Annotated in this window: 97 protein-coding genes, 2 tRNA genes and 3 rRNA genes; 42 read left to right on the plus strand and 60 right to left on the minus strand. The window is 44.1% G+C overall.

All coding sequences use genetic code 11. The features are described 5' to 3' along the window. The 3 genes from HUU58_09545 to HUU58_09555 form a co-directional block, all read right to left on the minus strand. A partial coding sequence (locus tag HUU58_09545; protein NUN45916.1) for an aminotransferase class V-fold PLP-dependent enzyme occupies positions 1-1,330 on the minus strand: 1,330 nt, incomplete at its 3' end. Positions 1,331-1,378: 48 nt separating this feature from the next. Beyond that, a complete protein-coding gene (locus HUU58_09550) occupies positions 1,379-1,600 on the minus strand; it encodes a zinc ribbon domain-containing protein (GenBank protein NUN45917.1) in 222 nt (73 codons plus the stop codon). Between the two features lie 38 nt (positions 1,601-1,638). After that, on the minus strand, positions 1,639-3,372 hold the full coding sequence (locus tag HUU58_09555) for a tetratricopeptide repeat protein (GenBank protein NUN45918.1): 1,734 nt from the start codon (positions 3,370-3,372) through the stop codon (positions 1,639-1,641). A 119-nt stretch (positions 3,373-3,491) separates the two neighbouring features. Here HUU58_09555 and lpdA point away from each other — a divergent pair, with 119 nt between their 5' ends. From lpdA to HUU58_09585, 6 genes are all read left to right on the plus strand, one after another. Then, positions 3,492-4,892: a dihydrolipoyl dehydrogenase gene (lpdA, locus tag HUU58_09560; GenBank protein NUN45919.1), complete on the plus strand. Its 1,401-nt coding sequence runs from the start codon at positions 3,492-3,494 to the stop codon at positions 4,890-4,892. A gap of 96 nt (positions 4,893-4,988) precedes the next feature. Next, entirely contained in the window at positions 4,989-5,570 is a 582-nt protein-coding gene (locus tag HUU58_09565) for a YihA family ribosome biogenesis GTP-binding protein (protein NUN45920.1), read from the plus strand. Between the two features lie 57 nt (positions 5,571-5,627). Then, the gene (locus tag HUU58_09570; GenBank protein NUN45921.1) at positions 5,628-7,040 is read left to right on the plus strand and encodes a GWxTD domain-containing protein; all 1,413 of its coding nucleotides are present in this window, start codon (positions 5,628-5,630) and stop codon (positions 7,038-7,040) included. A 38-nt stretch (positions 7,041-7,078) separates the two neighbouring features. Then, positions 7,079-8,383: an asparagine--tRNA ligase gene (gene asnS / locus HUU58_09575; GenBank protein NUN45922.1), complete on the plus strand. Its 1,305-nt coding sequence runs from the start codon at positions 7,079-7,081 to the stop codon at positions 8,381-8,383. Positions 8,384-8,403: 20 nt separating this feature from the next. Further along, complete coding sequence (locus HUU58_09580; GenBank protein ID NUN45923.1) at positions 8,404-9,402, plus strand: PD40 domain-containing protein; 999 nt, start codon at positions 8,404-8,406, stop codon at positions 9,400-9,402. Positions 9,403-9,464: 62 nt separating this feature from the next. Further along, positions 9,465-10,013, plus strand: a complete 549-nt coding sequence (locus tag HUU58_09585; protein NUN45924.1) for a hypothetical protein — start codon at positions 9,465-9,467, stop codon at positions 10,011-10,013. A gap of 6 nt (positions 10,014-10,019) precedes the next feature. Here the strand turns inward: HUU58_09585 and HUU58_09590 are convergent, their stop codons facing one another. The 6 genes from HUU58_09590 to rimO form a co-directional block, all read right to left on the minus strand. Continuing rightward, complete coding sequence (locus HUU58_09590) at positions 10,020-12,410, minus strand: endonuclease MutS2 (protein ID NUN45925.1); 2,391 nt, start codon at positions 12,408-12,410, stop codon at positions 10,020-10,022. A gap of 3 nt (positions 12,411-12,413) precedes the next feature. Next, positions 12,414-13,646: a molybdopterin molybdotransferase MoeA gene (locus HUU58_09595; protein NUN45926.1), complete on the minus strand. Its 1,233-nt coding sequence runs from the start codon at positions 13,644-13,646 to the stop codon at positions 12,414-12,416. Next, positions 13,633-14,055 carry a hypothetical protein gene (locus tag HUU58_09600; protein ID NUN45927.1) on the minus strand — a complete coding sequence of 141 codons (423 nt, stop codon included), beginning with the start codon at positions 14,053-14,055 and terminating at the stop codon, positions 13,633-13,635. The genes HUU58_09595 and HUU58_09600 overlap by 14 nt, the downstream gene beginning before the upstream one ends. Then, positions 14,052-14,939: a GTPase Era gene (era, locus tag HUU58_09605; GenBank protein NUN45928.1), complete on the minus strand. Its 888-nt coding sequence runs from the start codon at positions 14,937-14,939 to the stop codon at positions 14,052-14,054. The genes HUU58_09600 and era overlap by 4 nt, the downstream gene beginning before the upstream one ends. Positions 14,940-14,982: 43 nt before the next feature. Further along, entirely contained in the window at positions 14,983-16,323 is a 1,341-nt protein-coding gene (locus HUU58_09610) for a GWxTD domain-containing protein (GenBank protein ID NUN45929.1), read from the minus strand. A 78-nt stretch (positions 16,324-16,401) separates the two neighbouring features. Next, on the minus strand, positions 16,402-17,787 hold the full coding sequence (gene rimO, locus HUU58_09615) for a 30S ribosomal protein S12 methylthiotransferase RimO (protein NUN45930.1): 1,386 nt from the start codon (positions 17,785-17,787) through the stop codon (positions 16,402-16,404). A gap of 301 nt (positions 17,788-18,088) precedes the next feature. On the opposite strand from rimO, the gene HUU58_09620 reads away from it, so the two are divergent. Next, on the plus strand, positions 18,089-18,733 hold the full coding sequence (locus HUU58_09620) for a TetR/AcrR family transcriptional regulator (GenBank protein ID NUN45931.1): 645 nt from the start codon (positions 18,089-18,091) through the stop codon (positions 18,731-18,733). Positions 18,734-18,840: 107 nt separating this feature from the next. Beyond that, on the plus strand, positions 18,841-21,207 hold the full coding sequence (locus tag HUU58_09625; protein ID NUN45932.1) for a TonB-dependent receptor: 2,367 nt from the start codon (positions 18,841-18,843) through the stop codon (positions 21,205-21,207). 143 nt (positions 21,208-21,350) lie between these two features. On the opposite strand, the gene HUU58_09630 is transcribed toward HUU58_09625, so the two are convergent. Then, on the minus strand, positions 21,351-22,241 hold the full coding sequence (locus HUU58_09630) for a bifunctional metallophosphatase/5'-nucleotidase (GenBank protein ID NUN45933.1): 891 nt from the start codon (positions 22,239-22,241) through the stop codon (positions 21,351-21,353). Between the two features lie 230 nt (positions 22,242-22,471). On the opposite strand from HUU58_09630, the gene HUU58_09635 reads away from it, so the two are divergent. The 6 genes from HUU58_09635 to HUU58_09660 all read left to right on the plus strand — a co-directional run bounded on the left by HUU58_09635 (position 22,472) and on the right by HUU58_09660 (position 26,788). Continuing rightward, positions 22,472-22,978 (plus strand): outer membrane beta-barrel protein, encoded by a 507-nt coding sequence (locus HUU58_09635; GenBank protein ID NUN45934.1) that lies wholly within the window; start codon positions 22,472-22,474, stop codon positions 22,976-22,978. Positions 22,979-23,262: 284 nt separating this feature from the next. Further along, a complete protein-coding gene (locus HUU58_09640) occupies positions 23,263-23,679 on the plus strand; it encodes a hypothetical protein (protein ID NUN45935.1) in 417 nt (138 codons plus the stop codon). A gap of 392 nt (positions 23,680-24,071) precedes the next feature. Further along, a complete protein-coding gene (locus tag HUU58_09645) occupies positions 24,072-24,338 on the plus strand; it encodes a hypothetical protein (protein ID NUN45936.1) in 267 nt (88 codons plus the stop codon). A 216-nt stretch (positions 24,339-24,554) separates the two neighbouring features. Continuing rightward, positions 24,555-24,749, plus strand: coding sequence for a hypothetical protein (locus HUU58_09650; protein NUN45937.1), 195 nt, complete (start codon positions 24,555-24,557; stop codon positions 24,747-24,749). Positions 24,750-24,942: 193 nt separating this feature from the next. Then, complete coding sequence (rpsU, locus tag HUU58_09655; GenBank protein ID NUN45938.1) at positions 24,943-25,140, plus strand: 30S ribosomal protein S21; 198 nt, start codon at positions 24,943-24,945, stop codon at positions 25,138-25,140. Between the two features lie 76 nt (positions 25,141-25,216). Next, entirely contained in the window at positions 25,217-26,788 is a 1,572-nt protein-coding gene (locus HUU58_09660; protein NUN45939.1) for a hypothetical protein, read from the plus strand. 9 nt (positions 26,789-26,797) lie between these two features. On the opposite strand, the gene HUU58_09665 is transcribed toward HUU58_09660, so the two are convergent. Together HUU58_09665 and HUU58_09670 are read right to left on the minus strand one after the other, a co-directional pair. Beyond that, entirely contained in the window at positions 26,798-27,808 is a 1,011-nt protein-coding gene (locus HUU58_09665; GenBank protein ID NUN45940.1) for a DUF2914 domain-containing protein, read from the minus strand. Positions 27,809-28,005: 197 nt separating this feature from the next. Further along, positions 28,006-28,440 (minus strand): DUF2569 family protein, encoded by a 435-nt coding sequence (locus HUU58_09670; protein NUN45941.1) that lies wholly within the window; start codon positions 28,438-28,440, stop codon positions 28,006-28,008. Between the two features lie 155 nt (positions 28,441-28,595). Between HUU58_09670 and HUU58_09675 the strand changes: the two genes are divergently transcribed. Next, on the plus strand, positions 28,596-29,342 hold the full coding sequence (locus HUU58_09675; GenBank protein ID NUN45942.1) for a hypothetical protein: 747 nt from the start codon (positions 28,596-28,598) through the stop codon (positions 29,340-29,342). A gap of 57 nt (positions 29,343-29,399) precedes the next feature. Here HUU58_09675 and HUU58_09680 read toward each other — a convergent pair whose 3' ends face one another. From HUU58_09680 to HUU58_09705, 6 genes are all read right to left on the minus strand, one after another. Further along, entirely contained in the window at positions 29,400-29,609 is a 210-nt protein-coding gene (locus tag HUU58_09680; protein ID NUN45943.1) for a hypothetical protein, read from the minus strand. A 5-nt stretch (positions 29,610-29,614) separates the two neighbouring features. Continuing rightward, positions 29,615-30,043 (minus strand): hypothetical protein, encoded by a 429-nt coding sequence (locus tag HUU58_09685; GenBank protein ID NUN45944.1) that lies wholly within the window; start codon positions 30,041-30,043, stop codon positions 29,615-29,617. Positions 30,044-30,083: 40 nt separating this feature from the next. Continuing rightward, positions 30,084-31,073 carry a xanthine dehydrogenase family protein subunit M gene (locus HUU58_09690; protein NUN45945.1) on the minus strand — a complete coding sequence of 330 codons (990 nt, stop codon included), beginning with the start codon at positions 31,071-31,073 and terminating at the stop codon, positions 30,084-30,086. 42 nt (positions 31,074-31,115) lie between these two features. After that, positions 31,116-33,401 carry a xanthine dehydrogenase family protein molybdopterin-binding subunit gene (locus tag HUU58_09695; protein ID NUN45946.1) on the minus strand — a complete coding sequence of 762 codons (2,286 nt, stop codon included), beginning with the start codon at positions 33,399-33,401 and terminating at the stop codon, positions 31,116-31,118. 18 nt (positions 33,402-33,419) lie between these two features. After that, positions 33,420-34,058 (minus strand): (2Fe-2S)-binding protein, encoded by a 639-nt coding sequence (locus tag HUU58_09700; protein ID NUN45947.1) that lies wholly within the window; start codon positions 34,056-34,058, stop codon positions 33,420-33,422. 99 nt (positions 34,059-34,157) lie between these two features. Further along, the gene (locus HUU58_09705; protein ID NUN45948.1) at positions 34,158-34,622 is read right to left on the minus strand and encodes a GNAT family N-acetyltransferase; all 465 of its coding nucleotides are present in this window, start codon (positions 34,620-34,622) and stop codon (positions 34,158-34,160) included. 140 nt (positions 34,623-34,762) lie between these two features. Between HUU58_09705 and HUU58_09710 the strand changes: the two genes are divergently transcribed. Beyond that, positions 34,763-35,521: a glycosyltransferase gene (locus tag HUU58_09710; GenBank protein NUN45949.1), complete on the plus strand. Its 759-nt coding sequence runs from the start codon at positions 34,763-34,765 to the stop codon at positions 35,519-35,521. A 13-nt stretch (positions 35,522-35,534) separates the two neighbouring features. Here HUU58_09710 and HUU58_09715 read toward each other — a convergent pair whose 3' ends face one another. From HUU58_09715 to HUU58_09745, 7 genes are all read right to left on the minus strand, one after another. Next, complete coding sequence (locus HUU58_09715; protein ID NUN45950.1) at positions 35,535-36,725, minus strand: CAP domain-containing protein; 1,191 nt, start codon at positions 36,723-36,725, stop codon at positions 35,535-35,537. 6 nt (positions 36,726-36,731) lie between these two features. Continuing rightward, the gene (gene ruvA, locus HUU58_09720; GenBank protein NUN45951.1) at positions 36,732-37,346 is read right to left on the minus strand and encodes a Holliday junction branch migration protein RuvA; all 615 of its coding nucleotides are present in this window, start codon (positions 37,344-37,346) and stop codon (positions 36,732-36,734) included. Positions 37,347-37,348: 2 nt separating this feature from the next. Next, entirely contained in the window at positions 37,349-38,047 is a 699-nt protein-coding gene (gene radC / locus HUU58_09725; protein ID NUN45952.1) for a DNA repair protein RadC, read from the minus strand. Positions 38,048-38,080: 33 nt separating this feature from the next. Then, positions 38,081-38,854: a zinc ribbon domain-containing protein gene (locus tag HUU58_09730; GenBank protein ID NUN45953.1), complete on the minus strand. Its 774-nt coding sequence runs from the start codon at positions 38,852-38,854 to the stop codon at positions 38,081-38,083. Positions 38,855-38,868: 14 nt separating this feature from the next. Continuing rightward, a complete protein-coding gene (locus HUU58_09735; protein ID NUN45954.1) occupies positions 38,869-39,666 on the minus strand; it encodes a hypothetical protein in 798 nt (265 codons plus the stop codon). Positions 39,667-39,755: 89 nt separating this feature from the next. Then, entirely contained in the window at positions 39,756-41,144 is a 1,389-nt protein-coding gene (locus HUU58_09740) for a citrate transporter (protein NUN45955.1), read from the minus strand. Between the two features lie 52 nt (positions 41,145-41,196). After that, a complete protein-coding gene (locus HUU58_09745) occupies positions 41,197-41,841 on the minus strand; it encodes a gamma carbonic anhydrase family protein (protein NUN45956.1) in 645 nt (214 codons plus the stop codon). A gap of 78 nt (positions 41,842-41,919) precedes the next feature. Between HUU58_09745 and cdd the strand changes: the two genes are divergently transcribed. The 3 genes from cdd to HUU58_09760 all read left to right on the plus strand — a co-directional run bounded on the left by cdd (position 41,920) and on the right by HUU58_09760 (position 47,420). Next, positions 41,920-42,327: a cytidine deaminase gene (cdd, locus tag HUU58_09750; protein ID NUN45957.1), complete on the plus strand. Its 408-nt coding sequence runs from the start codon at positions 41,920-41,922 to the stop codon at positions 42,325-42,327. Positions 42,328-42,371: 44 nt separating this feature from the next. Further along, entirely contained in the window at positions 42,372-43,460 is a 1,089-nt protein-coding gene (locus tag HUU58_09755; GenBank protein ID NUN45958.1) for a mechanosensitive ion channel family protein, read from the plus strand. Positions 43,461-43,622: 162 nt separating this feature from the next. Beyond that, positions 43,623-47,420 carry a tandem-95 repeat protein gene (locus tag HUU58_09760; protein NUN45959.1) on the plus strand — a complete coding sequence of 1,266 codons (3,798 nt, stop codon included), beginning with the start codon at positions 43,623-43,625 and terminating at the stop codon, positions 47,418-47,420. Positions 47,421-47,723: 303 nt separating this feature from the next. On the opposite strand, the gene HUU58_09765 is transcribed toward HUU58_09760, so the two are convergent. From HUU58_09765 to HUU58_09815, 11 genes are all read right to left on the minus strand, one after another. After that, the gene (locus HUU58_09765; protein ID NUN45960.1) at positions 47,724-48,206 is read right to left on the minus strand and encodes a DUF2147 domain-containing protein; all 483 of its coding nucleotides are present in this window, start codon (positions 48,204-48,206) and stop codon (positions 47,724-47,726) included. 24 nt (positions 48,207-48,230) lie between these two features. Beyond that, positions 48,231-49,949: a DEAD/DEAH box helicase gene (locus tag HUU58_09770; GenBank protein NUN45961.1), complete on the minus strand. Its 1,719-nt coding sequence runs from the start codon at positions 49,947-49,949 to the stop codon at positions 48,231-48,233. Between the two features lie 98 nt (positions 49,950-50,047). Beyond that, positions 50,048-51,010, minus strand: coding sequence for a lipoyl synthase (lipA, locus tag HUU58_09775; protein ID NUN45962.1), 963 nt, complete (start codon positions 51,008-51,010; stop codon positions 50,048-50,050). Positions 51,011-51,126: 116 nt separating this feature from the next. Continuing rightward, positions 51,127-51,738, minus strand: a complete 612-nt coding sequence (locus HUU58_09780) for a hypothetical protein (protein ID NUN45963.1) — start codon at positions 51,736-51,738, stop codon at positions 51,127-51,129. Positions 51,739-51,789: 51 nt separating this feature from the next. Beyond that, positions 51,790-52,134, minus strand: a complete 345-nt coding sequence (locus HUU58_09785; protein ID NUN45964.1) for a histidine triad nucleotide-binding protein — start codon at positions 52,132-52,134, stop codon at positions 51,790-51,792. 9 nt (positions 52,135-52,143) lie between these two features. Beyond that, a complete protein-coding gene (locus HUU58_09790; GenBank protein NUN45965.1) occupies positions 52,144-53,064 on the minus strand; it encodes a GMP synthase in 921 nt (306 codons plus the stop codon). Between the two features lie 4 nt (positions 53,065-53,068). Continuing rightward, positions 53,069-53,872, minus strand: coding sequence for a M50 family metallopeptidase (locus tag HUU58_09795; protein NUN45966.1), 804 nt, complete (start codon positions 53,870-53,872; stop codon positions 53,069-53,071). A 118-nt stretch (positions 53,873-53,990) separates the two neighbouring features. Further along, a complete protein-coding gene (locus tag HUU58_09800; GenBank protein ID NUN45967.1) occupies positions 53,991-54,374 on the minus strand; it encodes a hypothetical protein in 384 nt (127 codons plus the stop codon). Further along, positions 54,371-55,033, minus strand: coding sequence for a hexitol phosphatase HxpB (gene hxpB, locus HUU58_09805; protein NUN45968.1), 663 nt, complete (start codon positions 55,031-55,033; stop codon positions 54,371-54,373). The genes HUU58_09800 and hxpB overlap by 4 nt, the downstream gene beginning before the upstream one ends. An 11-nt stretch (positions 55,034-55,044) precedes the next feature. After that, complete coding sequence (locus HUU58_09810) at positions 55,045-55,713, minus strand: DNA alkylation repair protein (GenBank protein NUN45969.1); 669 nt, start codon at positions 55,711-55,713, stop codon at positions 55,045-55,047. 45 nt (positions 55,714-55,758) lie between these two features. Next, entirely contained in the window at positions 55,759-58,956 is a 3,198-nt protein-coding gene (locus tag HUU58_09815) for a hypothetical protein (protein ID NUN45970.1), read from the minus strand. A 144-nt stretch (positions 58,957-59,100) separates the two neighbouring features. On the opposite strand from HUU58_09815, the gene HUU58_09820 reads away from it, so the two are divergent. From HUU58_09820 to HUU58_09835, 4 genes are read left to right on the plus strand one after another with little or no spacing between them, the layout of a single operon-like run. Then, positions 59,101-60,444 (plus strand): replication-associated recombination protein A, encoded by a 1,344-nt coding sequence (locus HUU58_09820; protein NUN45971.1) that lies wholly within the window; start codon positions 59,101-59,103, stop codon positions 60,442-60,444. A gap of 3 nt (positions 60,445-60,447) precedes the next feature. Continuing rightward, entirely contained in the window at positions 60,448-60,879 is a 432-nt protein-coding gene (gene dut / locus HUU58_09825; protein ID NUN45972.1) for a dUTP diphosphatase, read from the plus strand. Between the two features lie 2 nt (positions 60,880-60,881). Next, on the plus strand, positions 60,882-61,577 hold the full coding sequence (gene lipB / locus HUU58_09830) for a lipoyl(octanoyl) transferase LipB (protein NUN45973.1): 696 nt from the start codon (positions 60,882-60,884) through the stop codon (positions 61,575-61,577). Next, positions 61,574-62,458 (plus strand): tetratricopeptide repeat protein, encoded by an 885-nt coding sequence (locus HUU58_09835; GenBank protein NUN45974.1) that lies wholly within the window; start codon positions 61,574-61,576, stop codon positions 62,456-62,458. The genes lipB and HUU58_09835 overlap by 4 nt, the downstream gene beginning before the upstream one ends. Before the next feature lie 70 nt (positions 62,459-62,528). Here HUU58_09835 and HUU58_09840 read toward each other — a convergent pair whose 3' ends face one another. The 13 genes from HUU58_09840 to HUU58_09900 all read right to left on the minus strand — a co-directional run bounded on the left by HUU58_09840 (position 62,529) and on the right by HUU58_09900 (position 78,160). Continuing rightward, positions 62,529-63,014: a hypothetical protein gene (locus tag HUU58_09840; protein ID NUN45975.1), complete on the minus strand. Its 486-nt coding sequence runs from the start codon at positions 63,012-63,014 to the stop codon at positions 62,529-62,531. Between the two features lie 2 nt (positions 63,015-63,016). After that, positions 63,017-63,385 carry a hypothetical protein gene (locus HUU58_09845; protein NUN45976.1) on the minus strand — a complete coding sequence of 123 codons (369 nt, stop codon included), beginning with the start codon at positions 63,383-63,385 and terminating at the stop codon, positions 63,017-63,019. A 9-nt stretch (positions 63,386-63,394) separates the two neighbouring features. Further along, positions 63,395-64,612 carry a hypothetical protein gene (locus tag HUU58_09850; protein NUN45977.1) on the minus strand — a complete coding sequence of 406 codons (1,218 nt, stop codon included), beginning with the start codon at positions 64,610-64,612 and terminating at the stop codon, positions 63,395-63,397. A 4-nt stretch (positions 64,613-64,616) separates the two neighbouring features. Continuing rightward, a complete protein-coding gene (locus tag HUU58_09855) occupies positions 64,617-66,368 on the minus strand; it encodes a hypothetical protein (protein ID NUN45978.1) in 1,752 nt (583 codons plus the stop codon). 5 nt (positions 66,369-66,373) lie between these two features. Further along, positions 66,374-66,868 carry a hypothetical protein gene (locus tag HUU58_09860; GenBank protein ID NUN45979.1) on the minus strand — a complete coding sequence of 165 codons (495 nt, stop codon included), beginning with the start codon at positions 66,866-66,868 and terminating at the stop codon, positions 66,374-66,376. 16 nt (positions 66,869-66,884) lie between these two features. Next, positions 66,885-67,589 carry a LamG domain-containing protein gene (locus HUU58_09865; protein NUN45980.1) on the minus strand — a complete coding sequence of 235 codons (705 nt, stop codon included), beginning with the start codon at positions 67,587-67,589 and terminating at the stop codon, positions 66,885-66,887. A 222-nt stretch (positions 67,590-67,811) separates the two neighbouring features. After that, positions 67,812-69,779 carry a TonB-dependent receptor gene (locus HUU58_09870; protein NUN45981.1) on the minus strand — a complete coding sequence of 656 codons (1,968 nt, stop codon included), beginning with the start codon at positions 69,777-69,779 and terminating at the stop codon, positions 67,812-67,814. A gap of 35 nt (positions 69,780-69,814) precedes the next feature. Then, positions 69,815-70,345, minus strand: a complete 531-nt coding sequence (locus HUU58_09875; protein NUN45982.1) for a YfiR family protein — start codon at positions 70,343-70,345, stop codon at positions 69,815-69,817. A gap of 94 nt (positions 70,346-70,439) precedes the next feature. Next, positions 70,440-70,838: a response regulator gene (locus HUU58_09880; protein NUN45983.1), complete on the minus strand. Its 399-nt coding sequence runs from the start codon at positions 70,836-70,838 to the stop codon at positions 70,440-70,442. Beyond that, positions 70,832-72,328 (minus strand): hypothetical protein, encoded by a 1,497-nt coding sequence (locus tag HUU58_09885; protein ID NUN45984.1) that lies wholly within the window; start codon positions 72,326-72,328, stop codon positions 70,832-70,834. Before HUU58_09885 ends, HUU58_09880 begins: the two co-directional genes overlap by 7 nt. After that, on the minus strand, positions 72,325-74,277 hold the full coding sequence (locus HUU58_09890) for a response regulator (protein NUN45985.1): 1,953 nt from the start codon (positions 74,275-74,277) through the stop codon (positions 72,325-72,327). Before HUU58_09890 ends, HUU58_09885 begins: the two co-directional genes overlap by 4 nt. A 104-nt stretch (positions 74,278-74,381) precedes the next feature. Further along, a complete protein-coding gene (locus HUU58_09895; protein NUN45986.1) occupies positions 74,382-75,029 on the minus strand; it encodes a response regulator transcription factor in 648 nt (215 codons plus the stop codon). Beyond that, entirely contained in the window at positions 75,026-78,160 is a 3,135-nt protein-coding gene (locus HUU58_09900; GenBank protein NUN45987.1) for a hypothetical protein, read from the minus strand. The genes HUU58_09895 and HUU58_09900 overlap by 4 nt, the downstream gene beginning before the upstream one ends. Positions 78,161-79,163: 1,003 nt before the next feature. Between HUU58_09900 and HUU58_09905 the strand changes: the two genes are divergently transcribed. The 6 genes from HUU58_09905 (at position 79,164) to HUU58_09930 (ending at position 84,659) form a co-directional block, all read left to right on the plus strand. Then, a 16S ribosomal RNA gene (locus HUU58_09905) occupies positions 79,164-80,656 on the plus strand. A 139-nt stretch (positions 80,657-80,795) separates the two neighbouring features. Then, positions 80,796-80,869: transfer RNA gene (locus tag HUU58_09910), tRNA-Ile, on the plus strand. A gap of 27 nt (positions 80,870-80,896) precedes the next feature. Then, positions 80,897-80,970, plus strand: a tRNA-Ala gene (locus HUU58_09915). Between the two features lie 189 nt (positions 80,971-81,159). After that, positions 81,160-84,031 (plus strand): 23S ribosomal RNA (locus HUU58_09920). A 76-nt stretch (positions 84,032-84,107) separates the two neighbouring features. Next, positions 84,108-84,224: ribosomal RNA gene (gene rrf / locus HUU58_09925) — 5S ribosomal RNA — on the plus strand. The 16S, 23S and 5S rRNA genes sit together here with 2 tRNA genes alongside, the layout of an rRNA operon. A 141-nt stretch (positions 84,225-84,365) precedes the next feature. Then, positions 84,366-84,659 (plus strand): RNA-binding protein, encoded by a 294-nt coding sequence (locus HUU58_09930; GenBank protein NUN45988.1) that lies wholly within the window; start codon positions 84,366-84,368, stop codon positions 84,657-84,659. 105 nt (positions 84,660-84,764) lie between these two features. Here the strand turns inward: HUU58_09930 and HUU58_09935 are convergent, their stop codons facing one another. Next, on the minus strand, positions 84,765-85,730 hold the full coding sequence (locus HUU58_09935; GenBank protein NUN45989.1) for a stage II sporulation protein M: 966 nt from the start codon (positions 85,728-85,730) through the stop codon (positions 84,765-84,767). Between the two features lie 75 nt (positions 85,731-85,805). Between HUU58_09935 and HUU58_09940 the strand changes: the two genes are divergently transcribed. Further along, positions 85,806-86,225, plus strand: coding sequence for a ubiquinol-cytochrome c reductase iron-sulfur subunit (locus tag HUU58_09940; protein ID NUN45990.1), 420 nt, complete (start codon positions 85,806-85,808; stop codon positions 86,223-86,225). 37 nt (positions 86,226-86,262) lie between these two features. Continuing rightward, positions 86,263-86,676, plus strand: coding sequence for a Rieske (2Fe-2S) protein (locus HUU58_09945; GenBank protein ID NUN45991.1), 414 nt, complete (start codon positions 86,263-86,265; stop codon positions 86,674-86,676). On the opposite strand, the gene ftcD is transcribed toward HUU58_09945, so the two are convergent. From ftcD to HUU58_09965, 4 genes are read right to left on the minus strand one after another with little or no spacing between them, the layout of a single operon-like run. Then, a complete protein-coding gene (gene ftcD / locus HUU58_09950) occupies positions 86,663-87,712 on the minus strand; it encodes a glutamate formimidoyltransferase (protein ID NUN45992.1) in 1,050 nt (349 codons plus the stop codon). The genes HUU58_09945 and ftcD overlap by 14 nt on opposite strands. Positions 87,713-87,715: 3 nt before the next feature. After that, positions 87,716-88,195: a hypothetical protein gene (locus HUU58_09955; GenBank protein NUN45993.1), complete on the minus strand. Its 480-nt coding sequence runs from the start codon at positions 88,193-88,195 to the stop codon at positions 87,716-87,718. Next, positions 88,182-88,496 (minus strand): hypothetical protein, encoded by a 315-nt coding sequence (locus HUU58_09960; GenBank protein ID NUN45994.1) that lies wholly within the window; start codon positions 88,494-88,496, stop codon positions 88,182-88,184. The genes HUU58_09955 and HUU58_09960 overlap by 14 nt, the downstream gene beginning before the upstream one ends. Before the next feature lie 28 nt (positions 88,497-88,524). Continuing rightward, positions 88,525-90,162 carry a phosphomannomutase/phosphoglucomutase gene (locus HUU58_09965; protein ID NUN45995.1) on the minus strand — a complete coding sequence of 546 codons (1,638 nt, stop codon included), beginning with the start codon at positions 90,160-90,162 and terminating at the stop codon, positions 88,525-88,527. Positions 90,163-90,285: 123 nt separating this feature from the next. Between HUU58_09965 and HUU58_09970 the strand changes: the two genes are divergently transcribed. Further along, positions 90,286-91,656: an NAD-dependent succinate-semialdehyde dehydrogenase gene (locus HUU58_09970; GenBank protein NUN45996.1), complete on the plus strand. Its 1,371-nt coding sequence runs from the start codon at positions 90,286-90,288 to the stop codon at positions 91,654-91,656. Between the two features lie 61 nt (positions 91,657-91,717). Here the strand turns inward: HUU58_09970 and HUU58_09975 are convergent, their stop codons facing one another. Together HUU58_09975 and HUU58_09980 are read right to left on the minus strand one after the other, a co-directional pair. Further along, complete coding sequence (locus tag HUU58_09975; GenBank protein NUN45997.1) at positions 91,718-92,605, minus strand: EamA family transporter; 888 nt, start codon at positions 92,603-92,605, stop codon at positions 91,718-91,720. Positions 92,606-92,656: 51 nt separating this feature from the next. Then, complete coding sequence (locus tag HUU58_09980) at positions 92,657-93,265, minus strand: LysE family translocator (GenBank protein NUN45998.1); 609 nt, start codon at positions 93,263-93,265, stop codon at positions 92,657-92,659. Between the two features lie 198 nt (positions 93,266-93,463). On the opposite strand from HUU58_09980, the gene HUU58_09985 reads away from it, so the two are divergent. The 6 genes from HUU58_09985 (at position 93,464) to HUU58_10010 (ending at position 99,795) form a co-directional block, all read left to right on the plus strand. Continuing rightward, complete coding sequence (locus HUU58_09985) at positions 93,464-93,880, plus strand: hypothetical protein (protein ID NUN45999.1); 417 nt, start codon at positions 93,464-93,466, stop codon at positions 93,878-93,880. 3 nt (positions 93,881-93,883) lie between these two features. After that, complete coding sequence (locus tag HUU58_09990) at positions 93,884-94,798, plus strand: leucine-rich repeat domain-containing protein (GenBank protein NUN46000.1); 915 nt, start codon at positions 93,884-93,886, stop codon at positions 94,796-94,798. A gap of 279 nt (positions 94,799-95,077) precedes the next feature. Beyond that, the gene (locus tag HUU58_09995) at positions 95,078-95,608 is read left to right on the plus strand and encodes a DinB family protein (protein ID NUN46001.1); all 531 of its coding nucleotides are present in this window, start codon (positions 95,078-95,080) and stop codon (positions 95,606-95,608) included. A 24-nt stretch (positions 95,609-95,632) separates the two neighbouring features. Next, positions 95,633-97,879 carry an NADP-dependent malic enzyme gene (locus tag HUU58_10000; GenBank protein NUN46002.1) on the plus strand — a complete coding sequence of 749 codons (2,247 nt, stop codon included), beginning with the start codon at positions 95,633-95,635 and terminating at the stop codon, positions 97,877-97,879. Between the two features lie 12 nt (positions 97,880-97,891). Beyond that, positions 97,892-98,296: a hypothetical protein gene (locus HUU58_10005; protein NUN46003.1), complete on the plus strand. Its 405-nt coding sequence runs from the start codon at positions 97,892-97,894 to the stop codon at positions 98,294-98,296. Between the two features lie 107 nt (positions 98,297-98,403). Beyond that, positions 98,404-99,795, plus strand: coding sequence for an alkaline phosphatase family protein (locus HUU58_10010; protein ID NUN46004.1), 1,392 nt, complete (start codon positions 98,404-98,406; stop codon positions 99,793-99,795). Here the strand turns inward: HUU58_10010 and HUU58_10015 are convergent. Together HUU58_10015 and HUU58_10020 are read right to left on the minus strand one after the other, a co-directional pair. After that, the gene (locus HUU58_10015; GenBank protein ID NUN46005.1) at positions 99,792-100,460 is read right to left on the minus strand and encodes a hypothetical protein; all 669 of its coding nucleotides are present in this window, start codon (positions 100,458-100,460) and stop codon (positions 99,792-99,794) included. The genes HUU58_10010 and HUU58_10015 overlap by 4 nt on opposite strands. Positions 100,461-100,508: 48 nt before the next feature. Beyond that, entirely contained in the window at positions 100,509-101,288 is a 780-nt protein-coding gene (locus HUU58_10020) for a helix-turn-helix transcriptional regulator (GenBank protein ID NUN46006.1), read from the minus strand. 93 nt (positions 101,289-101,381) lie between these two features. Here HUU58_10020 and HUU58_10025 point away from each other — a divergent pair, with 93 nt between their 5' ends. The 4 genes from HUU58_10025 (at position 101,382) to HUU58_10040 (ending at position 109,413) form a co-directional block, all read left to right on the plus strand. Further along, the gene (locus HUU58_10025; protein ID NUN46007.1) at positions 101,382-103,670 is read left to right on the plus strand and encodes a TonB-dependent receptor; all 2,289 of its coding nucleotides are present in this window, start codon (positions 101,382-101,384) and stop codon (positions 103,668-103,670) included. Positions 103,671-104,036: 366 nt separating this feature from the next. Next, positions 104,037-105,131, plus strand: coding sequence for a PorV/PorQ family protein (locus HUU58_10030; protein ID NUN46008.1), 1,095 nt, complete (start codon positions 104,037-104,039; stop codon positions 105,129-105,131). Between the two features lie 85 nt (positions 105,132-105,216). Beyond that, positions 105,217-108,327 carry a T9SS type A sorting domain-containing protein gene (locus tag HUU58_10035; GenBank protein NUN46009.1) on the plus strand — a complete coding sequence of 1,037 codons (3,111 nt, stop codon included), beginning with the start codon at positions 105,217-105,219 and terminating at the stop codon, positions 108,325-108,327. Positions 108,328-108,423: 96 nt separating this feature from the next. Further along, complete coding sequence (locus tag HUU58_10040; GenBank protein ID NUN46010.1) at positions 108,424-109,413, plus strand: phosphoribosylformylglycinamidine cyclo-ligase; 990 nt, start codon at positions 108,424-108,426, stop codon at positions 109,411-109,413. Between the two features lie 33 nt (positions 109,414-109,446). Here the strand turns inward: HUU58_10040 and HUU58_10045 are convergent, their stop codons facing one another. After that, on the minus strand, positions 109,447-110,451 hold the full coding sequence (locus tag HUU58_10045; protein NUN46011.1) for a diguanylate cyclase: 1,005 nt from the start codon (positions 110,449-110,451) through the stop codon (positions 109,447-109,449). Then, positions 110,435-111,217 carry a VWA domain-containing protein gene (locus tag HUU58_10050; GenBank protein NUN46012.1) on the minus strand — a complete coding sequence of 261 codons (783 nt, stop codon included), beginning with the start codon at positions 111,215-111,217 and terminating at the stop codon, positions 110,435-110,437. The genes HUU58_10045 and HUU58_10050 overlap by 17 nt, the downstream gene beginning before the upstream one ends. Positions 111,218-111,395 lie beyond the last annotated feature (178 nt).

Genomic DNA, 111,395 nt, shown 5'->3' on the forward strand with positions numbered 1-111,395 from the left:
TGGATAAAATAAAGGGCGCTTTGGGATTGAGTACGGAAAACGCTTCATATATAGAGGTATTCAGTTTGTTTTGTTTTTGGAGTGAAGCGGTTTTGGAGGCCGCGATCGGTTTGTAAAAACTATAGATGTCCAAATCCGGATCGTGCAGCGGACGAAATCCCGATTCCGATTCAATCCGGCGATGCAATTCCTGTGCGGCCAGAAAATTTTCCGTCAAAAGTCGTCCGTAGCCTTCTTCGTGCAAAGGCATCATACGGTGCGTGAGCCAGCAGCCTGCCGCGACGGCACCCGGGCGCGAACCTTCCAGCGTAAACATGCCGATATTGGGTTTGTCTTTGATGTGGTAAGTGTACGGCGCTGTATTGAGTATCGCCGATCGCAAGGCTTCGTTTTTGTAGATCACCGCGCCGCATCCGTATCCCAAAGCACCCTGTTTGTGCGGATCGATCGTGATCGAGTCGGCATCTTTCATGGCCCGCAGACTGAGGTAAACTTCCGGTTTGACGACCAGCGCGACATCCGCATAGGGCTTGATACGACCGGATGCATCTAAAATAATCGAACGCGAATATCCGCCGTAGGCCGCGTCAAGATGCAGGTGAAACCCGTAACGTTTTCGGAGTTGCAAAATACCTTCGATATCATCCACCGCGCCGACACCCGTCGTGCCGATATTGGCGACCACCATCATGGTTTTCTTTTTTTTCAGTACAGACTCAAGCACATCGAGGTCCATGCGAAATTTGGAATCGGTGGGAATTTCCACACCGTCCTGTATGGCAAGGATGGAGCAAATGCGTTTCCATGAATAGTGTGCCATATGTGAAAAAAGTACGGCGCCTGGTTTTTTATGTTTTTGTGTATATACGTCGCGTACCGCCCACATGGCTTCGGTATTGGCAAGCGAACCGCCGCTGCACAGATGGCCCCAACCTTTTTTGAAACCGCAGAGGTTGAGCAAATCCTGTACGCATTCCATTTCAAGTTCGGTCGTGATCGGCCCGCCTTCATAGGCATGGTTATTGGGATTGGTAAGTATGGCGGCAAGATAACCCAGAGTGGAACTGAGCGCCGGATCTTTGAGCATCTGGGCCGCATAACGCGGCGAAAAATACGGTGGCTGGTGACTGAGGCGCTCCAAAAGTACATCCAGATGTTTTTGCAAGGTATTGTCTGAAGGAGTCGCCGAGCGATCAAACACCTCCGGATCGTTCGTAAAAAACGTACGCCGCCACGCGGCATGCCAGTCGAGAATTTTGATCAGCGATTCTTGCAAGGCTTCGGCGTTTTCCGCCTTGGGCCCGAGAAAATTATCGTGCAGTATGGACATGAAAAACCCCTCAAGCACGTGAAAAAAAGAGAACTGTATTAAAACAAACTAATTCATATGACATCCGCAACCCGCGCCGCATCCGCCGCCCATCATGGGCATACTTTCGCCGGAGCTTTTGCAGTCGGCGGCAAAAACGGAAAGTTTGCGGTTGGCTTCATGGGCACGGCATTTGGGACACTCGACTTCCGATGCGTCAAACGTGCTGGAATGGAAAAGTTCAGAAAAATCCGTACCGCATTTTTTGCAGGTAAATTCATAGATCGGCATACACGATATTCCTTAGATGATGTTAACAATGAATAATGTTAGGGTTTGTCGGGCAAAATATCAACGGGGGCATCTTCGGTGATGACTTTATCTAATTTTTCCAGTAACGCAACATGCGGATGCCCATATTCGTGCGCCAGCTCGATGTTGGGTTTCAGATTCCATCCGGGCGAGCGCACACCGGATCGGATCAGCTTTAATATCTCATCATAACAAGCATCGCCATATTGATTGTAGAAATTGGCAAACCGGTAAAACCAAAGTTCGAGATAAATTTGTTTTTCATCATGTGTTGGGAATAGGAACGCTTCATAAATTTTAGTTTCTGCGTTAGGAAATTCACGCTTCCAAATTAACAATTGAGCGAAATTTCCAAAAATGATTGGGTTTATTGTTCCAAGATTTATGGCTTTAGAATAACATATTGCGGCTTCGTTATCATTTTGTCGTATAGTGTGGAGGAATATACCGTAATTTCCATAATTATCAGGGTTTTCGGGATCAAGCTCTATCGCCTTTTTGTAATATTTTTCAGCGGCTTTATAATCTTTTTTTATTCGATTTAGGAAATTAGCGTAATTACCATTGATGTAAAAATGATTTTGGTTTTTGCTTAAAGCTTTTTTATAAAAATTTTCAGCTTTATTGTAATCCTTAAGAAAATCTGTTAAGAAAACTGCATAACAAGCATATAAATCTATGCTATCAGGAAATTCGTTAAGACCTTTTTTGTATATATTGTCTTTTTTATTCAAGTCTTCCTCGGTCTGTACTTCAAGCTCGACGCTCCACCACGTTCGGGGTGATTTTTCGTTTGCAAGCTCTATCGCTCTTGCAGTTTCGGAGGCAGGATTTTCTTTGTTGAGCTTTTCGATTTGTTCGCGGTATTTTTTTACGCGTTGTTCGGCTACATTTAAGATTTCTTGATCCTTTAATGGATATTCCATTTCTTCATTCAGGGCGATCATCATTTCATCAAAACCATCAATGGGAATAAGAAAACCTTTTTGATTGGTTAGCAATTTTTGTATGCGTTCGTTAGGTTTACCATCTGCATTCCTGTAACACCAAAACATACCATTGGAGAGGGTTTCGAGTTTCTCAAGATATTCCATCAGGCTACCGTCATTACCTCCATAGCCGATAAAAACCGGTGTATAGTAGCGGAATATCTGCGTCAGAGCATCAATCCAGCCTTTGGCCAATTGCGACGTTTCATCTGAATTACTTTTGGGGGCGAATAATAAATCACGGTGTATTTTGGCGATCACCGGGCGGTTGCTAGTGATGTTGATAAAACTCGCAAGAGACTCATGCCCGCATACTAGGGGCTTTCGCCGCGTGTAGATAAACAAGGCATCTTCTGTCATGCTGTCAAAGTTGGTTGTAATAACCACGTTGTGAAACGGATCCGTCAAAAGCTGTGCTAATACGGAATAACCGATACTCGGCTCTTTGCCATCCATGATTTGCACAAGCTGTGCAAACCCTTCTTCGGGATTAAGTTTAAAGCGTTTATCGTAGATAGCGGAGTAGTGGATCGCAGGATTTTGTTCATCGATATTTTTTTCGTTTTTCCACTGATCGTATTGCGAGCGATATAGATTTTTTATCCCATCCAACCAAATCTTGGCAAGTTCTCCGCCGGTAGGGATACCGGATTGTTTGGAGGCTCCGGCACCGAGAATAAAACAATACTTCCGCACAGACACCCGATCACGATGAAACTGTTTGATAAATGTCTGGAGTTCTATTTCTTCTGGTTGATCCATAGAGAGTATTTGTATTCAATTCCCTTATTGATTCTTTAAACCGTTTTTTTTAGTTTGCAGGGCTTAAAGAAATTATAAATCAATCTAAAATAAAATGTTATCTCAATCAAGAGGATCGAATGGAGACCAAAAATTTTGATGTAGTGGTATTGGGCGGAGGCCCCGGCGGTTATGTGGCAGCGATCAAAGCGGCACAACTCGGTTTCAAAACAGCGGTTGTCGAACGTGAAAAAATCGGCGGCGTCTGCGTTAATATCGGTTGTATCCCGACGAAAGCATTGCTGAAAAATGCCGAGATGTATGAACACATGAAACATGCCACTGAATGGGGTTATTCCTTTGACAACCTCAAGTATGACTACAAAGCCATCATCAAACGCAGTCGCGATGTGGCTGATGCCAATTCCAAAGGCGGCGATTTTTTGATGAAAAAAAATAAAATCGAAGTCATCAAAGGAACCGGCAAATTTCTTGATAAAAGTACACTCAGTGTGGCCGATGCGACCGGTAAAGAAATTGTTCAGGTCAAAGGTAAACATATCATCATTGCCACCGGTGCCCGCGCACGTATGCTGCCCAATCTGAAAGCCGACGGCAAACGCATTCTGACCAGCACGGAAGCGATGACCAATACCGAACAGCCGAAGTCCATCGTTATCATCGGCGCCGGCGCGATCGGTATTGAGTTTGCCTATTTCTTCAATACCTTCGGCACGAAAGTAACTGTCGTAGAAATGATGCCGACGATTTTGCCCGTTGAAGATGAAGAAGTCTCCAACACGCTGCTCAAAGTGCTCCAGAAAAAAGGCATGGATATTCACACCGATACCAAAGTCGAAAAAGTGGATGTCGGCGCCAATAATGTTACCGTAACCGTTTCCAGTAAAGGTAAAACACAGACGATCACGGCTGATCAATGCCTCGTCGCCATCGGCGTGCAGGGCAATACGGAAAATATAGGCCTTGAAAAAATCGGTGTTACCGTCGAAAAAGGTTGGATCAAAGTGGACGAGTATTACCGCACCAATGTACAGGGTGTTTATGCGATCGGCGATATCATCGGCGCACCGTGGCTCGCTCACGTGGCCTCCCATGAAGGTATCGTCTGCGTCGAAAAAATTGCTGGAAAAGATACCCACCCGATTGATTATTCATCCATTCCCGGATGTACCTATTGCCAGCCGCAAGTCGGCAGCATCGGTCTGACGGAGAAAAAGGCGCGTGAAAAAGGGTATGATATCAAGGTCGGTAAATTTCCTTTTTCCGCCAGCGGCAAAGCCCGTGCGATCGGCGAACGTGACGGTTTCGTAAAAGTGATTTTTGATGCGAAGTACGGCGAATTGCTCGGCGCACATATCTTAGGTTCCGAAGCGACGGAAATGATCGCCGAATACGGCATCGCGAAGTCTTTGGAGTCCACATATAAAGAAATAGGCAATACGATTCACGCCCATCCGACGTTGTCTGAAGCGATGATGGAAGCGGCGCTGGATGCGTACAAAGAAGCCGTTCATATTTGATTTTTTTACAATGAAGCTGAGAGCAACCGGAATGCGTTGATTCCGGTTGTTTTTTTTAGGGCAGATGGGTATACTACCGAAGCCCGACAGGAATGCATGATCATTAAGTCCGTCGAATTCATAGCCAGCGTCTATAAACCGGAACAGGTACCCAAACCGCAGTTGCCGGAAATAGCATTTTTCGGGCGCTCTAATGTGGGCAAATCTACCTTGCTCAATACGTTAACCGGCAAAAAAATGGCGCGCGTGAGTTCCACGCCCGGTAAGACGCAGTGCCTGAATTATTATAAAATAAATGATACGTTTTATCTGATTGATGCGCCGGGTTATGGCTATGCCAAAGTCGAGCGGAAACTTAGAGAAGCCTGGCAACGTAATCTAGGCGCGTGGCTCACGGAAAACGACCGTATCTGTCTGGCAGTACTTATCATTGATGCGCGTATCGAACCGCAGGCGTCGGATCTTCAGATGGCGGAATTCCTCAATTATTATCAAGTCCCGACTTTGATCGCCGCCAATAAAGCCGATAAATTGAAAAACAGTGAGCGAAAACCGATACTCAAATCGCTCAACGAAGCCTACGGCACTTGGGAATGGCCGATTGATTTTACGTCCGGCGAAACCGGAGAAGGCAAAGTAGCTGTTTTGAAAACCATGGATTCGGCATTAACGCATTAAACGAAATTATATTAACCCCGGTCTAAGTCAGACCGGATCATTGTGTAAGGAGTTGGCATGAAACATCGTATTCTCATCGTGTGTTGTGTGATGCTGTGGGCGAGCATGACGCAAGTTAATGCGCAAAAAGGTTCCGGCAATCAGAGTTCGGGGCGGTTGTCGTTTTATGTGGATTATGCGGCATTTAAAATGTTCAATCAAAAAAACGTTACTTACACGCAGTTGTATTTTTATATGTCCCGCAATCAGTTCAATTTTGTGAAAAAAGATACATCGTACTCGGCGGCATATACGGTGAGTTTGGAGTTTACCGATCTCAACGACAGTAAAAATGTTGTTCAAAACACATGGACAACCGTAATGGATGATCGCATTGCGGAAGCCGATACCGGCAAAGAAGTACCTTTGTTGTTTGAATATCCTTTATTGCTGAAGCCGTCAAAATATATTCTCAAAGCTACGATACAGGATAAAAATGATGCGTCGCGGAGCGGAAGCTATACCGAATCCATAGAGGTATATGATTTTGATAGAAGTGAATTGATGATCAGCCAGATTCAGTTTGCGACACAAGCGCTCAAAGGCGGGAACAGCGGTGAAATGTTTGTAAAAAACGGATATACGGTTTATCCCAATCCGACACGTTTTTACGGTTCCAATCTGCCTCGGTTATCTTTTTATTCGGAAGTGTACAATCTGAAACACACGCCGGATGATGCGATGACAAACACGTATACGGCAGAATTTATCGTAACGGACGAAAACGGAAGCATCATCAAAGAGTACCCATCCAGACAGATCAATAAAGCCGGTGAAACATCCTTGCTTATGCATAATGTGAATGTTATTTCGCTGCCAAGCGGTCGTTATGTTTTTATGGTACGCATTACGGACAATGCCAGTAAATCCGTCGCTATAAGCAAAAAATTATTTGTGGTCTATCGCGAAGGTGAATCCATTTATGAAACTCAGGCGGACGATTCATTTTTCAAAGACTTGGACGAAGCCGGAGCCATCCGTGCAGGAAATATCGTTTCGCTCATCGGTCGCGAAGATGAAAAAAAGATTTTTTCACAATTGGAATTTGAAGGTAAAAAGAAGTTTTTAGATCGTTTTTGGAAAGATCGCGACCCTTCACCGGGTACCAAATCCAACGAAAAGCTGATGGATTATTACAAACGGTATGAAGAAGCTAATATGAAGTTTACAACGCCCAATGTGCAGGGATGGAAAACGGATATGGGGCGTGTCATGGTCGTGTATGGTATGCCCGCTCAAATCGAAAAACATGAATTTGAATCGGATATGAAGCCGTATCAAATTTGGTATTTTCTTCAATTAAAAGATCAACCGGCGCAGACTATTTTTGTATTTGCAGATATGGAAGATTCGGGGGTTTTGAGGTTAATACACTCGAATGCACGTGGCGAAATCGCCACAGCCAATTGGCAAACAATGATAAAAAAATAATTTAATTCATTTTTTAATATCTGATGAGAGAATGTGTTATGCGTTCGCGTGTTTATATCGAAGATGTTTTTAAAGGTAAGTTTTCAGATGGTGAAGAAGTCACCATCAAAGGGTGGTTATATAACAAACGCTCCAGCGGCAAGTTGAATTTTTTGCTTGTGCGTGACGGAACCAATACGATACAGGCTACCGTGTATAAGCCTGGCGTTACCCCTGAATCGTGGGAGGCTGCGGATAGCGCTTCACAGGAATCAAGTTTGTCGGTTAAGGGGAAAGTGAAAAAAGATGAGCGCGCGCCCGGCGGATACGAATTGCAAGTGACCGAGGTGGTTTTATTGGGTTATGCCAAGGATTACCCGATAAGCCCCAAAGAGCACGGAATTGATTTTCTGATGGATCACCGGCATTTGTGGTTGCGTTCTAAACAGCAGCATGCCGTCCTTCGCATTCGCCATACGATTATCAAAGCCATTCGCGATTTTTTTGATGGTCGTGGTTTTACACTAGTAGATACGCCGATTTTCACTCCGGCGGCATGTGAAGGCACTTCGACTTTGTTTGAAACGGATTACTTCGATACCAAAGCATATTTGACGCAGAGCGGTCAGCTTTATGCAGAGGCCGGCGCTATGGCATTCGGAAAGGTGTATTGCTTCGGACCGACATTTCGTGCAGAAAAGTCCAAAACACGCCGACACTTAACCGAATTTTGGATGGTGGAACCGGAAGTCGCGTTTAATGATCTGTATGACAACATGGAATTGGCGGAGGATTTCCTAGAGTATATCGTACAAACTGTATTAAAAGATCGTATGGAGGAATTAAAAACTCTCGAACGCGATATCACGAAATTGGAATGTGTAAAGGCGCCGTTTCCGCGTGTGCATTATGACGAGGCTGTAAAAATACTGAAAGAAGCGAACCAACCATTTGAATACGGTAATGATTTTGGTGCGCCGGACGAAGCGATCATTTCAGCAAAATATGATCGTCCCGTGATCGTGCATCATTATCCGTCGGCCGTAAAAGCATTTTACATGAAACGCGATCCCAATGAACCGGATAAAGCCTTAGCTATGGATATTCTGGCGCCAGAAGGATACGGCGAAATCGTCGGTGGCAGTCAACGTGAAGATGATTATGAAGCGCTATTGTCACGCATTCAGGAACATAAGCTGCCGGTCGAAGCTTTTGATTGGTATTTGGATCTTCGGAAATATGGAACGGTTCCCCATGCTGGTTTTGGGCTTGGAGTTGAGCGCACGGTAACATGGATTTGCGGCATCCAGCATCTGCGTGAAACGATACCATTCCCACGCATGATTCATCGTTTGAAACCATAAAAAAGTCAAAAGGAATACATATGAAAAAATCTATCGTTTCGGTCTTATTGGCGGGACTGTTGGTGCTTAATGGATGTGATAAGAAAGATGATTATTTTGCACGTTTTGCGGACTTGACAAAAGTTCATCCTGATCTTCTTTTCGTTTCGGAGTCTCCCGGTTCGCAGCATATTTATGCTGTTCATGATACGGCCAGAGGAGATGTATTGGATGTGAGTTATAACGATTTTGAACTTGATCCTACTTGGGAAAAATCAGGGCGGGTTTTTGCATATACCAATATTCACCTTTTTAATAGCTCAACAGGTCAACCAGCGCACTCTAATATTTATATACGGCATATGGATAGTTCATCCATAACACCGATCACCTATAGTAAATATTATCAGGACACGAATCGCGTAATCAAAGGGTTGACTTTAAATTTACGCCCTGACTGGTCTCTCAATACGTCGGAGGTTGTTTTTTTATCAAATCGTGATTCCTTATTTAATATTTATAAAACGACGATTTCAGATACGTTATACGGCGATACGTTACCTACGAAATTGACAGAAATAGATGATAAAATAAATATTTTTTGTCACCCCTCATGGTCACCCGACGGATCTAAAATAGTCTATACATCGTCCAAAACGGGGAATGAAGAAATCTGGATCATGAATGCAGATGGTACAGGAAAAACACAGTTAACGGATTTAAATGCTTCCATCGCGGCTCGTCCGCGTTTTTCACCGTCCGGAGATAAAATTGCATTTTACAGTTCGTATTTAAAAGACGGCAACGACAGTCTGAATATTTTCACAATGAATCCGAATGGTACGGGTATACAAAAAGTTACCCAATCAGGGAACAATATTGATCCGGCATGGACTCCGGACGGTAACCGGATTGTGTATTCAAAACGTACATCAACTCGCGGTTATATTTATCTTATTAACCGGGATGGCACGGAGGAGAAAAAAATGATTTCCAAAGACAGCCGAGCTTATTATCCGATTTGGAGACCGGCCCATTAATCAATATTATAAGTGATTAAGAAAAACCTTCAGATAATTCTGAAGGTTTTTTCGTGTTAACTATGACGACAACAAAACCTTCACTCAAACGCCAGATGGTCGGTATTCTTGACCAGTTTCTTCGTGGTGTTATTTCAGCGCGTGAACTGCGTTCGGCGGCCTTACCTCTTTTACAAATATCGGCGCACAAACGCGGTCGAAAAAATTATATCGAACGGTATCTCGTGGATATTTCCGGTAAAAAAGATTCGGAGTTAACGCGGGATTACATATATGAATTGCGTGATATGATCATTGGCGATGCCGTCACTTCAGAAAAAGATCGCGGAAGAGTTTTTAAACGTACATTAAGAAAACTGATCGAACGCTATTTTTATGAAGAAATCGAGGAGGCCTATTATTTGTCGCTTCTATACGATTTGATGTTCGAGTTTGACTCGGAGGTTGAACGCGAACCGGTGGTGAAAAACTTTTTCGCACAAATTCAATCCGCTACACCGATACATGATGACCAAATGACGGTAGTTGAAATCGCCGAAACGCAAGATGTGATCTATGATAAGACGATGGATTTTTATGAAGAATATTTCAAAAGCTTATGGGATGACTAAGGCGAATCAATCGTTTTTCAAAACGACCACGGTGACACCCGTATCCCCTTCGCCGTACTGCCCCAACCGATAGGAATCAATTCGGCGGTCTCGTTTTAAAAATTCATTAATACGATTTCTCAGTATGCCGGAGCCTTTGCCGTGGAGTAATGTCACTTCTCTGAACCCTAGTATTCCCGCATCGGTAAGATATTTATCTACTTCATACAGCGCTTCTTCGGCAGTCAAACCTCGTAAATCAAGTTCTTGCCCGATATCATCAGTATCCCATTGGATGGTCTGACGTGCGGGAGAAGAGTTTTTCTCACCGGCGTTTTGAGCAGGGGAAAGTTGGCGAGGGTCTATTTTAAGACGGATGGCTCCAACCGCGATAAGCGCCTGACCGCCGTTTCCGGGAGATTCGATGACCGTTCCTTCGATATCCATGTGCCGTATATAAACACGGTCGCCTTTTTTGACATGAAGCGGTTCAGATACGAATTCAGTTAAATTTTTTTCATCAGCTAAGGCTTGATCCGTGGCGAGCCGTTCGTTTTGTATGGAGGCTTTGGCAGATTTGATGGCTTCTTTGGAGGCCTCGGCTTTTTTGATTTCCAAAATCGCTGCTTCGATTTTTTTATTGGCTTCAGCCAGTACGCGTTGCTTCTCTTCTAAAATGGTCTGTTTAAGTGTGCGCTCCTTCTGCTTTAGTTCTTTGGACCGATCATTGTAAAACTTAACCATGCCTTCAAGCCCGGTTTTCTCGCGATTGATATCGGCCAGGTCGGTTTCATATTTTTTGACGCGGGATTGAAGATCATGTATCAGTGTTTCGAGTCGTAAGGCCTCGGTGCCGGATAAGCTTTTAGCGCGTTCGATGATATCAGGATGTAAACCGATACGCCTGGAAATTTCCATCGCATAGCTGCTGCCGGGAATACCCGGTCTGAAAACGTAGGTCGGTTCTAACGTAGCTTGATCAAATTCCATGGAGCCGTTTTCAACACCCGGCGTATTATGAGCAAACGCTTTCAATTCGCCGTGATGCGTCGTTACGATCGACACGGCGCGGTGAGTGTTAAAATATTCAAGCAACGCAATAGCAAGAGAAGCGCCTTCTTTGGGATCGGTCCCACTTCCCATTTCGTCAATAAGAATCAGTGTTTGATCATCCAGTTGGGAAGCCATTTCGGACAAATGCTGCATATGCGAGGAGAAAGTGGAGAGATCGTTTTCGATGGACTGATCGTCGCCGATGTCGGCAAAAAGTCTGGTAAAAAGACTCAGTTCGCTGTCAAATCCGCACGGAATCAACAAACCGCATTGCGTCATCAATACGAAAAGTCCGACGGTCTTGAGGGCAACGGTTTTTCCACCGGCATTGGGACCGGAAATAATGAGTGTACGAAAATTTTTTCCGATCTCTATATCCAGCGGTATCACGGGACGCCTTTGATCCGGCATCTTCTGATTTTCTTTATGCAGCAGCAGCGGGTGAAATCCTTTTTTAATTCGAATGTATCCGCTGGTATTGAGTTTGGGTTTGATGCCTTGAAGCGCATTACAAAACCGTGCTTTGGCGTACAAAAATTCGATCATGGTTGCAATGTCGATGTTTTCATTCAGCGCGTGACGGTCTGTGCGAATCGCATCGGCGATATCGATCAAAATGCGTTCGACTTCTCTTTGTTCGTCGATGAGTAAACGGCGCATTTCATTGTTGAGTTCGAGCCCCTCGGCCGGTTCAATGAAAACTGTTTGACCGCTGGACGACGTATCATGCACAAAACCGCGAACGGTATTCTTATATTCATCCTTAACAGGTATGACCATGCGCCCGTCGCGCATAGTTACGATAGCCTCCTGTGAATATCCGGCATCGGCAAATTGCCTGGCAAGAGATTCTAGTTTTTTTCGAAGACTGTGCGATTTGTTGTCAATATCGCGACGCAATTGGCGCAGCTTCGGACTGGCGTGATCTTTGATGTTGCCGTGATCGTCGATCGCATGATGAATGGCATCTTCGATAGTTCGCAGATCGTGCAACGTATCCGTGTTGCGCGAAAGCAAAGGGTATTTTTCATGGCGATGGCGTACATAATTTTTTATTTTGCGTGTCGTTTCGACAAATCGTGCTACAAGCAATAAATCGGATGAAGGTAAAAAAGTTCCGTGCGAATGGATGCGATCTAAAAGTTGACGTATATCGGTCAAGGTATCAATCGGAAATGTATCATCATAACGCAATAGGTCAGCCATTTCGACCAACATATCCAAACGTTTTTCGATCAAATCCGCATCCGTCATGGGTTTCATAGCCTGGACACAGGCGTCCGCCATAGGTGTGAGCACACATTGGCGAATCAATTCTTTGAGTTTATCAAACTCGAGCGGCTGTATATCAAAATGTGTCGTCATCACTCAAAGTATGGAAACGATTAATTGATGGAGGTGATCGCGATCCAACATGACGGCATCCACGGTGTCGTTTTTGTCTTTATCTCCGTCGTTTTCCGGTATATCGAGGAGCGCTTGTGCATAAGCCATATGCGAGAGAACGCCGGAACTTTGTTCGCCGGATAATGAAGCCTTGATCTGACCATCATCAATATAAAGGCGCGCTCTCAAAAAATGCCGAAGCCCGGGTTTTTTGGAAACAGGGTGATCCAAACGGACCGGAATGCGCAAAATCGGCGACGGTTGACTTGCCATGCGGGCTATTGCTGGTGTCACATACAGTTCGAAGCATACAAGCGAACTCACCGGGTTTCCCGGTAATCCGAAAAACAATTTCCCCCCTTTTGATCCGAAAACCATAGGTTTTCCCGGTTTTTGCCGGATTTTCCAAAAATGGATTTTTATGCCCGCTTTTTCAACTGCTTGGCGCACATAATCTTTTTCGCCCATGGATACGCCGCCCGTTGTGATGATGACGTCTGCTTTTAATGCTTTTTGTATTTGAGCTGCGATGGCTTTGGGTGTATCGCGCGCAATTCCCAGATTGATTACGGGGTAACCGGCTTTTTGTAATAAAGCGGTCAAGGCAAAATGTGTGCTGGCGCGTATCTTGCCGGGTTTTAGTTTTTCTTCAACGGATAACAATTCGTCACCGGTCGCAAGCAATGCGATGGTCGGTTTGGTTTGAATACGAATTTTTGATTTTCCGATAGACGCTAAAACACCAAGATCATAAGGTCGTATGATGTGATCGCGTGAAAAAACGATCTGGTTTTTCTGAATATCGGATCCGGCTTTACGGATGTGGTCACCTTCGTGGGCCGGTTTTTCTATATGAACCCATTGGCCGTCGCGACGCGTATGCTCTACCATGACGATAGCTGTCGTTCCTCGCGGAACAGGCGCACCGGTCATGATTTGAATAGCTGTTCCGGGGGTCAATTTTTTTGTTGATACATTGCCGGCATGAACTGTGTCCAAAACCTTTAGCATACACGGTTGTTTGGTTTTGCTTGTATCGGAAGCAATTACAGCGTAACCGTCAACACCACTATTATCCCAAGGTGGTATCATTTCGCGGGACACGATATTTTCTGCGAGGGCATAACCGCAGGCATCCGTAAAAGGTGCCGTTCTGATCGCAAGCGGTTTAACTTTGGATAATATGGTGTCCAGCGCTTCATCAACGGATATCATAGTCACTCCGGATAAATTGATAATTACTGATTTTCCCGCCGCTATCGTTTTTCAGTGTTATCCGAAACAAACTTTCCTGAAAACCGCCCGTAGCATCCCGATCAAGAAGTACTAAATCATAAATCATAGTACCGGTAGAGTCCGGTATTGAATCTTTAACATAAAACTCCGATATCGAAATGTCAGGCTCTTTCCATATATCGGGAAGCTGTCGTTCAAAAGAGGACGCATTAAGTATTTTAGAGCGAGCGGCATCGGTACAATGAACAAGGGCGGCGTCCCATTTTCGATGAAAATAGGAGTGCGTAAATTGGCGGACTCGACGGGACGGTGAATCTTCGGTAGGTGGGGTACAGGCCTTAATCAGCGAAAAAACTGCGATTAAAATAATTCCACAAAATCGTATCACCGGTATCCCAAACTCCGGAGCATAGCATCGTTACTGCGCCATTCTTCTTTTACTTTCACCCACAATTCTAAAAAAACCTGACGATCAAGAAAGGTTTCAATATCTTTGCGTGCCGTTTCACCGATACGTTTGAGCGCTTCGCCTTTTTTTCCAATTAAAATTGCTTTTTGTGAATCACGCTCGACTATGATTATGGCTCGAATAAGATCTTTGCCGCGTTCTCTTTCTTTAAATTCTTCGATGACCACTTCCGTCGAATAAGGAACCTCTTGTGTGTAATGGAGAAAAATTTTTTCACGAATTATCTCCGCTACAAAAAAGCGTTCGGGTTGTTCGGTCAACGCATCAGGCGGATAAAATGGCGGGTTCAACGGCAGGTATTTGAAAAGCACTTGTTTCATTTGTTCCACACCGTCATTTTCGAGCGCCGATATAGGGATGACCTCTTTGAAAAATCCGGTCTTGATATACGCATCCATCATCGGAAGTAATTCCGGTTTGGCCATACGATCCACTTTGTTGATCGCCAAAATTTTGGGAATATCGGAATGTAGAAGTTTGGTTTTAAACAGTTCTTGTACAAAATCGGATTCGGCTTTTGAAGTTCCGTCGATCATGATAAGCAGCACATCGGCTGCTTCCATGGATTGGTCCGCTATTTTCATCATGGCCGTTTGTAGAGCGTATTGCGGTGCAATGAGCCCGGGGGTGTCCAAAAAAATGGCCTGTGTATCGGGTTCGTTGAGTATGCCAAGAACACGCTGGCGAGTCGTTTGAGGTTTGGGCGTGACAATGCTTAGTTTGACATGCAAAAGCTGATTCATCAGCGTGGACTTGCCGACATTGGGGCGACCGATAATCGCCACATATCCGCAGCGCATCATAGCGGATGGTTGCTCGCCTAGGTTGTTCGTTTCATTCATGATATCAACGCCTCAGGTAGAGATAACTTTCAAATTCTTGACGATTCATCAATTCATAGTCTCCGATCTGGTTGATATCCACAAATAACAATTTAAGGTTGGCCTGATAATAATACCAAATTTCGTAAGGTTTGTCGTTGTTATCAAAAGGGTGTCGCTCTATATCATCCGGAGCTTCCAAAATAATAAAAACCATGCCCCGATCCGTATCCCAACCCTCACGGTATCCTGATGTAAAATATCGGTTGGCATAATCGACACGACGAAAATATTCTTCCATGATTTCGTTACGCTCAGTGCCGGGTGTAGGGTCTTTTGCCCGCCAGAAATTTTCAAAAAAATCGGCTTTTTCTTTCTGCGTTCCTTTGAGAATTTTATCGGTACTCAAGTTTCTCCCGACATGACGCATTTGTTTGATGGCGACATCCAAATCAAAGGCTGTTGCCGATAACGACGGCGCGGTAAACGTTGATAGCCGCACGTCAAATATCGCTTTGGAGGTTGCGCGAACACCGTTTTTGCCGTATACCATCACGTCTAAAACATATTTGCCGAAGCTCACTTTATTTTTATCAATCTCGATCGAACTGAATGTCTGAAATTGATTGACCTCACGGACGGTGGAATCTTCCGTTACAATTTTTTGGTTTTTATCGAAGACACGATAGCGAATGCGAACCGGTTCATTTTCCTCCGGGAGATTTCCGGTGGAGTCGCGGTTTTTCCAGGCATATTTGGAATTGTAGATTTCAAAATACACGGCATATTTTTTAAATTCATTATCAAAGCTTTTGAATACATTTGGGAGAATATGTATGATATCGTCCACACTGTCTTTTTGAATTTTATCGGCAAAAAGCAGATCACTTATGCCGATTGATTTTTCTCGAAAAGTGCGCACTGGGAGGCTTAGTTTACGCTGACCGAATTTTTGTGTTTCTTTATCCGTGATAACAACGGTAAGAATGTATTCACCCGGATCGATATTGAGCGTCAGGCGGCTAAAATGGAATCGCAGATCGGAAAGTGTTTCTTCATAATGTTCGGTAACGATCTCTTTATCTTGTATCTCGCGAAGCACTACGTTGCCTTTTTTGTCGGCTAACGTATAATTGACTTCATACTGCGAACGGAAGAGTACCTGATTGTACCGTGCAAATAACAATTCGCTATAAGCGATTTTGATAAAAATTTCCACTCGTCCTTTGGTGGTGTCTTTGGCTGCTACATTGGCTGCATCCAAAAAGAAAAAAGGGCCGCCACCGGTTTTGCCCATGTTCGCTTGTCCCCGCAGCGCACAGCTACCTAAAAAGGTGAGCACGATAAGGCTTAAAATTCGTTTCAAATTGACCACTCCTTGAGCTTAGATGAGGTTATGATATATGTCCCACAATACATATCGTTTAAAAGTTAACGCTAATCTCTATAACGCTTCAGCATACAAGTCGTATTCCGTCGCGTCGGTGATTTTTACATCAACGAATTGTCCCGGTTTTAATTTCCGGGATGAAGTAATAATTACTTCATTGTCTATTTCCGGAGCGTCCGACATAGTCCGACCAATATAGTGCTCGTTGTTCTGGGTATCAATCATCACACGAAATGTTTTATCAATTTTTTCCATGTTATGGGCGTGAGAAATTTCACGCTGTATTTCCATCAAACGATTAAAACGTTCTTTTTTTACGGGTTCTTCGACTTGAGGTTCCAAATCATACGCGTAGGTGCCTTCCTCTTGCGAATAAATAAATACACCAAGCCGATCGAACTGAAATTCGCGAACGAAATCACACAATTCTTCAAAGTCCGCTTCGGTTTCTCCGGGATAACCGACGATCATAGATGTGCGTAGGGCGACATCGGGCATGCGTGCTTTGATTTTATAAAGCAGGTCGGTGGTTTGTTTTTTTCCGGTATTACGACGCATTGTTTTCAGTATGCGATCGGAAATATGCTGAACGGGCATGTCAATATATTTACAGATTTTGGGATGCGTTGCGATGGTTTCGATCAAGGCATCGGAAAATAAGGATGGATACAAATACATAACGCGTATCCATTCGATGCCGCGCACTTCACCCAAAGCATGCAATAGTTCGATCAGGTGTTTGTTCTGTCGGAGATTAGGGGCACTGCGATCAAAATCATATCCGTAAGATGAGGTGTCTTGGGAAACGCAGATCAGTTCTTTAACGCCGAGCGAGGCTAATTTTTCGGCTTCAGCGACATTGTCAGTGATGGATTTGCTGTCGAGATTACCGCGAATCAGTGGGATATAACAAAACCCGCAACGCTGGTTACAACCTTCGGATATTTTGAGGTAGGCGTAGTGGCGCTGGTTGAGAAGAATGCGTTCGGTAAACAAAACTTGCTGATAATGCCCTTCAATGCGCTCGGTGATTTTGTCAAACTGGTGTACGCCGAAAAAAGCATCAACTTCCGGCATTTCGGCGGCTAATTCTTTCGGATAGCGCTCTGATAAACACCCGGCAACAATGATTTCTTTGGTAATTCCTTTTTTGGCGGCACGTTTTTTGAGTTCGATCGCTTCGAGTATAGTTTGAATAGATTCTTGTTTGGCGCTTTCGATGAAACCGCAGGTATTGATTACGATCGTATCGGCGTCCTCGGCTTTATCTACGATACGCGTATGCTTCAGGTTGCCCAAAATGACTTCGGAGTCCACTTGATTTTTGGGGCATCCAAGTGAAACGATATTCACTTTTTTTTGTTTATTGGAACGTGGTGCGCGTTGCCTTGAAGCTTCGCCGAGTACCGGCAAAGTTATACGTTTTGATGTGGTTGACATGGGTTCCTTTCCGTCGGCCAACATAACCAAAACACCTCTGAAAGTCAACGAAGATGGGTTAAAGGAAAAACAAGAATCTCTTAGCTCCATCAGTCCCAAAAAATCATTCAATCGATCAAGTATCAACGCATTTATGTTTGGTTCCGTTTTAATTAAATCTTGAAATTCTTTACACGAAAATGGTTGAAATAAATAACTAAAAAGAGTGCTTTAGGCTCGTTTCAAAAAAATTACCTTGACAATGGATCGTTCTCGTATTATTTTAACAGTGTTTAGTAAACGATGTTTAATTAATATTAAAATGGCAAGACCAAAAGAAAGCGAAAGACAAGATATTAAAGCATTGGTGCTTAGGCATTCCAAAGCATTATTTCTGAAGCAAGGTTTTGCGAATGTTACTATGCGTGATATTGCGCGAGAAATTGGATACAGCCCGGCGGCTATTTATCTTTATTTCGACAACAAAGATCAAATTTATTACGAACTCTTCAACGAAGGTTTCCAAATTTTATATAAACGTCAACTGGAAACCGCCCAACAAAGTTTCAATGATCCGATCGATGAATTGTACAGCATGGGCCAAGCGTACATACGTTTTGCGATGGATTTTCCCGAATATTACGATCTCATGTTTGTGATGCGGGAGCCGCGCAAATTTTTGGAACATTGTCTGAACGAAAACACCGGTGAACCGATAGGAACCGACTTTAGTGAAATGTCTTACAATCTGCTTCGTGCGACGATTAAAAAGTGTATTGATCAAGGCTATTTTAAAGGTTTTGATGTAGAGATCGCTTCGTTTACGACATGGGCCGCCGTACACGGTATGGCCACTTTGATTCTGCGTGGAATGCTCGTAGCTCCCGAAGAAATGAAGCCGATTATTTTTAATGGAGCGCATGAATGTTTGCAAGCTCTCATTAAAACAAGTAAACAAACAAAATAAAAATTTTTACCTCATAACTAAACAGTGTTTATAAAAAATTAATAGACAAATCATTTTTTAATAGATAATTACACATAAAAACTAAACATCATTCAGAAAGGGCTATTATGAAACGTGTTATTCTCATTTTGAGCGTATTGTGTATTGCGCATTTGGGCGCGCAAGAAAAAGGTACCATAAAAGGTAAAGTGTTAGATGCTGTCGGTAAACAACCTTTAGCGGGCGTATCAGTGCGTATCGTGGGCAGCACAACGGGAGCCATCAGCGATATCAATGGCGTTTATACTATTTCCGGGTTAAGTGAAAACGTGTATAAATTGCAATTGGACTACATTGGTTACCAATCGCACTTTGAAACCGATATTCGTGTCGTTCGGGGAAAAATCACGTATGTGCGCGAGATTGAAATGCAGGAGTCATCCATTGCCGGGGAAGAAATAACCGTCGAGGCCTCGGGGTTTGAGCAGGATAAATCGGCACCGGTATCCAATTATAATTATTCACGTGAAGAGATTCGGCGCAGTCCCGGAGCTACCGGAGACATTTTTCGTGCGATCGAAACCTTGCCCGGTGTGAGTTCGTCCGGTGGTGAGTTTTCAAGTTTCTCCGTTCGTGGCGGAAGCCCACGGGATAACATTGTTCTCGTAGATAACATTCCGTTTAGTAAAGTCTCTCATTTTGACGGGGGCACCGAAGAGCAGGAAGCGCAGGGCGGGCGATTTTCCATATTCACGCCGGGGTTGATCGAGTCGGCTAATTTTCAGGCCGGCGGGTTCGGCGCGCGTTATGGAGGTAAAAATGCTTCACTCGTTGATCTGCACATCAAAGAGGGAAATCGTGAAACGCCGACGGTCAATGGTACCTATGACGCGATCGGTTGGGAAATCAATTATGACGGACCGTCGTATATTCATAAAAAAACGAGTCTTCTTCTGAGCGCACGTCATCAGGATTTTAATAATATTCTGAAATGGACCGGTCAAAAAGATCTCGGCCATCCGCGCTATACCGATATTATCGTAAAAACGACGACAGACATCGCATCGGCACATAAGTTGTCCTTTCTCGGCATTTATGCGGATGATTTATTTGATCGAAATCTGTCGCACGTATACGAAAGCAATAATCTGTATGGCAATGACTTAGCTGAAGGCGGTGAAACAAAATATCTGATCGGGCTCAACTGGCGCTGGCTTACCGGTAAAAAAAGTTTTATGGAATCGGTCGTTTATTACGGTCACAGGGAAAACCCGTTTAAAAGCGGAGTCGCCTATACCGACGCAACAAACGGAATCGCCCCTGCGCGGTCCGAAGTGAGAACGCGGGATAATATTTATGTGTATGATTTCAACGAACAACAGTTGGGTGCTAAATCGCAATTTACATACCAGGTTTTCACTCATCTTACAGCTATGACCGGCGTAGAAATCAACCGCTTTAGCATGGATAATACGCTCAAACAAAACGGTTGGGATACGACCTTTGTGTACGATAAAGATGATTACCGTTCAGATATATCCCAATTGTATCTTGTGCGTGACCCGGCAAGGACGAGTTATGCGAACAAACAGACACGCTATCAGAGTGCAGGATTTTTAGAATTAAGTTATTCGCCGGACAAAAAAATTACACTCAATCCGGGGGTGCGGTATGAATACAGTACGTTCAATAGACGGCACGCCATTTCGCCGCGCGTGAGCATCAGTTATGTTTTGAGTGCGCGAACGACGCTCAATGGCGCTACGGGCTTGTATTATCAAGCGCCGGAGCTGGATGTTACGGGTAGTGATGCGCGAAATAAGAGTCTTAAAAATCAGAAAGCATTGCATCTCATTGCCGGTGGTACACGTTATCTCGGTAATGATGTCAAACTTACGATCGAAGGGTATTATAAAAAACTTGATCATCTTATCGTAAAACCGGATCGTACATCCAATCTGCGTACCAATCAGGGCGAAGGTTGGGCACGCGGGGTGGACATCGGTCTTGTCAAACGGTTTGCACAACGGTGGTATGGCCAGATCAACTACTCACGTATGGCAAGCCGTCGCAATGACCACAACGGTGAAGGATGGTACAATTCGGATTTTTCTCAGCCCAACATCTTCAATGTTTTATTCGGGTACGAATTTAACAAAGAATGGTCATTTTCGACGAAATGGAAATACGCGACGGGTCGCCCGAAGGACACGTATGTGATTCACGAAAATGTATTTAATGATACGGATCATATGCGTTACAGCAAAGAGATCATTCGTAACAACGGGGATCGTCTGGATGATTTTCACACATGGAATGTTCGTGTGGATTATCGGAAGCAAATCGGACGTTTTGCCGTGGTAAGCTTCGTGGATATTCTCAATATGTACGGCCATCTCAATGTTAACGAGGAGTTTTTTCAGTATCAAAACGGAAAGTTGGACAAACGCGGATTTCGTGTCGCTCCGACGATGGGCGTAAAAATAGAAATGTAGTTTTATATTTTATATGTTATAACGAATAAAGATTGCCTCAAAAAAGTTTAGATGGATCTATTCATCATTGGACCCGAAAATTTGATGAATTGTTTGATGAGTAGATGTGTGTGTAACGGATTGAGGCAATCTTTTTTTTTAAATTACTTCTTATTCGCTTTCTTAAAACGTGTAATCAATTTTTTCATCTCTGCATCTTCCGTGATATTTTCACTCAATGTGTAAAACCGGTTAGTGTGGTTTATTATTTTACCGGATTTCAAATACAATGTAAGCTTTCCGACTTTAGTGCCATTGCCGCCGGCTTGTACGATATACCTGTTTTCGTCGACGATAGGTTCTTCGATTTCAACCTGATCGTGTGCACCGACGATCATATCAATATCCGGAAAATCCGATAAAATCAACTTGTCTTCTTCTGAACCGGCATGAGACAAAACAATAAGAATATCCACTCTTGAGCGAATATCTTTTATTACTGCATTCAAACGTTCTCTTTCATTGACAGAGTGTACTCCGGGTTGCTTGTTTTTCGGAAAATATCGAAACGCGGAAAATGGTGTATAACCGATGATTCCGATCTTATAGTTCTCTCTAGTTACGATCTGATAAGGTTGAGCAATGGGTCGGTTATCATGCCAAAGTGTAGATGAAGTCAATGGTAACTTAGATCGGGATACGATACGTTCAAAAAAATCGTATCCATTGGCAAACTCATTATCACCCGGATTTACAGCATCATAGGAAAGCAATTCGTATAATCGTATCGTCATAGAATCCTGCTGAGGAGAAAAACCAAATTGATTTAAAAAATCTCCGGCATCTACAAAAATAACCGCTCTCTCGTTTTTCCTTATGTTATCGAATATAAGCTTTCTTCGTGCAAGCCCACCCAAAGGTTCCTCTCCGCAATCGCATGCTTCGATATATCCGTTGGTATTATTGGTATAAACAAAAGAAACAGAATCCTGAGCCACTGCGCTATAAGATAATAGTAACGGTGCGATGATATAAATCAGGATAAAAAAAACCATGTCGCAATAGCGCGACGGACTGATACAAGTGTATTGGTACATTTTTGCGACGCTTAATATAATGTTACAATTGAAATCTATAATTTATAACACTTAAAAGTAAATCATTTTTTGGCATAAGACTTGATACATTTGATAAGTGTTATCGGTTCTTCACATTTTAAAAATCACATAGTTACTTAAAAAAATCGGTTCTCTTTTTTATAATAAACTAAATGTAGGAGTTACACATGAAAAAATTAGTTGTTCTCGCTTTGTTAGTTATGCTAGCCACAGCGATTCAAACCAATGCACAAATGAAAGCCGGAAGTATGCGTCCCGCGTTGGAGTTGAATTTTGGAGGTCTTGGTCTTGGTTATGGTGCCAGCTTCGAATATGGTATCACAGACAAAATCAGTGCACGCGCCAGCGCAAATATTTCAAGTTACAAAACCGGCGGTGATGAATGGTCATTGATCCCCATTGATGCGGTTGGTGTTTATAATGTTGATGATAGTAAGTATGCCATGCTGGGCGTTACGTGGACAACTTTCTCAGTTGATCCGAGCATTGGAAAAAAGGAAAGTTCTTCGTCGTTCGGCGTAGTTGCTGGTGGAGGTTATCGCTATAAACTCAATGATAAAATTTCAGTCAACGGAGAAGGAAAGTACCGTGTGATCACACTTGAATCAGGTGCTTATAAACTTTCTGTAGCATGGTACACTGTCGGCGCAGGCTTCTCTTACGCTTTGAATTAACTTATCCAGACTTCAGGTATTTCAAGCCTCGCTGACTGTTGGCAGCGGGGCTTTTTTTTTAATATGTTCAAATCTACATAATTTTCGAAGCAAACATCGGTGTGGTGTAGATCAATGAAGAGATTCTCCCTCTTCGAAATTATCTGGCAAAATATCATACCATGACAATAATCGGTTGAGGTAAAAATTCATGTTGTTTTTTAAACTAAAAACTAATAAATGTGTCGCGTATTTTTTATCTCTAATCTCATGGTGTGTCAATTTCCAAAAAAAAGGGAGTATTTATGGTAGCAAAAGCATTGATTCCACTAATAGTGATAACAGCGTTGATTGTGATTTCATGTTCGGAGGATGATTCGATCGGGGACGAGGGTTCTCTCACGGCACTTGATACGGTAAATGTGTCCATTTCCAAAGATTCGACTTGTATTGTAGCATTAATAGTGAAAGCGACTGTAACCATTACGAGCAAAAAAACCGGAATACCGGTATCCGGATTTTCAGTTAATATAGAATCCAAAGCTTATTACCGTACAGCTTGCGGATCGCCGGGATCGCCTGATTTGGCTGATTATGCTAATGGTAGCGGAACTACTAATGCATCAGGTAAAGTAACGATTGATTTGATTTTTGCTCCTTCAAGCTACGAAGGCGGTATCTATAAATATAAACATGTAGATTACGTCAGAGTAAAACCTTAAATGTCTTACTGCAAAGCAAACTTTAAATTCCACTTGGAGAGGGTTTCACAAGTGGAATTTTTTTATTCAGAAAATCGAATTAAGAAAAGATGTTACGGTCAAATAAATCGTCGCTTAAAGATGATGGTGAGTAAATGCAGCGAAAGTAGTTTCTTGTGCTGATTTAAGACAACCGTCTCCCGTGAAGATAGAAAAGTTGCGATTTATCTCACACCCATCGTCATTATTTGGGCCTTTGTTCAAAAATCCTCGTTTTAAAGGAAGCTTATGAATTTCCTTTTTTAAACGATATTTCTATGGAGTCACGACTTTTAATAAAAGATTGAAATTCTTTGCCATTTATCTTAATCTGTGGGTGCGTAGTTAAATCTCTAAAAAAAATGAGGAATTCCATGAAACACTTACTTTCTTTTATCGCAATTGTATTGATGTCTATGGGGCAAATAAGTTATGCACAAGACAAAGGTAATCTTTTGATTTCAGGTGCTTTCAGTTACAATGTTTCAGAAACTATACCCGAAGAACTTTCTTTTCTAGGAGAAAATTTTAGTGGGGGGGTATACCAATACGAGAATAGTTTTGATGCCGCGCGTAGGTGTTTTTATCACGCCGAACATGGCATTAGGCATTGGTATCGGCTATCAAAACACAAAAGTTGAATTTGAATATGATACGGAAAAACAAACAACGTCAGATCCACGCATTGTAATCCAACCTTTTGTAACAAACTACCACCATTTAAACGACAACGCGAGTTTTTTTTCGACGCCTCAGTTTTTTATAATTTTGGAACCAGCAAGTTCACTTATACAGACGATGATTATCCGGAAGACAATGAATCCGAAAAATTGAAGAACGTATCATACGGTATTAATTTGAGCCCCGGTATCGCTTACAAACTTACAAATAAAGTCGCGCTTGAGCTAACAATGGGACGTGTTTACTATAGTAAATCTGAAGTAAAACCTAAAGGAGCTCCCAGTTCGTTAGCGATCAAAAACAAAAATTACGGATTGAATCTTGATTTGAAACATGTCGAACTTGGTATTGAGCTTTATCTTTCACGCTAAATTGAATTATTGCTATTCGTTTGATACATACTACGCACCCGGCTTAGCCGGGTTTTTTATTTGACCAACATTTTCCTTGCTTTCAGTGATAAAAAATATATATTTAGCCCATATTAGCTATTATCAGCTCTTATATTTTTAAGTTTATTATTTACAATTACTTAATATAAAAAGCTAAACCAAAGGATACCTCATGATCACCGTCCAAGTCGGCGAAAACGAACCTTTTGATAAAGCGCTCAAGCGTTTTAAACGTAAATGTTTACAATCCGGTCTTATGCGCACATTGCGCGATACAGCGCACTATGTGAAGCCGAGCGAACGCCGCAAAGCCGATCGTATGCGTGCTATCCGTAAACAAAAACAGATTCAGGCCGAAGAAGGCAACTAGTCTGTTTGCGAAGTAGTTTTCAAAAACCATCCCTTTTCGGGATGGTTTTTCTTTTTATATGACGAAAGGAATGGTCATGAAAAAAATGATGTTATTGTTCCTAGCGGCGAGCCTTACCGTTTCGGCTCAAACCACACGTCAGGTGCTAAAGCCTGTCAAAGTGGATATTTTTAAAAACGGGAACGGTTTTTTTGTCGCCGAAGGAAACCTCAGTATGAGTAGCAGTGAAGCGCAAATCACAGATGTGCCCCGGACCGCGTTTGGAACGCTGTGGGTAGGTGCTATGGACAAGAACATTCAAATATCCGGTTTACGTGCGATCGAAGAAAAATTTGCTAATCGCCGAGATCCTGCTTCATTGTATGAAATATTAATCTCCAATATCGGCAAACAGGTGATATTTCGCCAAAGCGGGGAAAAGGCAATTGAATACACAGGGATTTTAGAGCGTGTCATAGGCGAAGTATCGCAACCGGTTATTGTATTGCGTACGACCAAAGGGACGATGATATTAAATACGTGGTATGCGATGCATGCCGAGTTTCCGGAGTCTTTTCAGAGTACGTTTTCCGATACGACCAAAGCGATGGCGCTGCGCATAAAGACCAATAGTGCAGCAAATGCCGCACGATTTCAAATGGTCTATTTTCAAAACCAGATCGGGTGGACGCCCAGTTACAAGATAGATCTCGTTGATGATAAAAACGCGCAAATCATCTTATCCGGCACGGTAGTCAATGATATCCAGGATATTGAAAAAGCCGATGTTAACCTGGTCGTAGGTTACCCGCATTTTGAATTTGCCAACACGTTATCACCGCTTACCACACCGATGCCGATCAGTGATTTCCTGTCTGCGTTAGGTTATGATGCACGTCGCCCTGATTTTGATAATTATGGTAATCGGATGATGGCCGCGCAAGTTGCTCGTTATGAGATGAGCGCAGGACAAGCCGATGCGGGCAATTTTACACCTGTCGGAGGTACGACTGTAGAAGACCTTTTCTTTTATAACTTACCTGATTTTTCACTGAAAAAAAATGAGCGCGCACAGATCAATATTTTCTCGGCTACGGTGCCTTATCAACATGTCTATGAAGTAACGCTCCCTAATGCATTTAATATACAAGAGGGGTATCTCTACGATAAAACCCCGGCACGCAAAGAGCCTTACGAAGTGTGGCACTCCATTCGTTTAGAAAATAAAACAGCTATGCCGTGGACGACCGGTGCCGCGCTGACCATGCAAAACGGCAAAGCTTTGGGCCAGGATATTTTGCAGTACGCACCGGCCAAATCAACAACCCACGTCAAAATAACGACCTCGCCCGATATCTATGTTACGGAAGAGGAACGTGAAACAGAGCGCAAAGAAGATCAGAAAAAAAAGGATGGGTATTCGTATGATCTTGTTACCATATCCGGCGAGATCAATCTGAACAACTACAAAGATAAAGACGTCAAACTCAAAATAACGCGCCCCATAACCGGTAAACTGCGCGAAGCAACGGCCGAACCCAAAAGTAAAGTCAACGTTAAGTCAGGAAGTGCGATCAATCCCGAAACAACATTGACTTGGGAGGTTAATCTGAAAAAAGGCGACGCCCGAAAGATCACGTATACTTACGAAGTGTATCTCAGACGATGATTTAAAAAATCAGTTAACGGTAAAGTCCGTCGCGCGGAGCAATCGCCCTTGTGCGTCCACAATTTCAACCTTCCAGCTTCCTTTGCGTCCGCTGACGGTACGAAATGCATAAGTGCGCATGGATTGTGATCGGATGTCCAAGGGCACTTCACCGAGGGAGTTTCCATTGTGAATCCATCGCACTTTGACGGTTTTTCCCTGGCCTCCGTTGACGCGCAGCCAGCAATAAATTTTTTCTGTAGTCGAGGAAGAGAAAGTATCTGCCACACCGGTAATTTCCATATTCGCTACGCCGGTTCCGATTCGCAAAGATTCCACCAGCATACCGTCAATCGTATTGCCGCCGGCAGGCGTTGATTGGGTTTCAGATGGTGCTGCATTTTTATTAGTAGTTGCATTGCTGTTATTGGCTTTTACAGACGTATTATTGCCTGTATTCGAAACTGCATTTGTAACCGGGGCAACATTGGTACTTGTCACGGTTTTTGGTTTAGGGGTCGGTTTGTCTTCGCCTAATTTGGAGTTAGCGCGTGTGATACCATAGACACTGCGCAAATCGTAAGGCAGGTAACGTGCGGGTTGTTGCCGGTTTTCGCCGCCGTAACTCAGCATCAAAGCCAGTTTGTTTTCTTTATCTATCCATTCTACAAAAATAGCACTGTGCTCAATATCTCCATAAGAATGATTGATATAATACAACCAGTCTCCGTTTTTGATTTTTTCAATATCAACAAAAGGGCCGGCTTTGACCGACTTGAAAACAGTTTCGCGTTTTCCCCACACATAACCCGCACGATCAAAAACCGCATTGGCATAATCCCAACAACTGCCCGGTAGTATTTCCGCATTGGTCAATGTCATCGTTCGGCCGGTCTCTAGTATTTTTTTTCCGTCCGCTGATGCAGTTTCTTCCGCTTGGGTCAGCATCGCCGTATAATCGCCCGTGTCGTAATAATCCTGTGAACAGATGGAGAGCGAAATACCCGTGAAAACAAAAAGATAGGGGATAATTTTAAACATACCGCTATTCCTGCGTTTAAGGTGTATGAAATGAAATTTAAAAAATGAGAAAATGGTGAACCGTAAAATAATACAGACAGGAAGATATAAGTCTGTCTTTAGGACACACGTAAGATAGGACGAATCGGCGTGATTCGCAATTTACAATTTAGAGATATGTACAGGCTTACTCAAATCGTCGGTAGCCGAGTGAATGCCTAATTAAACGTGTCTTTCACTCTTTCGGACTTCATCAAATATAAAGTCCATACGATGAACATCATCGCGCCTATTACAAATTCGGCCAAACGTACCGATGAGGCATTATGATTTGTATCTGAACTCAACCACTGTGCTGATGTACCGACCAGACCGACGAAAACCAGATTGACCAGTAAAAGCATCATGATCATTATTGGGGTGCGACGATCCATTCGGAAAAAATAAATCGGCACCATGATCGCATAAACAAGATAGCAGAGCGTAACGGTGACTTCTGCGTACGCAAGGTAGTTGGATGCCAAGACATTCGCAGCGGGTAATGACACTTGTTTGAGTGCGATCAATATACGAATCGGATTAATCAGCAGAAATAAACCTAATAACCATAACCATCCTCCGATACGATGCGGATATTTGATAGTATGCTCCATAAGACACCTCCTTCACAATCAAAGTACAGTGTAGCCTTTGGCGGAGCAATGACGGAGGTCAGTAGCGGCGTATTTTTTATCGACATGCGTATGGTTTCATTTATAGGATGGATTATAATTTTTGATTCCGTAAAAATTTCCATTATCTTATCCGTATGCGTAAGACGTGGATAATTATAACTATAGCGATTTTAGCGTGTTCGCCGGAAAGTGGATCGCCGCCCAATGAATCGCCATTGGTGACGCGTATACTCGCACCTGCCGTCGTAGGGTTGACAGATACAGTAAAAATTTATACCTATGATGCCGATGAGAGCACGCTACAGATTGAAGCTAAAATCTTTGATGGTGACGGCCAAGTGCTATCGGATGTGTGGAAAACGAATTTGCATGACGACGGTCTTGCCGGAGATGTGAAGGCCAATGACGGCAACTATATCGGAGTGATCAAATCGCAAGCTCTTTTGGATCACAACAGCGGTTTTTTTGAATTGCAAGTCATCGTGACAGAAGCGAAGAGCGGAGCGACGGACAAGCAGTCGGTGTTTATAGAACAGAATCCAAATCGCACGCATCCGCCTGAAGTTATCTTAGTGACGGCTCCCGATACGGTAAACCCAAGTCTGGTGAGTGAATTTTTAATAACCGTTACGGTTTCCGATCCGGACGGTTTGGGTGATATAGCATCCGTGACGCGTACGACGCCAAGCAATCTGGTTTTAGCCTTACGTGATGATGGTGTGAACGGAGATGCGACGGCACATGATGGTGTTTACTCAGAAAGAGTTTCGGTCAATCCTTCACCGCCAGCGGGGAGTTATACATTTACATTCAAAGCGACCGATCGGATCGGTCTTCAAAGCGCCGCGATCCCAAAAACGATAGTCATTATTTCAAATTAAAATCGCAGCCTCTGCCGTATAGTTTATCAAAACGTATCTAAAATCCACATCCTTACATCAAAGCGTTACATCTTCAAAACAACTTCTTCCGTGCTGGCAAGTTTCCGGCGCGACGTAGGAGCCATCCGGCCCGGAAGTCAACATCGTTCGCAAACACCAGTACTGCGCTGTAGCTGAAGCATCCGTTCGCCATGCGTCATGATGATCCGGTTCCGTAACGTAAGCGGTTTTAGTGCGAATATGTTTACAATCTGATCGTGCGTTCATTTTGATTAAAAATTAAGTTCCTGATTTTTTTTGTTAACGGCGCGCTGTAAGGTGATATGACCAAGTAATGCGCAGGGCAGGTAGGTGATAAAATTGGCGACCCAATATTGAATAGGGTGACTGATCATGAGCATACCGATGACACCGAAAACCACATAAAATGCAGCGACAATGATCGCATTACGGTAACCGTTTTCCGGTGCAATCCAGGACGCTACGAGACCGCCCATAAAAGAACCCAGCGCCATACCCGCCACCGCAAAAAGAAATGCGCCTAAGGAAAGTGTTCGCAAGTGCGCTTCCAGCGTTTCAACGCTGTTAGGATTGAAATCGGCGGGGGGAGGATATATCGTGGCACCGACGTTTTGAACGATAGTCACCATTACGATCACTGTGATGATACCGCCGATAACGGAAAAAATATTTTTAGCCATAAAACCTTTCGTGGTTGTTTGATGTAAAAACTAATACAGTTTATCGCAAAGGATCAATACCGACCGCAAAACACAAAGCACGTCGGATCACGGTTTCCAATACGGAAATTTTGTACGCATTTTTGGATAGCGGCGTCGCGTTTGATAAAGCTTTTTTCGCGGCGCGCGCGGCAGACTCTTTGGTGATTGTCTGGCCGATGAGAAGGTTTTCAGCATCGGTGCAACGCCAGGGTATCGGAGCTGCTGCACCCAGCACGATGCGCGCCGATCGGCAGATGTTGTTTTCGATAGCGAGTGCAACGGCAACTTCCGCGATCGGCCAATCAAACGATTGTTTTTCGTTTTGTCGAAGATAAAAACTGATCGTGCCTTTCGGCGGTTCGGGTATGTATATTTCCGTGTTGACTTCACCGGGTTGGAGCGCGTTCTCTTTTGTAATATCGTTCGCCGGAGTAACAAAAAATTGATCCATTGCAAGTTCGCGTTCGCCTTTGGACGATTTTATTTTCAGGCGAGCATCCAACGCTGTCAAAGCCACGGCCGGCGACGAGGGATGAACGATAACGCAGCCGTCGGTATTTCCAAAAATCGCGTGATACGTGTTTTCACCGTTCATCGCGTAACAGATTTTTCCGCCTTTGCGTGTACAATCAAATTCGTGACTTCTAAAGTACCAGCAGCGTGGTCTTTGGCAGAGATTGCCTCCGATCGTAGCGGTATGGCGGATTTGTGGTGTCGCCAAACTTGCACAAGCCTGAGCTAAAGCGCGAAACGGGCCGGAGTAAATATTATTTACGTTGGAAATATCCGCTATCGTAGTGCCGGCTCCGATGGATAGATCATCATCCAGGGAAATTTTTTGTAGTGCCGAGATTTGGCGCAAACTGACTAAGCGCGAAGGCGCTGTCAATCCTTCTTTCATCAAATCGATAATGTCCACGCCGCCGGCTTTTATCGTGGTGTTCGGTTCTTGAAGTACGGGCAAAAGTTTGTCTAAACTTGCACTCTGTAGGTATTCAAATTTATTCATATGTACAAACCTTTTGATCTTGCTGAAGTGTCAGATGTTTCGTTACGACTGAAGCGCTTCCAGTACATGGGCGGCATGCATAGGGAGTTTGCGAATGCGTTTACCCGTTGCGTGAAAAAAGGCATTGGCTATAGCCGCCGCCGTCGGTATCGTAGCAGGTTCGCCGATCCCCATAGCGCCCGTAGCGGAAGCGCCGGTGTAGACATCCAGTATTTCCGTTTCAATGACCGGTATATCTTTGGCTCCGGCAATTTTGTATTGATCAAAATTGGCGTTGACCATACGGCCGGTATACGTGTCTAAAATTCTATTTTCAAATAAAGCATAACTCAATCCCTGTATCACGCCGCCGCGAATCTGGCTATCCAGTGTCAGCCGATTGATCACACGACCGCAATCGTGCACCGCGACGATACGATTAACCTTGATAATGCCGGTTTCGGTGTCCACTTCGATATCTGCAAATTGTACACCGGCTATGTACGGCGGGCTGAGTGTAAGGTAATCGCGTGTGCGTTCACCGATAACCGAAAATTTATCACCGCTGATTTTAGCGGCAACTTGTTTCCATGCGAGACTTTTAGACGCATCGCGGCGGGAAAAAATGCGGCCGTCGGCAACGGACAAATCGTCCGATGGTACACCCAGCATAGGTGCGGCGATTTCAAACATTTTGAGTTTAGCAAGATAAGCGGCATGACGCGCTGCCGGGGTAATACCCGCCGTAGTCTGACTACCGCCGCTGGCAGGGCCGAGGCCGTACTGTGTATCGCCGATTTTGATGACGATGTCCTTCGTTTGCAATCCCAGTTCTTCCGCGACGACCATTGCCAAAGCGGTGCGGATACCGCCGCCAATATCTTGTACGCCGTTGGTCATTTCGACGGAACCGTCGCTATGCACTTCGATGGTAGCTTGAAATCCGGTACCGTAAATGTAATACCATACGGCGTTGGCCATTCCGAAACCGCGCTTAATCGGGCCTTTGTCGCTGGCGGGTTGGACGGCGCGCCGGTCCCAACCGAAACGTTTCGCGCCAATGTCGTATTCAGCCAATCGAACGGTATCGGTTTTAGAATTGATTCGTCGTAGGGCAAGCGGGTCCATGTTGAGTTTGTATGCCAATTCATCTACGGATTGCTCCAGTGCAAATGTTCCCTGCGGATGACCCGGCGCTCTAAATGCGGCGCCTGCACCGGCATGGGTAAAGACATCGTACTGCTCGGAGTATTTATGAGGAACGGCAAAATACAAATTCATCGCCGGACCGTCGCATCCGGAGCCTGTACCAACGCCGGCCGTACCGTGCGCAATTAATTTGATGGCTTGGATTTCACCTCGCGCGTTAGCACCGACACGAAGTTTTTGCACCGCGCTGGGGCGATTGCCTGCAGCGATGTGTTCTTCCTTTCGGTCCAGCATAAGGCGTACAGGTGCACCGGCTATTTTGGCCAATTTAGCCGCAGCGATGCCGTATACTCCTGCACCGAACTTTGCACCAAATCCGCCGCCCATGTATTCCGTAATAACGCGTACATGTGTTTTGGGTAACTGAAAAACATTGGCTAATTCATCCCGAACACTGAATGTGCCTTGTGTCGAAGCCCACACCGTAAGTTTGTCCGAGCTTTCCCAGAACGCCACGACACCATGCGTTTCCATTGCCGAATGGGTCTGCACTTGTGTTTCATAAACAGCATCTACGGTTACGGCGCTGGATGATAACGCGGCATCCACAGAAGCGGCGTTGCCTTTGACGGCGGGGCCGCGCAAGTTGCCTTTTTGCGTAACGGATCCGATGGATGTCGGTTCATCGCCTTCCGATTTTTGTTCTTCAACGGCCGTGTCAAAAATATGCGATGCACCCGGTTTCATTGCATCCTGAATGGTGGTAATAACCGCACGTTTTTCGTATTGAATTTCGATCAGTTTAAGTGCTTCGTTGGCGGCGTGTGATGAAGTCGCGGCTACGGCACAAATTTCCTGACCGGCAAATCGTACGAATTGTGGTATCGTGTCTTGTATACGTATCACCGCGCGCACGCCGGGATATTTTTCGGCGCGGGAGGTGTCTATCTTGCGAATGACGGCTGAAGCGTGCGGTGAGCGCAAAATCCGAGCATATAACATGTCCGGCAATTGAATGTCGAAGGTATACCGTGCAGAACCTGTTACTTTGGCCTGACCGTCCAGACGAGTTTGGCTTTTGCTAACCAATTGCAAACGGTCATCCGCATCCCATGGTTTCGGGACGTTATCGGGAAGGGAAACGTTTTTTTCCGTCCATACTCCGGAATGACCGGTTTTGAGCTTGATATTTTTAGGCATAAAAATTACTCAATTTTGTTATTTCATGTTTTTTGCGGCCGACTGTACGGCTTCAAAAACGTGATTGTATGTGCCGCATCGGCAAAGATTTCCGCTGACCGCATCTTTTACGTCGTCGATGGACGGGTTTTTATTATCGCGAAGCAAGGCCGCACAACTCATCACCATACCCGGCGTACAAAATCCGCATTGTAACGCGTCATGTTCGATGAAAGCTTGCTGTAGCGGGTGCAGCGACGTACCATCCGAAAGTCCTTCGATGGTCGTAATCTCGGACCCGATCGCATCCACAGCCAAGGTGAGGCATGCGTTTATGGTTTTACCATTCATCCATACTGTACACGCACCGCAGGCTCCGCGTTCACATCCCGTTTTAGTGCCTGTAAGATGGAGATGATCGCGCAGCACTTCGGCCAATGTCCATCGTGGTTCGACACGCAAGGATTGTTTCTTGCCGTTGACGGATAATGTGATGTCCGTTGCGTCCGGGCCCAGTGTTTGGATATCCTGCGTCGGATTGGCACAGGAAGCTTGCAGTGCACCGATGATGCCGCCGTTAGCGGCGACAGCGCCCAGAGATGAGAGGCCGAAATCTTTGAGGAAAGCGCGGCGTGATGGATCCGGCAATTCACCGGCATCGTCTTGCGGTTCATTCATAAGCTGCTCTTCAAAGTTGGTATAGTGTTCGATATGTTAAGTTTTATTAACGGAAAAATCAGGCCTAATGTTTCAGAGTTGCAAAGTTGTTGTGATCCATCAACCCAAAACAAAATCCACTTCATACATTGCATAATGCGCTTCATTCATACCACAACGATGATATACATTCATGGCTTTGCGATTACTTTTGTCCACATATAGTCGTATGCCGCACACGTCTTTTTTATTGCGTGCCTGCTCAAGTACATATTGGTATAATTTGCGATATATACCCATGCCGCGAAATTCCGGGTCAACGTATACGCTTTGAATCCACCAGAAAACTCCGTTTCGCCAATCGCTCCATTCGTATGTGATCATGAGTTGTCCGACGACCGTGCCATCGGGCCGTTCGGCGAGTAAATAAAAACCAAATTGCGGCTGACGAAACAAATTGGTTACGCCGTCGCGTAAAATATGGCGCGGTAATTCTTTATTTTCAGTTTCTTTGGCCATGGCGGCATTATTGTGAACAAGGATATCCGTGTCGGAAACAGATGCTAAGCGTATATGGATGGCCATAAAGTTAATGCAGTTATAATGAAGGGATTATAGCGCTATAATACGCTTTTCCTAATTTGGTTACAAATAGAGAATAACCGGTGTACTTTGCAGACGCTTATTGCCTTAGTCGGTATCGGCACTTATATTTGCAGATGACGATGAAAATCAGTGTGATCATACCCGCCTACAACGAAGCCTCGATTATTGGTGAAACGCTTTCGGCATTGATGAAAGCCGACCGTCCATCGAACCCGATAGAGTTTATCGTTGTCAATAACGCCAGCACGGATCGTACGGCGGAGATTGCCTCTTCGTTTCCCGACGTCCGAGTTGTTACAGAATCGGAAAAAGGCCTCACCAAAGCGCGTCAGTGCGGTAACGCCCATGCGCAAGGCGATATCCTGATCTATATTGATGCGGATACGCGTATCCCCAAACATCTTTTACGAACGATCGAAGAGAAATTTATAGCCGATCCCAAACTTGTTGCGATGTCGGGTCCTTATAAGTATCACGACTGGACATGGTACGGGCGGTTGATCTTATGGCTTTATCACTGGACTTTGGTTCCGATGAACCAATTGGTAATCAATCGCATACTCAATAAAGGCAGTGTTTTTTACGGTGGTAATTTTGCCGTGAGAAAAAAGGCGCTGGATAAAATAGGCGGCTTTGATACCGGGTTGGAATTTTGGAGTGAAGATACGCAGATCGGTCGCCGTATGAGTCGGGAAGGCCGTGTTCGTTTTTTTCATCGGGCGTATGTTTATACGTCGGCACGTCGTTATTATGCGGAGGGGTTTCTTCGCGTGCTCATGCGGTATATCATGAATTATTTTTGGGATATTATTTTTCATCGCCCTTTCACCAAAGGTTATCAGGACGTACGTTCTACCCCGCCGAAGCAAACGACTTAAAATCTTCCAACGTTCACGGTGTAATTTTTTTTACAAAAACCGATCGTGCTTTTTCAGCCGGATTAGCGTCGGGATAGTCCAGAACCGCCGTATTGATGTATATCTGGTTGGTTATGGTTTTTTGGATCTCTTTACCTACCGCAAAAGCGTACAGCGCTGTATCGGCATCTGCTTCGATGGGAATGCTCCACTCGATGCGATCACCTCGTTTACGCGCGATGTAGTAACCATCTTTGTTGATATACACATGGCATGCGGTAGCTAATGTAGGATGCACTAGACGTGCGGTGCCGCGAAGAAACCATTTTTCTTTGCGGGCGATGGCGATGTCTTTGCGCTGCAAAAGAACGGGCGACGGACTGAGGGCCTGTGTGAGCGATAGGACACTTTTGACGGTGTCCTGAAAAAACAAAGCATATTCTTTGGTTTGCTCGTTACTGGCGCGGGCTAGCGTAAGAATCATACCGGGTTCATAGGGGATTTCGATATGTATAGGCACGCTGTTGCCGATCGCGTTGACAAACTGAACGCGCGGGCTGGCCGCAACAAGCATACTGCGATCCGATTGAAATTGCAGATCTAACACGAGAAAATCATCGCTGCGCTTTTCGATAAATAAAGAATCCATCATAAGATCGCGTTCGCAAAAAACCTGCGTACCGTAATGACGTATCGTATAACGCGCGAGTCGCGTTTTGGCGCCGCGGATCAGCGTATCTTTGATCACGCTGTCTTTGTAGGAAGCAATACCGATACCGATATGCGTAAATTCCGCTTTCAATATATTAGCGCGATGGCCGGGACTATTCATCCACTGTTTCATCAGTTGATCGGCGATGCTGCGATATCCGCCATCCACGCTATGCAAAGCAATATTTTCGCCGAGCGATGCGTCCGATGCCCCCGTGCGATATACGCGGTCGGATACGGTTTTTAGTGAAGCGGTAGGGGAAGTATGAGAAAAATAACCCAGTGCCATCATTTCACGGGAATGTTGCCGGGCCGCTGAGCGCAAGGCTTTATCCCACACGAGAGGCGGAAGTTTAACTTTGGCGCGTTCGACATTCACCTGGTTCCAAACTTCCATTTCGGCTAATGAGTCGCCCGGTAGCGCCGAAAATTCGTCATGCAGATATTGGATCTGTTGCCCCCAAATCGTTGTCGTCAGGCATAATGAAACAAATATGAATAACTTTTTGATCATAACGAATTATGCTCCTGTTGAGGCGAGGCGTAAAGCCTGTTTGATCATATCCTGCAGAGCAAACGGTTTATCACCGGATTCACGTAATAAGCGAGCGATAGCTTTTTCGGCGACGGGTTTGGAGTAGCCGAGAGAGATCAGTGCCATTAAGGCTTCATCGGCGACCTGCAGGTTGGCCGATGATGTGGTAAGCTTAGCGGTTGATGCGACGTCGCCCATTTTGGTGATTTTGTCTTTGAGTTCGACGACGATACGTTGCGCAGTTTTTTTGCCGATACCCGGAATGGCCGTCAGCAATTGTACGTCTTCGTTGAGGACAGCGGCTTTAAAATCACGGATCGCGATGCCGGACATCATACTGATGCCGGACTTGGGGCCGATGCCGGAGACGGAAATCAAAAGTAAAAAAAACGAGCGCTCTTCAGCGCTTACAAAGCCGAACAACTGCATGATGTCTTCGCGCACATGCATATACGTCAGTAGCTTGCAAGCCGCGCCTACGGCCGGGATTTTTTCGTAGGTGCTCACGGGTATAAAAAGTTCGTAGCCGATACCCTGTACGTCAATAACGGCGCGTGTCGGTTCTTTTTCGGCCACTAGGCCTTGGACAAATGTGATCATGATTAAAGATATCCTGATTTGGCTAAACTGGTATAGTGACGTCCCGCGATGATGATATGATCGCGAACGGGGATACTCATAATAATGCCGGCTTCTTTGAGCTGTTCGGTGACCGCGATATCCTCCCGGCTCGGTTCCGGATTTCCGCTGGGATGATTATGTACGAGGATAATACTTGCCGCCATATATTCGATCGCCGCTCGAAAAACTTCGCGGGGATGTACCAAACTGGCATTGAGTGTGCCTTCGGAGATCGTGCAATCACGTATGATCTGATTGGCGCTGTCCAGCAATACCACCATAAAAATTTCCCGATTAAGATCGCGTAACCGTGGCATATAATGTTTGAATAAATCCTCCGGCGCACGTACACGGATTTTTTTAGCATCGCTTTGAGCCTCGATGCGACGGGATAATTCGAAAGCCGCGGCCAATTTGATGGACTTCACTTTACCGATGCCTTTAAAACGGCGCAATTCGTGCGTCGAACACCGCGCCAGTGCGGCAAGGCCTGAGAATTCCTTTTCGAGCGCACGCGCCAAATCAACGGCTGTAATATTACGCGTACCGCTGCCGATGAGTATAGCTATTAATTCGGCGGAACTCAATCGTGCGGCACCGAGTTGTTCTAATTTTTCCCGCGGTCGGTCTTGCGAAGACCAGTCTTTGATCTTGGCATGATAGAGCGAAGGTTCGGCTATTTTTTTTGGTTTCCCCACGATGGTTTTGGTTGCCTATACCTGCGCTGCGCCGCAATTGTCGCAAAAATTGGTTTCCGAGCGAAGTTGTTTTCCGCACGTCGTACAATATTTAACCGCGCCGGTAAAGGTAGGCGCATCATTGGCGGCTGCCGGATTTACGCAATCTTCGTAGGCCACTGCGGCAAATGTAAACTGCAAGCCGATTGAAAAAACGATCGGTATATAGCACGCATATAAACCGACTTGTGCGATGATTTGTGCAACCAAAGCAAAGAGTGTAAACATAAGCCAATCTTTTTTGGCTATGGAAAAACTTTTTTGAATAGCTTCCATAGGCCCCAGGCCTTCGTATACAGCGATGGGTATGGCCAAATAAAAAAAACCGCCGACGATAAAAGCCGGAAAAACGCAAAAAACGAATCCGATGCACGCGGCGAAAACATATACAAGACAAATAACTAATACTGTGAAAAAATGGCCGCCACCACTAAAGGCATCCGATACGGAGATGGACTCCCCTTTTAATTGTTTACGCGCGGTGAGGTACATGCCCGGTAAAAGGAAAAGCATAAAAAGGCCGATTCCCAAAACGAGAAGGCCGAACATTACCATACCCGGCAAAGCCACATCCGGATCCATGTGTTTTCCGAGAAAGGGGAGTGCGAAAATGCTGGCATATAACATGATGATTGCGACGACTAGCGGGCCGAAATAAAGAGATCCCATTAGAGCCCACGTGCCCCAGTCTTTGCGCAGCAAATCAAATCCGCGCGAAATCCAATCGCCAAATTTTACCGTGTTTCCCATACATCCTCCCTCTATTATACTTGTGATGCGCCGCACTTATCGCAAAACGATGCGCGGACATCTATGGAAGCTCCGCATCGAATACAGGACTTTGAGTATAATGCGTCCACGCGAGATATCGGTTCTTCCGTTTTGATTTCAAAACAGTCTCTGTATGCTGCGGCTGTCGTGGTCACTATCAAAGGGGCCGTAATAAAAATACCGATTCCGCACAATAGAATGCCAAGAAACGCCAGCACCTGCGTTACGATCCAAAGGACGGTGTACATGACCCAATCGCTTTTGGTCGTTTCAAAACTTTTTTTCAAGGCTTCCAATGGCGGAAGATTTTCACGAACGACCATCGGTACGACGTAGTACAAAAGTCCTTGTGCGATCAAACCGGGAAATAGACACAACATGCTGCCGATCATGCTAAACAAACTGACTGAAAGCATTGCGACTAATACCGATACATAAATATCCACACCGGAGAAAGCATCGCTAACGGAAATGGACTCGCCCTGAATTTGGCGAAATGCCGCCCGAAAAGCGCCGCCCATAAAAAAGGCGATAATAAATACCATAGCAAATTGCGTGAGCATATTGACGGCAAACGACGATTCCATGGAGCGAAGAAAATAATCCGTCAGGCTTTCGTTAGGGCCGATCTGTAGCGAACGGCCGATAAGCATTTGGATCATGATATAGACAAATCCGGCCGGAATAAAAGTCAATGCACTGATACCGGTCCATGCCGCCCACTCCTGACGCAGCATCGTCCAACCTTCACTCAGCCATTTACCCAAACGTACTTGATAATTCGGATTCATAGTTCCTCAAAAAAATAAAAAGCGGGTTGCGATGAACAACCCGCATAATAATCATTTCCTACTTTTTACAAAAGCAAAAAACCAAACTATCAGTGCGATGAAGTGCCGCCGGCACCGGGCATACAGCAAGACCCGGCTGGCGCTTGTTCGATCACTTGGGCGTGGGGTTTGGTCTCTTTGCCTTCCTTATGCGGTGCGTGCGGATGCCATCCGACCATATACAGCATTATAAAAAAGCCGATGATATAGGCTACGGCAACGTGCCAGCCGTCTTTTATCCAAAATACTACGGATTTGCCTTTGGGGAACATATTGGTCAATGCGACGCCGGCCGACGATCCGAACCAAATCATGGAACCGCCGAAACCTACTGTAAATGCCAAAATACCCCAATCGTAGCCGCCTTGTGTCAGAGCCAATTTGGTCAGCGGAATATTATCAAATACAGCAGAAACAAAACCAAGGCTGAAGGCTGTTTCCCAGGAAGCCGGAGGCAGTTCCTCGACGGGCATCATCGAAGCGCACATCACCAAGGATAATAGGAAAATACTACCTTTCAAAGCACCGGGCAATTCATGCCATGCAGTTTTGCGAAATGTCGCGCCAATTAAAATCGCGATCCATACGCCGACGGCGGGGAAATCCAACATAAAGTTGGTTGTAATCGCACCGACGAGGATAAGGAAGACAACTAAAATTTTCCCCCAGTCAATGGCGATATCTTCGGCATGGGCCGCGACGATAGGTTGAAATTTATGTTGTTGTTTGGCGGCGATAAAACCAAATACTAAGAATGACGCGATCGCGCCAACAAAAGCGTGTGTGACATCCAATGCGTTTACACCGTCTATCCACATCATCGTTGTCGTTGTATCGCCGACGACAGAGCCGGCACCTCCGGCATTGCTTGCAGCAACGATCGCCGCAAGAAATCCGATATGCACATTGCCTTTGAAAACGACCATCGCAATGGTACCGCCGATCATTGCCGCGGCGATATTATCCAAGAACGATGAGAGAATCATAACGATAAACAGTAACACAAAACCGCCCATCCAGCCGGATGGCAGATATCTGGGAAGAATTTCGGGGATTTTGGATTCTTCAAAGTGTTTTGCCAAAAGTGCAAAACCAAGCAACAACCCGAGCAGATTGGTAAGGATTTCCCATTCGTGATGGATATGATTCATTAAATTAAAATTGGTAAATCCTAATTTGAAAGTTAAGATGGTAGCCAAGCCAATAAGCGCAACTTGCAAAACATAATGGTGAAAAAGCGCCACACCAAGCAGCGTCAAAGCAAAAAGGGTAAATTCGAAAGGAATACCGAAAAACATAATTTGACTGTGACCAAGGGATTCAACCGTGGAAAACATGGGTTGACTGGAAAACAGCGACATCATGCCGATCACGGCCAAAACAAAAAGACCGATAATAACCGGCGCGGTAAAAAAACCGCCTTTTTGTGTTTCACTCATAGACGCTCCTCCTGTGTAGGGTTAAACAATTTTTCGTTCGCAAAACGGTATATTACAATAACGATTTGTCTTTATGGTATTTGGATTTGCGATACTCGGCGGCAAATTCACAATATACTTCCCAATTGCGGCGTATCATCGCCAATGTTTGTTCATCGGCTGTTTTTTTGACTTTGGCAGGCACACCCATGACAACCGAGTTGGGCGGAATAATCTGATTTTGCATGACGATCGCACCCGCCGCGACGATGCAGTTTTCACCGACTTCGGCACCGTTGAGTATCGTGGCATGCATGCCGATGATGCAGTTTTTGCGAATGGTTGCGCCGTGCACGATGGCGCTGTGACCTATGGAGACGTTATCTTCGATAATGGCGGGAAAATGATCGTCCACATGCACGACGGCGTTATCCTGTATATTGCAGTTTTTTCCGATAATGATGGGGTCCATGTCGCAACGTAAAACGGCGCCAAACCAGATGCCGCAATTTTCGCCGATTTTTACGCCGCCGATGACAGAAGCGGTATTGGCGATAAAAACGCTGTCGTGAATTTCAGGCGGTTTAAGATCAGACAAACGAAAAGGTTTATGGATGGGTTCCACGATGCCTCGGTGTACACAATGTTTAAACGGTGGTTGGGATGTTGATTCAGCGGCGGTAAGTTCTAAAAAAAAAGATTCAAAGTCAAATTGCATGCCTTAAGCGCTCTCGCACTTATCCGGGTATCTCGGAAGTTTTCTTGCACTTATCGGCAGCAGAGCGTATAATCTGTTATGAATGAGCGTGAAGAAATAGAAGCGCTGATCCAAGAAGCGATCCATGCGCGATCATTTGCCGTAGCGCCATATTCCAAATTCCAGGTCGGCGCTTTGGTTGTGATGAAGTCCGGCAAACGATTCACCGGATGTAATGTCGAAGTGAGTTCTTACGGTCTCACGATCTGTGCCGAACGTACGGCGATTTTCAAGTCGCTTTCAGAAGGCGAACGAGATGTACATACCGTCGTGGTTGTTGCCGATACGACCGGGCCGTGTTTTCCTTGCGGGGCGTGCCGACAGGTGCTTTCCGATTTTGCACCCAATGCGCGGATAATTTGCAGTAATATCCATGGCGTGTATTCCGTTTTCAGCATGAAAGAACTTTTGCCTCACGCTTTTGATGCAAACGATCTCCACCCGTAATTTCATTTAACACTTAAAAATTTCTACTAAGGGTCTGTTCAACGATGGCAGAATGGTTTGGTGTATTTCAGGTCGAAGATCCGGTATGGCGGCATTTGATCCAAGCCGGGGTGATAATTGTCGGCGGGTACGTATTGGCTAAACTTTTGTATCGCTTGGTACACCTGATCGGATACAAAATTTCTGCTAAAACAGAAACGGATCTCGACGATAAAATCGTTGCCATATTTGAAAAATCCGTGCAACGAATCGTCAATACGACGGCGCTTTATTTTGCTATCAATCGGTTGGAGCCTTTATTTCAAGGTACGTGGCTCAACTATGTGGATGGCGCTTTTTTTGTTGTGATGGTCATCCTCGCGACCATACTCCTGACCAACGTAACGAAAACAATCATCGAATGGTATGTGGCTACCATCGCGGTGAGGACAGAGAGTCCGGTGGATGAAGAAATACTTCCGCTGATTCGTCGTCTTCTTAATATGTTGCTTTATTCTATCGCACTGATGATCTGTCTTGATCATTTTCACATTGATATCAAAGCACTCGTCGTGTCGCTTGGTGTGGGTTCGTTTGCCATCGCGTTTGCGGCGCAGGAAACGTTGTCTAATATGATTGCAGGTTTTGTGATCATGGTGGATCGCCCGTTTCGCGTGGGGGATCGTATTCGTATTACGGCCGGCAATATCACCGGTGATATCGTCAAAGTCGGTCTTCGCAGCACACAGATTCTTGATTTTGATTACAATATAGTCACGGTGCCCAACGCGCAGATCGTCAAATCGGATATTATCAATTTTGCCTATCCGGATCCAACGATGCGGTTGCGTATCGAAGTGGGCATAGCCTATGGTAGCGACATCGAAAAGGCGAAAAAAATATTGCTGGAGGTATTGCAGAGTGATGAACGCATTCTCAAAGAACCGTTGCCTGAAGTGGCTGTGATAGGTTTTGGCGATTCGGCTGTGCAGCTGGTGGCGATCGGACGCGTTCGGCATTATAAAGAGCATTTCGAGACCGGCGATACGGTTCGGGACCGGATCCATTCATCATTTGCCCGCAACGGCATCGAGATACCTTATCCGCATCGGGTGATTATTGCCCGTACCGATCAAAACGCAAAAAACGGCTGATTTTCCAGGGTATGATTTTATAAAAAAACGACTTTTTTTTGGATTGCTTAACTTGCTTTTTTAGGTGTACCTGTCTATATTCGCGGGCGTAACCCTGCGTTCAAATATCTGCATAATTGTGGTAACTTTCGATAGAGTAAAATGAATTTCCCGGAGAAAACAATGCTCAAAGTACGTTTAACCGGTATTGCGGTTTGGGCCGCAGTGCTTCTGTCTTTTTTTGCACAAACGGCACACAGCCAATCCAATGCGCGCGGCATGTTCGAATTTGTGTCCCGCGTGGGAAATCCAGACGACGGCGCGACAGACCTCGTTTTGGACGGAAAAACGCTTTTTGTTGCCAATAAATTCAGCGGCCTTCAGATCATTGATATTTCCGATATCCGCCGCCCGATTATTCGCAGCCGTACCAAATCGGAAGGTCAAAATTTTGGTATTGCCAAAAAAGACAAGATGGTGTTTTTATCGGATAATAAAGCCGGTTTGGTTGTCTATGATGTTACCAGTTTGTCCAAACCTAAACTCGTGACATCCTTTGAAACGCGCGGTGAAGCGTGGGACGTCCAGATCAAAGATAATTATGCTTTCGTAGCGGCCGGTCTTGCCGGTCTTCTCGTTATTGACATTACAGATCCCAAAGCGCCTAAAGAAGTCGGTTCTCTGCGTTTTGATAAAGATTGGGACTTTGCGCGTCAGCTTTTGATTCGTGAAAACCGTTTGTACCTTGCTGATCGTAAAGCCGGCGTACATATCATCAATATCGAAAACCCTCTTGCGCCCAAAGAGATCAAACGTTTTCCTACGCAGTTTGCCGAAGGTTTGGATGTGTGGGATAACTACATCTGTGTGGCAGACGGGCCGAGCGGTTTTGTGATTTTGGATATCACCAATCCCGAAAAAATCAGACAAATTGCATCGCAAACATTACCCGGCCATGCGAATCGTATCTTCAAAGAAGGGCCGTACGTCTATATCGGTGTTGACGATGCGGGTATTCGCGCCTATGATGTGAGCAATCCGGCAAAACCGTTTTTTGATGCGCGCTACGATACGCCGGGTCAAACATTCGGTATGATCAAATATGATATTTTCCTTGTTGCGGCAGATTTGAATGCGGTTCTTTTTCTCACGCATAACAAACCTCCGGTCATTACACGTTCCGGCGATAAGGTCATAGCCGAAAACCAGACGTTGCGTTTTAAAATCAAAGGTATGGATCCGGATAACAATCCGATCGGTTTTTCTGCCAATTTTATTCCTCAAGGCGCATCGTTTGATATCAAAGATACGGTTTTTTCGTGGACACCTTCTTTCGAACAATCCGGCGTATATGAGGGAGTAGTATTCTCCGCGACAGAAAAAACACAATCCGCATTATTTTCGCGTGATACGATCAAAATCACCGTAAATAATGTCAATCGCGCCCCGGCGCTTCCTTCCACGGGAAATTACACGGTAGATGAAAATAAAGAATTGGCTTTTACGATCAATAAACCGACCGATCCGGATATCGAAGATACGACAAGCCTCAAAGTCGAATTGACTAATCCGCCAACCGGTGCAACGTTTGACAGTAAGACGCTGGCTTTCAAGTGGGTTCCCGCTTACGATCAATCCGGTGTATACACATTGTCTTTTGTGGTGACGGACGGCAGTGGTGCAACGGATACCAAACAAACAACGTTGACGGTTAAAAACATCAATCGCCCTCCTATGTTTGATGCGCTTGCGGCATCGTTCACGACGGACGAAAACAAGCCGGTATCATTTACGGTCGTCGCCAGCGATTTGGATAAAGAAGACGCCGGTAAGTTGGAGTTGGGTGGATTCAATATTCCTCCCGGCGCAACGTTTGACCGCAGCAGCGGTGTTTTAACGTGGACACCTTCGTATGACCAATCGGGCAAATACGACGGGATTTATTTTATCGTGCGTGATGCCGAAGGATTGAGCGACACCGTCAATACATCAATCACCGTAAACCACGTCAATCGTCCACCTTTCTTTGCTACCGTGGATGCGCAAAAGATTGATGAAGTGAAACCGTTATCATTCAAAATAGCGGCGGCGGATGCCGATGCCGAAGACGACGGCAAGCTGACAATCAAAGCGACGACCGTACCCCAAGGTGCAATATATAATGAAATAACCCGCACCTTGACATGGACGCCGACCTATGATCAATCCGGCGACTATACGGCTGTATTCAAAGTAACCGATCCGGCCGGTGCCAGCGATGAAATGACCGTACCTGTCCAAGTCGTGAATATCAATCGCGCGCCAAGTATCGCTGCAGTTCCTGCGCAAAATGCGGATGAAAATAAAGCCTATACGTTGGTCGTAACGGAAGGAACGGATCCGGATAAAGAAGACGTAGGCAAGCTTACTTACAAAGCTGAAAATCTACCGCAAGGTGCGACTTTCGATCCGGCGACGCGTACGATCGCATGGACACCGACGTACGATCAATCCGGCGTATATGAAGGTGTCAAAGTAACCGTTACCGATGCACTTGGACTTACAGCTACGACGACATTTCGTTTCACGGTCAAAAATATCAATCGTCCTCCGGTAATGGAAGTGATTGCAGCGCAAACTTCGGATGAGCAGAAACCGTTGGCTTTCCAGGTCAAATTTTCCGATCCGGATAAAGAAGATGCGAATCGTTTGACGGTAGCTGCGGCCGGAATGCCGCTAGGCGCTTCGTTTGCCGGCGGTAATTTTACGTGGACACCGACGTTTGATCAAGCGGGTAACTATACGGTTAAATTTACGGTAACTGATTTTGAAAAATTATCGGACACCAAAGAAGCGGTCATAACGATTAATAACGTCAATCGTCCGCCGGTATTGGCTGCGATCCTTGCGCAAGCCGCGACAGAAAACACTCCTTTCACATTTACCGTTCCTGCAGCGAACGACCCGGACAAAGAAGATGCCGGCAAGCTCACGTATAAAGCAGAAGGATTGCCGGAAGGTGCAAATTTTGATGCGGCAACACGTGTCGTCAAGTGGACACCGACGTATGATCAATCCGGCGATCACAATATACGTATTACGGTTACGGATGTATTGGGCGTCGCGGATAACAAAGAACTCGTAATCAAAGTTAAGAATGTAAACCGCACCCCTGTTGTAGCGGATGTGGCCGCGCAAAACGGCGATGAAAATGCGAAGATGGAGTTTCGCATTGAAACCAGTGATCCGGATAAAGAAGATGCGGACAAACTGAAAGTAGTGGCGGAGCAAATGCCACAAGGCGCTACGTTTGCCAATAACACATTTAGCTGGACACCGACGTACGATCAAGCCGGGACCTATCGCGTAACTTTCCGCGCAACGGATGTTGCCGGAGGATTTGCCGTCAAAACGGCCGTGATCACCATCAAAAATGTAAACCGCAATCCTGCCCTCGGTGCGATCAATAATCAGACAGCCGACGAAAATAAATTTATGACATTTACAGTGTCAGCCAGCGATCCGGATAAAGAAGATCAAATTCGCTTAAATGTTACGGCTTCGGACCTTCCGAAAGGCGCGACGTATGCGGCGGGTAAATTCTCATGGATGCCCGGATATGATCAAGCCGGAGATTATACGGTGAAGTTTACAGCTAAGGATCCAAGCGGCGGTGAAGATGTAAAATCTGTTTCCATCAAAGTGAATAATACTAATCGTGCACCGAAAATGAATGCTGTTGGGACAAAAAATGGCAAAGAAGGATCTGAAATTTCATTCAGTGCATCAGCCAGTGATCCGGACAATGATAATCTGTCGTTCAGCCTCGTTGGCGGCCCTTCGGGTGCAACTATGAGCAGTGATGGGAAATTTACGTGGACACCGCAAACCGGTCAGTCGGGCACATTTAACTTTACAGTCAAAGTAAGTGATGGTACGGCCGAAGCGTCTGCTCCGGTTACCGTAATTGTTGCCAAAGCACCACAAGGCGGCGGTCAATAAGTTTTAATAATGATCTGAAAAAATCAAAGCCCTTTGGTAAAACAAAGGGCTTTGTTGTTTTATGCAATGATCCGCATGAAGATAAAAATGATCGAATAGAAAGTATTCTGATGTCGAATTCGAGGGCGAGAGCTACACCTGAATGTGACGAATGTGAATAGAATAGTCATTATATATAAGCTTATGGCTTATACCATGCTCTGACGTTTCGTAATAAGTATCATTACTGTTGGTACAAATGAAAAACCCGCTAAAGGTATTAGCGGGTTTTTTATGATCAAACAAATAGAATGTAATTCCTAATTAATTGGCGCGACTCCAATACGAAGTACGTCCGATCAATGAAAATCCTATGAATCCGCGGATTTTCAATTTATTCTGTTCCATGAGCTGCATATAGCATTTATAATCAGAGCCTTTTTTGGGATCATAGATCATACCGTTGCTCCATTCACCTTCAGCAGAATCATACGTGAAGTCCCGCAAAATCACCAAACCGATGATTTTTTGTGAGCGACGACCAGAATCGGGGTTTTTGAAATCTACTTTTTCGGCGCCAAGTTTGACTAAGGGTTCGCCTTCATTATCGCTTACATCATTGGCGTTATACGTAGGTTCTTTGAGCCATACGATTTTGCCAAAATACTGTGAACCTTGTTTGTAAATTTCGATCTGTGCCGTGCCTTCTTCATTGTACCACTTACCGATGATGGCATCCGGATCGCCCGCAAATGCGGCTGACAAACCGACTACCATAAGTAAACCGAGGATCATAAAACGCTTCATACAGCGCCTCCTTTGAATGATGAATTAAGAAGAATGATCTTTCTTATATGTTCGTGATTTACGAAACGGGGAATCCTCTTTTGTGTGAGTTGATCGTTTGGCGAAGGGCATACGCGGTGCGCCGCCGGAGCGTCCATCGGTTCGCTCGACGACGGCTTTTTTTCCGCCGATGGTAATGCCTGTGAGGGAACGGATCACACGATCCACGGATTCGGCATCCACGCGGAACACGGAATGATCTTCATTGATAAATACTTTGCCTACTTGCCGTCCTTCAAGGCGCGCCAGATTACATATTTTTCCGACAAGTGTGCCGGTTTGCAGATTGTGCTGTGCACCGACATTGATACGCAGTTCGGTCATCTCTGCACGCGGCGCATAGCTGCGGTCACGCATTCCGCTACGCTGTCCGAAATTATCCGGTACATTAAGTTCTTTGTCGTCTTCGTATTTTTCCAAAAATTCACGGCAAAGCAAGGTTACCAAACCGCGCATGATTTCTTCGGTTTCATATTTTTTGAGTATGGGTTTCCACCGGTCAAAATAACGATCAAACCCGGTCGGATTTTTCAACGCCTCTTCAAATTCTGTAATCGTCCGGTCAATGTTGGCTTCCATGATTTCTTGTATGCCGGGAATCGTGGATTTGGTAATACGTTTACGTGTATTACCTTCAAGCCGACGAAGCTTATAATTTTCCGACGGGGTTACCAGGGTAATGGCAATTCCTGTTTTGCCGGCACGTCCGGTACGACCGATGCGGTGAATATAGCTTTCAGATTCCATCGGCAGCGAATAATTGATGACGTGCGTAAGATCATTGACGTCAATGCCACGCGCAGCAACGTCCGTCGCGATCAACAGCCGTACGCCTTTAGCTTTAAATTTACGCATTACATGCTCGCGTTGGGCCTGATTCATGTCGCCGTGCAAAGCCTCGGCTTTAAATCCTTTGAGTACCAAGCGCTCGGCGACTTCGGCGCATTGAGCTTTGGTTTGACAGAAAACGATCGCGTACATTTCTTTGGCGTGATCAATAAGCCGGCATAACGCTTCAAATTTATTATGTTCCTGTACGGCGTAATAAATCTCTTCCGTGTTTTCCGTCGTGGCCGTGTTTTTTTGAATTTTCACTTCACGCGGCTCGGTCATAAATCGTTTGGCAATACCGCGAATTTGACTGCTGAGTGTGGCCGAAAAAAGCCAGATGCTGCGTTCGGTGCCCGCATGCGTAAGAATTTCTTCGATTTCCTCCAGAAAACCCATGTCGAGCATTTCGTCGGCTTCATCGAGGACAAAGTGTTTGATCTGCGAAAGCTGTAATGTGCCGCGATGCAAGTGATCTACAACGCGACCGGGCGTACCGACGACGATCTGCACGCCTTGGCGCAACGCACGGAGCTGTACGCCGATATCTTGACCGCCGTAAATCGGAAGAATGCGCAAGCGTTTATGTTTACTTAATTTTTTTAATTCCTCGCTGATTTGCACGGCTAATTCGCGTGTCGGGGAAAGAATAATAGCTTGTACCGTTTTAGCGGAGGGATCAATTTTTTCGATGAGCGGGATGCCAAAAGCCGCGGTTTTACCGGTACCGGTTTGTGCCTGGCCTACAAAATCGCCATGGTGTGATAAAAGCAGAGGAATGGCTTTTGCTTGAATTTCAGACGGTGTGACAAAACCCATTTCTTCGATGGCTTTTTGCACTTCGGGACTAAGAGAATACTCTTTGAATGTGGACATACTTTCCTTGGGAAACGCTGACATGAGAAATCAATAAATTATGACTATGACGTTTTATGAAATATCAGCGGTCTTCATAAAAATCATAAAAGACAGGTTTATAAAATTTGGACGCTGTCGCGGCGAACAAAAGAATCGGCCACCACATCGGTCTGTTCATCGGCGTGATACGAACTCCGTACCAGCGGTCCGGACTCGACCACACGAAAACCCATAGCCAGGCCTTTTTCGCGGAACATGGCAAAATCATCGGGATGAACAAAACGATCCACGGGGATATGTTCTTTGGTAGGCTGGAGATATTGGCCGAGTGTGAGTATGTCCAAATCCACTTTTCGCAGATCGTCCATGACGGCAAGTACTTCATCGTTTTTTTCGCCAAGACCGAGCATGAGTCCGCTTTTGGTGATCATGCCGTTTTTCTTGGAGCGATCGAGTACCTCCAACGTTTGTGCATAGTTGGCTTGAGGGCGTACGACCTGATACAAACGCGGAACAGTTTCCGTATTGTGATTGAGTATATCAGGGTGCGCATCAATGACGTTTTTGAGATTTTCAAAATTGCCCTTAAAATCAGGGATCAGTACTTCGATGCGGCATGTGGGAATGGCTTTACGAATTGCGCGAATCGTTTCGGCAAAAATCATAGAACCGCCATCTTGCAATTCATCCCGATTGACGGACGTGATTACGGCATGGCGAAGATTCATCGTTCGCACGGACTCGGCAACGCGCCGGGGTTCATCTTTATCGAGCCATGTCGGTTTACCTGTTTTGACCGCACAAAAACCGCAACTGCGGGTACAGGTATCGCCGAGTATCATAAACGTGGCCGTGCCGCGATTCCAACATTCGGACAGATTAGGGCAACGGGCTTCTTCGCAGACGGTATGCAGTTTTTTGGAACCGACAAGGTTTTTGATTTCCGAAAATTTTTCACCGATCGGAATTTTGACTTTGAGCCATTCGGGGCGCTTGAGCGGTTCTTTTTCCTGAACTTCTTCGGTTTTCTTTTTGATGTAGTCAACCTGTACGGAAGTCATCGGATATTGACGGGACATAGCGAACTTTCTTACTCCTCAGTTTCGAGACGTTATATCAAATCCCGACGCCAAAAGCAAAGGGAAAATGAATCATTTTAATCTCGGGTATTCCTGCATTATTCGTCGTTGTTAACTCATTTGACGTACACGATATCACCGGCGGCGATAAACTTGATCCGCCCTTCATTTTCTTTGGTAAAACCGACGGTTTTATCGGTTTCGCGGTCTTTCCATTCAGTCAGAACCTCTACGGTGCGAGCGCTCCATACTTCGATGCGGAGATTGTGCGTACCCTCAGGCAATTCGTCAAAGCAGCGCTGCAAATCACTTGGAAGTTCCATAAGCCAAGATGACCAATCTGATTCCGGTAGGGCATCACCGCGCGATTCGATTTCATAAATGCGTTTACCGTTTTCGATGACGCGGTATTCGATCACTTCCGGCATTCCCCCCGGCAGGCCGCCCATGTGTACGGGGCTATATACGCGCCCAAAAAAAGTGTCGCCGTGATTAAATTGAGTTTGCAATAAGGGTTGTACCTCTGCGGTTTTACCGAGACGCGGGATTTCTTCTTTGGAAAAAACCACGGCGCCGGCACCCCACCATTCCTGCCCTTTTGTCTTACGGCGTTCATCATCCGTTTTTTTAATAATATGTTTGTGGAACTCACCTTGCGGCTGCTGTGCTGTGACCATTGCCACTCCTATGAAAGTAAATAGGATGCAAAACATGGTAAAAAGTTTCATACGGATGCTCCGTTTTTTTTATTTAACGCATAAGCAGAAAGGACAAAAGAATCAGGCAGGGTTCCAACCCATCGGTTTGCCGCCAAGGATATGCAAATGAAGATGAAAAACTTCTTGGCCGGCGTATTTACCGTTATTTACGACGACACGAAAACCATTGTCTTTGATGCCGGCCGCTTCGGCGACTTTGCCTACGGCAAGTAATAATTTTCCGCCGAGCTTCGAATCATCGCCCGTCATGTCGGATAATTTTTCGATATGTTTTTTGGGTATCAATAAAATATGAGTAGGCGCTTTAGGATGCAGATCATCAAACGCGATAACATCGCTGTCTTCATATACAGGTTTGGACGGGATACGGTGATCGGCGATTTTGCAAAAAATACAATCATTCATAAAAAACTCCTACGCTATCGGTTTTTGCAAGTGCGGCAATTCGTAATAATTCATCAAGCCGTTAAAAGAGCGGCGAAGGAATCCCGGAAGTATGGCTTTGTACGTACGCAAAAGTTTATTAGGATTGAGAACAGATTGGATAAATTCTTCATACGCTTTATCACCCAACACTTCGATGATGTGTGATTTTTCGTCCGGATCGGTAAACCGCATTAAAATGGCACTCTTTTCAGCCTCGGGATGAAATTGTACGGACTCCATTTCATCCGAATAGCGAATACCTGTGATCGCTTTACCGGCATGCGATTCCGATCCTTCAAAGGACAAAATGAGGGCATTCATGTTTTTTAGCCGCTGCGCATCGGGTTCGGTTACTTGCCAGTCGCGATTATCAAAAGCATAAAACTTGTCCTGAAGTCCTTCGAATAAATAATCCTGCCGACCTTCTTCGGAGCGAAAAATGGGAACGATGCCCAGGTTACGTTTATCGCGCTGACTGATATATCCTACTTCAAATTTTTTGGCCATGAGTTGAAACGAATGGCAAATACCGAAAAAGTACTGCTTGTTTTCGTGCGAAAGGTTGTGCTCTAATATTTGATCTAAAAGTTTCGAAAACTTTTCTTCCCAGTCGGTTGTCGTCTCTTCGAGAGGGCTTCCCGGGCCGCCGCTGGAAATATAAATGTCGTACCCGTTTTCGGGCACTTCATTGCGATCGCGCACATGAAAATGATCAATCTGAAAATCGACCGCATAACCGTTGACCCGGACGTAATACGTAAAATTATCAATAATACGTTTGATATTGCGAATGCCTAGATTGCGCAGGCCGTTATTCATATCTAAAATAGCAATGCGTATCGTGACCGAAGCGTGCCAGTCCAGATGCTGTTCCTGATTGAGAGAGCGTGCGAGTGAATCTGAGATCATACGTTTATCCGGCGGAGGGTTGTGGTGGTTTGGCAGAAGCTTGAAAGCGCGCGCTGATTTTTAACGCATAATACAAAATCGCTACAGCGGTAATGACCCACAGAATGGACCACACTATGGCCGGTAAAAAAAACAATTGCGCCACGGTGTCCGCATCCGAATGGCCGAGACTATAGCGGCTTCGTGTCGCTCCCATAGACAGACGTACCAGAGTCAATGCGTCGCTGACGGCGTTAAGCGCACATTGTACGGCGAGAAAATTAATCACAATATAGTTGAGCCATGTACCGCCTTTGAAAGCGAGTAACAGCAAGACAACGCATAGGCCACCGCTAACAGCTAATGTAAAAAAATCACGCACATAAAAAATAATGGCTACGGCAAACCCGATACCGATCACGGCTAAAATAACCCGCGCCAGATTTCGCCGACCACTCATGATGATCAAAATGCCTGCGAATAATGCTGCGCCCAGATAACCCGCACTCGCGATGAAGCCTTGCGCTAATCTACCGCCGGAAACGGTGTGTTGCATATAACCGCTGGTATCAGGATTGATGACAATGCGACTGACCGATTCGCCCATGATCAGGCTGGCGATGGCGTGACCGCTTTCGTGAACGAATGTGGTGAAAAACTCAAACGGCAGAAGGATCATGCCGGTAAACGGGAAAAAATCTAGAGCGATAGATACCGCGACAAGAGCAAGGATTAAACCGTTGCTGCGAAAAAACCCTCTACCGTTAGGTGAAGATTGGGATGGACCGGCGGGGCCGGTTTCGGTTGTATGTGATGTGGTTTCTTCCAAAACACAGGAAACTTACATTTTTTTTAAGTGGCGTGCAAATGAATGTTGAAAGCAAATCGTATTTAGAGGCCGGTGGAAACAAATATATAGAAACACAATGATGGACAAATATTAACGGTTACTCTTCATCCGGGCAAGCATCAATAATACGCGTTGGACGCGATCGGAGTAGTCGTATTGCTTCGTCGCCCGAGCGAATCCACAACGTGTCAGCTTGACCAAAAAAATCATACACCAAACGGTTATCCAATCGGTCTATCATGATAAGTTCATCCGAAGAAATATGATATTGACCGCACATAAAAACGTGTACGACCGAGTCTTGCCGTCCATACTGAAAAGCACCGTTTTTTTCAAATATCCAACATGTTTTACGTTGGGTATCCGACCAAAAACCTTCGATGTTTTTTAAAGCAGGATACGTTGTGCTCAAAGACTCGGTATGTTTGCAAGCGATACACATCAATACTATCATTGCTATCAGCAGGGTGTAGTTTTTCATAAAGCGTTGACCTTAGCCCATGTTTTATCGTCCCAAGCGTCTAATGAAGCAAGTTGAATATCGGCAATACACCACTGCGGTTTGCCCGCTGCCGCGGTATCCGGTACGCATGCGGCCAACATACGGGCCGCTTTAGCAGCGATCACGCCACTAAGTGAATCTTCGATGACGAGGCATTCTGTCGGGTTGACGTTGAGCCGCTCCGCTGTCGTGATAAAAATTCCCGGATGCGGTTTACCGTAGGGTTCATATTCTGCGGAGTGGATAACTTCAAAACGATCTTTGATTTTTAGATGAGTAAGAACGGCCTGGATAATGCGCATAGCGGACGATGAAGCTAAAGCCAATTTGCCGACGTGTTTTGTAAAAAAATCCAAAGCATGATATACACCTGGCATAACTTTGCCGTGCGTTGTGGATAGGGCTATGACGCGGTCCACCACGCGCTGCTCTACGGTATAAAGATCAACACCGCTCCACGGTTTACGTTTATACCAATAGTGAACGACTTCATCAAACCGCCAACCCATCGTGCGTTCGCAGTCCGCATCCGTTAGAGCGATGCCCAAATCAGCGAATACTTCACGTTCGGCTTGCCTCCAAAAGGGTTCTGAATTGATCAAAAGCCCGTCCATATCAAAAATAACCGATTTTATCATAACGGAGTTTCCTACAAACGGCTTTTTTTAAATTTATCTTGCAGTTTTTTATCGGTTAATATTTTCAATGCATCGGGTGCATCCGTATGATCGAGCACGACCGGCCCGATTTGTGTCACCGCAAAAAGCGCTTCTTTATTGAGCCGTGGAGATATTTGGCCGATAGCGATGACGGCTTTATTCATGGCTTCACGAGCAAAATTGGGCGATTCGTGAATATCACGTACGATATTCCACAAATAAGCCATGCAATCGGCTTCACTAATGGCTGGTCCGGATAGTGCCAAAATCGTATAACCGCACCGACGCACCATTTCTTTTGGGGATGAAGTCCAGCGATCAATCCATTGTTTTCGATCGGTTAAGTCGGGAGTGATGCTTTCGATTAACGCATCCGCAACATGAGGGTGCTGTACAGTCTCTATACGGTGCTTTAGAAGATTAATATCGGGTGAAGTATGGCGTGAGGTCATTGCAACCAAAATTTGTGCTTCAGGTATATTGGTGTTCCATAAGTTTTCCAACAAAGCCGCGTCGTTAGATATTTTCTTTTGAATTTTTTTGAGTAATGCGAGCTTGATTCGCGATTGGATCAAATCGGGGGGTACGTGCGCAAGTGGTTGGTGTGCCTCGTTTTCGTGAGCCTGGCATAACAAAGTTATAACTTCATCCGGGGTCATGTGGTCTTCTTAATCATAAAATTCTATGTGATCAGACGTTTGGGATTATACGTTATAACGAGGCAGTTCGATGATGAAAACGGCACCTTCACCGGGTGTGCTTTCGACTGAAATTTGGCCATCATGCAATTCAACAAGTTGTTTTACGATCGCCAATCCAAGACCGGTGGATGATTCACGGCCGGTTGGTTTGGCCGAAAGGCGCTGAAATTTACCGAACAATTTTCGTCTATCTTCTAATGTAAGGCCCGGCCCGCGATCACGTACAGAGAAGCGAATAATTGAATCCGTAGCTTCTACCTTGATATCTATTTCTGAATCGCGCGGGCTGTACTTTATCGCATTATTGACAATATTTTCAAACGACTCCCTCAAACGAATCGCATCCCCCCATACATACGAATCAGCATGCGGATGAAAGTGAATGCGTTGCGCTTTTTTTTCGGCATGGATCAGGTTGTCTTGTATAACCAAAGCGGTTATTTCTGAAACGTCGGTTTTTTCTTTGTTCAGTTTAAGCTTACCGGATTCGATGCTCATGGTCTCAAGTAATCCGTTTATAAGATGAAGCATCTGTGAAGACGATCGCTGAATCTGATCAAGGTCTTTATTGGCTTTTTCGGGATTGTTCAGTTCGACGCGAACCAGATCAGTATAACCGACAATTCCTTGAAGTGGGTTGCGTAGATCGTGTGCAGCGATTCCCAATAACTGCGATTTGGTTTCGCTTGCTTGTTGAGCGATTTCCCGTTCTCTTTCGGCAACACGCCGTGCGGATTCGGCCATTTGCAATGCGTTTTCTGTTCTTTCTTTTTCTTCTTCGAGTTTACGCGTACGCATTTGTACCAACGCGGCCAGTTGTTGTTCGCGGGCGATCAGCTGACGTACGTTGTATCGGTATGCACCCAACACAACAAAAACAACTCCGGTCAAACACAAAAGTACAAACCACCATGTTTGGTAAAAAAATGGTTGTTGCACAAAATCCAGGCTTGCGCCCTGTGTATTCCAAATTCCGCTGGCATTGGCGGCAATGACTTGAAAACGGTACGTACCGGGCGGGATATTGGTATAAACAGCCGTTCTCCGGTAACCTGCATCAATCCAGTCATTGTCATAACCATCTAACTTAAATTTGAAACGAATTTTACCGGGTGCACTATAACTCAAACCGGTATAATAAAATTCAATGCGATCGTGCCCCGCAGGAATGAATATAGTCGAATCCAATCTGATATTTTGTTGACCGTCGGCAAATCGAGTAATGACAACGTAAGGAGGATCAAAATTTTTTACAATTTTGGAAGGATCAACCACAGATACGCCATTAATGGTAGCAAACCACAACCGGCCTGATTTATCTTTTATCCCGCCGTATTGTGCTCCGCCATTGCATTCATTGGTTTTCATGCCGTCATCAATCCCGTAAGCATGGCTTTCCAGTTTCGTTATAATACGACGGTCTAATTGTTCAAATTGATGTTTATTGATTCTGAAAATGCCGCGATTGCAACTCATCCAAAAATTGGCACTGTCATCTTCTAATATAGAAAACACGACGTCATCAAATAATCCGTCACGACTGGAGTAGCGCTTAAAATGCCCGTCATGATAACGAATAATCCCCCCGCCGTGTGTACCAATCCACATATCACCGCTTTCTTCTTCGTAAAAAGTCATAACCGAGTGGCTCACCGTCTCGTCCGGCGACTTAAAAGATTCAAATTTACTGTTGCGGAGAATATTGACGCCGCTACCGGTGCCTATCCAGAGCCCTCCCTTGCGATCTTCGTGAAGAGCGCGCACAATATCATGATTCAAACCGTTAAACGTCGTGTAAACGGAAATATTATTATGATGTAACGCGTGCAGGCCGCCTTTGGTGCCAATCCACACGATTCCCGAACGGTCTTTCAATACAACGTTGATAAAGTTATTGGTCAAACCGTTAGTTTTATTATATAACTTATATTTTCCGTCGGACCATCGGGTCAATCCACCCCCGTCTGTTCCGATCCACATCGCACCCTCGGGGTCTTCATATAATGCATGTATGGGAAAGTTTGGTAACCCATTGGTTCCCAAATGAAGTGATGTATGCCTTGTGTTTTGATTGCCGAAGTCAAGCATGCTTACACCAAGGTCGGTACCAAGCCATACCCGATTTTTTCGATCCACAAATAAACATTGGATTACGTTATCCAAAATGCCTTCTTCGTTGCCATACGTAATAAAAAGCGCATCTTTGAAACAACTTAAGCCTCCGGATTCCGAACCAAACCAAAAAATACCCTCGCGGTCTTCATAAAGTGAAATTATCGTATTATTCATCAATCCTTCTTTGGCGCTGATGAGTTCCAGGTGTTTTTGATTCCATCGGAATAACCCTAATGAAGATCCGAGCCATAGATTGCCGTGACGATCATACCGGATTGCATATATCTGAGTGTTGTTTGGAATATCAAATTCGGAATAACTTTTTAAACCATAAGATTGATCGGTTTGTTCAACCCCAAAAAAACCGTTGTTTGTTCCGACTAAAATGCGATTGTCTTTGTTTATGGATAAAGCGTGGATGGCGCTTTTGTTTGAGATATTCTTGTTTATGGAATCCACAATAATGATTTTTTTAGAAATGGAGTTAATCATGTATAACCCATCGTGCGAACCAACCCAAATGTTTCCGTTTAGATCACATTGAAGTGCATGAATGATAGATTCGGATGAATTATACGGTAAAAAAACGCGTGATAACGAATCGCCATTGGTATGGTACAAGCCTCTGTCTGTTGCAATCCAAATACGTTTATCGTGGTCCATGGTGATGGCGTTGACAAACCGTTCGCTCAAAGGGGAAAACGAAGCGGCACTATAAAAACGATTGTTCTTGTGTATGACAATACCGCCGCCGCCCGTTCCAATCCATAACGAGCTGTCGGGCATTACGGTTAAGCTTATAATGCTGTGGGATATAAATACAGGTTCGGTGGTTTTATTGAATACTTCAAACTGGATTCCGTCAAATCTAACGAGGCCTTCGAATGTTCCTATCCATAAGTACCCGTCCGAAGTTTGTACGATTGATGTTACCGTTGACTGGGGTAAACCTTCTTTCAAGTGCCAATTGGTATGCGCGTATTGAGTCAATCGGCGCGCAGGATCAAGAGCATAAGAAAAATCTAATCCTACAAAAACACATACGAAGAAAAAAAGATGTACAGATTTAACAAGAAGTGCATTCATATGTCAAAGGGTGTGAGGGCAACAGAACTGAAAATTGCGGTTAGCAAGTTAAACGCTGATCCAAATTAGAAGTATTTCTACAATTATTCAAATACTTAGAAGTAATTTTTTGCATTTGCATGTCGAGCATGATAGATTGGTGCCATGTCATTATTTGAAATAGACAAATCAGGATTTGAACAACACACAGCACGCATACCGCTTGCAGAACGCATCAGGCCGCGTACGCTAAGTATGGTTATCGGGCAAGAGCATTTGCTTGGGCATGGGAAAGCTTTGCGTACCCAGATCGAACAAGGTAATGTCGTATCTATGATTTTCTGGGGTCCGCCGGGTACCGGCAAAACTACTTTGGCGCGCGTGATCGCCGCAGAGACGCGGTCCAAGTTTGTTTCGCTGAGTGCCGTGGAGGCGGGTGTAGCGGATGTACGTCGGGTCATTCAGGATGCCCAGGCGCTCAAACGGCAGACCGGGGAACGAATGATGTTGTTTATTGATGAAATTCACCGGTTTAACAAGTCACAACAAGATGCCTTGCTGCATAGTGTTGAAGAAGGAACTATCACGTTGATCGGCGCGACGACAGAGAACCCTTCGTTTGAGGTTATCAATGCTTTACAATCCCGATGTAAAATATACAAGCTGGAATCTTTGACGGATGCACATCTTGAAAAGATTTTGGATCAAGCGTTAAAAACGGATGATCTTTTAAAAACTCTGACTGTCGAAATCGCCGATCTTCACAGTTTGATTTTTTACGCCGCCGGCGATGCCCGTAATTTACTCAACACGTTGGAATTAGCCATACAGATCACCCGACCAGATACGAACGGGAAACACATTGTTACTCGGGAGATCGTTGAAGAGGCTTATCAGCAGCGTAATATTCATTACGATCGGGCCGGCGAATATCATTATGACACGATCAGCGCTTTTATTAAAAGCGTCCGCGGGAGCGATCCGGATGCGGCATTGTATTGGATGGCACGTATGCTCGAAGGCGGAGAAGATCCTAAGTTCATTGCTCGACGATTGATTGTTTTGGCGTCGGAAGATATCGGCAACGCTGATCCCTACGCGCTTACACTGGCGGTTTCGACGTTTACAGCCGTAGATTACATAGGCATGCCGGAGGGTCGCATCGTCCTTGCGCAGTGTGTTACGTATCTCGCCTCTTGTCCTAAAAGTAACGCATCCTATCTGGCTGTTGACGCTGCTATCCATGATGTACGCTCAGAAAAAGCACATCCTGTACCGCTGCATCTTCGTAATGCGCCTACCAAACTGATGGAAAAAATGGATTATAGTAAGGGCTATAAATATGCGCATGATTTTTCAGATCAGGGGGAGCCGCACTTTGTTGAACAAATATATTTACCGGATGATTTGAAAGCGCGCATTTATTATCAGCCCACAGCCAACGGCGGAGAAAAGCGGTTAAAAGATCGGTTGGAAAAAATCTCGAAAAAACGAAATAAAAAGGATTGAGTTATGCCTGTTGTTAAAATTCAAAAACTTCATCCGGATGCCAAACTTCCTTCGTATGCGCACCCCGGCGATGCAGGTTTGGATATTTGTTCAGTCGAGAGGGTAGAAATATTACCCCATGCTTCAGCTTTGATCAAAACAGGTTTTTGCATGCAGCTTCCCGACGGCACAGAAGCACAAGTGCGACCTCGAAGCGGTCTTGCTCTCAAACATCAAATCACCGTACTCAATTCACCCGGTACGATTGATCACGGTTATCGGGGTGAGGTGGGTATCATTCTTATCAATCACGGGTCAACTCCTTTTATAGTAGAACCCGGTATGAAAATCGCACAAATGGTCATCGCAGAAGTGCTGCACGCACATGTGGAGGAGGCGACGGAGCTCACGGATAGTTCGCGCGGTCAGGGCGGGTTTGGCAGTACGGGGCGGTAGATATGTCAAATTTATTTCAAATACATCGTTTGGGTTTGGCGGATTACCAAGCCGCTTGGGATCTACAAAAACAACTTTTTGATGATTGTTTAAGTGGTCGAAATGGTGATGCGATTATTATTTGCGAGCATCCTCATACATATACAGTTGGTAAAAACGGTGTTGAGAGCGTTGGAAAACATTTATTGCTTAATCAGGAACAGCTCCGGGAAAACGGAATTCGGGTTTTTGAAATCGATCGTGGCGGCGATATCACATATCATGGTCCGGGACAAATCGTAGGCTATCCGATTCTCAACCTAAACCGTTATTATCGCGATGTGCACCGATATTTGCGTGATATCGAAGAAGTAATTATTCGTACGATTCGTCATTATAATATTGTAGGAAAACGAATTGAAAAGGTTACCGGGGTATGGGTTGATACACCGCGCGGACCTGAAAAAATCTGTGCGATCGGCGTTAAAGTAACCCGATGGGTCACGATGCACGGCTTTGCAATGAATGTGAATACAAATCTCGATTTTTTTAACGGAATCGTACCCTGCGGTATCACGGACAAGGGCGTAACATCCATAGCAAAGTTGCTTAATAAAGAACAAGATATCAGAGAAATAGAAAACGTGATCATCCATGAGTTTCAGTCCGTATTTAAACCTGCCGAAATGCCAATAATGGAAAATCAAGGAGCGATATGAAAAAATATATCTTTTGTTATGTGGTAATAATATCTGAAGTGTTGGGTCGGTGGGGCCTGGCACAAAATCCGGATCAAGCCAAATTCTGGTATGATAAAGGACGATCCGCGTATCTTCGTTTTATGTCAGAAGACTACAAGACGGCGTTGTCTTATTATGAAAGGTCGACTGCTGCGGATTCCAACTACGCACCGGCTTTTGCCGGAAAAGCGGAGGCGTTGACGCTTTTAGCTTTGGAAAAAGAACAAAATGGTTTGGCAGCAGAAGTTGATTTTACCCATGCGTTACGATCAGCCCAACAAGCGATAGCTAAAAAACCAGACCAAAACTTAGGTTACCGTGCTCTTGCACAAGCATATCTGAATATGGACCCCAAAACATACGGCGAAAAAGCGCATGATGCGTTACAGCGTGCCATAGAGTTGGATTCAACCGATGCGGAAAGTTATTTTTTATTGTGGCTTCTGACCGAAAACGACAAACCAAACAGCCCGTTTTTGCGATTATCATTGAAGTTAGATCCTAATTCGTTTCAAACTCACTATGCTTTAGGCCAATACTGGTCTCGTAATAAACAGCCGGATAAAGCGATAGACGAGTACAAGTTATGTATACGGATTAATCCGGACAATTACCGCTCTTATTATTCACTTGGCAATGTATACTCACAAATCAAACGCTACGATATGGCCGTGGAAGAATACGAGAAAGCTATTGCAATAAATAAAAACCTGTACGAAGCGTATTTTTATGTCGGTGTAGCGTATTATTATTTAGATAAAAACAAAAAAGCACAACAACGACTCTCTCAATATATAGAGATGCAACCTAATCCTAAATATAAGCCACAGGCCGAACAGCTTCTCATGGATATGAAATAAAACGCTTTGAGCGCGAAAGTAACGCGGCATCCTAAAATAGGGCATGGCCATATTTGGAGTGCATATGGTATTATACTTTCCAACGATATTGATACGCTAGCGGGCCTGGCTTCTTACATTCTACTATGTTACTGTTTCCAAAATGAAGTTTATTTAGGTGAATTATGATATGATATCCATCTTTCGATATTATCCATAGATTGGGTTTTAGTTTATAAGGTTTTAAACTATAATCAGGATCAAGGAATACCCCTGTTTTCTTTCTTAACTCCTTAAGTGTAATGTCAATATTATAATTATTTTGAATCGAACTCGATACAAAAGCTCTACCGTTGGAAAGATAGAGAAAATGATGATAAAACTCTGTGAATGAATCGCCATCAGGGTTGCCGTGCTTTCGGTGAGTCAAAACATGTAGTCCCTGCTGGTGTTTATCAAAATAAACGCACTCAAGGCTCGTTGGGTATTTAAATACTAATAAGTAGAATATCCAAAATGGAACGATCAAAATAGATATTACAAAAAAAACTCCAGCGTCCATAGGTGTCGTATCCATTTCTATTTTACTTCAATCTGTCCACAACCGCTTAGCTCGGATTCGTCGTTTACAACTATCGCAGCCGTAAATACACCACTTTCCGCCACTTCTATAAACGTTGTAAAATAATCTAATTGATCTGCTTGTATTTCGGAGATTTTATACTTCAAATTGTTTTTATACCATTGTACTTTTAACGGTATAAAATCACTGCATCTTTTCTCAAAGTGCGCATACAATTTGACGGTATCCTTTTTATCAATATCAAAAAAAGAACAATAATCGCTATTTCGAATTTGCTGATATGGCGTAACGAACAGATGGGTGCAGTCGCTCATGGAAGTAAATTGCTGTGCACATAAAATCGAAGCGTATATTATAATAATCAATTTATTATCTCATTTTGAGATAGGGCCGATATACTTTTTAGCAATTACCAAATGATCAAAGAATATAGAGCCGATGTGATTAGCATTATTATTATCATTAAAATTTTTCAACCAAATATAATTTAAGTTTAACGCGGGGTCATTTCGCCACTGAAATCCCTCGAACGGTATGCCTGAACCCTCTGTAAAAAATGCTTCACTCCAAGTCCCAACAGGAAACATGTAGCCCAGATGAAATATTTGAACACCATCAACCCACAGTTTCAGTTCGCCATTAGAAGCCGAAACCGGACTATTTAATTTAATCATCATTTCGATGCAGTGCCACGAGGTCAAACTAATATTATTGGCGGTCGAGTTATTAATAAACTCATTTCCATAATAGGATCCAGCATTCGGCCCGGTAGTGTAGGGGTGCATGCCCATCCAATAATTATAAAATCCAAATTTCGAATAGTCGGCGGGATTTTGTCTTGCAGCACCTGTTATTTCTGTACCTACGTGAAATTCTACATTGCCAAGCGGTTTGACGCCGGACTTTTGTCCGGCTGTTGGCGATGGTGGATTTTTGCCGCCGACATAAACACCGGAATGGTGATATGCAGTGGTATTGTCATATTTGATGTAATATCGAACAAAAATAGAATCGGTGATGTCAGGGTTCAACTGTTTATAGATAAATGTATTTTCATTAGCGTTTGTTCCATCATCAATAGTCTTTAGTTGCAAGGATTGAGATCCCAAACTTCCTGATGGAACAGACTTGTCAAAGACTATATTGGAAGATACGGTGGTTTTTTGATTCCAATAAGTCATCATATTAGATATAGTTGCTTCTTCAAACATCTCTGTAAAAATCACGTCGGCATCTTCTTCTATTTTGAGATCGCCCGGATACTTCTGAGCTATACCTATATAATTAGTTGGATTAGAATTCACAATTACGGTGGTTATTGCTGAATCAATCCCAGCCTTATTACTTGCTTTCAATTTATAAATAGTTGTGAAAGCTGGTGTAACAGTTTTTAGAGTTCCTGACACGATCCCGATGTTATTATCGATAAAAATCGTTTCAGCTCCGCTAACATCCCATGAAAGCATGGTGCTTTGTCCGCTCGTTATGCTGTCAGGATTGGCTATAAAGCTTATAATCTTGGGTTTTTTTTCATGTTCTTCACTGTTACAAGCCAAAACTATAAGGAGTAATAATACAATATTATTTTTCATAGGCTTATTCCTTAAGGTATTCTAAAATTAACACACAGGATTTTCCCAACAAGTACGTATTATCAGATTGTAACGTAACTATGCTTTTGGTTAAATTGTCATCCGTTAATGCGCCAGTCAATGATGATGCTTTGGCGATGGAGTAACCCGAAACAACGGGCAGCGCCAGTTTCTTGGTTTTTGACAGATCAATATTCACCACTATTATGGAGAGATGTTTACCATCATTAGTTTGAAAAGCTGACGCCCTAACGAAAGAGTCCATACCACCGTCAATCATTTTTATGGATGTTAGAACAGATTTATCATGCATGATGGGAAAGAATTCTTCGTAAACCTGGGCTGCTGCCATAAAGGTAAAACTACCGTCGTTATTACGTCTAATAGGATGCCATTGTGCAAGCCAGCTTCCATAAATCCAATAGTTGGCTCGTTCAATATTCGTTATCTGACTTGCCATCGTGAGGAAGTTGGCGGTTGATAGCGCACCTTCCCATTTAAATCCTTTGTCCGGATTAGATTGCGGAGCATCATGGGCATGATCGCCAATAACAATCTTCAATCCCTTGTTTAGCGTGACAGCTTCCCAAGATTTTAGTAATGTTTCATCTTGAAGTATGTTGGGATTTCCGGTGGCCGGATCTTCGTCATAAAAAAAGTGAGGAGATATACCCCAAAATTTTCCTGAAAAACTTGATGCATTAAGTATGGCTGTATTCCATGCAGAATTGGGGTTGCCCACAACCGGTAATGTGATTTGAATGGTAGGATCAATACGTCTCATAGCATCAATAACCGGAGTAGCAAGAGGTATGTACTTAGAAGCATCAAAATTAAACTCACTGGGAGACCAAGGCTCATTGCCAATGTTCCATGTCCGCACATTGTATGGCACTTCGCGGCCGTTAGCTGCGCGCTGTGCCGCCCATGGATGGTTCCCGTCATTCGGTGCGTTGCAATACTCAACCCAATCGGCAGCATTTTGTGCGGCGCTACTTTCGCTGGAAATGGGATAAATGTTGACCATAATTTGAATATCGGCTCCAGTCAATCCTCGCGCTAATACCATTTGCATAAACTCATCAAAACCGAAAGCCAGTATATTATTAGAATTTGGTGCGAGCTGTTGTGGTAGCCTGTTGGCGATTGGGCCTACGGTATATTTCCAGTTCCAATTCATTACCACTGGATTTCCGGGATAGCGAACTCCCGTTACAGGTAGTTTGTTCCAGAGCGGTTGAAGTCCGGCAAGCATGGCGCCGGTCGCAATATCGTGGTAACCTATGGATAAACCAATTCCATTGTCTAAACTACTCCGTGCATCGTAACTGATACCTAAGAGTTTTCTTGGTTTAAGATTCAGGACATGAGATTCATCTACTGTAACAATCAATGTGTTCGGATCGGGAGACACAAATACGGTTACAGAGGCTGAGTCTGCTCCATATTTGTTGATTGCTTTTAGTTGGTAGGTTGTGGTATTGAACGGAGTAACAATATAGCTCACGCTTGTTATGGCTCCGATATCATTGTCAATGGTAACTGATTCAGCGCCGGTAACATCCCATGAAAGCGTAACGCTTTCGCCGCTTGTTATGTTTTCAGGGTTAGCTATAAAGCTGTAAATAACGGGTTTTTTGTTTTTTGCTCTCGGCTCGTCTTCTTTACATGACTGGATGCCCAGTAGAAAGAATCCGATCAAATAAAAGACGGCACAGTTGCCGGGATCTATGAAGTTACCTTTATACTTTGACATCAGATTTACGGGTTAAATTGTATAAATGAGAGGGAAAAAACTATTAGAGTATCATCTGCCGTACTTGAAGAAATGTTAAGGTCAGTCAACCCGTTTACAACAAAAGCGCCATTGACTAGAGGAATTCTTGCGAATAGAAGCTGCCGGAACATGTATTTCATACATTCAAGAAACTCCATGTTCTTAGTCCCTTCATACACTATCTTCACACCTTCAACGTTGCCTGCCGGTTTTACAACAAATTGTATGCGGATTCTAAAATCCTGCTTTTCGCCAGAGCTAACGTTCCTAACGTAACAACTAGCAAAATACTGAATTTTTGAATTAATTTTTTCTGCAATTTCACTATCCTTACGCCCAGTGCCATAGACTGCTGGCGCTGTACAGAATATGTTCAGCCTTCCGGTTTTTGAGTCTTGCGCATTTAATAAATTATCACCACACGCAAGGGCGCATGCAAACCAAGCAAATAAAACAAACTGATTAAACAAACCTTTCATGAATTATGTTCTAAATCTAATTAGTATAAATTAATTTTAACTGAGCAGCAGTCAAGCCGATATCAAACAAAGCCACTTCATCAATACTTCCCTTAAAGCTGTCACCGCTCAAACCAAGCCGCGTCCCAATGAACAAAGGAGACGTGTCGATGACAAGCGCGTTCGCGGCTGATAAGGATCCTACCTCTTCACCATTAACATATAATCTCATCGTTATCCCATCATAGCTTCCAGCTATATGCATCCACTGATTTAGAGAATAACCGGTATTGCGTACTTCAGAATTATTAATACTAAATATCACGTCTCCCGTCCCGGATAATGCTAACTTATAAGGTGACGGCAATCCGCCCCCTTTCGTTAGAATGTATTGTGTTTTTTGTTCTTCAGCATAAACCCATGCTGTAATGGTGATGCCGTTTAAGAAATGAAATGCGGTGTCATCGGGAACGGTTATTAAATCATCCGTCCCGTCAAAGTGATAAGCATCATTGACTGAATCATTGTGTCCGGCCGTCAATAGCGGACCAAAGGAAGTCCCAATATGTTGATTGGCTGATGCATCGTCGGTATTGCCATGAAATGGGTAATAGGCTACCGCTTCGCTATAAGGATTGCCAGTACTGTCTGTATCAGTAATGTCCGTATCCTCGTGAATATTCTCATCACAAGACATCGCTATAACCAACACAATTATCAGAGCGAATAAATTGAAGCGCATGTTTACTCCTTGTTAGTTTCTATATTCTATAAAAGAGTATATTGAATTCGCCCCATCCATTTCCGATCCATGCGCCGATACAGGAGTTGACGGGTTTCGATCTGCGTTCTCCCAAGAAATAACAAGCGAAAAAAAATACATACGATTGAGTCTATTATTTCATTCTTCACTTTCAACTAAACACTTGAGCTATTAAGCTTATTTGTGTAAGCAAACGCACTCTTAAAACGCATATTGAATTCTTAATAAAAACTCTCTCTCTAAACCGGAAACGGGATTGTGTCCGCCATTATATCCTTGAGGAAATTCGTAATGTTCTCCAAGAATATTGTATATACCCACACCGACATCTAATTTTGAGACAACATGACGGTACAACAAATAGAGATTTATCTGATAACTTGGATCAAACGCTTTAATTCCAATGTTGGGGTCTACGCCGTCATAACCATAGCGTGTGCTCTGATAAATAAAGGAAGGGCTGACGGATAAACTAGCGGTTGGGAACCAAGTAATGATTCCTGCAATCTTATGCTTTGCCATAGCTAAATAGTAATTCGATTTGCCGGGAACTTCGTAATCATTGATAGAATTCTTATTGGCCGTCGTGTAAAAAGAATAATTTACAATGAAATTGTTTTTGCCTAATCTGTATTTATTCTCGATCTCAATCCCGCGAGACCCGGTTTTTCCGAAATTCTGATAACCTTCAACTACTACATCATTTATAGAGTCGTAATCGGCGCGATAAACGATAGGTTTATGTGTCGTTATATCATACACATTGGCGGTCAAATTCATATCTTTGGATACTTGCCATCCTAATTCTGCTTCAAGTACCGTAGTTATTTCCGGCTTGATATCAAATTGTTTTCCACTTCGTATGTTTTCAACGACGGGAGAGCGGAAAGCGCGGCTGGCTAATAGTTTCAAATGCCACTTATCGAAGGTTTTATTGAAAGCAGCGCGCGGTACAAACGATGTGCCGTATACGTTATGTCTTTCAAAACGCGCTCCTACTGTTATGCGACCAAATGGGATTGCTGAGTTTATTTGGGCGAAAGAGGACATATTATAAAATGTGGCAGAAGTTTTGTTAAAGTTGTCGCCATAAAGTCCGGATATTTCGTCAGCATGGTACGCGGCATCGCTTGAGTACTCGACGCCGACTAGCAATCCGGTATTTTTAGTAAATTCATACTGTGATATGACATCAACCGTGTTCCTATAAATTCTCTTGCGATAAGTTATGTAGCTATCTACTGAATCGTAGGCAATGTTCCATGGCCGCTGCCATGTAATGTTGATATGAGGTGTAAGAGTCCATTTATCATTCAATTGAAAATCATATTTGATATCAGACGCGATAGTCTTAAATGTCTGTGCTTTTGTTTTGGAAAAGTTGGCGTCAAAGCCGTCATTTATCTTATTTACATAATTTTCATACATAAACAGTGCGCTAAACGCATGGTGTTTTACACGTATGGTTGCGAACATCGGATCATGTGTATTCTCTTTAAGAGAAAAGGAATTACCGTAAATATCTGTAAATCTTCGATAGGAAGGGTGTGTCTGTCCTAAAAAAACCGATGTAACTATTTCTCCATTTTCCCAACCGTGACTGTAAGCCGCGCTGACATCACGCCTTGAAAACGATTTATTAAATTTGCCCAAATTTGATGTCAAATTAAAACCGTTGATCTGTTCGGCGCCTTTAGTGATCACGTTGATCACGGCATATTCGGCAAATCCCCCATAGACAGCAGACCCGGGCCCGCGAATAATCTCAATACGTCTAATTTGATTCAAAGGAAATCTATTTTGCAAAACCAAGTTGCCAAAAAGTAATTCATTCACAGCCTGTCCGTCCCACAAGAATAGTATTTTTCCTTCCGGGGCCCACAATCCACGCACTGCAGGGCGCCCAACACCCAAAATATCCCCCTGAAAATCCATTCCAGGTATTAGTCTCAGCACATCAACCATATCTCGGGCGCCGGAACTTGTTATTTCATCCTCTGTTATCACAGTAATAATTCCAGGTGTTTCACGTACATTGAGTCCGCCGGTTTTAGTTGCAACTTGTACGATGTCAACGTTTAAGAGTTCCTCAAGCGTCATGTTTTCATAATCCGCAGTTTGCGACCACGCCAGGGTTGCACTGAAAAGCATCAAGTAGAGGTGTTTCACGGGGGTTCTCCTTTAAATGGTTTGGTGACGTTATTTTATTTTATCACTTGAGCCACTTTAAAAATTGCCGCATTCCACGTTATTCCCTGTAACGATGATGAGTTCAAGTTGACTATGATTTTTGGTTTATTGTCATTCCCCGGTATAATTCCTAACGATGCCCCGCTCTCAATAATAGTAAGCCGTTTTGCTATAGTCATTATTTTATTCTTATTTGCATATTCAAATACCGCTTTAGGATCTTGTACATCCCCAATGTATATCACATCCGGAGGATTAAATGGCAATGTCGTTCCAAAGGTTACGGTCACAATAGTTGAAGTCCCGACCTTTTTTCCTTCATACGCTTTGAGTTTCTCTCCAAGCTTGGGTTGCAGCAAGACAAAGATTGTTAAGGAACGATCTATTGAAAGGCGCCGTTCATAATGCAATACCTTAACGATCAAGGGTGCAAGAATCTCGTTGGGTATCTCTTCATCTTGGCTATGAGCGGGATTATGTACTGATAGTAATCCAGCAAGTAAAATCACCAAAACAAAAATATCAAAAGTATAAGAGGTTTTCATGGACGTTATATTAAGTTCTACCGTGCGTATTATTATTTGTGATTCGAAAGAAGTCGGTTTTCATATGGTCTTTAGACGAAAGCTTTCATAAAAACTAGCTTGCAAATCGTGATTTTGCCCTCATTATGCCATTGGTAACGGCCGCAGTCAGTAGTCGGGTCGGGCAAGATTTAGTCAAAAACTCATCAATTACTTTGGCTTTGATCATGTTGTCCATTTCGGCTTCTACTTCAGAATATCCGGAATAAATAATATTGTAAGTGCGGAATTCAGGATAAAGTTCTTTAACTTTCATTAAGAACTGAAGACCGTTCATCTCAGGCATTCTATGGTCACTGATAATGACAGAGACCTTTTTGTTCGTTTCTAACTCTTTGATCGCGTTCTTTGGTTCGGTAAAAGTCAAGACATGAAAGTCGTCTTCAAATAAAAGGCGGAGTGATTTGCCGATTTCCGGATCATCGTCTACGCACATTATGGTGTCGATTAGCATAAGACCTCTTTTTCTTTTATATGTTGATTTGTATGGGAAATCGGGAGAGTTATGATAAATTCCGTTCCTACCCCTAATTGTGAATTAAAAGAAATTTCGCCGTTGTGTTTGAGCATTATATCGTAGCTTATGGACATGCCCAATCCAGTACCTTTGCCAACGGGTTTCGTAGTAAAGAAGGGGTCAAAAATTTTATTTTTAACTTCATCGGGTATACCTTGCCCATTGTCAGAAATGGTTATTAAAACATACTCGTTTCGTCTAGACGTAAAAATCGATATTAATCCTTGTTCCGGTATGGCCTGAATAGCGTTTGTTAAGATATTCATGAATACCTGGCTCAACTGACCTGGAAAACATTCTATTTCAGGCAAGTCGCCGTATCTCTTTTCGACAACAATCTTACTTTTTAACTGGTTCTGTAGTAAGATCAGCACCGAATCGATAATTTTGTGAAGATTTGAGAATTTCATCTCGCGTTGATCTTTTCTAGTGAAATTAAGAAGTCCTTCAACGATTTCTCCGATCCTTGTACTGGCTAGTTCCATGGCAGGCAACATCTCATTAGATATCATAGATGATATGTTCTTGACAGACTCCATACTTCCACTGTTTTCTATGACGCGCATCTTTTTCTCTACCACCGTCAAATAATGGTCTATGGTGGCCCTTGGCGTATTAATTTCGTGCGCAACGCCTGCAACCATCTGCCCAATTGCCGATAACTTTTCTGATTGAACCAGTTGGTTTTGAGCCTCTTTTATCTTCTCAAGATTATCTTCCAGTGTTTTATTCATTTCAGACAGTTGCTCCGATTTCTCTTCGGACAATTTCTTTTCTTCAATCAGCGAATGTTGGGCTACCTCCACCTGTAATGCCGTTTTATTCAGCAAATAACCCATCCAAAGCATTGCAAATAAAACTATCAAGCCAATTGTAAGGAACAGAATACTATTGCGTGACGTTCGGTCAATTAAGTAATCTTTCGAATATGCGATACCAATCAAGCCGATTTTGTGTTGTTCTACGTCAATCATCGGTAACCATGCGATAATTTCATTTTCGAATTCATGAAAGGATTCTTGTGTGTTTTCGGATTTAATATGTGAACCATTTATATTCGGTGTCGGATCTCTGATAATTTGTCTTTTTTCATTGTCTAAATGTCGTATCAAATGGTTGTTTTCATCATATATCTGAACCCACCGTAACGTAATTTCATCTTCTGAAGAGCGTCGTAATAAAAGATTTAATGATTGATCGATTGAGGCGCCATCATCTAACATCATTGCTTGTGTACCCACCGACAGGTTCTCGGACAATAGTTTGCCAATAAACTCGACGTCACGGTAAACAATTTCGGTAGCCATTCGTTTAGCTTGGTAAGGGGAGAAAAAAATCAACAAGCCTATCCAAGAAATGCATATAAATCCGATTAATAGGTATATTCGAAAACGAATATTGTGAGATCTACCGATTACATTTTTCATAGAGTAACTTCTCGAATGGTAGAAACAAGTTTTTCAATAGAAAACGGTTTCGCTAGGAATGTAAAGCCGCCGTTTGTGTAACATAAGTCAATTTGAGGGTCCATACCGCCACTGATAAGTATGGCTTTTATCTCGGGGTGAGACTTTTTAACGTGTTGAATGAAAGTTAATCCGTCCATTTCAGGCATATGAAAATCACAAATGATCAAAGAGATGTCTTTGCCAGAATCTTTTATTATTTGAAGGCCATCATTTCCAGTTCTAGTTGATATGACAGGATATCCTTTTTGATTTAGCATATCTTGGAGCACCTCTAATACATTTTCTTCATCATCTACCAAAAGTATCTTCGGTAAAGGTTGGGTTTGCTTATTCTGTGTTGCGGAATCAGGCACAAGAGAGTTTGAAATGTTTAAAGATTGTTCGGCTAAATCCGACGGAGATGATCTCAACGTTTTTGATGAAGCGGGAAGATAAAATGTAAAAACGGTACCTTTACCGGTATTACTAGCTACATCAATAAAGCCCCCATGTCCTCTTAAAATAGATTGGACGATTGAAAGGCCTAAGCCAGATCCTTTTTTTTCTTCTTTGGTTGAAAAAAAGGGGCTAAATAGTCTGGCGCGTATATCGGGATTGATGCCGACGCCTGTATCCTCAACGGAAATAGCCACATAAGTTCCCGCTTTTACGCCTGGACGGCTTCGTGCTTTCGTCGTATCGATGCTACAATTATATGAACTAATCGTCATGACCCCTCCATCCGGCATGGCGTCTCGCGCATTCACGCATAAATTCATTAAGATTTGATGTATTTGAGTTTGATTGCCTAAAACGGGATAAAGATCAAAGTGGATACGTATAGCCAGTTGAATATTTTTGGGAAAAGTTTCATTGATTATTCTTGCCATTTCTAATACGCAATCATTGGGCTGAACAACTTCAAACTGATCTTTGATACCCTTGCTAAACGATAAAATCTGTTTGACTAAATGGGACGCTCTTTGAACGTTTTTGTCGATCATTTCTATATAACGCCTGTCTTCTCCTTTTTGTCTTTCGGAGAGCAAAGAAATAGAAATAGAAATAGGAGTTAAAATATTGTTGAGGTCGTGAGCGATACCACCAGCCAGTCCCCCAAGAGTATAAATGCGTTGGTTTCTCAGTAGATGGATTTCATCTTTTAAATCATTCTTTGTTTTCTCGAGATGTATAGCAAAAAGATGAGGATTTTTCTTGATCAGTCGCCATTCGCTATGGATATAATCGTCTAAAGAATAAAGGGATAGCCGTCCTTTCCATTGTCCATTTTCTATAGCAGCTTTTCTAGCGGAAGGTAACATTTCATTAGCATCGCGGACGATATCGAATAACGAAGTCTTGGTGTTGGGTAATTTATGACCATAAATATTAATGGCAGAAGTGTTAGCGTATTCGATCGTCAAGGCCTCGTTACACAACCACATCGGTTCATTAGAAAACTCGATTAGTTGATTAAATTCGTCGTTTGTTCCTTGCGAATCGTATGCTAAGCTGTAACTCATGAGTGAACCATAATGAGTGTTTTTTATAATGAATGGCCAACCTTCAACTACGACTGGTATATGTTTATTGTTTTTTGTTTTTCGTATTGTATGAAGTTTTATCTGTTGTTTGTCGAGCAGCTTTTGATAAATAGTGAAAGCTTCATCATGCAAGTAAGGCGGTTGCAAGAATGAGTTCAGGTTTTTTCCAGAAACCTCCTTTTGAGAGAAACTAAACATCTGTTCAAAAGCAGAATTGACAAAGAATATGTTGTCATTCAAGTCTATTACCGCAAGGCCGGATTTGAACTTTTCAGCAAAAAATGCTAGCCACGGGTTCAACCGCCTCAAGGATTCACTTTTAGGGGCATGCAACACTTCAGATTGGTCGTTGCTTTTTATGGGACGAAGTACATGGGTTTTCATACCATTACAATACAATCAAGTCGATGGCGTAACAATAGTCCAAACGGACAGTGTTGGAGTTAATCCGGATTTTATTTGGAAGAAACTAACCGAAAAGACAGGTATCAGATGATGCGATTGCGAATTGCTTTTGCAATGGCCTCTGATTTAGTGGATGCATGCAGTTTGGTATATATGTTTCTGAGATGGTATTTAATTGTGCTGATGTGAATATGTAGATCGTCGGCAATGGACTCGTGTGTATACCCTTTCGATAGGCGAGTTAATATGTCGCGTTCACGTTCAGAAAGCGTTATTTTTTGATCTTCAGTTACGTTATAAGAGTGAAACGCTTTCAGCAAACTAACGATTTTTTTTGCAATGTTTGCATTCATAGGTGAACCTCCGCTGCATACCTCGCGAATAGATTCGAGGAGACGAATTGGTTGTGTATGCTTCACCAGGTAACCATCTGCACCACTAAGCAACGCCTCTAAGATTAATTCATTATCGTCATATACTGTGAGCATGATGATATTAATATTGGCGTAATGCGCCTTAATGTGTTTAAGAGCTTGTATTCCTGACATGCCCGGCATTTTTATGTCCATTAATATTACATTTGGCAACGTTCTTTTTAATTTTTCCAAAAGGGTTTCGGCGTCAGCATAAGTGCCAATGCACCGAAATCCGTCTGTTCCATTAATGAGACTTGATAACCCTTGACGGACGGTCACATTGTCATCAGTAATAATGACTTGAATTTCGCTCATTTCAATTTTCCTCGGTACTCCACCGTTGTTCCTGTCTTTTCAGTACTGTATATAAGCAATTGGCCGCCAATACTGGCAGCTCTCTTTTTCATGTTACCAATACCCATACCTTGAACAGTTTTTTCATCGTAGCCGATGCCGTCATCAACAAGTTTGATTCTAATGAGGTTTCCGACTTTTGAAATGCAAAGATACATTTCGCGGCAGTGACTGTGTTTAATGCAATTGTGAATGGCTTCTTTGAAAATTAAAAATAACTGGCGACGGGACTCCATAGAGATATTCAGCTCATCGGTAAAGCCCAGATTCTCAATTCGAAATTTAATATTCATAATACTTAAAATATCCGAGTAATAATCGCTGAGTCGGATAGTCAATGCTTGAGCGGAATCATTTATAGGGTTAACAATCCATAACACGTCGCTAAAATTAGTGATTAAGTCATTAGATCTTTGCGATATGGTCTGCAGTATTTGTAATACTGGCATAGGGTCGTCGATACTATTTTTCTGGGTGGCCTCATTCGCCAAAATGACAATTTCCGTCAAACCTGCGCCGGTTTGGTCATGCAATTCGCGTGCAATCGTTTCTCGGAATTTCTGCATTCTCAAATAAGATCGTATCCTATATAAAACTATGCCTGCAATGGTAAGTACACCAGTGAAGATGCATCCCAAAAAAAACCATGTTGTTTGCCAAAATGGAGGGTCAATATAAAAATCAAATTTTTCTTCTTTTCCCCATAATCCATCGCGTCCAGCGCCACGAACCCTAAAAGTATATGCTCCAGACGATAAATTTTCATAATGTGCCGTACGTTCACCTGAAGTTGCCCGTATCCAACTGTCATTGAATCCATCCAGGGCATACTGATATTGATTTAGCTTTGGATTGTCAAAGTCAAGAACCGCAAACTTAAAACTAATCGTATTGTCCTGGTAGTATAATTTTAGTGGAGATGCATTGTTGTATCCGATGGAAGTTCCATTCACACTAATGTCGGTAATGGTTACATTGGGTTGTGGTACTTTCTTATGTATGTTCTTTGGGAAAAAGGAAGTGATGCCGTTTATTCCACCGAAAAAAAGCTTGCCTGATTGAGACTTTAAGAAAGCCCCGCTATTAAACTCATTGCTCTGTAATCCGTCACCTTTGTCATAATTGAAAAATCGCCTTGTGGACATATCAAACATTGAAATTCCATTATTAGTGCTCATCCATAAATTGCTATCGGCGTCTTCAATGATGTTATACACAACATTACTAGCCAGACCGTCCTCCTGAGTATAAACAGTGAATGAAGAATCTTGTTCATTGAACTTACACAAGCCTCCACTGGTTCCAACCCATATATCCCCGGTTGACGATTCGGTTATTCCGAAGATATTGTTACCTCCTATGCTACCAATTTGTTTTTTTTCATAAATAAAGCGATTCCAAGTTTTCGTTCGGCGGTCGAATATTTGTAAGCCATACCCCCATGTTCCAATCCATAAGTTGCCCATACGGTCGTCATAAATAGAGTTGACCAAATCAAATCCCCATTCTCCTTGTAGATCACTGTTAGTGAAAACCGTAGTTGTGCCGGTAGTTTCATGAACACAAAATAATCCAATACCTTCAACGGCGACCCACAGATTTCCTTCTTTGTCATAATGTAAATCAATGATGTTGATGCGATCGTTCGGATTCCATTTGGTCAATAAGTTAAAACGTTTAAATTCCTGTTGTTTAATGTTAAAAACATACAATCCATTTCCTTCTGTTCCAACCCAGAGTTCTGTCTCGTTTTTTTTTTGCAATGATAGTATGGATCGGTTTGAATATCGAACATCTGCCAGACTATAGCGTGTTAATTTATTTGTTTTGTAATCTATAAATGCCAAACTGCCACCTCGGGTTCCGACCCATAATCCACTTGCTGTATCCTCTTCGATAGCCCATACGATATTTGATTCAGTGTCCATATCGCTCTGACGTAGAGAATAGTAGTTGAATGAATTTAGTGGACTGTTTAGTCGGTTGATACCGGCACCCTCCGTTCCTATCCATAAATGTTCTTGGCTGTCAGAGAAACCACAAAAAATGAAGTCACTGGACAAGGAAAATTCGTTTTTTCGATCATAATGATAATTTTTGTAGGTATGATTAGTCAAATCTAGCGAAAACAATCCATCGCCGTGCGTCCCTACCCATAAGTGATCGGAAATTTTAGATAAAAAACGAATATCGCATTGATTGAGTATTGAACTGTTGTTTGGGTAGGGAACCAAACTATTTTGTTCGGCAACAAACAATCCACTTCTGGTGCCAACAAAAAACACATTATCTGCATTCCGTAAGTTGATTTTAGTTATAGTATTGATTTGAACTTCATTTTTATCATTTCTGCCCATTTTTAATTTTGAAAAATTTTGTGTGCCATATTCATACTTTAACACCCCTTTATTTTCTGTTCCAATCCACAAAAAACGAGATTCGTGGTGCAAAGCGGTGACGCCCTCAAGTTCGAAGCCTGGTAAAACAATTTTCACGCTGATCCTCTTGTGTTTATCGAACTTGAATAGTCCTAAGCGAGTGCCTATCCATAAGCTTCCCAGGTTATCATCTGCTATGGATAGTATATCATTTTGTGATATCGAATAGGACGGGGAAGTATGAAATGTAAAACTGTAAAAAACATCTTGGCGGCGATCATACATATTGAGTCCGCCGCCTTTGGTTCCTATCCATATATTACCATTGGAATCTTCATATAGGCACCGAATAAAATTTTCAGATAAACTGTTATAGTTCTTTCGAAGCTTATATACCTTAAATTCATTGCCATCAAACCGATTTAATCCGTCTTCTGTGCCTACCCAAATAAATCCCAAATGATCCTGAAACGCACACTGAACGCTATTTTGTGATAAACCAAAATTGATGTCAATGTGATTGAATAATTCGGATTGCGAAAAGTTTGTTTTATCTTGTGCCAAGACTTTGTTAAAAATCAAGAGACAAAAAATAAAGCAAAAGATCGTCACATCAATAAAAAATACCCTCAAAATCCTTGTTGGCAGGTGGAAATTGCGAGGAATATCCGCGAATTCCCCAGCGAACTTTTTACTATAAAGAGATAACTTCATTAGATTCAGTGTGTTTTTTAAAATTTCAATTGATCTCTATTTTCCGTCTGTAAAATAATATAATTTCAGGACTTGTTGTGTCTCGATTGTAAAAAAAAAGTTTTACTAAAATGGAAAAAATATAAATCGATGTTCATACTGTAAAGTAGACATCCCTATCGGCATTGACTCTTTTATTTATTAAAGTACACCACAATAGAATGTTGTACAATATAAAATAGCGAATTGCCTATTGTGCTTAGGTTGCCAATAATTCACACAACAAGTTCATGCTGCTTACAAATTGAACACTTATGGCCTTGCCTCAAATGATTCTTTTCTTTAGCGTCAGTCATTAATATTCAAGTAGAATAGACGTTGTAATCCGAAAAGCCTAAATGAGCAAATTCTACGCGGTGCCCAACAAAAGTATACTTAAATGTTTTTCAATATAGCTATTAAACTAGTCAATGTTAAATACAAAATCTAACGATAAAGGAGATTAACTAAAGCCGATCGTGTATAGGATACCTACCAAAGAAATACATATTTCTATACAATTCGAAAATAAGTGATAGATTCAATAAATTTCGACATAATCATTCAAATACCTCTTGACATCGGAAACTTTTTTTTGTATCATTGCAACCCGCTGATGAAATGGCGAAAATAAGAAGCGGCAAGTGTTGATAAATTGTTAATTGTTCGCCGAATGTTCATAGAAATGAGATTTTTGATTCTGGTAGTAAGTTTTTTAAAAAAACTTACTAAAAAGTAAAAAAAGACTTGCAATCAGAAACAAATTTGTTTATACTTACGTCCCGCAGTTGAAAAAGCGGTTTGTTCCTTAAAAAACAAGACTATAGCTCGCGAAAGCGAATTATAAATTATATCGCTGAGACCTTGAGTCGAAGCCCAATGTTGTTTGAAAATGAGAGTATACGTCGATCAATTCATTTATTGAGTGATTCTGGTCAAGATTAACCATCTTCTTTGTTAATAACAAAAAAAGATATTGACAACGAAGAGTTTGATCCTGGCTCAGGACTAACGCTGGCGGCGTGCTTAACACATGCAAGTCTAACGAGAAAGCGGTAGCAATATCGTGAGTAAAGTGGCGAACGGGTGAGTAACACGTAACCAATCTGCCTTGAAGAGGAGGAAAACTGAGGGAAACTTTAGCTAATCCTCCATAATGTGGTGCCTATCGCATGAGAACATCATTAAAGATTTACTCGCTTCGGGAAGAGGTTGCGTCTGATTAGCTAGTTGGCGGGGTAAAGGCCCACCAAGGCGACGATCAGTAGCTGGTCTGAGAGGATGATCAGCCACACTGGGACTGAGATACGGCCCAGACTCCTACGGGAGGCAGCAGTGAGGAATATTGCGCAATGGGCGAAAGGTGTAGGATGAAGTCTTTCGGGACGTAAACTACTGTTAGAGGGGAAGAAACTCCGGTTACGCCGGGGGTGACGGTACCCTCAGAGAAAGCCACGGCTAACTCTGTGCCAGCAGCCGCGGTAATACAGGGGTGGCAAGCGTTGTCCGGAATTACTGGGTGTAAAGGGTTCGTAGGCGGGATGATAAGTCAGCGGTCAAATCCGACAGCCTAACTGTCGACTATCCGTTGATACTGTTGTTCTTGAGTACAAGAGAGATGAGTGGAATTCCCAGTGTAGCGGTGAAATGCGTAGAGATTGGGAAGAACACCAGTAGCGAAGGCGGCTCATTAGCTTGTTACTGACGCTGAGGAACGAAAGCATGGGGAGCAAACAGGATTAGATACCCTGGTAGTCCATGCCCTAAACGATGAGGACTAGGTATTGGCTCGCAAGAGTCGGTGCCGCAGCTAACGCATTAAGTCCTCCACCTGGGGAATACGGCCGCAAGGTTGAAACTCAAAGGAATTGACGGGGGCCCGCACAAGCAGTGGAGCATGTGGTTTAATTCGACGCAACGCGAAGAACCTTACCTGGGCTCGAAATGCTACTGCAAATCTATGAAAGTAGAGTTCCCGCAAGGGACGGTAGTATAGGTGCTGCATGGCTGTCGTCAGCTCGTGTCGTGAGATGTTGGGTTAAGTCCCGCAACGAGCGCAACCCTTACCATTAGTTGCCATCATTCAGTTGGGCACTCTAGTGGGACTGCCGATGATAAATCGGAGGAAGGTGGGGATGACGTCAAGTCATCATGGCCCTTACGTCCAGGGCTACACACGTGCTACAATGGCAGGTACAGAGGGCGAAACCGCAAGGTGAAGATAATCCCAAAAAACCTGCCTCAGTTCGGATTGAAGGCTGCAACTCGCCTTCATGAAGCTGGAATTGCTAGTAATCGCTGATCAGCACGCAGCGGTGAATACGTTCCCGGGCCTTGTACACACCGCCCGTCAAGCCATGGGAGTCGGTAGCACCCAAAGTAGTGTCATAAGGACATTCCTAAGGTGAGACCGGTGACTGGGGCTAAGTCGTAACAAGGTAGCCGTACCGGAAGGTGCGGCTGGATCACCTCCTTTCTGGAGAATCTGTGTTGATTCGCTTTTAGTGAATTTACACAAATTCCGAATATAACGATCAAATTATCTTGTAAATGAATTTCGCGTATACTCTCTTTTTTTTTAAATTTTTGTTCTTTTAAAAATTTTGGTTTTATCCGCGGGCTTGTAGCTCAGGTGGTTAGAGCGCACGCCTGATAAGCGTGAGGTCGGAAGTTCAACTCTTCCCAAGCCCACTTATCGGACGACGTTTATAAATAATCGGGGCTATAGCTCAATTTGGGAGAGCGCCTGCCTTGCACGCAGGAGGTTAACGGTTCGAGCCCGTTTAGCTCCACTAATCAGATTACGCATATCGCTTCGGCGATAATAATATAGCGTGAAGATATCTCAGTGATATCTGCCAAAGTTCTTTGACAATTGGTGATGTATGTAAGATTAATGAATGAAACACGACTACATGTTTCATTCAACGAGAAAATGCTACTCATTTGCAGGAAGCTGATGTTTTATTAAAATAAAATTTTCAAGCTTTTAAGGGCATACGGAGGATGCATTGGCATCAGAAGGCGATGAAGGACGTGGCAAACTGCGATAAGCTTCGGGTAGGAGTTAACATCCGTTAAACCGAAGATTTCCGAATGGGACAACCCGACAGCGGTGAACCGCTGTTATCTCCTGATGAATTCATAGTCAGGAAGAGGCCAACCCGGGGAACTGAAATATCTAAGTACCTGGTGGAAAATAAATCAAACGAGATTCTCCTAGTAGTGACGAGCGAACGGAGAACAGCCCAAACCGTGGTAGCTTGCTATCGCGGGGTTGTAGGACCCTTGTAGTGATCGGTCAGTAAGTATGTGAAGTTCGCTGGAAAGCGACGCCATAGTAGGTGATAGCCCTGTAACTTAAACTGAACGCCGCACGTGGGTATCCTGAGTAGTGCGGGACACGAGAAATCCTGTGCGAATCTGGGAGGACCATCTTCCAAGGCTAAATACTCTCTGATGACCGATAGCGAAATAGTACCGCGAGGGAAATGTGAAAAGAACCCTTACTAAGGGAGTGAAATAGAACCTGAAACCGTATGCTTACAAGCTGTCGGAGCCGCGCTTCGGCGTGGTGACGGCGTGCCTTTTGCATAATGAGCCAGCGAGTTACTCGTACGTTGCAAGGTTAAGAAGTCATCAAGCTTCGTAGCCGTAGCGAAAGCAAGTCTGAAATGGGCGATTAGTAACGTGCGGTAGACGCGAAACCTCAGTGATCTAGCCATGGCCAGGTTGAAGTAGGGGTAAAACCCTATGGAGGACCGAACCGGTGTAAGTTGAAAGTTGCTCGGATGAGCTGTGGCTAGGGGTCTCCTCGAAATATCTTTAGGGATAGTCTCGGATAATACATCGTCATGGGGGTAGAGCACTGATAGGGCTAGGGCCGTCACAACGGTACCAAACCCTCTCAAACTCCGAATACCATTGACGAGTTCTCCGGGAAGCAGCTGGCGAGGGATAAGCTTCGTTGGCGAAAGGGGAAGAACCCAGATCATCGGCTAATGCCCCTAAGTATGGGCTAAGTGAGAAAGGATGTGGAACCGCAGTGACAACTAGGATGTTTGCTTAGAAGCAGCCATCATCTAAAGATAGCGTAATAGCTCACTAGTCAAGCAGTTCCGCGCCGACAATACACGGGACTAAGCCCGTCGCAGAAGCCGTGGATTTACAGATTTATCTGTAAGTGGTAGAGGAGCATTCCAGTAACCATTGAAGGTCGGGCGCGAGCCCGGCTGGAGGACCTGGAAGAGATTATGCTGGCATAAGTAGCGATAAGAGGAGTGAAAAACTCCTCCACCGAAAGCCCAAGGTTTCCTGAGTAAAGTTAATCTGCTTGGGGTTAGTCGGTACCTAAGGCGAGGCCAAGCGGCGTAGCTGATGGAAAACAGGTTAATATTCCTGTACTACTTTGTATTCGTTATCAGCCAAGGAGTGACGCAGAAGTGAAAGACGAGCCTGGACTGGTTTCCAGGTTTAAGTGCGTAGCGAGATCGCGTAGGTAAATCCGCGCGGTTGTTAAAGTGAAACACGAATAAGAAACGAGCCTCACGGCAAGCCAATTCGTCCTAATCATGCTGCCGAGAAAAACTTCTACGCGAGAATGCAGAGTAACCGTACCGTAAACCGACACAGGTGGGCGAGGAGAATATCCAAAGGTGCTCGAGATAGCGCTTGTTAAGGAACTAGGCAAATTGACCCCGTAACTTCGGGATAAGGGGTGCCCCGCAAGGGGCCGCAGTGAAATGGGATTACCGACTGTTTACCAAAAACACAGGAATCTGCAAAGTCGTAAAGACGACGTATAGGTTCTGACACCTGCCCGGTGCTGGAAGGTTAAGGAGAGAGGTTAGCGCAAGCGAAGCTTTGAACCGAAGCCCCAGTAAACGGCGGCCGTAACTATAACGGTCCTAAGGTAGCGAAATTCCTTGTCGGGTAAGTTCCGACCTGCACGAATGGTGTAACGCGGTGAAGATGCCGGCTCCCCGCAGCGGGACGGAAAGACCCTATGAACCTTTACTATACCTTAGCATTGTGTTTTGACATTATGTGCGTAGCATAGGTGGGAGACTTTGAAGCTTGCTCCTGGGCAAGTGGAGTCGCAATGTGAAATACCACCCTCATGATATCGAAATTCTAACTTAGTTCTGTGAATCCAGAACAAGGACATTGCTAGGCGGGTAGTTTGACTGGGGCGGTCGCCTCCTAAAAGGTAACGGAGGCTTGCAAAGGTCAGCTCAGCACGCTTGGTAACCGTGCGAAGAGTGCAAAGGCATAAGCTGGCTTGACTGTTAGGCCAACACGCCGAACAGCGACGAAAGTCGGCCTTAGTGATCCGGTGGTTCTGCATGGAATGGCCATCGCTCAAAGGATAAAAGGTACTCTAGGGATAACAGGCTGATCGGGTCCAAGAGTCCACATCGACGACCCGGTTTGGCACCTCGATGTCGGTTCATCGCATCCTGGGGCTGGAGAAGGTCCCAAGGGTTTGGCTGTTCGCCAATTAAAGCGGTACGTGAACTGGGTTCAGTGAACTGGGTTCAGAACGTCGTGAGACAGTTCGGCCCCTATCTGCTGTGGGCGTAGGATATTTGAAAGGATCTATTCTTAGTACGAGAGGACCGGAATGGACGAACCTCTAGTGCATCTGCTGTTTTACCAAAGGCACGGCAGAGTAGCTATGTTCGGACGGGATAAGTGCTGAAAGCATCTAAGTACGAAACCCACCTTGAGATTAGATATCCCGGCCGCAAGGCCCTAAAGACTCCACGGAGACTACGTGGTTGATAGGTCACAGATGTAAGCGCAGTAATGCGTTCAGTCGAGTGATACTAATAAGTCGTGCGGCTTGATTTATTTTATTTTAATAAGACATTATGCATTTTTTCAGCTTCCATACATCCCATTGTCTTTATTTTTGATGATAACAATTTCTGGTGATTATAGCGGCGGGGTCACACCTCTTCCCATTCCGAACAGAGAAGTTAAGCCTGCCAGCGCTAATGATACCATGTGGGTAACTGCACGGGAAAGTAGGTCGTCGCCAGATTTATTTTTAGCCCCAATCACCTCAAAAGTTATTGGGGCTTTTATATTTTTTTTGGATTCCGGTGGCGCTGCGTTGGGCGATCCGGATGATCGGTTGACAACGTAAATTAATATTTTTCTAATTTTTAAGAGGAAGTGTATCATGAATTCCAACAAACTTTACGTTGGCAATCTTTCGTACAAAGCGGACGATCAATCATTGACGGATCTGTTTTCACAAGCCGGTTCGGTAACGTCTGCTAAGATCATCATGGACAAAATGTCCGGTCGTTCCAAAGGTTTTGGTTTCGTCGAAATGGCCACCGAAGAAGAAGCTTCAAAAGCGATCGAAATGTTCCACAACTATTCGTTTATGGAACGCAATCTGACTGTGAATGTTGCTAAACCGATGGAAAAGAAATCGTTTGGCGATCGTTCACGCTCAAACCGCTATTAATCGATATTGAAAATCTCTTCGGATTAAACCGAAGTTAATTTTGACCTCAGCTATGAAAATGGCTGAGGTTTTTTGTTTAAATAATTCGATTCAATAGAGTATAAATTAGCTTATTTTATCCATTGCTTTGGATCGCATCAGGTACCAACCTAACACTATTAAATTTGCTCCAATAAAAATAATTTTCATCTCGTCCGGTAAAGAAAGTCTTGTAATAAAGCCTTCGATAATACCTGCAATAATAAGCATAGGAACAATGCCGATGATCAGCGTGAGGGCTTCGCGGGATGCATTGCGTAAAGCTGTTATGCGTGGAAAATTTCCGGGAAAAACCAAAGCGCGGCCGATACACAAACCGGCCCCGCCGGCAATAAAAACACTGAATAATTCCAATGTTCCGTGCATCATGATCGTAAGAAACGAAGAGAACAACAGACCATGCTTAAAAAATATATAAAAGAATGCGCCGATGATCAGTCCGTTGTGAAATAAAACATAGAGTGTGCCGATGCCGGCAAAAAGGCCAAATGCAAATGTTAAAAATGTCACTTTTATATTATTTGTCATCAAAAACCCGGACATCGCGGGACTTTGTTCGGATTTATATATTGCAAAAGGATCGTCAGAACGAATATTGGATTCTGTTTTGCTGACATAGGCATCACCAAGTAAATGCCTCGGCAAGTCGTTATTAGCAAAAGAACCGGCAAACGCAAATAATCCCCCAAGCACAAAAATCAAAGCTGAAAGAAAGATCAGACGTCGGTGACGTAAAATAGTGGCCGGAATATCTATTAAAAAATATGATGACCAGTGAAACCTTGTTATTTTGGTTCTTCCGTAGATCGTGTTATGAGAGCGGCTGATAAGCTGATGCAACTCGCCAACGATGCGTTCATATGGAAACGTCAACCGGGCAAATGCATAATCGGCACAAGCGGCCCGGTAAAGACGAATCATTTCCGTCAAATCCTGATGCGGTAAATTTTTGTCACGCTCATACGTATCTACTAATGCGTGAAGCTTGTACCAATGTGGTTTCTTTTTAGTGACGAAATCATCTAATGTCATAAAAACTTGTGGGCCTCTTCGATAAACTATATATTACAATATCTGAATTTTATCATAAAACGTAAAGAAAGTAAAATGATCCGAAGACAATTTTTGCTACGCATGGCAACTGCTTGTGCGGGGATTTTTGGAATGGGATTTACCGCTAAAAAAGCATTATTGGGCGAAAACGAAAAATTCGAAATCTTGATCAAGGACTATCCGGAATTGGAAAAAGTCGGCGGGTCAAAGCTCATAAAAGATATCGAAATAGGCTCACAAACGGACAATATTATTGTTGTTCGTAAAAAGGAAGATGAGTTTGTTGTTTTTTCTGCCATTTGTCGCCACAAAAAGTGTAATGTAAAATACAAAAACGAAAAATCGCTTTTCGTATGCCCTTGTCACGGTAGTACTTACGATATGGACGGAAAAGTGCAAAAAGGACCTTCCACAACCGACATTTTGAAATACAAATCGGAAAGAAAAGGCGATAAACTTATCGTATATGCTTAGAAAACCAACACAAGGTCGCAGAAGATTTGTAAAAGATATGATGCGGTTGATCGTAGCGTTACCGGTGATCGGAGGACTGGTGTTCTGGCTTAATGAAGATGAATCAACACCGGATTTGCAAGGCGATGTAAAAGATAAAAACGGTCAACCGATAAAAGCTTCGGATATAGATATCGGCCGCGGCAAAATTTGCTTGGTCAACGAAGAAAAGATCTTAGTGATCAACGATCTGGAACGTTACTATGCGCTTTATGCGCACTGTACACATCAAGGATGTATCGTTCGGTGGAACACTAAAGAAGCATTAGTGCAATGCGGTTGTCATGGCGCACGATTTGATACATCGGGTCATGTACTTATGGGGCCGGCCACGCGACCTCTTACAGCATATCAAGTCGTAATCAAAGACGGGTTTCTAAAATTATCCGGTAAAAAAATCACCCCAGCATAAAATCAATGATCTTCTTCTTGGGATCAAAAGGAGCCAGTTGGTTGAGGCCCAGTTGTTCGATCGCACAGTCTATGAGATCGTCATCGCTGCTGATTTGTAACTTTAATTTATCCGCATAAAATCGTCCGGCCATCGTAATTGCATCTTTAGGTATCAATCCTACAATTTCACTCCCGGTTACGCGTGTACCAAGGTTCGCGGCTTCCTTTTTACATTCTTCATAGGCCGTATGCATTCCGGTAATAAGGTAATTGAGTAAATTCATGGAGACTTGTGTGATCCCGAAAGACTCCATCCATATGCCTTTAGCTTGTGTTTCGCGTAATGAGCCCGGGATGCGAATGACTTTACCTTTTTCATCCTTCACCGTATTGCCTTGTGCATCCTTTTTGGGGCGCCCGCTTTCACGCACACGCAGTGCGATTTCATCAGCTTGCTGGACATCTTTGGTTTCTACGTTGACATTATAAGCGACAAGAAAAAATCGTGCACCGGTAACCGTAGCTCCGGAACGGGCTACGCGTTCAGAGTAATCTGAACTGCCGTAATCGGGAGCCCACATCGGATCGGTTAATTTTTCGCGTAAGCCTTCGTATTCACCTTTGCGGATGTCCGGTAGTTTTTTACGTTCCGGGCGACGTGCGGCATGTGCGTACAAATACATAGGAACGTGAAGATCGCGAGCAGCACGTTCGCCAAATTGATATGCGAGAGCGGCGCAATCATCCATGGTAACACCACTGACCGGAACAAAAGGCACCACATCCGTCGCGCCCATGCGCGGGTGTTCGCCCTTATGCCGACGCATGTCGATCGTTTCACAAGCGGCGGCCATACCGGCCAGAGCCGCATCCACACAGGGTTGCGGGTCGCCTGCAAAGGTTACGACCACGCGATTGTAATCTTTATCAGGTTCGACATTAAGCAAGCGGATGCCGTTTGTTTTTTCAATGGCGTCCGTAATGGTTTGTATTACTTTGGTATCGCGGCCTTCGCTGAAATTAGGCACGCATTCGACTATCGATTTGGTTGACATAAGCTATCGGTTTCCTGTGACTTTGTAGAACTTCATATATTCGTCCGGTTGCAAAAACTCCAATTTTCCGAAACGACCGGCATACATTTTTTTATAACGCGGGGCATTCCATGAAACAAAAAGACGTATCGTACGCTGACGCACCAATGTAAACATCATGGCATCCAGAATATTACCCGTATTTTGGGTCATATACATGATTTCACCGAAAAAATGGTCTAAAAAATATTCGGTCGAAAGATCGTAAGTGCTTGGGTGAATAATTTCCAAGTTATACGTCCGATCAAAATTTTCATAAAAACCTAAAAGTTCTTTTTCGGTACAGTGCGGCGCGATCAAGCTGCATACTTCGAGCAGATTGAAAATCGTAGTATAGTTTTTTTGGACCTGAATGCGGTGGAGGAATAAACTATTGGTCTCGTATCGCGGATCATTGGTATAAAAATTATCCATGATAAAGATATCGCTGTCAATCATGATCATCGGCGTATCTCCTCAGGCTTTGGGATGCCGCTTCGATATTTTCATAGGGCAGTTTTCCGTCTATTTTGGCCGAGACCTGTTTTAGTTTCTCACGTGAACTGACTTGTTGTTCGGTAGAGACATCCGCTGCTTGACGGCGCCTGATTTTTTCCAATACGCTAACACCTTGCAATTCCGGTGCGACGCCATCGGAGATTTTTTCATCCGTCACGATGATGAGCAATTTCGTGTTGTTGTCGGCTTTGAGTTCCTCCAAAGCTTCCACTTTTCCGTTTCTATAAACGCCTTGTACGGTTTTCAATCGGTGTACTCCGGTTACATACGTCGTATCATGCGATGATCAGATCGGCTTCGTTGATTTGTACCGTCGGATATTCGCGTAATTTGGTTATCACCTCATTCATAATGGCATGAACGCGGGCTTCGGTTTTGGCTTCGAATCGTACCACCAGTACAGGCTGTGTATTGGATGCACGCACAAGACCCCAACCGTCACCATATAAAATTCGTACGCCATCTACGTCAATGATTTCATATTTCTTACGGAAATAATCGCGAACTTCATCTACGATGCGAAATTTATCCGCCTCGGTGGTGTCCACGCGAATTTCAGGCGTTGAATAAAATTTTGGAAAACTATCTGAAAGTTCAGATAGAGTATGCGGTGCACGGCTTATCATCTGCACCAGGCGTGCGGCCACATAAATCGCATCATCATACCCATAAAAGTCATCAGCAAAGAAAATATGCCCGCTCATTTCACCGGCGAGCGGATTATGGAGTTCTTTCATCTTAGCTTTAAGCAGCGAATGGCCGGTTTTCCACATTACCGGAACACCACCATGGGTTTGAATATCTTCAATTAAACCTTGCGAACATTTGACATCAAAAAGAATTTTCTGGCCTGGGTTTTTCTGATTGATTTCGCGGGCCAGCAAAGCGATCAGCTTGTCCGCCCAAACGACGCGGCCGAGTTCGTCAATAGCGCCTACGCGGTCCGTATCACCGTCAAATCCAAGGCCAAGATCGGCTTGATGTTCGACCACGAGATCCTGAAGGTCTTTGATATACTCCAGTTTGGTGGGATCAGGAAGGTGATTGGGGAATGTTCCGTCCGGTTCGCAATACAATTCGATCACTTCACAACCCAGTTTGCGGAAAATTTTGGGTGCGATCGTGCCAGCCGTACCATTGCCGGCATCAATAACGATTTTAAATTTCTTATCCAGATGGATTTTTTCGGTAATCATCTGAATGTATTGCGAAATGATCGTTTTTTCATGATAGGTGCCGTTGCCGGTAGCGAAAGCTTTGCCGTCAATGATGTGGCGGAGGCGCTGAATCTCTGTGCCAAAAATAGGGGCCAAGCCGAGGCACATTTTGAACCCGTTGTATTCACGCGGATTGTGGCTGCCGGTGACCATGATGCCGCCGTCGGTTTTATAAAAAACAATCGAGTAATAAAGTACGGGTGTGGGCACTTCACCGACGTCAATCACTTCAAGTCCGGTGGACATCATACCTTTGACCAATGCATTTTTGAGCGCGAGCGACGTAGTCCGGACATCCCGTCCGACGGTTACAACTTTGGCGCCTTTATCCACCATATACGTGCCGTATGCTTTACCGAGTAATTCAACGACTTCGATCTGTAAGTCATCGGCGACAATGCCGCGAATGTCGTATTCACGGAATATATTAGGATTTACAAAAACAGGTGATTTGGGTTTAAGCGAAGCGACGGATGATTTCTTCCCTGTGCTCTTCTTTTTTACAACTTTGCGAGATACCGGTTTAACCTTCTTACGCGCCGTAACTTTTTTGGACGGTTTACGCTTTGGTTTTACGGATTTCGTTTTTTTGGCAGGACGCGCAGATGTTTTAGCTAAAGTTTTTTTGGTCGCTTTTTTTGCTTTGAGTTTGGACTTGCGAACTACTTTTTTTACGGGTTTCTTTTTGGTCGGCATGATGGATCTCCGGTGCGTAGGCTAGTATTTATAACGGCAGTAAATTGTTTGTTTAGTGAGAAAAAAGCTTTAAAATTTAAAGCTGAATGACGGCTTTATCAAGAACTAAAACGCACAAAAAATATGTTACCATTTATCAGTATCAATCCATCCAACGGTAAAAAAATACAAAGTTATACAGAAACAGATAAGGACAAGCTCAACCGGATGATCCGCCAGTCTCATGAGCGATTTATTTTGTGGTCCCGAACAAGTTTTACCGAGCGCGCGAATCTGTTGAATAAAATTTCAGACGGATTGCTTCGTGAGAGAGAAAATTTGGCACGGCTGATGGCGTTGGAAATGGGTAAGCCGATAACGCAGGGGTTAGCCGAAGCCGACAAATGTGCATGGGTTTGCAGGTATTATGCCGAAAACGCAGAAACTTTTCTCAAACCAAACGATATTCCCACCGAAGCGAAAAAAAGTTACGTTTGTTTTTCTCCACTAGGTGTGGTACTGGGCATCATGCCATGGAATTTTCCGTTGTGGCAGGTGTTGCGATTTGCAGCGCCGACATGGATGGCGGGTAACACGATCATACTCAAACATGCACCGAATGTTTCGGGATGTGCGGAGGCCATTGCCCGATTGGTATCCGAAGCCGGCGCACCGCAAGGATTGTACTCCGTGATTCATGTTCAGCCTGATGTAATCGAAGATGTTATTTCTAATCCTTGTATCGCGGCGGTGACGCTCACCGGCAGTACAGCCGCGGGAAAGTCGGTCGCGGGTTTGGCCGGGCGAAATTTAAAAAAATGCGTACTTGAGCTTGGAGGGAGTGATCCGTACATCATTTTAGAAGATGCGAATTTGGAGACAACCGTGGACGCTTGTGTCACTTCACGCCTCATCAATAGCGGTCAAAGTTGCATCGCGGCCAAACGATTTATCGTCACAGCACCGGTCTATGATGATTTTGTGGAGCAATTTGTGCAGACGATGAAAATAAAAACGTATGGTGATCCGCAGGAGGGTAATTACGATATCGGGCCGATCGCGCGAAACGATTTACGTGAAAAACTTCATTCGCAAGTTCTAACAGGAAAACAAGAAGGCGCCCATGTAATACTAGGTGGTGAGATACCGGAAAGAGCGGGTTTCTTTTATCCTTGTACGGTAATTACCGATGTAAAAAAAGGAATGGCTTTATATCATGAAGAGACGTTTGGACCTGTGGCTACTATAATCCGTTCGGAAAATGAAACAGAAGCTATCGCGATAGCCAATGATACGATGTACGGGCTTGGCGCAGCCGTATTTACTTCCGACGTCGAGCGCGGTGAAAAATTAGCCAAGGATCATCTTTTAGCCGGTTCGTGTTTCGTTAATGCGTTTGTGCGCTCAGATCCGAGATTACCATTTGGCGGCATCAAAGAATCCGGATTGGGAAGAGAATTGGGTTTGTATGGCATACGCGAATTTGTAAACGTTAAAACAGTATATGTAGCGTGAGTATGGTGTTGCGCAATATTAATGCCATCGCACTCGGAACGAAATAAATTTCTTGGTAAAACTAACTCTTTATTTCTTGTGCTGTTGTTGTTCGTTTGATCGTCATCAAAACTACGGCCAAAATAATAATACCGGCAGATACCAAAGTTCGCACGGTCAATTCCTCGCCGCCCATCAAGGCACCCAGCAAAACGGCTACGATGGGGTTGACATACGCATACGTTGCTACTTTATTGGGGGCAACGTGTTTGAGAAGCCAAATATACGCTGTAAACCCAAGCAGCGAGCCAAAAACGCATAAATAAATAACAGCAAGAATGGATTTTTGTGATACGGCGCTCCATTGTACGGAATACCAGTCCCCGGTAAATACGGCAAGAATGAGCAATAACCCACCGCCGACCATCATCTCTATAGACACCGTCATCATCGGTGAGCTTGGCAAATGAGCACGTCGTGAAAAAAGCGAACCAAATGACCAAAGGAGCGTGGCTGCAATCAAAGCGAATGCGCCTAAGGTGTGGATTCTACCGCCGCCAATAATTTCCTCAGGTCCGATCAAGACGGCCAAACCGCATAAACCAAGAAGAATACTTACGATTTCGCGGCGCGTAGGCATTAGCTTATCACCGTAAAATCCATTGATCACGGACATCCATAGAGGCACGGTTGCTACAAGCAAAGCGGCTAAGCCGGACGGCACGTACGATTCGGCCCAGGTCACAAGACCATTTCCACCAAGCAGAAGCAAAGCGCCGATGATCGAGGCGTCACGCCAGTGTGAACGTTCCGGTGAGGGTTCACCGCGAAGTTTTAATACGATGAACAAAAATAAACCCGGTGAAAAATTTCGAATACCGGCCATCAAAAATGGCGGGATCGTTTCGATCGCATACTTAATGCCGAGATACGTTGAACCCCAAATGAAATAAATAGCCGCAAAGGCCAAAAGCGTTTTCAGACGGTGTGATGAATTTCCGATGATGATCTCCGATAAAGTTTATTTGGTAATAAGAACCAACGCTACGGTCAGTAAACAAATTCCCGCAATACGGTCTTGCCAGAGTACGGCTCGCGGTCCGGGTAAAAATTGTGCACCTTTATGAGCAATCCATCCATACGCCGACAGGATGATAAACTCCATGACACAACCTACAACAGCTAAAACAGTAAATTGTAAAGCAATGGATTTGTCCGGAGCGATAAATTGCGGTAACATGGATCCAAAATAAATCACCGCCTTGGGATTGGCCGCTTGTGTAATGATGCCTTGGCTGAATAATTTTTTATCAGCTTCAACTTGAACCGTTTGCATAGGGCGAGGTTTGGCCGTGATCAGTATTTTGATGCCCATAAATATGAGATATCCGATGCCGCCCCATTTTAGAACTTGAAATATAACAGGAAAAGCAAGCAAAGCGGCGCTTAGACCAAGAGCCGAAATAAAAAAATACAGCGCATTCATTACCTCAATACCCAGCGCACCCAGCATGCTTCCGCGCACGCCAAACTTCATGCCCTGACTCATAATGAGAAAAACCGCCGGACCCGGCGATAACGCCATCAAAAAAGTGGTTACAAAAAAAATCGAAAATAGAGCGTAGTCCATACGTGGCTTTTTAAATAATTTAAAGGTCAAAGATAAGTCGAATGAATAACCGGCACAAGTACCATTCTATGTCAAAAGATCATAGTCCATTGATCACACGATTCATCATAGTGCATTTCATTGGTTATACCAACCCGAAACTTGATATTGTCTTAACGAATCCACACATTCATTGTATCACTTATACTGGAGCGCGTTATGCTGAAGAAGTCTGTTTACAGCGTGATGGTTGTTTGGTTTTGGGTATTTAACGGTTTGGCGCAAGAAAAAGATCCTCTGAATTTGGCGGCATTAATGGCGTCACCCAATACAGTATATGAAGTACGATATAAAGACGGCGATGGTATACGCAAAACCCTATGCTATTTGCGGGCATCATTCAAGCCGGATCATATTTTATTATATGTCTTTGATACGGCTACTGACACTTATAAAAACATAGAAGTTCCTAAATCAGCCATCTACAGTGTCAAAGCATCTGGTGAAAGTATAGGACGTCACGCCGAGGAACAAAAAAAGCAATCACCGTTTACGCCCAAAAAACTGATCATCGGCGGAGTGATCGCATGCGCCTTGATCGGGGGTGTCGTCGCTGTATTACTTTTGCCCAAATAAACAATGATCGGATATAAGCGCGAAAACCTGAACACGTTTCCGAATGAAATTTTTTCATTCCGCGATCTCAGGGTTTTGCATCTTCATAAAAGCAATCTTACTTCGTTGCCCGATCGTTTTGAATTCTGCCCTCAGCTCACCGATGCGAGCTTTTATCAAAACGATTTAACTAAAATTCCCGAAAGTATTTTTAAGCTTAAAAACTTACGAAGACTCAATTTTGGTGATAATCGTATTGACACCCTCTCCTCTTTGATCGGTGAACTTCCCTGTCTTGAAATGCTTGATCTCGGACACAATGAACTGGATGAAATACCCGATGAAATCGGTGATTTGAGCGCTTTGCAATTTCTCTATCTCACAGATAACAATTTGACCGATTTCCCGCAAACATTAAAAAAACTAACCAACCTCCGGTATCTAAATATATCAGAGAATTCATTTAGTGGGTTACCGACTTCAATTGGGGAACTTACTTCGCTAGTCGAATTGCGAGCAAGCGATAATCGTATTGAGAACATGGATATTCGGTGGAACGGATGGCCAGCGCTTCGCGAACTGCATTTGCAAAATAATCAATTGACCAAATTACCGGATGGTTTGGGCGGCTTATCGTTATTGAGAAAACTTTTTTTACAAAATAATGAATTAAAAGAATTACCGTCGGTGCTGGCGAAGCTGAAGAGTTTAGTAGAACTTAATTTGCGAAATAACTGTCTATACGAATTGCCGAAAATGATCGGTGACTTAGTTCGTTTGGCTGATCTTGATCTTCGACAAAACTGCTTAAAAGACTTACCGGGGTCTTTAACCCGACTACCGCATCTCTATAAACTGGATTTGCGTTGGAATGAAATCAAAGAAAACAATCCTGTAGTCGAAGCATTACGCGAAAAGGGTTGTGTGGTTTATACCTGAATACAAGAAATTTAAATATCACTACATATCCAATCTCAATGTTACAAATCCAAATATAATTTACCCGCTTACGTTGAACTGAACGTAGAACTTATCTTACTCTCTCAAATCGTTATAAAATCAATTCCACAGAACATGATTTTTGTCATTCATTCATCTGCGATTGTAGGGGATATTGGCACATTCAGAAAAGTGTAACTTAATCTTTTCGAAATGTTTGTTTTATTTCTAAATCCTTGTACTTTACGCGGTCTTACTATTAACCAAAGGAGTCTGACCATGCGTATCGTATTATTATTAGCTGCATTGAATTTATCCGCGTCGCTTTACGCCCAGGATAAAAAAACGCCCGCCGCCGGTTTTCGAGCCGAATTTCTCATGCATTTGGATCAAATGGAAAAGAAATACACGGATATGGCGAACACCATTCCTGCGGATAAATACGGGTACCGTCCCGCTGAAGGCGTACGATCCATCGGTGAAGTACTGATGCATTGTGCCGGGGGAAATTATTTTTTACTCGGATTTATCGGCGTCAAATCCGATACACCGATGAACGAGAATTTTGAAAAAAATGCCGACCCCAAAAAAGCCACGGAAACGATTAAAGCTTCGTTTGCACTGGTGCGCAACACGGTGTTAAACATGAGCGATGCCGACATGGATAAGACAGTAAAATTTTTCGGCGGCAAAGACGCCACCATTCGCAATGTACTTTTTACGGCAATGAATCATCAACATGAACACCTTGGCCAGCTTATAGCGTACGCGCGTGCGAATGGAATTACGCCGCCGTGGAGTGCCAACTGATTCGTGTAAACCAAAGTGAGTACCATGATTTCCAAAGAAGAAGTTCTCGAATTTCATGCCCAGGGGCGTAAAGGGAAAATCGAAGTTGTCCCGACCAAACCCTGCTCGACCCAGCGTGATCTATCCATCGCATACAGTCCCGGTGTGGCTGTGCCATGTTTAGAGATCGAAAAAAACCCTGAAGACGCTTATAACTACACGGCTAAAGGGAATTTAGTCGCCGTCATTTCCAATGGAACAGCGGTGTTGGGGCTCGGAGATATCGGCGCTTTAGCCGGTAAACCGGTGATGGAAGGCAAAGGTGTGCTATTCAAGCGGTTTGCCGATATTGACGTTTTTGATATCGAACTGGATACTAAAAAAGTGGACGAAATCATCCGTGTCTGTCAGATTCTCGAGCCGACATTTGGCGGTATCAATCTTGAAGATATCAAAGCGCCGGAATGTTTTGAAATCGAAGAAACACTCAAAAAAACGATGAAAATCCCCGTGTTTCATGACGATCAACACGGGACAGCGATCATCTCCGGAGCGGCATTGCTCAATGCGACGGAACTTGTAGGCAAACGTATGGATGAAGTGCGCGTCGTCGTTAACGGTGCGGGAGCTTCAGGAATCGCGTGCGCCAATTTTTATATTAGCTTGGGTGTGAAACCGGAAAATCTGATTCTTTGCGATACCAAAGGCGTCGTGTATAAAGGACGCAAAGAGGGTATGAATAAATACAAAGAAGTTTTGGCCAACGATACGCCGCTTCGCACATTAGCGGACGCACTCAAAGGCGCCGATGTATTTGCCGGATTGTCCGTGGCGAATGTATTGACCCAAGACATGGTTAAAACGATGGCTCGTGATCCCATCATTTTTGCGATGGCCAACCCGGATCCGGAGATCACGTATGATGACGCCAAGGCCGCACGGCCTGATGCGATCGTCGCAACCGGACGATCTGACTATCCCAATCAGGTCAATAATGTTTTGGGCTTCCCGTTCATTTTTCGCGGCGCATTGGACGTACGCGCAACCACGATCAATGAAGAAATGAAGCGCGCGGCCGCGATGGCGCTGGCTAAGTTAGCCAAAGAAGACGTTCCGGATTCCGTATCTAAAGCCTACGGTGATGAGCGGCTTCGATTTGGTCGGGAGTATGTGATTCCCAAACCGTTTGATTACCGTGTGCTGATTTGGGAAGCGGCGGCCGTCGCACAAGCGGCGATGGAGTCGGGTGTGGCGCGCATCAAAGTGAATATCGAAGAGTATAAGGAACTTTTAGAGCGACGTCTTGGCAAATCTCGTGAAGTGATGCGTACCATGATCCATACGGCACGCAAACATCCTAAACGCGTGGTATTCCCGGAAGGCGCGCATGAAAAAATCTTACGGGCGGCGCATATTATTTTAGAAGAAGGTATCGCCAAACCCATACTTTTGGGGCGTCGCGAGCTGATCGAAAAAACGGCTGCTGAACTCGGCGTCAATATCAGCGGTGCGGAGATCATACATCCCTCGACGTCGGATAATTACCTGTCGTATGTAGAGAAATATTACGCGATGCGTCAGCGAAAAGGTGCAACCCTCACGGAAGCGCGCAATGCGATACGAAACTATACGACGTACGGTTCGATGATGGTGCGCTTGCGTGCCGCCGATGCGCTCATTGCGGGCGTGTCGCAGCATTATCCGGATACGATTCGCCCCGCGCTCCAGATCGTCGAAATGGAAGAAGGTATATCAAGCGTCAGCGGTTTGTATATGCTGATCATAAAAAATCAGATTTATTTTATCGCCGATGCGACGGTCAATATTGATCCGAGTGTGGAAGAACTGGCAGAGATTGCCATCGTCAGCGCTCGCGTGGCGCGTCGGTTTAATACCGAGCCGCGTGTCGCCATGATCAGTTTTAGTAATTTTGGCAGTGCACGTCATCCGCATGCGGAAAAAGTACGCAAGGCCGTTGAAATAGTTCGCCAACGTGAACCCAAACTCATGGTGGACGGTGAAATGCAGGCGGACACGGCGGTGGATGCGACCATACTTGAAAAAGACTATCCGTTCAGTACCCTCAAAGGCGGCGCCAACGTGCTTGTATTTCCGGAGTTGCAATCAGCCAACGCCGCATATAAATTACTCCAAAAGCTGGGCGGCGCAGAAACCATCGGCCCGATCCTTATGGGACTCCGTTATCCCGTGCACGTCTTGCAGCGCGGTTGCGAAGTCAACGATATCGTCAATATGACGGCTATCGCCGTGGTGGAAGCGCAGGAAAAATAAAACAGGAGACGCATGCGCCTTTTTTTAAACGGTATATTTGTATTCATACTATTAAATCTTGTCGCATGCGCTGCTACCCAACAAACGTCTTATAAACGTAAAGAAATTACGATGGACTTGTTGAGGGAACGCTTTTTAGATAAGAAATTTGCCGTTCGTATGCAGTTTTATATAAGCCGTGAAGAATTGATTGAGGAGACGGGTTATCTGAAATCCGCCGAGTCCGATAAGGCCGTGCTGTTCGAATATTATGATGCGCGAGACAAACAGTACCGCAATCTCGAAGTGCCGATACAAAATATCAATACGATTGAGCTTGCCAGTAAAGGCTCGGATCGTTTTAGTAAAACTCAAAAAGTCGCTATGGGATCAGCGATTGCGATGGCCTTATTGCTTGTGTTTGCCATTTCGATTTAGTTAAATGAATGTTTAAGCTGCCCAAAATCCGTCTGTAATTCGTCCTACAGATCGGCTTTGGCGCAGCTTTTATTTTATAGGAGATCAAACATATTCGTTCGATTATTTTGATTTTGATAGACGGCGCACGATACGATGTCTTTGAACGCCTTCTTGCCGAGGGCCGTCTGCCGGCGATTCAGGAGCACATTGTAGCCCGCGGCGCTTACCGTCGCATGACCACAGTTTTCACGTCCACCACAGGCCCTGCTTACGTCCCATTTCTGACAGGTTGTTTCCCCGGCAAAGCCAATTTACCGGGTATTCGCTGGTTTGATAAAACGGCCTTTGCCGAGAAACCTTTTTGGAATCCGCATCGCTTCCGTAGTTATTGCGGATGGGAAGGGTTTTTTATGAACCGGGATATTAACCCCAATATTAAAACAATATTCGATCTCACCGAGAATCCGATTAACATATTCGGCCCGATCACACGCGGAATTCCAAAAAACAACAATCGCGGTCCGCTGAAAAAAGCATGGATGATCGCACGGGCACACAGTAATGGGATATACGAACCGGTAGACGATGCGGCGTTTGAAGTATGCATGAAAACGTTGGATGAACCCACGGCGTTTCGGTTTCTGGCATTACCCGGTGTCGATGGTATTTCGCATAATACGTTTCCTCATCACGAACGCGTCCTAGCGGCATATGAACGAGCGGATCGCGGCATTGCGGCCATAGTCAGAAAACTAAAGTCCGCCGGACAATACGATCAAACCGTCATCGCCATATGCAGCGACCACGGTCTTTCGCAAACTCATACGCATTTTGATGTGCCGGTTTATATGGAAACATCGCTTGGTTTTAAAACGTTGTTTTATACCAATATTTTTCGGTGGAATCCCGATGCGTCGGCACAAGTTTCCGGCAATGGCATGGTGCACATTTATTTTAAAAACGGAGATTGGCGAAAACCGTGTTTTTATGAAGACATAATACGCTTCCCCATAAATCCGGTGGATGATTTTTTAAAACATGAAGCGGTTGATCTGGTGATAACGCGCATGCAAAACGGAGAAGCGCGCGTTGACAGCCGGCGTGGTACGGGTTTTATAAAAGAAGAAAATGAGCGTATCCTGTATCGTATCGAAGGCAATGATCCGTTTGGTTTTGAAGTTTTGCCGCCGTCCATGTCGCGAAATGAAGCGCTTGCAAGAACATTTGAGACGAACTACCCGGATGCGCTAGTGCAGATCGTACAAAATTTCCATTCACCCCGATGCGGAGATATGATGCTTTCGGCGACGGTCGGGTATGATCTGCGCTTTCGATGGGAAAACCCGGAACATAAATCGTCACACGGTTCACTGCATTGCGAACACATGATGACGCCCTTTTGCTGGAGTGTTCCAATATCGGCCGATCATGTGCGTACGGCCGATGTCTTTCCTTCTATGTTAAAAATTTTAGGACAAGATATCCCTGAGGGTATTGACGGCGTGTCGTTTGTTTAGGCGTTGCCGTACAAATTGAAATAGTTTATAAAAGACAATACAAACTCTTTCTCTTCCAAATATATCGGTTGTTTTTGCTGGATCTGAATCACCATCAGTTGCATGATACTGCCGCTGATGATCGGAATGCGCAGGTTATCGCTTGTGCGCATGGGCATGATTTCGGCTACGGTAGCTGTAAAGGCTCCGGCGATACGAACCGAAAGCGGCAGATGCCCGAAGAAAAAGCTTATCCCCAAACAAACAGCAAAACAAGCCAAAGCGCCTTCAAGCGTTTTTTCTAAACCTAAAAGGCGTGTGCGACCGATAGTTTTACCGATCAGCGCAGCCATACCGTCTCCAAATATCAAAAACAACAAACACAAGACCGCCACATCTTTGTGAAATGCAAAGATTACCAAAAATGAAGCGATGAGTAAAAAGGTAGCCCCGCTGTAGTGATCCGTTTCTCCGTCGCGCAGCATAGAACCGAAAAAACGATTGAAAAACGCACTAAAACTCGGAATATATAATCGCAAATATTCGGTAACGATCGCGATGCCAAGCAGCGCACCGATGCACCACAAGGCCGTAGCGTAATCGGTCAGATAATAGCCGATGGGTATTATCGCCGCCGAAAAATGAAAAAATTTGCGACGTAATTCGAGTGTAATTGATAAGCTCATAAAATCCTGTTACATCGGTTCATGCTAAAAACATGATTGCCGGCGGTATTATTGCGGTGAGTTTATTAATCCTACGGATTTGGCATAACTGATAGCTTCAAACGTATTGCTGACATTCAGCTTTTCAATGATACGCTGGCGGTGCGTATTGACGGTATTAACGCTGATATATAGCTTGTCTGCGATCTCTTTGCTGATCAATCCTTGAGCGATGAGTGTGAGTATTTCGTTTTCGCGTTCCGATAGCGGCGTTGAACCGATATCTTGTTTGGGCGGAAAATGATATAATGCGCCGGTTTTAAAATTAAGTGCCCGCGCGGTGAAAGGATTGTGTACATCTTCGAGCGGTGCCATATCCATCACCCCCAATCCCAACCACAGGTGGCCGTGGGCATCCGTTTCAAGACAAGAGTACTGCTCAATCACGGGAATGGTTTCCCCGGTTGATTTTACAATGCGATATGAGGTGACCATTTTATAATTTTTCTGTTCTGCCGCATCCAAATGCATGGCGAAACGCATAAAATAAATACCGGCTTGCAGCAGTTTGGGCAAATCTTCGTCCAGCACATGGTGATCCATGTAGGCATTGCCCTCCGCATTGGCGCGACTTACATCATACCCAAAAAGAGAAGTGTATTTGGACGAAAGGTAAATGTGCTCCTTGCGCTGTAAATCAAAAATGGACATAGCGCCACTGTTGACGACATCCAGTTGGTCAAGCAGGCGTTTGTGTTTGGCGATAATTTTGTCAGCCGATTTGGGAGGAACGATCGGCAAACTATCAAGCAGCGCATAATATTCGTCATATAGTGTTTTGAGTTCCATAATCTCCGGAATACTGATTTATCAGTATGGCAATGTAGAGGGCTGTAAGATTACTTTCAAGCGTTGAACTTAAGTATGGAAAGGAATTTTACGATGCGCATTTTACGCAGCCTGTTGTTATGGTCCTGTTTTTATTGTAGCTCGATTATAGGGCAAACGCCGGGTGGTACGATCAAGGGATTGATCATAGACAAAGAAACGAAAGAAACATTGCCGGGTGCTAATGTTTGGATTGTTGGGACGTCGCGGGGTGCCGTTACAAAAACGGACGGTAGTTTTGAAATCAAAGAACTGACATCAGGAACATACAGCCTCTCCGTGCAATATATCGGTTATGCGGTATTTACCAAACCGGATGTGATTGTCCGTGAACAGCGTATCACACCAGTTTTGATTGAACTGTTGCCGGAAGATGTTGAAGGGGAAACTATCGAAGTGCACGCCGATTATTTTAGCGCCACGGAATCCGCTTCTACCAGTACGACCAATCTTTCGTCGGAGGAAGTGCGTCGTTCGTCGGCGGCAGCCGGTGATGTAAGTCGTATCATCGCCGGTCTTCCGAGTGTGGCAAAAACGGATGAGCAAAAAAACAGTTTAGCTGTTCGCGGAGGAAGCCCTACCGAAAATGCTTTTTTTGTGGACGGGATTGAAATTCCTAACATCAATCATTTTCCGACGCAAGGGTCCAGCGGCGGCGCCATCGGTATCCTCAATGTGGATTTGATACAAGATGTTAATTTTATGACGGGCGGGTTTTCATCCGCATACGGTGATCGTCTATCATCCGTTCTTGATTTACGTCTTCGCGAAGGCAATCGTGATGCGATGGACGGGCAATGGGATCTCAATTTTGGAGGAACGGGCGGTGTTTTTGAAGGCCCATTCTCGGGCAAAAAAGGGTCATGGCTTTTTTCCGTCCGACGCAGTTATGTGGATATCATTGCCAAAATGATAGATGTTAATGTGACGCCTTGGTATGCCGATGCGCAATCTAAAATAGTATATGATGTCGGAAACAATCATCAACTCAGTTTGATCCATATTTCAGGTTATGATGAAAACAACATTTCAAAAAAGCAGGGAAAAAAATTGGATATTCCTACTTATGGCAAGGAGACGCACTTGCAAAATACGACCGGATTGACGTGGCGATGGCTGTGGAATAAAAAAGGTTATACTTTAGGCGTCGTATCGTTTTCCGCTATTCGCTTCGGAACAGATTTTAATTCAGCCCGAACGGATTCACTTTTGATAAAAAACAAGTCCAGTGAAAATTATATTCAATACCGGCAGACCGCGTTTTATCGGTTTAATAATTTTCACAGTTTAGAATTTGGTTGGCATGCCAAAACGGATGTTAATCATTACGATCAGGCGTATGGTGCCAATACGGATCCGGTGGGTAATGTGATACCCTCAATGACGCTAAATGATAAGCTAAAAACATTTCAAACCGGTTTTTTTGCAACCTATACGATGCGTCCGTTTCAAAAACTGGAAACACAAATCGGTACACGTGGTGACTATTTCTCCTATACGCAGCGATGGCACGTATCGCCTCGTGTGTCGGTCGGATATGAATTGACCACGGCTACATCTGCACAAATAGCGGCGGGGATATATTATCAGAATTTACCGAAAAATCTTTTAGCGCAGAATAAGGCTCTTAAAAACAATAACGATCCATATGCGGTACACTATGTTGCCGGAATGCGGCACCGTTTTTCCGAAGATACACGCCTGACCGTCGAAGGGTATCTAAAAGAATATTATCATATGCCGATGGATCCGACACAACCCGGCCTTTTTGTGGTGGATGAAATCCAATATCGTAACGGTTTTTTTTACGATCATGCTACGCTAAATGATGACGGCAAGGCACGCGTCATAGGTATTGAAGTTACGATTCAAAAAAAATTAGCACGACGCTTTTACGGTATTATCAGCGGTACTTACTATCAATCGCGGTATAAAGGACTCGATCATCGTTGGCGCGACCGCGTTTTTGATAACCGATTTATTGCGGGGATAGAAGGCGGCTTTAAACCGAATGCAAAATGGGAGTACAGCGGACGATTCATTATCGCCGGAGGTGCGCCCTATACACCATTTAACGTGCCGGCTTCGGAAGCGGCGCAGCAAGCTGTATTTGATGTGAATCAGATTAATGCTAAACGGTATCCGGTGTATCATTCGATGAACTTGCGCGCAGATCGGAGATTTCAATTGAGCGGAAGTAATCTCATTACGTATATCAGTCTATGGAATGTGTACAATCAAAAAAATGTAGCTTCGTATTATTGGAATGAAATCGAAAACAAAAAGGATAAAGCCTACCAGTGGGGGTTCGTACCGGTTTTTGGGTTGGAATATGAATTTTAATGCATACTCTCTCTTCACAAAACCGCTTCCATCCGAAGCGGTTTTTTTGTTAAAAATCGTTTGACAGCGACATACGTGTTCCCTATATTCTCCATGTGTTTGATCCCCTAACCCCCTCTATACGAAAGGAGATTTTGATCAGACAATTGCTACGGTTTCAATGACGCGAAAGCGATCTGATTAAAACTCACTCAGCCTTATTTCCGGTTGTTGTTATACGTCAAAGAAACGAAAATTTCTTTGTATTGGTTTTTTTAAATTTATTATCTTACAGGAGGTTTATCGTAGTACACTTTGCTAAAGGGAAAATCAACACTAACTTCTAAGAATCTTATTGGAGAAAAGAAATATATGCAGGTATCATGTTTGAAAAATAGCAACATTGTTGCGGCGATTTTTTTGATGTTCGTTTGCTCTTTTGAAACACAAGCCCAGACGAGTGAAGCGGGAGTTCTCTTTTTGCTTGTACCTCCGGGCGCACGACACAACGGTATGGGCCAAACCGGTGTATCAACGGCTAACGATGCCAACGCCATTTACTACAATCCCGGTGCACTGGGATTTATTGCAACGCAAGAAACGCCTCGCGATGTCCAGTTTATGCACGTCAATTGGTTGCCGCAGTTCAACCTCAGTGATCTTTTTTATGACTACGGCTCTGTTGTTATGTATTTGCCGGATATCGGCGTTGTCGGATACAACTTCACCTATTTTAATATCGGCGAACAACAGCGTACCAATGCCGCCGGCGATGATCTCGGAACGATTCATAGCTACGAATTGTCCACCGGAGTGACCTACGCTACAAAAATGACCGAAGATTGGGGTATTGGCGGCAATTTCAAATTTATCTATAGCAGTCTTGATAATAAAAAAGGGGCAGACAATAATACGGCTGAAGTTCAAAACGGCGTCGGCAGTTCCGTTGCGATAGATATTGGCGTGATGAAAAAAAACTTTTTCGTTGAAGACCTTACTTTCGGGGCGAGCCTTGTCAATGTCGGTCCGAGCATCGCTTATGCGGATGAAGATCAAGCGGATCCCTTACCGACTAATTTGCGTTTAGGTGTGTCGTATCCGGCCTACCAATCCGAATTTAATAATGTTCTTGTCGCCTACGAAATCAATCGCCAAATTGTACGCGGACGCAGCACCGGTTCAGATCCTTTGATCAGCGGCAATTCTAAGTTTTTTACACGCTCGGCGATCTTTACAACATGGGCTGACAATGGATGGCATCGTTTAGGACATAACATCGGAGCTGAATACACCTATTCGGATTTCGTAGCTATGCGAACGGGTACATCACTTGATTTTGCCGGTAAACTTTATGATCTGACATTTGGTGTAGGTATTCGTTATGATGTATTCAAAATTGATTTTGCGTACTCTACAGGTTTGACGGAACGCTTCAATGCGAGAGACGGGTCGCAGTTTTACAGCATCGGCGTTCGTTTCTGATATCAATTTTTTAATGTATGTTCAGAGCCGAATTCTCCGCGCGTGAATTCGGCTTTTTTATATCTATCAATATTTCTAAAAAATCATGAAAAAAGTTTTTTTGTTTTTCGTCCTGTGTGTTTTTTACGGAGTTCATGGGCAGTCCAATCTGCAACGCGCCTTCACATCCAAAAAAGATTTCGCTTCCAAAAGTAAAACGAGCGGTCCGCTCCGAGTTTTAGCGCTAAGGGTTCAATTTAAAGCGGATAACAGCGGACAAACTACAGGGAATGGCCGCTTTGATTTGCGGGATCTGCGTGACTCGCTACGCATTGATCCGGCGCCCCACGACAAGCGTTATTTCGAAGATCATTTGCTGAGTATGCGTAATTATTTTTATGATGTATCGGACGGCGCACTGGATATTACTTATACCGTAAAGCCGAATGGGGACACCGCCGCATATAATCTTTCAAGGACGATGGAGTATTATGGTCGTATCGTTTCCCGCGACGAACGCGACGAACTTTTGGCTGAACTTTTGCATGATGCGATAACAACGGCCGATACCACGGATGGCATTGATTTTTCACAATACGACCACGTTATTGTTTTTCATGCCGGAGTCGGACAGGATTTTAGCTTGGAAGATGCGACACCTCGCGATATACCCTCACGTTTTGTGACACCGTCAGTCGTTGATCAAAAATACAGCGGAGGAATTTCGGTCAATAACGGTGCGCATCACGTCCAATCCGGCATCATCGTTCCGGAAACGGAAAGTCAATATTTCACCGATGCTGTTTTAGGTGTTGAGGTTTTTCGTGAAATCGGGCTGAACGGTATTTTGATTGCCAATTTTGGCAGTGCGCTCGGCATGCCGGATATGTTTAATACCGATCAGGGAACGCCCGGCATTGGCGTTTTTGGCCTCGAAGATCAAGGTGCTGTCAACGGTGACGGCATGATCCCTGCCGAACCTGATCCATGGACTAAAATATATATGGGTTGGGCGCAACCCATCGTTGTTACCGATACTATCCATGCGCAACTGCAGTCTCGTAAAACGGCAGGGCATTCGGTAATATTAAAAGTTCCTGTTTCGGCATCCGAATACTATCTCATCGAAAACAGGCAACGTGACGTTATTTCCAATACCCTGTCACCGGAAACATTAATTCGAATTGACACGATATATAATGTGGACAATACGATTGATGAGATAGACACGGCTTACATGACGGGAGTCGAGCGCTCACCCGTCAGCGGCGTAATAACCAAAGTGGATGAATACGACAGTGCTTTACCAGGCAGTGGTTTGTTGATATGGCATGTGGATGAAAATGTCATCGCGGCTAATCTCAGTGATAACGCGATCAATAATAATATCGAACGTCGCGGTGTTCGCGTAGTGGAAGGATCCGGTTCGCAGGATATCGGGCGCAATTTTCAGAGTTTTTTTGGAACGACCGTCGGTGCCGGAGATAAGTATGATTTTTTCTTTCACGGTAATGAAGGGTTTAGGTTCTACAATAAAAAAACAGATTCGGTGTTTTTTGATTCTAAATCTGTACCGGCCGCACTAACTTACGATCGCGCATCGACCGGCGTACGTATCACCGGTATCAGTGTGCGCCAACCGGTCATGGCATTTAATCTGCAAACATCGCTTCAACAAAATGGGTTTCCTCAATATACGGGCGTCACCATACCTCAAGCCGGGTTGACATGGGGTAACATTCAGGGCGACGCCCAAAAAGAAATCATAGCGGTTAGTGAAAAAGGTTTGGTTTTTGTTTGGCAAGCGAATGGATCTGAAGTGATAGATCGCGATCAGACTATTACGGATCATCGTTTGGGCCAAGATTCAGTTCAGTTTGCGTATGCGTGGATTTCGAATCTTGATGATTCTGTAGCCGGTGGACCGGCGATATCCGATTTGGATCAGGATGGTTATGATGAAATCATCATTACGACTAAAAGCGGTAAAATTTTTGCCCTGCGTGGCACCGATGGTAATAACGATAAAATAGCCGATACTTTATTTGTGTACCTTACCGGTCAGACGATCACAACTTCCGCGATGGTATTACCCGATCGGCGAATTGTCGTCGGAACTTCGACGGGGAATATAATTATCTTACATCCTAATGGAGTTTTCGATGCTACTCTGGCGTTGAGTTCGGCGATAAGAGCAATTGCGCGATTGGAAAACGATTATTTGGTTGTAGCGACAAGACAACATATTGCGAAAGTCAATTTGAACAATATGACATTCACGTCGGACGCATATGTTCCTGCATCAGGTTCTGTTTGGCTGGTAGCAGGCGATATGGATCAAAATGGCGTCAATTCCATTATCGCAGCAAACGGAAAAAACATACATCCGTTTTATTCGGAACCACCGTTTACGTATGAATTACCTTCCGTTATTTCGGCACCGCCTGTGATCGGTGACATAGACGGAGATGAATATCCGGATATTGTTTTTGCTGTAGAAAACTTTGTATATGCACTCAACCATAATGGCGCGTTGGTAAATAATTTTCCCGTAAGGCTCAGTGATGCATACCGGGTGGATCAGATCATTTCCTCACCGCTTTTAGCGGATATTGATAATGACGGGCAATGCGATATTTTGATTGGGGGCTCGGATGGGCTCATCTATGCCGTGAATGCTCGTGGAGAGAAGATCGGCGGTTTTCCGCTCACGATCGGTGATGAAGCAATCGCGTCGCCTATGATAACGGATCTGGACGGAGATTTTGATTTGGAAATGGTTTCCGTTTCCGCTGAAGGGTATGTGTATAATTTTGATTTACCGGCGACGTTGACTTTACAAACACTAAAATGGCCAAAGTACGGACGTGATCTTTCACTTAGTCACTTGAGTAATGAAAGCAATACGCCCGATTCGGTCTCGACGGGAGTGCTCATGCCGGCCCGATCGGTTTATAATTATCCCAATCCGACGCGCGGTGAACGAACGGTAATACGTTATTTTCTTTCGGAATCGGCAAAAGTATCAATTAAAATTTTTGATTTGGCCGGTGATTTAGTAACGACACTTCACGGTCCCGGTTTGGCTCAGACGGATAATGAAGTAGTTTGGAATCTGGATCGCGTTCAAAGCGGCGTGTATTTTGCAAAAGTACAGGCTAAAACGTCTTCCGGGAAAAAGGAAATACGTACGGTAAAAATCGCCGTGACCAAATAAGAGTTTTTTTGATCGTTGTTTTTGGTATTGGCTTTTTTGTATAATCCCGCAACGAGAGTTTTTTACACAGATGGAGATACTTTTTTGTCCAAAGTAATTACATACAAAGATGCCGGCGTAGATATAGCCGCCGGTAATTCGACCAAAGATCAAATCAAAAAAATGGTTCGAAAAACGTACAACGCCAATGTACTTTCGGAGATTGGCCTATTCGGAGGGTTTTATCGTTTTCCCAAGAGTAAATATAAAGACCCGGTATTAGTTTCGAGCGCGGATGGCGTGGGTACCAAATTAAAAATTGCCGTGATGACCGGCCAGCACGATACCGTCGGGGAAGATTTGGTTAATCATTGTGTGAACGACATTTTAGCTTGCGGGGCCAAACCGCTATTTTTTCTGGATTATCTCGGGCTTGGAAAAGTACATCCGGATGTGATCCGCAATATCATCATCGGTCTGACGCGCGGCTGCAAAAATAACGGCTGTGCACTTATCGGCGGTGAAACGGCGCAAATGCCCGGGTTTTATGCGGATGACGAATACGATATGGCGGGTACGATCATCGGCGCCGTCGAACGAAAAAACATGATCAATGGCCGCACGATACGCAAAGGCGATATCATGATCGGACTTTATTCCAGTGGTTTGCATACTAACGGCTATTCGCTGGCCCGCAAGGTTTTACTGGAAACGTATAAACTGGAGCAATACGTGGAAGAATTGGGTTGCACGGTAGCTGAGGAATTATTGAAAACGCACAAAAGTTATTTGAAACCCGTTTCTGCAGTGATGGATAAAATTCAAATCAAAGGTATTTCCCATATTACGGGCGGCGGTATTGTAGAGAATACGGAACGCATCATTCCGAAAAAACTGAAAATGCATATCGATTGGTCGGCCTGGCAGGAGTTGCCTATTTTCGGATTGATTCGCCGCTTAGGCAATGTACCGCACGATGATATGGTGCGTACTTTTAATCTTGGCGTCGGCATGATACTGATCGTGAGTCCGAAAGACGTAACAAAGACGATGCAGACATTGAAATCTAAAAAAGAAAAACCGTTTGTGATGGGTGAAATAGGTTGATCGAAAAATCAACCCGGTGAAGGTATCGGAAAACTAAAACTTTAGTTTACTTACACGATTTTTGAAAACCGTCGAAGCCGGATTATAAATCACCACGCGATTGCGGCCGGTTTCCTTGGCTTCGTACAAAGCTTCGTCGGCACATCGTACCAAGTTATCACCCTCGTTGGAATCATTGGGATACTGCGCTACGCCGATACTGATATTGACGTTGAAATCCGTTTTATCGTACGGCGAGTGAAAATAACGATCCTGGAAATCGGATCGTATGCGGCTCATTACCATCGCCGCATCTTTGCTCAACGTCATAGGCATTATTATACAAAACTCTTCTCCGCCATACCGGCACACGATATCCTGTGTTCGCAATGATTTTTTTATAGTTTGTCCGACGGCATTGAGCACAAAATCGCCGGCACGGTGTCCGTACGTATCGTTGAATTTTTTGAAGTGGTCAATATCCACCATCACCAGCGCCAGAGGTTGATTATAGCGTTTGGAGCGGTTCAGTTCGACCGGCAAACGATCGTCAAACAAGCGGCGATTGTACACACCCGTCAAAGCGTCCACGTATGTAAGTTTCATGAAGTTGCTGGAAATCTGAATTGCGCGATCAATGCGCACTTCGAGTTCCTGTAAATCAAACGGTTTTTGCAGAAGGCCGTCGCCGCCAGCTCTGAATACATTTATTTTGGTTTCGAGATTGCTGACCGCCGTCATCACGATAACAGGAATAAGCATAGTACCGGGATGTTGACGCAACTGGCGTATCATCTCAAGTCCGTCCATTTCCGGCATAATGATATCAACGAGTATCGCATCCGGTTTTTCCGTCATGGCAATACGGAGACCTTCGACACCATTGGTAGCTTCGCGAATTTCAAACGAACGTTTACCCAAAAACTCCGTAACCATATTGCGTACGGCTGTATCGTCTTCGACGATCAGAATACGGCTCTTAGGTATGATATTATCGTTGTTTTCGTTTGAGGGTTCGGCAAAGATCGGATCTTGTGTCATATTAGCGAATACTTTCAAGTAATTTTCTTTTCGAGTCCGTGAGAATACCTTTTTGCCGCAGTTCTTCGGTATAAGCCTGAAGCAGCAGTGGGTTGGATTCTTTGATGCTCACGGCCACTATCAGATTGACCAAGTCGTGAATGGCTTCCAATGTCACAAACTTACCGCCGGTTTTGTCGGCAAGCCATTGAAAATTAGCACGCGTTTCCGCGACATTATTACACAGCACGGTGTACACTTTAACATGTTTTTCGATCAGACGGTTGGTTTCAACCCGGTAATCACGATGGCTCGTACATTCTTCAAAACCATCCATCACACCATGAGGCGGTTTATCGCCGATCAAAATAATAGCTTTTCCTTTATTACCGGGCGACCAATCAAGTTGATTGGCCTCAAACAGTGCGCATTCGACCGCTTCCGGACCACCGCCACCGGCACCGGGTTCGATTGCCGGGGAACGTAGAAATGAAATCACATCCTCTTCTTTATCCGTCAGCGGCAGGGTTTTGGTAACGTATGGCCCCTGCTCGTGATCTTTATAAACGATAACAGATAAACGTGCATCGGGTACTCGTTTACGAATTTCACGCACGATGAGCTGGACGTGAACCTGCACTTCGGACAAGTACGTATCCATACTGCCCGTCGTATCAAACATGATCACTACTTCAAGCGAACTGGCTTTTCGCACTTTATCCAAAACAGGCTTGGATAGCGCTTTGTGCTCAGCGATCTTTTTTAAGAGCGCTTCTTTTTGCTTTTGTACGATTTCGCCACTCATAGCTGCATTTGAAGTGTTCGGGAAATGATTTTCGAATATACACGAAAAGCCATGCACAGACAAACAAAAATTTTAAGATAAATGGGAAACGGAAGCAACATCGTACCCCCCTTTGGATAGAAGGGAAAGAAGGATTGAGATTGGTGATAGAACATTGCAGGAAGTCTTGCGAGCGTAG

This window comes from bacterium (genome assembly GCA_013360215.1).
GTDB lineage: Bacteria > CLD3 > CLD3 > SB21 > SB21 > JABWCP01.

Bases quoted from the DNA above. Each gene is read 5' to 3' on its own strand.
- HUU58_09550 (NUN45917.1), bottom strand. From the start codon at position 1,600: ATGCCGATCTATGAATTTACCTGCAAAAAATGCGGTACGGATTTTTCT.
- HUU58_09555 (NUN45918.1), bottom strand. From the start codon at position 3,372: ATGGATCAACCAGAAGAAATAGAACTCCAGACATTTATCAAACAGTTT.
- lpdA (NUN45919.1), top strand. From the start codon at position 3,492: ATGGAGACCAAAAATTTTGATGTAGTGGTATTGGGCGGAGGCCCCGGC.
- HUU58_09565 (NUN45920.1), top strand. From the start codon at position 4,989: ATGATCATTAAGTCCGTCGAATTCATAGCCAGCGTCTATAAACCGGAA.
- HUU58_09570 (NUN45921.1), top strand. From the start codon at position 5,628: ATGAAACATCGTATTCTCATCGTGTGTTGTGTGATGCTGTGGGCGAGC.
- asnS (NUN45922.1), top strand. From the start codon at position 7,079: ATGCGTTCGCGTGTTTATATCGAAGATGTTTTTAAAGGTAAGTTTTCA.
- HUU58_09580 (NUN45923.1), top strand. From the start codon at position 8,404: ATGAAAAAATCTATCGTTTCGGTCTTATTGGCGGGACTGTTGGTGCTT.
- HUU58_09585 (NUN45924.1), top strand. From the start codon at position 9,465: ATGACGACAACAAAACCTTCACTCAAACGCCAGATGGTCGGTATTCTT.
- HUU58_09590 (NUN45925.1), bottom strand. From the start codon at position 12,410: ATGACGACACATTTTGATATACAGCCGCTCGAGTTTGATAAACTCAAA.
- HUU58_09595 (NUN45926.1), bottom strand. From the start codon at position 13,646: ATGATATCCGTTGATGAAGCGCTGGACACCATATTATCCAAAGTTAAA.
- era (NUN45928.1), bottom strand. From the start codon at position 14,939: ATGATGCGCTGCGGATATGTGGCGATTATCGGTCGCCCCAATGTCGGC.
- rimO (NUN45930.1), bottom strand. From the start codon at position 17,787: ATGTCAACCACATCAAAACGTATAACTTTGCCGGTACTCGGCGAAGCT.
- HUU58_09620 (NUN45931.1), top strand. From the start codon at position 18,089: ATGGCAAGACCAAAAGAAAGCGAAAGACAAGATATTAAAGCATTGGTG.
- HUU58_09625 (NUN45932.1), top strand. From the start codon at position 18,841: ATGAAACGTGTTATTCTCATTTTGAGCGTATTGTGTATTGCGCATTTG.
- HUU58_09630 (NUN45933.1), bottom strand. From the start codon at position 22,241: ATGGTTTTTTTTATCCTGATTTATATCATCGCACCGTTACTATTATCT.
- HUU58_09635 (NUN45934.1), top strand. From the start codon at position 22,472: ATGAAAAAATTAGTTGTTCTCGCTTTGTTAGTTATGCTAGCCACAGCG.
- HUU58_09640 (NUN45935.1), top strand. From the start codon at position 23,263: ATGGTAGCAAAAGCATTGATTCCACTAATAGTGATAACAGCGTTGATT.
- HUU58_09645 (NUN45936.1), top strand. From the start codon at position 24,072: ATGAAACACTTACTTTCTTTTATCGCAATTGTATTGATGTCTATGGGG.
- rpsU (NUN45938.1), top strand. From the start codon at position 24,943: ATGATCACCGTCCAAGTCGGCGAAAACGAACCTTTTGATAAAGCGCTC.
- HUU58_09660 (NUN45939.1), top strand. From the start codon at position 25,217: ATGAAAAAAATGATGTTATTGTTCCTAGCGGCGAGCCTTACCGTTTCG.
- HUU58_09665 (NUN45940.1), bottom strand. From the start codon at position 27,808: ATGTTTAAAATTATCCCCTATCTTTTTGTTTTCACGGGTATTTCGCTC.
- HUU58_09670 (NUN45941.1), bottom strand. From the start codon at position 28,440: ATGGAGCATACTATCAAATATCCGCATCGTATCGGAGGATGGTTATGG.
- HUU58_09675 (NUN45942.1), top strand. From the start codon at position 28,596: ATGCGTAAGACGTGGATAATTATAACTATAGCGATTTTAGCGTGTTCG.
- HUU58_09680 (NUN45943.1), bottom strand. From the start codon at position 29,609: ATGAACGCACGATCAGATTGTAAACATATTCGCACTAAAACCGCTTAC.
- HUU58_09685 (NUN45944.1), bottom strand. From the start codon at position 30,043: ATGGCTAAAAATATTTTTTCCGTTATCGGCGGTATCATCACAGTGATC.
- HUU58_09690 (NUN45945.1), bottom strand. From the start codon at position 31,073: ATGAATAAATTTGAATACCTACAGAGTGCAAGTTTAGACAAACTTTTG.
- HUU58_09695 (NUN45946.1), bottom strand. From the start codon at position 33,401: ATGCCTAAAAATATCAAGCTCAAAACCGGTCATTCCGGAGTATGGACG.
- HUU58_09700 (NUN45947.1), bottom strand. From the start codon at position 34,058: ATGAATGAACCGCAAGACGATGCCGGTGAATTGCCGGATCCATCACGC.
- HUU58_09705 (NUN45948.1), bottom strand. From the start codon at position 34,622: ATGGCCATCCATATACGCTTAGCATCTGTTTCCGACACGGATATCCTT.
- HUU58_09710 (NUN45949.1), top strand. From the start codon at position 34,763: ATGAAAATCAGTGTGATCATACCCGCCTACAACGAAGCCTCGATTATT.
- HUU58_09715 (NUN45950.1), bottom strand. From the start codon at position 36,725: ATGATCAAAAAGTTATTCATATTTGTTTCATTATGCCTGACGACAACG.
- ruvA (NUN45951.1), bottom strand. From the start codon at position 37,346: ATGATCACATTTGTCCAAGGCCTAGTGGCCGAAAAAGAACCGACACGC.
- HUU58_09730 (NUN45953.1), bottom strand. From the start codon at position 38,854: ATGGGAAACACGGTAAAATTTGGCGATTGGATTTCGCGCGGATTTGAT.
- HUU58_09735 (NUN45954.1), bottom strand. From the start codon at position 39,666: ATGAATCCGAATTATCAAGTACGTTTGGGTAAATGGCTGAGTGAAGGT.
- HUU58_09740 (NUN45955.1), bottom strand. From the start codon at position 41,144: ATGAGTGAAACACAAAAAGGCGGTTTTTTTACCGCGCCGGTTATTATC.
- HUU58_09745 (NUN45956.1), bottom strand. From the start codon at position 41,841: ATGCAATTTGACTTTGAATCTTTTTTTTTAGAACTTACCGCCGCTGAA.
- cdd (NUN45957.1), top strand. From the start codon at position 41,920: ATGAATGAGCGTGAAGAAATAGAAGCGCTGATCCAAGAAGCGATCCAT.
- HUU58_09755 (NUN45958.1), top strand. From the start codon at position 42,372: ATGGCAGAATGGTTTGGTGTATTTCAGGTCGAAGATCCGGTATGGCGG.
- HUU58_09760 (NUN45959.1), top strand. From the start codon at position 43,623: ATGCTCAAAGTACGTTTAACCGGTATTGCGGTTTGGGCCGCAGTGCTT.
- HUU58_09765 (NUN45960.1), bottom strand. From the start codon at position 48,206: ATGAAGCGTTTTATGATCCTCGGTTTACTTATGGTAGTCGGTTTGTCA.
- HUU58_09770 (NUN45961.1), bottom strand. From the start codon at position 49,949: ATGTCCACATTCAAAGAGTATTCTCTTAGTCCCGAAGTGCAAAAAGCC.
- lipA (NUN45962.1), bottom strand. From the start codon at position 51,010: ATGTCCCGTCAATATCCGATGACTTCCGTACAGGTTGACTACATCAAA.
- HUU58_09780 (NUN45963.1), bottom strand. From the start codon at position 51,738: ATGAAACTTTTTACCATGTTTTGCATCCTATTTACTTTCATAGGAGTG.
- HUU58_09785 (NUN45964.1), bottom strand. From the start codon at position 52,134: ATGAATGATTGTATTTTTTGCAAAATCGCCGATCACCGTATCCCGTCC.
- HUU58_09790 (NUN45965.1), bottom strand. From the start codon at position 53,064: ATGATCTCAGATTCACTCGCACGCTCTCTCAATCAGGAACAGCATCTG.
- HUU58_09800 (NUN45967.1), bottom strand. From the start codon at position 54,374: ATGAAAAACTACACCCTGCTGATAGCAATGATAGTATTGATGTGTATC.
- hxpB (NUN45968.1), bottom strand. From the start codon at position 55,033: ATGATAAAATCGGTTATTTTTGATATGGACGGGCTTTTGATCAATTCA.
- HUU58_09810 (NUN45969.1), bottom strand. From the start codon at position 55,713: ATGACCCCGGATGAAGTTATAACTTTGTTATGCCAGGCTCACGAAAAC.
- HUU58_09815 (NUN45970.1), bottom strand. From the start codon at position 58,956: ATGAATGCACTTCTTGTTAAATCTGTACATCTTTTTTTCTTCGTATGT.
- HUU58_09820 (NUN45971.1), top strand. From the start codon at position 59,101: ATGTCATTATTTGAAATAGACAAATCAGGATTTGAACAACACACAGCA.
- dut (NUN45972.1), top strand. From the start codon at position 60,448: ATGCCTGTTGTTAAAATTCAAAAACTTCATCCGGATGCCAAACTTCCT.
- lipB (NUN45973.1), top strand. From the start codon at position 60,882: ATGTCAAATTTATTTCAAATACATCGTTTGGGTTTGGCGGATTACCAA.
- HUU58_09835 (NUN45974.1), top strand. From the start codon at position 61,574: ATGAAAAAATATATCTTTTGTTATGTGGTAATAATATCTGAAGTGTTG.
- HUU58_09840 (NUN45975.1), bottom strand. From the start codon at position 63,014: ATGGATACGACACCTATGGACGCTGGAGTTTTTTTTGTAATATCTATT.
- HUU58_09850 (NUN45977.1), bottom strand. From the start codon at position 64,612: ATGAAAAATAATATTGTATTATTACTCCTTATAGTTTTGGCTTGTAAC.
- HUU58_09855 (NUN45978.1), bottom strand. From the start codon at position 66,368: ATGTCAAAGTATAAAGGTAACTTCATAGATCCCGGCAACTGTGCCGTC.
- HUU58_09860 (NUN45979.1), bottom strand. From the start codon at position 66,868: ATGAAAGGTTTGTTTAATCAGTTTGTTTTATTTGCTTGGTTTGCATGC.
- HUU58_09865 (NUN45980.1), bottom strand. From the start codon at position 67,589: ATGCGCTTCAATTTATTCGCTCTGATAATTGTGTTGGTTATAGCGATG.
- HUU58_09875 (NUN45982.1), bottom strand. From the start codon at position 70,345: ATGAAAACCTCTTATACTTTTGATATTTTTGTTTTGGTGATTTTACTT.
- HUU58_09880 (NUN45983.1), bottom strand. From the start codon at position 70,838: ATGCTAATCGACACCATAATGTGCGTAGACGATGATCCGGAAATCGGC.
- HUU58_09885 (NUN45984.1), bottom strand. From the start codon at position 72,328: ATGAAAAATGTAATCGGTAGATCTCACAATATTCGTTTTCGAATATAC.
- HUU58_09890 (NUN45985.1), bottom strand. From the start codon at position 74,277: ATGAAAACCCATGTACTTCGTCCCATAAAAAGCAACGACCAATCTGAA.
- HUU58_09895 (NUN45986.1), bottom strand. From the start codon at position 75,029: ATGAGCGAAATTCAAGTCATTATTACTGATGACAATGTGACCGTCCGT.
- HUU58_09900 (NUN45987.1), bottom strand. From the start codon at position 78,160: ATGAAGTTATCTCTTTATAGTAAAAAGTTCGCTGGGGAATTCGCGGAT.
- HUU58_09930 (NUN45988.1), top strand. From the start codon at position 84,366: ATGAATTCCAACAAACTTTACGTTGGCAATCTTTCGTACAAAGCGGAC.
- HUU58_09935 (NUN45989.1), bottom strand. From the start codon at position 85,730: ATGACATTAGATGATTTCGTCACTAAAAAGAAACCACATTGGTACAAG.
- HUU58_09940 (NUN45990.1), top strand. From the start codon at position 85,806: ATGATCCGAAGACAATTTTTGCTACGCATGGCAACTGCTTGTGCGGGG.
- HUU58_09945 (NUN45991.1), top strand. From the start codon at position 86,263: ATGATGCGGTTGATCGTAGCGTTACCGGTGATCGGAGGACTGGTGTTC.
- ftcD (NUN45992.1), bottom strand. From the start codon at position 87,712: ATGTCAACCAAATCGATAGTCGAATGCGTGCCTAATTTCAGCGAAGGC.
- HUU58_09955 (NUN45993.1), bottom strand. From the start codon at position 88,195: ATGATCATGATTGACAGCGATATCTTTATCATGGATAATTTTTATACC.
- HUU58_09965 (NUN45995.1), bottom strand. From the start codon at position 90,162: ATGCCGACCAAAAAGAAACCCGTAAAAAAAGTAGTTCGCAAGTCCAAA.
- HUU58_09970 (NUN45996.1), top strand. From the start codon at position 90,286: ATGTTACCATTTATCAGTATCAATCCATCCAACGGTAAAAAAATACAA.
- HUU58_09980 (NUN45998.1), bottom strand. From the start codon at position 93,265: ATGGACTACGCTCTATTTTCGATTTTTTTTGTAACCACTTTTTTGATG.
- HUU58_09985 (NUN45999.1), top strand. From the start codon at position 93,464: ATGCTGAAGAAGTCTGTTTACAGCGTGATGGTTGTTTGGTTTTGGGTA.
- HUU58_09990 (NUN46000.1), top strand. From the start codon at position 93,884: ATGATCGGATATAAGCGCGAAAACCTGAACACGTTTCCGAATGAAATT.
- HUU58_09995 (NUN46001.1), top strand. From the start codon at position 95,078: ATGCGTATCGTATTATTATTAGCTGCATTGAATTTATCCGCGTCGCTT.
- HUU58_10000 (NUN46002.1), top strand. From the start codon at position 95,633: ATGATTTCCAAAGAAGAAGTTCTCGAATTTCATGCCCAGGGGCGTAAA.
- HUU58_10005 (NUN46003.1), top strand. From the start codon at position 97,892: ATGCGCCTTTTTTTAAACGGTATATTTGTATTCATACTATTAAATCTT.
- HUU58_10015 (NUN46005.1), bottom strand. From the start codon at position 100,460: ATGAGCTTATCAATTACACTCGAATTACGTCGCAAATTTTTTCATTTT.
- HUU58_10020 (NUN46006.1), bottom strand. From the start codon at position 101,288: ATGGAACTCAAAACACTATATGACGAATATTATGCGCTGCTTGATAGT.
- HUU58_10025 (NUN46007.1), top strand. From the start codon at position 101,382: ATGCGCATTTTACGCAGCCTGTTGTTATGGTCCTGTTTTTATTGTAGC.
- HUU58_10035 (NUN46009.1), top strand. From the start codon at position 105,217: ATGAAAAAAGTTTTTTTGTTTTTCGTCCTGTGTGTTTTTTACGGAGTT.
- HUU58_10050 (NUN46012.1), bottom strand. From the start codon at position 111,217: ATGAGTGGCGAAATCGTACAAAAGCAAAAAGAAGCGCTCTTAAAAAAG.